This is a genomic window from Arcobacter sp. CECT 8989 (genome assembly GCF_004116715.1).
Classification (GTDB): Bacteria; Campylobacterota; Campylobacteria; order Campylobacterales; family Arcobacteraceae; genus Halarcobacter.
On record NZ_PDKE01000008.1, the window covers coordinates 57,672 to 150,695 of the forward strand.

Here is a 93,024-nt window from a genome sequence, read left to right on the forward strand (position 1 = left end):
CTAATGTTGCAGAGTTAGACATATTCATTGAAATACTAATTCCACTATCTCTATCACTTTTCATTAAAATTGCAATTTGACCTAACTGAGCAGGGAAAAGATTAATTCTAAATGCAGTAATAGGAGGCTTATAGTTTTCATACATATTTCTTGCGATATCTGACATCATAGATGACATTTGTTGTTGTGCACCAATAATTCTATTTTGTATAGTTAATGCTGCATTTGGTGAAACAGTTAAATTAATAGTTGTTTCTTGAGTATTAGATGAAGAAAGATTTAATTTTGATGTTGTTTCACTTGATAAAGGATTTCTCTTATTATTTTGATCCATTACCATTCTATCTATACTATCTCTTTGAACCTTTTGTTCTGTTTGTTTATTTAATTCTTGTTTTGTTTCAACTACTTTTGTATCTTCTTTTGAAACAGATAAGTCCTTAGGGTTCAACTCTAATTTATCTGCTCCTTTTTTTATATCTTCAGCACTCTTTCCTTCTTTTACAATTCTTACAGCTTCACTTTTAGTAGATAACATTTGATTGTAAATTGAGTTTTTTTGTGAACCTAAATATATATTTGTTAATAAATCACCATTTTTTGAAGATGAATTTACATTTGTTTCTAAAGTTTCTGTAGAGACTGTTTTAGGCTTATTTGTATTTATTAGTTGATCCATTAAAGATTTAGTTTTTGAATCTTTTGAATTATCTGTATTTTCTTGTTTTAGAGTCTCTTTTTTTACTTCAATTTTTTGTTCATCTTGAACAATTGCTTCTTTATCTAATTTAGCTAAATTTCCTGCTTCTTTTTTATTCTCATTAGTAGAAGTATTTATTTCCGTTTTCTTTGAGGGAACTTCTATATTTGTAGATTTCTCTTCTTTTGAAATTACTTTTGAATCATTAGTCTTTGGTTCTTCTTTTGTAGTGTTTTGCTCTACCTTAGATGCATTGATATCTGTTTTCTTATTTGCTTTTTCTTCACTAGTATTTACTTCTTTTGTTTCTTGTAAAGAAGCTTTAGCTATTTTTTCATCTTTTATATTAATAGCTTTATTCTCTTCTTTATTTGAAGAGTTATTATTACTTACTTTATCTTCTTTTTTTTCTACTGAAGTTTGATTAATATCTTTTAACGATTTTTCATCTTTTGAAGTATCTTTTAGTTCAATATTATTAACTACTTTTTCTTCTTTAGGAGTATTAACTTCTTTAGCATCTTTATTTTCAACTGAACTATTTTTTTCTACTTGTACTTCTTTTGTACTTTTATTAGTTAAATCTTTTTTGGTTTCATTTACTACTTGAGATATAGACTTTTTAGTGTCTTTTTTTTCTTCTACTTTATTTAAAGTAGATTCTTTATCTTTACTTTCTAAATCTTTTTTTGCTTTATTTAGTAACTGATCCATTAAAGAAGGTTGAGTTTGTTTTACTTTTTCATCATTAGGTTTTTCATCTGATTTTTTAGATTCTTTATTATCTGATATACTCTCAAGTTCAGTATTTTTACTTACTGTCTCTTTTGATTCCTTTAGCTCTTTTCCCTCTTTTGGTTCATTTTGTTCTTTACTTTTTAATTCATCTGCTATTTGAGTTTTATTCTTTAATTTATTTTCACTTAAGCCTTCATCAAATAAAGAGTTTTGTTTTTGAGATAAATCCTTAGTATCAGCGTTTTTTAAAGTTTTTTCTTCAACTTTTTGATTGCTATTATTTTTAACTTTTTTATTAGCTTCTAGAATCATTCTATCTAATAAAGAACTGCTACTTTTAGTTTCTACTTTATTTATATCTTTTTTATTGTCTGAATTCTCAGTAATATTTTCTTTCGAACTCTTCTTTTTGTCAATATCTAATTCATTTTTGTTATCATTTGATTTACTAGGAAGAGACTCTTTTTTTTGACTATCTGTGTCAGAATTTTTCGAGCTTTTTTCTTTTATCTCTTCATTTGAAGTTTCAACTTTTTTAAAATCAGTAGTTTCTTGAGTTTTTTCTTTTATTTTTGTAGTTTCTTCTGAAGAAGTTTCAATTTTTTTAGTGTTTTTAACTAAAAGAGAATCAAATAAAGACATGCCTTCCTTTTTTGATCCTTCTGAAGTTTTATTATTAGTACTAGTTTTTGTATCTTGTGTAGATTTACCAATATTTAAAAAATTAACTTCTTCACTCATTTATTATGCTTTTAATATATCTAATGTTCTCACATCAATATTCTTATGTGTTGTAAACGCTGTAACATTTGCTTCATAAGAACGTCTAGCTTCCAATAGATTAATCATTTCTATAACAGGATTAATATTTGGATAAGCAACATAACCTTCATCATTTGCATCTGGGTGCGATGGTTCATATCTCATTACAGGATCAGAATCATCTTCTACAATTGATTTTACTCCCACTCCTCTTAAAGATAATTGATTTTTATCGCTATCATCTTTATTAAAGTCTGATTTAATATCATCTGTTTTTTTATTATCTTGATTTAGTAATACTTCATGAAAGGCAACACTTTGTCTTTTATATGGTCCGCCATCCTCAGTATGTGTAGTTTTTGCATTTGCAATGTTTGCACTAGTAATATTTACTCTTGTTCTTTGAGCACTCATACCAGAAACAGCAATATCATATCCATCAAAAAAACCCATAGTAAACTCCTATTAAACTGGCATCTTCATTATTTCTCGGTAAGCATTAATTGCTTTATTCTTAACTTCAAGTCCAAGCTTTAAAGAAAGCTCAGCCTCTTCAATTTTTTGTACAGCTTCTTGAAGGTTTTTAACCTTTCCTGTAGCAATACCTTCCATTGCATTATACCCTTGAACTTGTGTATCATTTACTTCATTTACCGCATCTTTTAGCATATCTTTAAAACTTAACTCAGATTGTGCAGTTTGATTTACTTGATTATTTTGTTTAGAAGTGATTGATCCAATTGAATCAGTAATAGAATTAATATTCATCTACTTCTCCTTATTTATTTGAAGTTGCTTTATCTACTTTTTCTTGAGCATCTTGAACACTTAGTTCAGCCAGCATAGCATCGATTTTATCTTCGTTATACTTATGTTTTAGCTCTTCTCTTTTATTATCTAGATTAAAAAGTAATATAATCAATGAAAGCATCATATTAGTGACACCTTTCAAAATAATAGTTACACCCATTATTCCAAAGATCATTTCCATTGGTGTAAATAAATCAGCATTAATTACAAAGAAAATTAAAGTTGCAAAAAAACCTGTAGCGATGTACAGTCTAAATATACCACTATTGATAAGATTTTGAGAAAATCTTTCTACAACCATATTTTTCCTACTAATATAAAAAATATATAATGCTTACTTATTAGCACAAACTACCTTATTTACCTAATTTCTTTTAGTAAAATGTCGATTATTTTTTGTAATTGTAAAGTTATTTCATCGTTTGTAAACTCTTGAACGAATAACTTTCTTAGTCTTGATGTTGTTGAAATATTTGCAGATGTCGACACATTACCTATATATTTTACCATAAAATTTGAATTTAACCTATTTTTTTTAGCTAAATTTACTAAAGATTTAGAAATTGTCTCGCCAATATTATAATTTTTTGTATGATTAAAGCAAATCAATAGTTTTTCTTTGTCTTTTGATAACATTTTTATTAATGCATAAACATCGGTTAAAGCTGATGGATCAGTTGTAGTTAGAGCTAAAATATTATCAGAAATTGATAAAAACTCTTGTACATACTCGTTTAAACCAGCTCCTGTATCAATGATTATATAATCAAACTTGTTCAAAGTCTTAACATCTTCTACAATTCTTGTTAAGACAAAAGAAGCTTTTAAACTTGAATATTGATAACCACTTTTTCCTGCAATTAAAGAGATATTTTCATATGAAGTCTGAGATATTACTTCTTCAATAGTATTTCTTCCTTCAATATAATCAAATAATGAATATCGCGGTTTTATATCAAATAAAACTTGCATATTTGCTAACCCAATATCTGCATCAATGACAGCTACCTTAAAACCTCTTCTTGCAAGTAAATATGCCATATTGGCAGTAAATGTTGATTTTCCAACACCACCTTTTCCTGAGGTTATTGTAAGGAGTTTAGTTTTAGAGACAACTGATGAGTTTTTTGTTAAATTTACAAGCTTACTTGCTTGTGCAGAGATTGAATTAAACAATACTATCTCCTTACACAAGCATTATTCATAAAGCAATCTATTAAATAAGAAGAATCAGATACTATTAAATCATCAGGTACATTTTGTCCTATAGAAAAGTAAGTAATAGATTTTTTTGTTTTATGAGCAAAAGAAATTAGGTTTCCAAAACTTCTTGTTTCATCTAATTTTGTAAAAGTTAAGTAATCAATATTTAACCTTGAATAGTTAGTATAAATATCTACTAAATCACTATGCTTTACATTTGCAGGCAAAACTAATACTTTTTCTATAGGCAATTCATGTACTTTTTCTTGATATTCATTTATCATTTCAATTTTGTCAACATCATATTGACTTGAACCAGCAGTATCTATAAAAATATAGTTACAATCTTTAAGTCTAAGTAGTGCTTCTACTAAATCCTCAGGCTTTTTAACTACTTCTAAAGGTAACCTCATGATATTAGTATATGCTTGTAATTGTTCTATTGCTCCTACTCTAAATGAGTCTAAAGTAACAATTCCAACCTTATAGTTTTGTCCTAGTTTATAAGCATACCTTGCTGCTAGTTTTGCAATTGTCGTTGTTTTTCCAACTCCTGTTGGTCCAACCATCATTACAATTTTTCTTTGATGCTTTCTTAATGGGATTTCTTGTTTTATAGGAATAATTCTTCGAAGAACTAGTTTAAAGAAATCATTTACTTTTTTAGGATTATTTTTTAAAGCAACTGGTAGTTGTTTAATTGTTTTTTTCATAATCGTATATGTCATCTCTTGGTCAAACTCATTTTGCTCAAAAAGATTATACATATCTACAAATTCTAAAGGTATTGTTAAATCATAAAGTTGACTTTTAGGGTTCCAAAGAGATTTTTGTACCTGCATAATCGCATCTTGCATTTTAAGAATCTCTTCTTTAAAATCATATACTTTAGCTTCAAATCTTTTATCTTTTTTATCGTCAATAGATGAAGAATGTGAGACAGAAGTTGTAATTTTTTTTGTATGCTTAATCTCTTTGTCATCATCTTCTAAAGCAACAATGACTTCATACATATCTTTATTTCCATCTTTAGCGCTAGAAATCTTTTTTGTAGAGATTACAATTGCTTCTTCACCACATTCAGCTTGAGCATTTTTAAGTGCAATTGTAGGAGTTTCACCTAAGAATGAAAGCATATTCATTTTATTCTTCCATCTTTATATATTTTTTCAATATCACCATTACTCTTTTTAATTCTTATATAGTCATCATTTTCAAAGATAATTTTTCCATTTTTTTCAATTTCAATTGAACCAAAATTAAATAGTACAGACTTCTCATTAAACTCTTTTACATCATCTTGACAAATAACATAACCTTTTTTCATATAATGTGTTGCTTGCAATTTTTTAGTTTTAAAATCATCTATTGTTGTAGGGATACAATGTCTTTTTACATTTTGAACTTTTCCTGAAGTAAGCATATCTAAAGTAATAAATTCATTAAAATGTACGTCCCTTTTTGTAATAACAACATTTATTGCAAAAAGATTAGAAGTAAAAATAGTGATAAAAATTAAAAGACTACTAAGCCTTAACATCGAACATTTGTCCCCCGTTTAATTCTGTTATCTCATCTACAATATCTTTATACATTTGCTGTATTGGTTGAACTATCATTGCTAATTTTCTATTAGCTTCATAAAGCTTTTTAAGTTCAGCTTCTAAACTATCAACTTTATCTCTATAAATATTAACATCTACTCCATTTTCCATCTCTTGGACAAGTGCATTATTTAAGTCTTGTTTATATGAAGTTATTTTTTCAATAATTTCTTCTTTTTCACTGTTTCTAGTCAAAAGTTCTTCATGTTTTGCTTTTTTTATATCTTCAATATCTTGATCAATATAGTCTTCCATTTTTTTAATCAGTGCTAACATTTCATCTATAATTGAATTAACCATATTAAGCCTTTATTTTTTTCTTTCACTTAAAAAATTATATAACATATCACTGATTCCTAGTGTACCAGCAGATTGTCTAGAGATAGTATCTGTATACATACCTTTTATAATATCTGAACCACTACCTTGTCCTGCAAATGTACTATCTTTTAATGAAATATCTAATAGTTGTTTCATAAAAAAAGCTTCAAAATCATTACTTACTTTTCTTAAGCTATCATCTTCAAGTTTCGATGAGTCAAGATTTTTATAACTATCTGCTGGACTTTTTTTTATTGTATTTATATCAAGGTAATTAGTATTTATATCCATTTTTTACTCCAATCTATCAAAAAAACTCTCTTCAGACAAGATATCATCGTTTGTATTGTCTGCAAAAAATTTCATTTCAACTCTTCTATTATCAGAAGCTAATTCACTTTTAGGATGATAAGATGAGTATGCTGATACTTTTAATGCACTTGGATCAATTCTATTCTTTATCAATTCTTTTACCACTGATATTGATCTTAGTGCTGATAAGTCCCAGTTGTCTCTAGGTATCTTCTCATCTTGGAAACCATTTGTTGCTGTATGACCAATAATCTCAATATTAAAGGCTTGAGGCATTGTTCTTATTACTCTAGCAACTTTTGCAATAAACCTTTTTGAATTTGGATTTGTAATTGTATACTCACCCTCTTCAAACATTATAGTAGAAGGAATATCTAAAGTAAACTCATTTTGTCCTTTTTCCAATTGAATTTGCTCTGTTTCAACTGTACTTATATCATTCATTTGATTTACTAATTCAGCAACTTCTTGCATACTCTCTTCCATAGATTCATCATTTGAGTCTGTATCATCAGATGAAGAATTACTTGATTCTGTTGAATGTTTATCTGATTGAGTTTGCACATCTGTTGAAGCATCAATGAATCCCATTGCTTTTTTCATAATATCAAAATACTCTTCTACTTTTTTCTTATCCATTACTGCCATAGATAAAAGTAAAATAAAAAAAGTTAAAAGTAATGACATTAAGTCACCAAACTGCACTAACCAGCCTGGCAAACATTTAGGACATTCAGGACACTTTTTATCTGCCATAGATTTTATTCTTCCTCTTCATCAACTAAAATTGCATTTAGTTGCATCTTTATATTACCTATTGATTCTTCTGCTGCAATCATAGTTGTACCTAAGATAATTACTTCACATGCTTCTACTTCTCTTGCATGTTTTTGAGATAATTTACTCTCCATTAATCCTGCGAAAAGTGTTCCAATTAATGCCCCATACATTGTAGTAAGTAAAGCAACTGCCATTGCTGGACCAACTGATGCAGGATCTGAAAGATTTGCAAGCATTGCAACTAATCCAACTAATGTTCCAATCATTCCCATTGAACCAGAAGTACCACCAATATTTGCAAATATTTTATGCATAGTTCCATGTCTTTTTTGCATATATTCTAATTTTGTTTCTAAAAGAGGAGTTAAAGTCTCTGCTTTAGTTCCATCTACTAGTAATTGAAAAGCTTCTTTAAAGAAAGGATTTTGTTCTTCTAAAACCTTTTGTTCGATATGCATTACACCATGTTTTTTAATTTCTGTAGCATAGAAAGTGATTTTTTCAATTAATTCAGGTAAAGGTTCTACTTTAACTTCATTAAAGGCTACTTTCATTGCAGGTACTATTCTTTTTAAGTCTGCAGCTTCAAACTGTCCAGCAGTTACAGAGAGTGTTCCACCAATTACAATAATTACAGAAGGTACATCAATATAAGGTCCAAAACCAACTCCACCTAAGATAATGGCTAAGGCAACTAAGGCCCAACCACCAGCCAATCCACCTGCAGTACTTTTATCCATATCTTATATTCCTATTTGGCTTAATTTTGTTGAACTATCGCCAATATTTTTAATTTTAAGACCAAACTTCCCTTCCACGATAACAGCCTCACCTTCTCCTATTTTTACACCATTAACTAAAATGTCTAAAGGTTCATTCACCATTTGCTCTAACTCAATGATTTCACCAATATCCCATCTCAGAATATCTTTTAATAAAAAATTTTTTGTTCCAAGTCTTACACTCAGTTTTAATTTGATGTTAAAAAGAAGTTGTAAGTTTTCAGCTGAGTCTTCTGATAATAATGAACTTATCGAACTTACACTTGGTCCTATATTAGCTTGTGGCATACTAGATATAGGTGTAGACATTGTATCTTGAGGGGTAGAAGTTATCTCAGGACTAGAAGAATTATCATATCCTGTTATTGAAGATAAAAAAGGTAAAATGATTTCATCAAGAGATAAATAAATCGGTAATTTCTCACCATCTAAAGCTAAATCTAAAGTATATACTCTATCATTATCTTCAATATCACCACACACCTTAATTGAAAAATCTGAAACCTCTGATTTTATTGAACTTACATCAGGGAAACCTTGTGCATTTACTGATGTACATAAACTTCCACATACATTTGAGATTATTTCATTTACTGCATCAGCAATTTCATCATCAATATGCTCTTTTAAATCACCCATTCCACCAAGCATAAAATACTCAAATTTAGTTGCAGTGATTGAAGGTATATAAAATTTCCAATTTGAACTAATAGTTGAAAATTCAAACTTAACTGATACTTCAATACATTGTGAATCATCTAAGCCACTAACATCTAAAGCAGATACTGAATCAACTGTTGTACTTTTTGATAATAACTGCTCTAAAGTATTAGCTAGTTCATCTTTTAAAAAACTTGATAAATCAGATGCCAAAAATAAACCCTTTGTTTATATTATTTTTCTTGTTCATTTATAGTCTCAAGCATATGAGCTTTTATTCTCATCATATCTTCAGTAGGGTATTTATATTCACTATCCCCTCTTGTAACCTTTACAAAAAAGTCTTGAGATTGCTTGTTATATCCAAATTTTATGTTATCTAATATAACTTCATTTTTTTCTGTTTCATGTAATGAGCCTTGTACTTTTTTGTACTGGTCATCCTGAATAGACTTATGCTTTTCATCAACTTCTTGGACAGATTTAATTTTATCTGAGTGATTAACTTGAGCATTATCAATTTCAGCAATTCTTCCTAGTTCCATGAGAACCTCCTTGAAAAGTACAGAATTATAATTATTATATCAAAAAAAAATTAAAATTGATGAATATTACTAACAAAACGAGGGGAATTATATTATTTTTACATTGACTCTAAAAGGGAGTCAAAGTTAAGAAGTTTAAAATCAATTAAAGAATCTTTATATGGTTCAATGAAATATTGAGAAGCACTATTTAACTTTAAATCTTGAACAAGTTGTACTCCTGTCAAAAAATCTGCCCCAGGGTCTTTTAAGATTGCTTTAATTAATGATATTTGTAAAAGAGCTTCATTATATTTATCATCTTCTAATTGTGATGCTACAATTAAATACATAGTATATTTATCTTCTAATTTATACTCTTTTTGCAAAGTATATAAAATTTTTAAACTCTCTTTAGGTTTACTATTATGTAATTCTCTTAAAGCTTTTGTTCTTAAATAAGAGGGACTCTCTTTACCTGATAAAGTTAAATCTGCTTTATGAAATAGTCCAATTGCTTTTAATAGATCAATATAGTATTTAGTAATCACTAAAGGACCTTCTAAAAAATTATTATTTATATTTAATGGTGTTTTATCCTGAAGTCTTGCAAAATAATTATAATCATTTTCACCTTCTCTTCTAATAGTTGATTTCATTAAATAAACTAACGGATCTTTGTAGTGTTCTATAAATAAAGGATGTTCTAAAGTTACTCTATTAACTGCTAACTTATCTAAATAATCTAAAGCCTTATAGAAGATAGTTTGATTATATGCTAAAGGATCGAAAATAACTTTAAATTTTGGTTCTACGTATTCTCTATACACAGTCTGACCAAAATATTTATACATACCATCTTTTGATTTAATATTTTGAACTATATACTCTTTATCTTTTATATCTCTATTTATTTTTTCAGCACTGATTAACGTCATTACTGAGTAAAGTTTATTTCCTGGATTTAGTTTATATGCTTTTGAAAAATATTTGTATGCATTATGAAAATCACTTATTTGAGCATAACATAGAGCTAAGTTATAGTAAATATATGAATTTGAGTCTTCTTTTAAAAAAGACTGCATTTTATTAACTCTAATAATAGGATCTTCTTGTATTATTTCAATAAACTTAGCATTATATTTAACCATTTGCTCTAAGCTTTCCACATTTTGTTCACTATTAAAGATAAACCCTTTTGATATGTCATAAAGAATTTCTTGCTTATCAGAGAAAACGAAAGGTGCAAAATAAAAAAGGAAATCTATTTTTCTATTTTTATCAAATTTAGTTACAAACTTTAAATACTCTTTAGGAGTATATTTTGCTTTATTGAAGAAAATCTTTAAAGGATATTTTTGATTTACTTTAAATGTGTCTTTAACTTTTTCTAATTCCTTTAATCTATCTAATAGCTTTTGAATATCATTTGCTTTTAGATCTCTATAAACCATTAACCAAAGTATCAAATTTGTTCTACTTTGATTAAAGCTTTCTTCCTTTGCTCGCTGAAGATATCTCTCTGCTTTTATGTAATCTTTTAATTTTAAATGTAATAAAGCTTTTTTCATATTCATTGGAAACTCCATAGTCTCCAAAATTTTTAAAGCTAATTCATAATCTTTTAGTAAAATAAAGGTATCAACAACTAATCTTTTTGAATGTTCAGTTAACGTCTTAAACTTTTTTGTAATATTTACAATAGTTTCAAGATACTTTCTCTCTTTTTTTATTAAATATAAATAATAACTTGCAGAGATATATGAGTAAGTATCTGAGTATATAGCCTCTTTATAATCATATATATTATTTAAATAAAGTAAAGCATTATCAATTTGACCCAGTTTATAATAAGCAATACCAATGTTTAAAAATGATGGAACCTTTAATAACTCAGATGTTATTTTAAAAGTTTCGATTGCTTTTTTATATTCTTCTTTTTCAAGTAATAAGATAGCTTTATTAAACTCAACTTGTAGTCTAAGTTTCTCTTGGTTTTCTTTTAGTTTGTCATACTTAAAAAGTATTTCTGGTTGGGAATCAATTTTACCCTCATTTGAAAAAGATACAAGAGGTAAAATAAGTATAATAAATAATAAACTGTATATCTTTTTCAAAAAAGTATTCCTAAACCATTGTATTTACTTGAGCATAAAGTTCTTCTGTTCTATGTTCTAGTGTCTCAACTTGATGCTTTAATTCTGTATTTTCTAGTCTTAGTTTTTGTAAGTCATCTCTTGCAACTTGTAATGAGTCTTGAGAGTTTTTTAATGTACCTGAGCTTACTTTTACTTGCTTTTCATATCTATCAATTATCTCTTGTAGACGTTTATTTTCATCTTCTACCATATTTTTTTCTTCATTCACTTTTCTATATAAAGATTTATGAACATTTGCACTAGAAAAAAAGTATAAAAGTAAAATTCCAATTATTGTAAGTAATAAAAAATTATCCAATTTCCCCTCTTTAGTATATTAAGAAGGCTGAAAGCCTTCTTAACTATTATCTTTTTAGATTAATTAATGTATTTAATAACTGATCTGATGTAGTAATAGATTTAGCATTTGCTTCGAATGCTCTTTGGAATACCATTAAGTTAACTAAACTTTCAGATAAGTCTGCTGTTGAAAGTTCTAACGTTTTACCTTCAATCTTTGCAGTTTTATCATTGTTTAAATTATAAATAGGTTCACCAGATTCATTTGTTTTTGCAAGTAAGTTATCTCCACTTGGATTTAATCCTCTTGTATTATTAAATAATGCAATAGATACTTGACCAATGGCAAACTCTGCCCCATCTTGTTTCATTGTGATAAGTCCAGTACTATCTACTGAGAATTCACCAAATGCAGAATCAGAAATACCTAAAGTATCAAGTTTAAGTTGAAGTGAACTTTGTGTTGTTGTTTGATCAATAGTATTTACTAATTCAATGAATTCTGCTCCAGCACCTTGTCTACCACTATAATCATTATTTTTATCAAGTGGTAATAAAGAAGTAGGTGCATCAGAAATCAATGTTGTAGAAGTAAATGCATAATCCTGATTAGTAGGAGTTATTGTTATTGTTCCTGCTGCAAATGTTGCTGTTGCTATATTTGAATCTGCTTGAATTAATGCTGCCATTGCTGTTCCATCTGCTGTTCCAGCTGGAATGTCAACACTACTTTTTGTTCCATCTGCTGTTTCATAATAGAATACAAAGTTTTCTGTTGTAGGGAATGTTAATGTCGCTGTATTTATAGCAGAAGTTGTTGTTCCATTTGTATGAGTTAAAGGAAGTCCTGCATCTGCATTTGGACCATCACCAGCTGAGTTATCTAGTGACGAAGCTGTAATATCCATTGTTTTATCTACAAAAGTAATCGCTATATTAGGTGCAGCAGTAGTAACTGTATCAATATTTGGATCTGCTTGTAACTTTGTAGCTAAATCATTAATATCTGTAACACCAGTTAATGTAATCGTATTTGAACCAGTTGAACCACTATAAGTATAAGTGAATGTATCAGGGAAATTAAGTCCAGTTGTATCTATTGTAGAAGTTACCGCTGTAGGAGCAGTGTGTGAATTACTAATTCCTGAAGCTTCATTTAAGTAAAATGGTACTGCACCTTTTAAATTTCCACTAAACTCTACATCAAAGTTATCATCTAGCGTTTGAATTACAACATTTCCATTGATATTTACTGCTTGAACATAGTCTGATAACATAGGAGTTGATGTTGCTGCTTGTGCATTAAATTTATCTACAAAATCTTGAACACTTTCCACATCCGCAATACTAATATTTGTAGGCTGTGGAGGTATTCCATTGTCATTTGGTACAGGAATAATTTTATCAAGTTCTTTATCAAAAATCGAAATTGAGTAAGTAAAGTCATTTTTAATATTAGGAACATCTAGTTTTAAATCTGCTGTAGTATAAACATCTCTTTGATTTCCAGTAATTGCTCTAGAAAGAGCATCTCTAGCACTCTCTAATGCTCCAACACCTATACCTGCAGATGCTAAAGTAGTAGTTTGAAAATCACCTGCTACTGTATTTGAACCAGATATTTCTCCTACTTCTGAAATATCAAAAGATACTCCTGGAATTAAAGATTTTATTTGAATAATACCTTTAAGCATATCAGAATTAGATGTTGATAAATTGAAATTGTCAGTATCTTCTAGAACATCATTATTACCTGTTGTTGAGTTTCTTTCATCAACCATAGTTGCTCTAAGACCTTGAATTTCTGAAATTTGATCAGCTAATGCTCTATATGTAGCAACTCTACTTGCAGCTACATCTAAATCAAGAGGTACAATACTATCAAAAGTTCTTTCTGAAACTTCAATTGGATCTGCATGAGATATCGTAATTGTTTTATCAGGTGAAGCAGGCATATTTACAGTAAAGCCTGTAAGAGTACTTTCAGCTTCAATTGCAAGCTTAAGTCCATTTCTAATTTCATCTGTTGTTGCATCATTATCACTCTCATAAGATACAGTTGTACCATTTATTTCAATTTCATATCTAGTATTATTAGTAGGAGAATCTACTGAGTATGTTGCTGTTGATGTATTATTTCCTGAAACAGAAGCCTTCCCTGTCTTTAAACTATCAATAAACTCTTGAGATGCTGAAGTAGAAATATAATTTTGAGACTTTTTCTTTCCATCTATATATACAAATACTTGATCTCCCTCTTTAGAAATAAGTCCATCAGAACCAGATTTAAAGTTAATTTGTGAGATTTGAGCAATTGAACTTGCACTTCCTCCATCAGGGTTATCTTGAAGTTTTTGAAGCCACGAAGCATAATCTGCAACTAAAGCTTCTACATCAGAAATCTTTGCTGCTTTACTTTTTCCTCCTGCACCTTCATAAATAGTCGCAGAATCTGCTTTTGAAGTTTGATTGTAATCAGTAGCTTTTGCAGTAACTGTTTCTATATAATTTGAATATTTAATTACTTTTGATGTTAGAAGTTTAGTATAATCACTTGTAAAAGTTTTATTATTTGGGTTAGTTGATACAACATCTTTATTTGTATCAATAGCTCTCATAGCCCATCCTTGAACTTCATTACCAGCGGCATCTTGAAGTGTACCATTGTCACCCATTCTAAAGTTACCTGCACGAGTATAATAGTTTTCTCCACTTCCACTAGAAGTAGTGTTTTTTACAGTAAAAAAACCATCTCCACTAATTGCCATATCATAATCAACACCAGTAAGTTTTAAGTTTCCTTGAACATACAGTTTTTCTGCATCAAGTATTTTTGAACCTTTACCAATTCTATCTTGATACATTTGATCTGCAAAAGAGATTCTTGAAGATTTGTAACCTACAGTATTAACATTTGCAATATTATGAGATTCATTATCTAACGCTGCTTGATGAGACGAAAGTCCTGAAATTCCTGTCCATAATGCTCCAATCATGATTTATCCTTTTAGATAAATTTTTAAACACTTTTACATGTTCAAATATAAATGCTCAAATAAGCACTAATATTTAAACACAAACTAAAGAAGTTATTTCTTTAGTTGTATTGCTGTTTTTAAAAACTCATCTGATGTTGTAATAGATTTTGAACTGGCTTCAAAAGCCCTTTGATATACCATCATATCAACTAATCCATCACCTAAATCAGTATTACTAAGCTCAATTGAACCACCTACTAAGTTATTTACATTACTTGCATTTAATCTATCACCTGTCTCATTTGTAATAGAATAAAGATTATTTCCTTGAGGATTTAATCCTCCAGGATTAGTAAAATATGCAGTTTCTAACTTACCAACTAAAAACTTGTTATCTCCATCTTTTGCATAAATAACTCCATTTTCTACTGAAAGATTTCCAAATACATTCTCTGAGATATTTAAATTATCTAATCTCAATTGTAATTCACCTATTCCAGTTAAAGCTGCATTACTATTTCCTATAGTATGAGTCATCTCTAATAGCTTAGCATCTGCTGCTTCTAATGCAGTTTTCAAGGCATCTCTTGCACCATCAACCATTGCCCTTCCTGAACCAGAAAGAGGAGAAACAGTTTCTGTTATTAATGGTGCACTATCATTTATTGCAGCTTCTTTAATATTATAATCTTTACCAGGAATTAAAGAATCAATAGTAACTAAACCTGTATTATCAACACTAGCTGTAAGTCCTGTTACTGAAGAGATTTTATCAGCAAAAAGATTCATCGTTGTTTGAGTATCTGTATCAAAGTATTGTCTTACTTTTTCTCCATCAATATTAACTTCTACAAAATCATCATCATTTTGTAAATCTGCTAAAAAAGCATTAAATGAAATTTGTGTTTGTTGAGAAACAGGAGCTGTACTTACCGCATTTGGATTGCTTACAAAAAGTTCTAATTTCTCATTATAGTTTGTTATCATTTCTCTGATATCAGATATTTTAGAAGATCTATCTTTAAATCCACTCCCTGATACTCCACTATCTTGTGCTGTTTGAGTAAAATCAGTTGCTTTTGCATTTATTGATTCAACATAATCTGTTGCAGATATTTGTTTTGAAGTAATTGAAACATTATAGTCACTATTAAATTGTGTAGTTCCATCAGAACTAACAATGTTAGATAAAACCGTAGATGAACCATAAACTGTTTTATTATCAACTGTTTGCAGTGTTCCATCTGCACCCATTTTAAAGTTTCCGGCTCTAGTATAAAACTCTTCTCCAGTTATAGGGTCATTTACAATAAAAAAACCTTTTCCTTCAATTGCAATATCTAAATCATTATTCGTAATTTTAAGACCACCTTGAGAGAAATCTTTTTGAATAGCTTGAACTGCAACACCTTTTCCATAGCCTGATTGATACATCATATCAGCAAAACTAATTCTATCAGATTTATGACCAATAGTGTTAGAATTAGTTACATTATTTGATTGAGAGTTTAATGCTTTTTCAAAAGTATCTAACCCTGATATACCATTCCATAAACCACTAATCATAAATTATCCTTAGAATATTTTTGTAATACTAGAAAAAGGTATACTAACCAACTGATCTGAATATACAGGCATTACACTTCCATCAGCTGTATAGCCCGAATCTTTAATAATTTCATTATTTTCATCTAAAATAACCGGGTTTCCATCTTCACCAATAATCACTTTACCAGCACTTTCTAAAGCAACTTTATTTCCAGTTGGCTTTCCTTCAGAATCTAAGATTTCACCTTTAACATTGTAGTAAATATATTCACCATCTTTATCCTTAACTTGATCTTCAATATAAAGAATTTGTTGAGCTTTCACCATCACTTCCCCATCAATATTCTCTACTGATCGTACTGTATAAGCTTTATTTACTCCATTCTCTCCTACATTTCCATCTTCAATATTTTTTCCAATTACTGTTGCTGCATTTGAAAGGTTTGATTGCCTAAATGAATCTGCTAAATATTGCATAGTTTCAATTGTTTGAAGATTTGTATTGATACTTGACATCTGCATTTGAGTAGAAAGCATTTGTTGAGAATCCATTGGTTTTGTTGGATCTTGCATTTTAAGCTCTTCTATCATCAATCTTAAGAAGTCATTGTTTGTTAATTGGTCATTGCTTACTGAAGAAGTATATGCATTACCATCCGCACCTGTTGAAGTGTTAACTGTTACATTTTCTACTGCCATAATAGTCTCCTAATTTGCTTTTTCGTCAAAGAAGTATCTAACTACATTGTCTGAGTCCATAGCTTCTTGAACTCTCACTGCAAGTTTTTCGTCAATTACAATTATGTCACCAGTACCAATAATCCTTTTATTTACAAAGATATCTCCACCAGAACCTGCTTGCTTATCTAAAGATATAATATCACCCTCTGAAAGTTCTAAAAACTCTTTTATAGTAATATTTGCACTCCCTAGCATTACATCAACAGTAATCTCAGTATCTACTAATAAATCATAATCTCTTTCACTAATTTCCATAACTACGCTTTTTTGTTAAGTTATTAGATTATACCACAAAATTTCAGTAAAAAAGATTATATAGTAAAAATATTTTAATAGTTTATTTTTGTAAGATTTTTTTATAAGACATTGTCTAAAGATTCAAGCATAGTATTAACTTTTGCTTCAATATTTCCATCAAAGTTTCCAAGGTCACTAGCAATTACAACTCCACCTGCTGTAACATTTGGATCATCAACTAATTGAATAAAACTTTCTAGGTTTAAATCATTTTTTAATATCTCATAATCCTTTGGGTTTAAATGAATTTTAACTTTTGAGGCATTTTTAATTTTTTCTAATAAGTGAGCAATAGTCTGTTTTGCTATGGCTGCTGAGTTTTGTCCCACTTCTATTGCAATAATTTTCTGAGCTATAGAGATAGAAGTCTTAAGAATTTTTGTCTCCATTTGAAAAGTTGCTTGCTCAAAAAAGTTTGCATAGTGCTTTAAATCTTTTATAGCTTGAACTACTTGAGCATCAATATCCTTAACTTTTGCACCTGCATTTTCTAAATTTGATACTTTTTGATTCATTTGTGCAAGTTGAGTACCTAAACTTTTTATTTCATTTAGTACTGCTTCCATATCACCATTTATATTACTTGTATTTAATACAGATGTTGGAATATTTACTTGTTGTGTTTGTCCAGATTCATCTTGTACAAAAGTACCAAGTTGATACTCTTGAACTTCGCTATTTTTTACAACTTTTGCATTTGAGTATACGTTTGCTTTATTCATTATTGTTCATCCATATCTCTATCAATAGAGCCTTCTTCAATCATCTTCTGTGCAACATCAAGCATTTTTCTTTGTGCAGCTTCAATATCTTTAATTTTAACCTTAGTAAGCATTTCAAACTCTTCTTTGAATCTATCACTTGCTCTTTGAGACATTGCACTTGTGATTTTAGTCATATCATCTTCAGTAGCATTTTTCATTGCCACTGCAACATCAGCTGTATCAACATTTTGTAAAATTTTCATAACATGTTCAGAATCTAAGTTTAATAAATCTTCAAATACAAACATATTTTCTTTAATTTTAGTTGCTAATGAAGTATCAACACCATTGATATTTTTAAGAATATCTTGTGACTTAGGTCCAACTCTATTTAACATATCAGCAACAACTTTAACACCACCAACGTCAACAATAGAAGACAGAAGTGATTCAAGTTTCTTCTCTAATACTACAGAAATAGTTCTTACAACATCAGGTGATACATCTTTAATTGTTGCCATTTGCATTGTAACTTTGACTTTAATATCTTCTTCTAATTGCATTAAAACATCTGCTGCTTTTGTTGCTTCCATATGAGAAAGGATTACTGCAATTGTTTGAGGAGACTCATCTTTAATGAAGTCAGATAACTGCTTAGGATTAATTGCATCTAAATAAGCAAATGATTGTGCAGCAAGTTTCATTCTTGAAAGTTTTGCTAAAACTTCATCAGCCTCACCTTTTCCTAAAGATTTATACAGAATATCTTTAGCATAGTCATAACCACCTGAACTAATAAAATTTTTAGATCTAGTAAATAAGTGAAACTCTTCTAAGATAGCTAAAGAAACTTCCTTGTCTACAGAAGAAATCATAGTAATTTCCGTTGAAATATCTTCTACAATATTTTTGGGTAAATGTTGGAAAATCTTTACGGTAGCATCTTCGCCAATAAGGACACAAAAATGTGCAACCTTACTTAGCATTGACATCCCTTTTAATAAGTCTTTGTTATTATCTTCAGCCATATCTATTTTCTTTCTGGTTTAAATTTGCCACTACCCTCTGAAAGTAGTAGTTCAATCATTCTTGCTATCTCTTCTGGATTATTATTAATCTCTTTGTCAATAGCTTCAATTAATACCTCATACTTAGCAGCACTCTCTTCATCTAAGCCTTCAATATTATTCATAATTTGGCTTTTAACTTTTGACTTTAGTCTGCCCTTTGCAGTACTTGCATCAAATTCATCTTCATAGTTTCCTAAAAAATCATTCATAAAGTCTTCATCAATAGGATTACCTTCTGCATCAACTTTTCTTTTCCCATCATCTCCTAAGATAACAACTTCATGATTTACAATAAATTTCTTATAGAAGATAAATAAAAGTACAGCTGCGATTAAATATTGGAAATACTCACTAAATTCTTTAAGTATTGATTTTACCATACTTAAAGTGCTTACAGATGAATCTGCTTCAGTAGCATCTACAATTATAGGGTTACCATTTTCATCAACCTGAACCTTAGTATTTTTCATAGTAACAAACTTAAAGGCTTTTACAGCAATTTTATCACCTCTTTTTGCACTAAAACCTATTGTTTCTTGAACAATAGATTCAATTGATGCTAAAAATTCTTCTTTGTTTTCATTATTTTCAAAAACAGTTGAGTCAAAAGTTACAGCTGCACTTACTTTCTTAACAGAAGAATAGTTGTTGTTTTTTTCATCAATTATCTTTTTAGAGATTTCATAGTTAGTTATATTTTTAGAACTTTCACTACTTGATTGAATGCCATTATTTCCATTTGCTTCATCTGGAGGTTGAATATTATTTTCAACTCCTGCAGTACCACCAGTACCATTATTCCCACCAGTTGCACTTGAAACATTTTCAGTTGTTTGTTGACTTCTTATTGTCCCTTCAGGCTCATAGATTTCTTCTTGAATATGTCTTTTCTTAAAATCAAGTTCCATTGTTACTCTTGCAACAACTCTCCCTACTCCAACAACTGGCTCTAATAATTCAACAATTTTTTTCTCATAATCTTTTTCAAGCTTTTGTTTATACTTATTTTGAGTTAATGATTTTTCATTTTCAATTTCATCATTTGACATTTGAAGTAAAGCACCATCTTGATCAATAAGTTTAATATTTTCAACCTTTAAATCAGGTACTGCTGATGATATAAAGTTTTTAATTCCATCAATTTGTTTTTGAGTTAAAAAAACTCCAGGTTTTAAAGAAAGTACAGCAGAGGCTGTTGGGTCAGTTTTTCTTTCTGTAAAAATAGTATTTTTAGGAATTGCTATTTTTACACTTGCACTTAAAACTCCAGATAGAGACTCTAAAGACCTTGATAGTTCACCTTCTGTTGCCCTTAAAAATTTTACATTATTTTCAAAGTTTGTTGTTCCTAGAGAGGATTTTTCAAATATTTCCCAACCTACGTGTTTACTCGTCGCTGCTTCACTTGTTACAAGTTTAATTTTTGCAATATTAATAAACTCTTTTGATGTTTTAAGTGTAAGAGAGTTTCCACTTCCAATAACAGAAAAAGGAACACCTGATGCTTCAAGTTCATTACTTGCCATCATTACTTGATTTTTTGTTAAGTTACTTGCGATTGTATAATTAAGTTTTTTATCTTCTGCTTTTATATTCGAGTATACTAATAATCCAACTAGCAGCACAAATAAAATAGAAAAACCTCCAATTATTACAGCTCTTTGTGCAGCATTTAAGTTGTTAATAAACTTTACAAGTTGATCCATAAAATAATAATCCTAATTAGTTTTTTTGTGATGATTCTATAACTGATCTAAATAGTCTTGAATCTTTTTTGATTGATGATTGGATAGCATCAAAAATAATCTTATTTTTTGACATTTCACTCATTTGATTATCCATGCTAACATTATTTCCATCATTTTGTTCTTTTAATCCTTTTACATTAACTAATCTAGGCTCATTTAGTTTGTTAATATCATTTAAAGAAGGATTTATATGTTTTGTATTTGTTGTAAAAAGCTCTAATTCATTATTACCTTTTACTTTACTCATTTCATCTTCAAAAACTAACTCTTTAGTTTTATAACCTGGTGTATTTACATTAGCGATATTACTTGAAATAACATTTTGTCTATCACTTCTAAAGCTTAAATGTTTAAATAATAAGTTAGTTACTCCACTTGCTTCCATTATCTACTTGTATCCCCAATTTTCTGAACTAACACTTCATTCATTTCACTTTCTGACTGAATAGCTTTTTGTGCTTGTTCTAGTCTTCTATGAGCATCAATCAAAGCTACCATTGATGAAACACTATTTACATTTGATTTTTCTAAAGAACCTTGCATAAATTGACCATCATTATTCTCTATTGGAAGAATATTAGCTTGATCATTTTTTGCCATAAAATTATTATCTTTATATTTTTGTAAATCATCATAATTAATTCTTACAACTGCAATTTGTGCCTCAAAGTCTTCACCAGCTTCAATTGCAATTGGTTCATCATCATTTGATAATACAGGCTGTCCATTTGAATCTACAAGAATACCATTTAAATTTTTAAATGAACCATCTCTTGTATAAACAACATTTCCCGTATTTTCATCTCTTACTTTAAAAAAAGTATCAGATTGAGTTAAAGAAAAGTCTAATGCATTTCCAGTTGGAACAATTGGTCCAAGTTCTGCATTTATATATTTTGTATCCATTTTTGGAATTGTATTAACTACTTCATTTAGTTTTGTAGGGTCAAAACCTTCTTTTTGGGCTCTTTGCATATAATAATTAAAAGACCCTTCAGCTGTTCCTTCTTGTTTAAAACCAACTGTATTTACATTTGCTAAATTATTAGAAATCACATCGATTCTATTGATTTGATTAATCATTGATGCTGCTAAAGGATATTTTGCCATTATTATCTCCTACTTATTAAACTCTGCAATTAAAGCATCTAAATCATCTTCTGCCATTAAATCACCAGTTGACGAATCTCCATGAATATGTTTTGCAACTGCAATCTCTTGGTAATCATTTTCATCTTCAAAAAGATTATTTAAATATACAGTTAATTTTCTAATAACAGACATAACTCTTTCAATTTTTTGTCTATTAATATCATGGTATTGCATTAATTCCATTGCTTGGAATATTTCCATATTTCCATTATTTATTTTGTCATTAATATCAGAAATAAAGCTACCCATTTTTTCTGCTTGTTCAAGGTTTTGTTTAAATGCATCTATATTGGGGAACTTTTGATTTAATGAAGACAACATAGCTGTCTGTTTTTCATTAAAGCTTGCTAACTCTTGAACATCATTTTGTATTTCATTATTATAATCTAATATATTACTTAATACATCAAATATCTTTGTTGCTTTCTCTTCTGAGTCATTTGCAACTTGACTTAATTGATTCACAACTTTGTTATCTTGTTCTACAGGTAAAGGGAAAACTCCACTATCAATTTTAGAATCAATATCTTGAATATCTGGGTCTATAGCAGGAATATCTGGAATATCAACTTTTTTTGCTTCTTCTTGAACTCCATCAATAGAAGAAAGAATATCTTCAAAATTATCTTTTTCTTCTGGTGTTTCCTGAACAATACTCTCTTCAATTGACTCTTCAACTATAGGTGTATCAATTTCATCTATTACTGGTGTATCAACAGAAGGTACACTACTTTCTGTAATTTCAGGTTCAGAAACATTTTCTATTGCTTCAACCTCTTTTAAAACATCATCAATACTTTCACTTGTATCAACACCAGGAGTTGTTTCTTCAATATTGTTTAAAATATCATCAACTGATTCTTCTTCAATATTTTCATCTTTGTCACTTACTATCTCTTCAGTTTGCGCAATCAAATCATTGATGTCATCTTCTGACATTTTAGAGTTTTCTGTCGTCTCTTCTACTTGAGGCTCTGGCGCTGCTTCTTGGCTAGGTTCGGGCTGCTCAGCAGGTGTAGCCTCTTCCTTTGAACTATCATCTTCAAAGTCTAAACCATTCATTAAAGCTTCAATCTCTTCTTGACTCATACTCATTTTAAAACCTTTTATTGGTACTGTATATTATTATTTATTATTTTAAAACTCCATCAAGCTTCTCTTTTAAAACTTGCGCATTAAATGGTTTAACAATATAGTTATTTACACCAGCTTTAAGTGCCGTAATAACCTCTCCTTTACCACCTTCAGTAGTAATCATAATAATAGGAACTTTTTGATGGTTACCTTCAGATCTAACCTTTTTAACTAGGTCTAAACCATTCATATTAGGCATATTCCAGTCTGTTAAAATAATGTCATATTGACCTTCTGTCAAAAGCTTCCACGCTTTAACTCCATCTTCTGCTTCATCGAAATCTTCTTTTGCAAAACCTAATTGCATAACAACATTACCAATGATTCTTCTCATTGTAGAACTATCATCTACTATCAAAATTTTCATAATTTAACCCTTATCAAAAAACTATATTCAAAATCTATATATTATATTAAATTTGTTTTAAATTTATACTTAATAAATAAAAAATTGCTTAATAGAATTTATCAAAGTTTAAATGTACTTTAAATATAATTATTTAATATTACTTTAATTAAAAGGGATACCATGATAAGAGGTTTATATACTGCAGCAACAGGAATGAATTCTATGCAACATCAAATTGATGTTACATCTAATAATATCTCAAATGTGAATACTTCTGGTTTTAAGAAAGATAGAGCAGAATTTCAAGACTTAATGTACGAAAGTTTAAACTACACAGCGGGTAGAACTTCTCAAAACACAATGAATCCAACAGGAATGGATGTAGGTCTTGGTGTTAGAATCTCTGGTATTCAAAAAGACTTTCTACAAGGTGATCTAAAAAATACTTCAAATCCTCTTGATGTAGCAATAGAAGGAAAAGGTTTTTTTCAAATCACTCAACCAAATGGTGAAATAGCTTATTCAAGAAATGGTCAATTTAAACTTGATGATGAAGGAAATATAGTAAATGGTAATGGTTACCTTTTAGAACCACAAATTACTGTACCAGATAATTTAGTTGACATTTCAATTGGTACAGATGGTATTGTAACCGGTAAAGATCCACAAACTGAAGAAGAAGTAGAGATTGGACAAATTACAATAGCTGACTTTATTAATCCTGCTGGTTTAACACCTGCAGGAGAGTCATTATTTAAAGCAAGTGAAGCATCGGGTGACCCAATTGTTGCAAATCCTACTGAAGACCAATTAGGTGGACTAAGACAAGGAATGATTGAGCTATCAAACGTAAAACTTGTTAATGAAATGGTTGATTTAATTACAGCTCAAAGAGCTTATGAAGCAAACTCTAAAGCAATTACTACAACAGATAGTATGCTTGATACAGTTAATAGATTAAAAAGATAATTATTAGTTTTTTAATTCCATGGATTTAGAAAGATTAAAAAAACTCAGAGAAGAGAACTTTTTAAAACATAAAAAGAAGAAAAGAGAATATTACTTAAAAAGTAAAAATAAAGACTCTTCTTCTGCTAAATATAAAGACTTAAAAAGTATTGACTATTCAGAAGAGTTAAATGATGAAAACTTTTTAAAAAATATGAAACTTATTGCAAAAAAGCAAAAAGGACATATAGATGATAGAAAAGAACAGATCATAAAAAAAATTCAAGACTATAAAAAACAGAAAAAAGATTACTATCAAGAGAATAAAGAAGATAGATTAAACTATGATAAAGAGTATAGAGAGAAGAAAAAAGAAAAACTTCGAGAATATAGAAAAGAATATTACAGAAAAAATAGAGAAAAGATACTAGCAAAACAAAAAGAAAAAAGAAAACTAAATAAAGAGTAGAAAATGGCAGAAAAAACAGACCAAGAGATAATTGAAGAATTAGGTTTAGAACAAGATAATAATCAAACTACTGATACAGATACACTTCAGCCTGTAGATGGTGAAGAAAATTCATCTGCAGATAATCTTTCAGAGGAAAATAACTCTGATACTGAAACAAATGAAGAGTATGATACTAATACTATTGAAAATGAAGACTTAGATGAAGAACCTATTCAAAAGAAAAAACCCAGAGTTTTAAAAATTCTGATTGGTGTAATTGCTGCTTTATCTGTTGTATTAACTTTAGGAACTATTATGTATTTAGCTGGTTTCTTTGATGATGAAGAAAGCAAAGAACCTCAAGCTAAAGCTCAAGCAGTCAAAGTAGAAAAAAAGCCTGAAATCGATATTGATATTGATGATATTGATAAAAATAAATTGAATAAAAAACTTCAAATGCTAACTAAAACTGAAATTTTAAATAAAGAAGAACTAGAAGCCGAAGAGAAAAGAATTCAAGAAGAAGAAAAAAGAAAAGAAGAAGCTAAACAAAAAGCAATAGAAGAAGAAAAGAGAAAAGAAGAAGAAAGAATTGCAAAAGAGAAGGAAGCTTTAGAAAAAGAGAAACAACTTCTTGAAGAAAGACAAATGACTATTAAAAAAGAGCAAGAAGAGTTCTTGAAACTTCAAGAACAAATTAAACAAGAGTTTGAAGCACAAAAAGCTAAAATATTTGAAGAACTGCAAAAAGAAAAAGAGAGTATATCTTCAAAACCTTCAGAAGAAACAACAAAAACAAATGTTGAAAAGATTATTGAAAAAACAATTAGTAAGGAACAGATACCAACAAGTCAAGAAACTGAAGTAACTCAAAATGAAATAGTAGAAGCTAAAGAAGAGATGATTCCTCCTGCACCAAAAGAAGAGACAAATGATATTATGAATGCAAATCTTTTCTTATCATTTATCAATGTAGCTGTTATAAAAGGAGATCTTCATAAATCATACTTAGATAAAGTTGAAAGCTTTGATAAAAAGATTTCTTTATGTAGAGACTCTAAAAATAGAATTGAAATATACTTTGGACCATATGAGTCTACTGTTGAAAGAAACAAAGTATTTAATAGTTTAATGGATAATGGATTTAAAGATGCTTTCTTAGTAGATTTTACAAAAGAAGAGTATCAAAAAAGATGTAATTATTAGAAAACTTTTAAGAGTTTTCTAGTATTACTAATGAGTCTTTAACTTCTATTTTCTTCTTATCAGTATCTACGCTTACAATATAGTTTTCAATATTATAAGGGATTAAAAAAGTTTTTGGAAGACCTTTATCTACTAACTCAGTAGATGTTTTAATTTCTAAGTAATCTTCAATTGGATATCGGTGTATTTCTACAACCTCACCTAAATCTAAATCATTTTCAAATACATGACATGAAACAATATCAAACCAGAAGTGTTCATTCTCTTCTAATTTACAGTCATTCTTTGTTTGTTCCATTGTTACATATAAAAGTTGATTTGTAAGTCTTTTTGCAGTATCTACATCATCGTAAGTCTCAAACTTAACTAAGTCTCTATTTGAATTGTATTCTTCAAGAGTTAATGTAAGTTTTTTGTCTGTAGTAAAGCTTGCGCCTTTTTTGAATTGCTCAGGGAAGTCAGAGTCAATAAAAAGTCTTAAGTGACCTTTTAAGCCTACTGCCTTACCTAATTTAGCAACATAGATTTTATCATTCATGCTAGTTTGACAACACTTGTATTTTGTAAGATACCCCATCTTTGGCTTTACAACCGTTTGCCATAGTTTTTAATGCATTTATCATGTTTCCATTTTTACCGATAAGTTTACCGATATCTGCACTATTAGCATTGATAGTTATCTCTGTAAAAGTTTCATCTACTACATTAGTTGAGATGCTAACATCTTCAGGGTAACTTACTATAAGTTTTGCATAGTTTTCTATAAAATTAGTAATCATGATAAAATCTTATAATAAATTTACTTTTTTTCAGCTAATTTCTTAACTCTCTCAGATGGTTTTGCACCAACACTTAGCCAATAGTTATATCTTTCTTCATCTAATTTTAATACTTTTGGCTCAACTACTGGGTTGTAGTAACCAATTGATTCAATCCAACCTGAATCTCTTCTTTTTCTTGAGTCTGTTACAACGATTCTGTAAAATGGTTTCTTATTTCTACCCATTCTTGTTAATCTAATTACTGTCATTTTTATTCCTTCTGTTTAATTATAGTATTGAATTCTAAACTCCTCTTTTTTCAAAGTAAGTTTACAACTCAATACTATTTAGTTATTACCTATTTAGGTAAGTTAAGTCCTCCTGGACCACCTTGACCTTGCATTTGTTGCATCATGTTTTGTAAACCTTTCATTCCACCTTTAGAAGAAAGTTTTTTAGCCATTTTAGATGCATTTTTAAACTGCTTAAGTATTTTGTTCACTTGCATTTCTGAAAGTCCAGAACCTCTTGAAATTCTTTTCTTTCTACTTGGGTTCATTAAGCTTGGATTTTCTCTCTCTTTTGGAGTCATTGAACCAATTAATGCTTTAATTCTTTTAATCTCATCTGAGTTTTCAAAATCCATATCTTTTATTGGTCCAGCCATTTGAGAAAGACCAGGAATCATTCCAATAATTGACTTCATTGAACCCAATTTACTCATCATTGCAAGTTGGTCTAAAAAGTCATTAAAGTTAAACTCACCCTTTTTAATCTTTTTAGATACTGCTTTTGCTTTCTTTTCATCAATTACAGCAGCAGTTTTTTCAGCTAAACCTTCAATATCCCCTGCACCCATAAGTCTAGATACAATTCTATCAGGGATAAACACTTCAAGGTCTGGCATCTTTTCACCAATACCAATAAATCTTAAAGGAACACCTACTTGATGTGAAATAGAGATTGCAACCCCACCTTTTGTATCACCATCATATTTTGATAATACAACACCATCAATTCCAATTTTTTCTTTGAATGTAGTTGCTGTTTTTGTAGCGTCATGTCCAGTTAAAGAATCTGCAACATAAAAGATTTCATCAGGCTTTACTGCTTCTTTTACATCATATAATTGCTGCATTAACTCTTCATCAATAGCAAGTCGTCCAGCTGTATCTATTAAAAGTACATCATAGTGTTCTTTTTTTGCTTTCTCTTGAGCTGCAAGTGCAATTTTAATTGGATTTGTTTCATTATCATCAAAGTAAATATCAACTTCAATTTGTGCTGCAATTTGTTTTAATTGTTCAACTGCTGCAAGTCTTTGTAAATCACAAGCTGCAACTAAAACTTTTTTCTTTCTAAGTTTTAAGTAGTTTGCTAATTTACCAGTTGTTGTTGTTTTACCAGAACCTTGAAGTCCTGTCATTAAAATAGTTGTTGGAGGAGTAGCAGAGAATACAAAACCTTGATTCCCTTCTGTTGTTAGAATTTTACTAAGCTCACTTTGTAATGCTCTTAAAAATGAGTCTTGACCTATTCCTAATCTTTTTGTTTCTAATTCAACTGCAGTAACAAGTTCTTTTGTAGTTTTGTGGTGAACATCTGATTTTAATAACGACTTTCTAAGTTCTGTTGTTGCTTTTTTAAGTGATGCTGCATCATCTTTATGTCTTATTTTATTAACTGCACTTTTTATTGAACCGGTTATTGAATCAAACAAAATAAACTCCAAACTTTAATAATTTTTGTGGATTATATTGAAAGTATACTTTAAGTTAGTTTAAGAGAGGTATTGTTTTAAGGATTTTTTAAATTTATTATTTTAAAGAAATCCCTATTTTAGGGATTCTTTATTTTCAGAAAGCTTAATTTTTAATTAAAGTCATACACTTTAAATTCTCTTGGTTCCTTTGCTTCAAAGTCATAATCAAATATTTTTGTTCTTTTTGAGTGAAGTAAAACTCTATTTATATTAGCAACAGGTTTTCCATAAATAGTATCTCCAATTATTGGAAGTCCTATATTATTTAGGTGTACACGGATTTGATGTGTTCTTCCTGTATCAATTACAACTTTTACCTTTGATTTATTTCCCTCAACAAACATTGGGTATATAGTTGTTTTTGCTGGTTTACCTTTTTTGCTATCAACTTTTGATTTTGCTTGACCTCTATCTTTTGTTGTTAGAATTGGTTTATCAATCTCTATTTCATCAATTACTTTTCCATCTACAATTGCAACATACTCTTTATATACATTGTTTGCTCTAAACTCTTTAATAGCTTTTTTCTGAAACTCTTCATTTTTTGCAAATAGCATAACACCACTTGTCTCTTTATCAAGTCTATTTAACATAATTGCCTTTGGAAACTTTCTTGCTATTTCATCTGAAGTTAAAAACGCTGGTTTATCAACTGCTAAGATATCATCATCTTGGAAAATTACTTTAACTACTCCAATCTCTTTAACAGTAAATCTTGTATCAGTATCTATCTCACCTCTGGCAATCATTACTTTTTTTCCAGCAGCTTTTACTAAACCTTTATCAATAAGCTCTTTTGCTTTAGAGTTTGAGATTCCTTCTTGTTTTGCAAGAACTTTATATGCTTTATCATATGCCATGTAATTCCTTTATTATTGGCTGTATATCACCTTCTTGTACTAAAGATGATTTTTCTAAATCTTGAGCATTTTCTAATGCTTCTTTTAATTCATTGTCTTCAATTAACTTATAATTTTTAACACACTCAAATAGTGATTTTTGATTAAAAATTCTTTTTCCTGAAATTAACTTACATCCAAAGTAAGCTGGCTCTACAGGGTTATGTCCACCTACATTTGCAAAAGCTCCACCTAAAATTACAATATCAGAAATTGAATAGATATTGTTTAGCTCACCTAATTTGTCTACTAAAATTATATCAGAACTGAAGTCTTCTTTTTGTGAAAATCTATGAAAAGTTAAACTATTTTTTTGTGTAAACTCTTCTATTAACTTTGCAACCTTCTCAAATCTTTCTGGATGTCTAGGAACAATAACTAATTTTCCATACTTTCTATCATAAGAGTTTAGAATTAGTTCTTCTTCTTTCTCATGAGTACTTCCAGCTGTAATTAAAGTATCATTTGGCTTTTCAAAGTTTCTTGATACCTTTGGAAGTTGAGCAAGTTTAATATTTCCTATGACTTTTACATCTTTTGCCCCAAGTTCTAAAAGTCTTTCTTTATCTTCTTTTGTTTGAGCAAAAATTTTATCAATATTTGCAAACACTCTTTTATAAAAAAATGAAAACTTTTTATATGAGTTATAAGATTTATCAGAAATACGTGCATTTATTAAATATGTTTTAGCACCTTTTCTTTTTGCAAACAAAAATAAAAAGTACCAAAGCTCTGCTTCCATTACAACTAAAGCTTTTTGCTTTTTTATCCAAAAGGGTAAAAAGATTTCAAAAGGTAGATATCTAACATTTGAAGTTAAACTACTAGCTTCCTCAAAACCTGTATTAGTTATTACACTAATATTTGTTTCATCAAGTTTCTCAACTAGTGGCTTAATAGCTTTTGCTTCTCCCATAGAACAAACATGAAACCAAATAGAACTTTTTTCAAAGGGCTTATTGTTTCTTAAAAAAAATTTTGCAGGAATTGCTTCTTTGTATTTTTTGTTTTTTGTTTTATAGAGTAAGTAGGGAATTGCCAGTATATAAATTACTAGAGAAACTAGATAATATATAATACTAAAAAGGCTCAAAATTAAGCCTCTTCAGTCTCATTTTCTTTGTAAAGAATTCTTCCACAGTGTGGACAGTTAATGATCTCTTCTGATTTAATAACTTCTGAATAAGTTTTGTCATTGATTTTCATAAAGCACCCATAACACGCTTGGTCTACTACAGGAACTACAGCTGAATCTTTTGCCCATCTTCTAATTTTTTCATAGAAAGTTAAGATTTTATTATCAAATTTCTCTAATAATTCACTTCTTTCTTGATAAACTGCATTTCTTTCTTGGTTGATTTCATCAATTGCATTATCAACTGCAACTTGAATCTCTTTAATTGAATCTTCTTCTTCAGCTAATTTTGCTTGTAATTCTTTTAATTCTTCTTCTTTAGCTGCTGCAATTTCATCTAATCTATCAATCTCTTCATTTGCAAAAGTAATTTGCTCTTTAGCAATTTCTTCTTCTAATTGTAAAGCTTTTACTTCTTTTTCATTTGTAACTTCGTTATGCTTTTTAGAAATCTCTTCTAATTTAGTTTTTAATTCTGCTAAATGAATATTGTTTTTTGTTCTTTTTGATTTTACATCATCAATTTGTGCATAAGCATCATTAATTGAAGTTTTAATTGATTCTGCTACTTCAATAAATGTAGATAACTTTGCTTTTTCATTTTCAATTTTTGGTTCAAACATACTGATAGAACCATCATACTTAGATAGTTTTACTAAATCCTGTAAATACTTATTCAACCGTGTCTCCTTGTGTACAAAACTTAAATGGGTTTTTTGAAGCTGTTATTATAGCTTTTAATTGATTTTTTTTCAAATATTCACTGATAAGTCCCTCTAATAGAGTGCTGAAATACTTTTCACTTTCGTAGTGTCTTATATCAATTAAGGAAATACCTCTTGCTTTGGCTTCCATTGCATCATGATATTTTATATCTCCTGTTAAAAAACAGTCAGCTTGAACTTCATTTATTAGCGACATACCTGCACCAGTTACTAATGCAACTTTTTTTACTTCTTCGTTACATTTTACATATTTTAAATACTCTAATCCTAAACTACTAGAAATCTTTTTAGCAAAGTTTTCAAAACTATCGTTTACATTTGCATAACAAATAAACTCTTCACTATCAATAACTTCTAAATCTAAAACTTCATGTGCTACATATTTGTTTAAGTGAGTTTTATCAATATTAGTGTGCATAGAGATTAAAGCAATATTTTTTCGAATTAATTTTTTTACTAATTTAGAACTATAAGTATCATAGTTTATAGTTCTAAGTGCAGAAAAAATTAAAGGATGATGAGTTATAACTAATGAGTTTTCTTCCATCTCATCAACTATTTCCTCATCTAAATCTATAGAAATATAAACTTGGTTAAACTCATCTTCAAAGTTTCCAATAAGCAGACCTGAATTATCCCATTTTTCTTGTAACTCAAAAGGTGATAATTCATCTAAAAAACTATATATTTCTTTTATTTTCAAAACATTTCCTAGTTAAATAATTCTGGGTTTGTTTCTTTTAAGTTTGCTAATGCTTTTTTAGCAGACTCACTTCCTACTTTTTCTAATCTTTGAACTTCTTGTTCTTTATATAAAACAGCACATCCTTGTGCTAACTCTCTAACTTTAAGAATATAGTTTTGTCTTTCAGTTACAGAAATAGCTTTTCTTGCATCAAGAGTATTAAATGCATGTGAAGCAATCATACACTGATCATATGCTGGTAATGGAAGCCCTGCATCTAAACAAGATTTACACTCATTAAAAGCATCATCAAAGTGTCTAAATAACATCTGCGTATTTGCTATCTCAAAGTTATATTTAGAGAACTCATACTCATCTTCTTTGTGAACATCTGCATAAGTAGTTGTTCCATATTCATTTTTATTCCAAACAATATCAAATACAGAATCAACACCTTGAAGATACATTGCAAGTCTTTCAGTACCATAAGTAATCTCAACTGCAACAGGGTCACAAGGAAGTCCTCCTACTTGTTGGAAATAAGTAAATTGAGTTACTTCCATTCCATCAAGCCAAACTTCCCAACCAAGTCCCCATGCTCCAAGAGTTGGAGATTCCCAGTTATCCTCAACAAATCTAATATCATGTTTAGAAAGGTCTAACCCTAAATACTCTAAAGACTGTAAATACAGATCTTGAATATTGTCTGGACTAGGTTTAATTAAAGTTTGGAACTGATAGTAAGCCCCTAATCTATTTGGGTTTTCTCCATATCTTCCATCTGTTGGTCTTCTACTTGGTGCAACATATGCTGTACTCCAAGGTGTAGAATCTAAACTTCTTAGAAGTGTAGCTGGGTGAAAAGTTCCAGCTCCCGCAGGGATATCATACGGTTGTACAATATTACATCCCTGCTTTGCCCAGAACTCTTGTAACTTTAATAGAATTTCTGAAAATGTTACCATCTATTTTATTCCTAACTCTTTATTAAATTTTTGTTTATTGAAAGTAATAGTTTACTTCAATTAATATACAGGCTTTTTTGTTTGTACTATAAAATTACTTCTATATTTTTAGAAACAGTTTCAACTTTTTTAGATTGAACTATTCTATCTTCTTTTAATTTTACAGCCAACTCTTTATCTGAGATTGCTAAAATTTGCATCGCAAAATATGCAGCGTTTATAGCTCCTGTTTCACCAAGTGTTGCACTACAAACAGGAATTCCTGCTGGTGTGTAAACCGTTGAAAAGGATTCATGAATATCACTACTTTTTGTTTGATGTGATACAACTGGCTTAGTAGTTAAAGAACTAACCATTCCTGCTAAATGAGAAACAACCTTAGAAGCAGTAATAAAAACTACAGCCCCTTTTTTTTCAGCGTCTAAAACATACTTTTCTGTTCTTTTGGGAGATTTAAGGGCAGAAGAAACAATAAGCTCATATTTAACTGCAAACTTTTCAAAAGTTTCAACACAACACTTCATTGTTTCATAGTCAGATTCACTACCCATAATAATAGATACAAACTTCATTTTCTCACCTGTGATTTTTTAAACACGTGATTTTATCAAAGTTTTTCTAATAATTTAATTACTTTGGAAGCTTTAAGCTCTTGCCATCCATCAAAGCGATATAAAAGTAACGATTCATTTTTAAATATAAACTGACTATAGTCTTTTGATTTATCTTTTACATATATTGCTTTAGAGTATTCATACTCTTTTATATCTCTTTTTTGGTCATAATCTGTAAGAACTACAACACTTGGAATAAAAAAGGCATCTGCAACATGATAAGTTGATGTATTAACAGTAAATGCTTTTTCACAATTTGAAACAATATAACAAAAGTCAATAAAACTACTTGAATCATTTGATAAATCAAAATACCTATCATTTTTAAATTTAGGGTCTAACTTTAAAGTAGAAACAAATACATATTCAGGCATCTTTTCTATCATCTTTTTAAGTAGCTTTATTGCAATCTCTTTAGGTATAGATTTAGCTGCATTTGCTGAATATGGATGAAAAAGTAAAACCTTACCTTTTTGTTTTATTGTTCTTATTTTATCTTGTAAGTCTTTTTTAGGTTTGTATGAAGTGAAATTTATTTCATTATATTTTTGTTCGTTTGGAATAGCTTTATAATCAATACCTAACTTATGAAGCCAAGCATCTGTATAGTTTAGTGTTTGATAAAAACTTCTTTTAGTAACAGAACTTGCATCAACAAAAAAATCATAAGAGCAGAACTCTTTAACATCAATTGATAAAGCACTAACTTTATTTACAAAAACTTGATTTGAAAAAATCATTTTATCCCTAGAATAAAACCTATTTTCTGAAGCATTTATATATATATCTAAGCTTACACTTCTAAACTGTTTTGAAAGTTTTTCATAAAAAATTCTAAGGGCAGTACTTGCACAAATCATTTCAGAGATACTTGAACCTAAACTACCTAAAATTAGAACTTTTACATCTTTTTTTAATGTAGCACTAATCTGTTTTTTTAAATCACTTTTCTCTTCATTTAAATAAACTGACTCTACTGAGTTTTCTTCACTTTGTATAGCTATTTTATCTTTATATTTATAGTTTAGATTATTTGTAATATTGTATTCATTGATATTTGTAATACCTAGTTCTCTAGGAAACTGACTTAGGTATCTAACCTTTGCCTCATCAATAATTTTAGCTTTATATTTATTGCCAACACTTGCGAAGACTTTTTTTAAATCGCTAAAGTCTTCTAGTGTTGTTATATAGATAGTTTCATTTAGTAAGTTAGATGGCCCTTTTACTTTTGTATATTTTACTAAAGTTCCATCTGTAGTTTTAATATTTATATTATCTGTAACTCTAAATACTACCATTCTTAACTATTACAAGCACCTTCACAAGAATTGCTTTGTTCTTCTTCATTTTTAACTCTAAGCATCGTTAAATAAGGAAGTTTCCCTGGAAGTTTTATTTTATTAGTGTTTCCACTATGAACAGATTCTAACTCTTTATTTGTTTCTGTTAAAATCTTTTTAAATGATACATAAAATTTACCATCTTCTTTTTTATAGATTTTTCCTATTTCATTTTCTACTTCCTCAATAGGAGTACCTATAGGAGCAAAAATTTCAATCTCATCATTTGGATAAGTTTTATATTTACACATAAAGTGTTCTTCATCTTCTGTAATAAGTCCACTTACCTCATAGCTTCCTTTACTTAAAGCATATTCATGGTTTTGTGTATTTGTTCTATCAAAAGGTCTATGTACTAAATAAGCGTCAGTAAACCCTCTGTTTTTTGTAGTTGCAAGCTCTTCTTGATATTTGTCTGCTTCAAATTTTCCAGCTTCAAAATCATCAATCGCTTTTCTATAAGCATATGCTGTAACTGCAGCATAATACGGAGATTTTGTTCTACCTTCAATCTTAATAGAATCAACTGCACCACTTTCTAAAATTTCATCCACATGAGAAGCTAGGTTCATATCTTTTGCATTAAAGATATATGTTCCCACACCTGGTTCTTCTTCTAGTCTAAATAGTGTACTGTGGTCTTCATTTGCTGCATATAAAGTATATTCAAATCTACAGTCATTTGCACATGAACCTCTGTTTGGTACTCTTCCCATTTGTACAGCAGATACTAAACATCTTCCTGAGTAAGCAAAACACATAGAACCGTGTACAAAAATCTCTATTTCCATCTCTGGTAGATGTTTTTTAATCTCTTGAACATCTTTTAACGATATTTCTCTAGCTGCAATTATTCTTCTAACACCCATATCCCAAAATACTTGAGCATCTAAATAGTTTAATACATTTGCTTGTGTTGATAAATGAATTGGTATTTGAGGGGCAAGCTCTCTACAAAGTCTTACAACTCCTGGAGCTGCTACAATAAATGCATCTGGTTCTAACTCTGCCATTTTAATAATATGTTTTTTTAATAAGTCTATTTGAGAGTTAAAAGGAAAACCATTGATAGTTGCATAAACTTGTTTACCTCTTGCATGGGCATAATCAATACCCTCTTTAAAAGTTTCAAAGCTAAACTCTTTTCCACTTCTGATTCTTAAACTAAAGTGGCTAACACCACCATAAACTGCATCCGCACCATAGGCAAAAGCAATTTTTAATTTCTCTAAATTACCTGCTGGTGAAAGCAATTCTACTTTATTATCTTTTTTCATTATATTCCTTTGTGTTTCCAAGACACTGTTTTTAAAACGTGATTATATCAAAAAATTCTGTAGATTAAAGTTTAAAAAAAATTAGTTAGATTTTATAAGATTTAGATTATGAAGATGAGAAGAGAAGCTTCTTAGAAGCTTTCCCATTCATCATCGTCGTTATTATTTGCAGTAATCGTTTTGTTTGATGAAGTAGAAGTTGGCTCTACTTTTTTAGAAGAATAAGTTTCTCTTACTGCTTGTCTTTTTACAGGTGTCTCTTTTTTAGGTTCTACTGAGATAGCTTCTCTTATTTCAGACTCTTGACTAAAGTTTCTACAATGCTCTACTTTAATATTATCCATCATATCAAATAGACTTTGTGTTGAATCTTCTAGCTTTTTAGAAATCATTTCTAAAGTAGCATTAGATGCACCCTTTGCATTTTCATCGATATACTCTTGTACTGCTTTATGTACATTTTGATGTTCTTCTTTTAGTGAAGTCCAACCAGAGCCTTTAGTGAAATCTTTTCCAGCACTCTCTTGTTCTAAAATCCATCTACCAAAATCACACTCTTTGCAAGTTTTTACTGTCCAAGAACTATTTGAGTTCCCTACTTTTGCAAAATTATCATTCTTGAACTTAATATGGTCATTTTTTAGTTTTGCAATTTCAAATACTAAGTTAATATCACAAATCTCATTCTTTTTGTCTTGATTAAAGTTTGCTCTATCTGCAATCTCAAGCATATTTGTAGATAGCCCTGCAACTTCATTTGCAAGATTACTAATTTGTGTTGAAGACTCAGCATTTCTTTGTGTAGCTTGGTCTAAAGAGTTAACTACATCATTGATTTGAACAATACCTGTTTCTTGCTCTTTACTTGCTCCATTTACATCAGAGATTAATCCAATTGTTTCTGTAACTTTTGAGCTTAAATCAGAATATCCACCAATCATATTATTTGCAATTTGTTTACCTTCATTAGCTTTAGCTGTTGCTCTTTCAACTAACTCTTTAATCTCTTTTGCTGCTTCAGCAGATCTATTTGCTAAATTTCTAACTTCACCAGCAACAACGGCGAAACCTTTTCCTGCTTCACCTGCTGTTGCCGCTTCAACTGCTGCATTTAGTGAAAGAATATTTGTTTGGAAGGCAATCTGGTCAATTACTGTAATTGCTTCATTGATTGAACTAACTTGCACATCAATCTCTTCCATTGCACTTGTTGTTTTAGTAGCTAACTCTTGTCCATCTTGTGCTGACTTATTCAAGTCATTTGCTAAAATAGACATTCTATTTACTTTTTCATTACTAGATTTAATAATCGAAGTAATCTCTTCAACAGCAGCTGCTGTCTCTTCTAATGAAGCTGCTTGTTCATTTGCAGATGTTGATAAAGTAGATGAAGAAGAAGATAAGATATCTGTATCATTATTTAACTTTTCACCTGTTGTTGTAATCATAGATAAGAACTCTGATACTGTTCCTCCAAGTTGTTTTGTACTTGTGAAAATAGAACCAATAATACCATTTGATACAGCATGTTTGCTAGTAGTTTTATAATCAAAATTAGAGTTACCATACTCTATTAAGATTTTATTTATCTCTTCAAGCTTTGTATTAGTTCCTTCAATCATAGAGTTAATTGAAGTTTTTAACTCTTGAATTTGAGGATTTGTTGAACTTGCATTTACTTTATAAACATAGAATCCATTATTAACTTTTTGGATTACATCTTTTACTTCTTCAATTACTACAGCATCTTGCTCCTGTTCATCTTGTAAAGATTTAATATAACTATTAAATGAATCAACAACATTACCAATCTCATCGTTATTTTTCTTCTCAATCATGTCATTGCTATTTGAGTTTTTAAGATTTTCTATTGCATCTCTTAAATTTTCTAATGGATCACCAATTACTTTTTTAACTAAGTATGAATAAACCGCATAAATAATTATTATAGAGATAAAAACAAAGATTAGAATATATATAATAATAGAGTTTATTTCATCATTTGTTCTTTGCTCCATTGCTAAGATACTATCTTCTACATCATCAACATATTCACCAGTACCAATAATCCAATCCCATGGTTCAAATCTTTGTACAAATGAGAACTTTTGCTGAGGAACATCTTTCCCTGGTTTTTCCCACATATACTTAACAAGTCCACCTTCAGATTTGGCATTTGCAACTTTAGACATTTCGTTAAATAGAAGTTTTCCAGCCTTGTCTTTTACTGCTGATAAATCTTTTCCATCAAGAGAAGGTTTAATTGGATGCATAACCATCTTTGGATGAGAATCATTTATCCAGAAATATCCATTATTTCCATATCCCATGTTTTTAATAGCTTGCAGGGCATCTTTCTTAAGATTTGCAGAAACATCAGAAACATACTCTCCTGTTCCAACAACCCAATTAAAAGGTTCAAATAGTTTTACAAAAGATACTTTAGGCTGTGGCTTTTCAAAACCAGGCTTTGGCCATACATAATCAACAAAACCTGCTCCATCTTTTTTTGCTACATCAGCAAAAACTGTGAAAATTTTCTTTCCACCTTTGTCTTTAAATTCAGATAAATCTTTGTTATTTAACTGTGGTTTAATAGGATGCATTACAATAACAGCATCTGTGTCATTTATCCAGAAATATCCAGTCTTTCCATATCTTGTCCCCTCAACGATACTTCTAAGTCTTTGTTTTATTTCCTCTTGAGATACTTTTCCATTTAATCTTTTATATTCTGCTTCTAAAATTGAAAAAAGAAACCCTGTTTGCTTTTTTAGTTCTTCTTGAACTTCAACTTTTACTTTGTCAATAGCTGTTCTTTTATAGTAAGAATCAACTGTTTTCATAGCTAAAGAAACATAGTTTTGCAACTCTTTTTCTTTTTTTAAGTAAGCTTCCTTTCTAAAATTTTCAACGTCCTTCTTAGATAAGCCTTTTATAGAGTAAATAGATTGTACTGCAGTTATCACTGTAACTAATACAATTGCTATTAAGGAAATAAGTAATAATTTCCCTTTAATAGATAATGCGCCCATATTAGTATCCCTTTATATTATTTTGATTTATTTTAGCTTTATAAAATAGAATTTGTCAAGTTAAATAGAGAATTTGTAAAAATTATTTTCATTTTTCTTTATTTATGATAAAATCCAATTTTAATGGAGAAAAAATGATTGGAAAACTATTTAAAAAAACTGCTGATGATTTAATTGAAGAAATTAAGAGTAAAGATTTTAATGAATCAAAAGCAAATTCAATTTTAGAACATATTAATATAAATCATACAAATCAAAACTTACAAAATTTTTTACATATAGCTGCATTAGAAAACAATCATAAAGCTATTGCTTGGCTATTAAAAAATGGAATAAATGTTAGAGATGTTGATGGTGAAGGTCAAACAGCTTTATTAATTGCGTGTAAATATAATTATGTAAAATGTATAGAAGAACTTATAAAATACAATGTTGATGTAAATAGATTAGACTATGATAAAACATCTGCTGTTGAATATATTATTGAAAATAATCTAATTGAAGTTTACAAAAAAATCAAAGATAAAATTACAGATGTAAATAAAAAGAATCATAAAGGGCTAACTCTTTTACAACTTGCAATAAAAAATAAATCAATTGAAATAGTTCAAGACTTACTTGATAATAAAGATTTAAAAAATAAAGAAGATATACTTTTTTTTAATGAAACTTTCTTAGATGAAAAGATTTTTAAACTTCTAATTCCTAGGTTTAGTAAGTTTAGTGTAGAAGATGAGCAACAAAGAAATGCTCTATTTTATATTGTAGAAAATGGAGTTAAGAGTAAAAAACTATTTGCTCCTTTTACTCAAATTGTAGATATAAATCATGAAGATGAAAAAGGTAATAATATTCTACTTCACTTACTTTCTATTGTTTTAGAAAAAGAGTACAAAATAGAGAATGATATAGTAGAAGATTTTGAAGAAGAGTCTAAAGAACTAGAGAACTTAATAGCTATGATTCCTATAGTTGCAAATAGTGGAATTGATTTAGAAACATGCAACTATGCAAATGAAACAGCTATATCTTTGCCTGTAAAATATAAATCTATTAAAGTATTAAATATACTGCTTGAATGTGAGATTGATATAAATATATTAAATAGAGATAGACAAACTGCACTTAGTCAATCAATTATTCAAGACGCAAGTTTTACAGAAATAAATCAAACGCTTATTGATTTTGGGGCAGACCCAAATATAAAAGACAAAGATAATATTACTGCTATTGAAAAGCTGATTGAGGCAATTTTAACTGTTAAAAGTGATAAGAAAGCAAGGTTTCCAGAGATTAGCTCAAATACAGACTATATTACACTATTTGAAGCAGTATTACAAAATACAAATGCAAACCTTACTATGCTTAATTCAAAAAGAGAACCTTACTTCTTTGAAGCACTAAGATATGGAAATTTTGATTTAATCAAGCTTCTAATTAAACATGGAGCAGATATAAACCAAACAGATATGGAAGGTGTGCATGTTCTTTATAAATATATGGAAGAAGGATTAAAAGAAGAGAATGAAGTTAAGAAGAAAAAGTATTATGAAAACCTAGGTACTATTTTACTTCTTGGGGCAAATGTAAATGCAACTGACTCTTTTGGTGGGGTTGTATTACATAAAGCTATTTTGGACTTAGACATTAGTGTTGTTAGAATATTAATGAAAAATGGAGCAAACCTAAAGGCTGTTGATAACAAAGGTCGACATATGCTTCATAATGCTGTATGGAAAAACGACTTAAAGATGTTTAAATATATCTATGCACATTGTCAAGAGCTTTTAAATACTCCTGATAAGTTTGGTGTTTTACCTATAAATTATGCTGCATTCTTAGGATATACAAAAATAGTTTCTGAGATGTTAGAAAAAGGGGCTCATATTAATAACCCTCATAAAAAGACAAAATATATTTTAACTTTCTTAAAAAAGTTCCATGGTAACTTACCAAAGGTTTTAGAAGGAACAAAAGACCCTATCAAAAAAGAGAAAGTTACTAAACTTATCTCAAATATGAAAAAAGAGTTTGAGGTTTCTTCTTAAACTCTTTTTTCTAAAAGATTCTTTGCAAAAGTGTATGCATCTTCTGTTATATCTGCACCACTAATCATTCTTGCTATTTCATCTACCCTTGACTTATCATCAAGTTTTTTCACAGTAGAAACTCCATCTTTTTTATCTACTAAAAAGTGAATATCTGCTGTTGATGTTAACTGTGGTTGATGAGAGATTGCAAATATTTGATAGTTCTCTGATAATTTTTCTAAAACTGTTGCAATAGCTGAACTCTCTTTACCACTTAAGTTAGCATCTATTTCATCTAAAAACAAAATTCCATTGTTTACTATTTCAAACTCACTTATTGAAGTAAGCAGAGCAAGTCTTAATCTATTAAACTCACCACTACTGATAGTATCAAGGTTAACTCCATTTAGTTCAAAGATAACTTCATCTATTCCAGTTTGGTCTAACTCTTTTTTCTCTAAAGTTATAGTTGCATTTGAAAGATATAAATATTTTAAATAGTGATTTATTTTTTTAACTAAAACTACTACTGTTTCTTTTCTATATGAAGAAATTTTTTCAACTAATACTGAAATACTCTCTTCTAGTTTTTTTAAGTTCTTTTCTAAAATAGATTTTTCAAAAGATATATTTTCATAGCCATCTAACTCTTTTTGTTTCTCTTCTTTGTAAGCTATTGCTTCTTCTATAGAACCAAACCTTTTTTGTAGACCTGAAAGCTTTTCTAGTCTATCTAAAACTGTTTCAATATCTAACTCTTCTAACTCATAAAGTGAGTCATTAAACTTTTCAAAGATATTATTTAATTCATTTAAACTCTCATCAAAAAAACTTGAATCCTCATCAAGTAATTCTAAAGCACTATTCACATGAGAAGTATAATCAAAAATAGGACTAGCTAGTTTTATTGCCTCTTCTATTTTCTCTTTTCGTGATAGTTTCTTTTTTATTGAGTCTAACTCTTCAAACTCATCAACTTTTGGATTAATGCTTTCTATCTTTTCAATTTCAAACTTTGCAAACTCTTTTAAGTCTTCTAATTTTAGTTCATCTTCTTTTATCTTTGCAAGCTCTTTTCTTGTTTTTTCTAACTCTTTGAACTCTTCATCAAACTGCTCTTTTAAAGCTTTAAACTCTTTATTATTTTTTGCACATAATGAGTCTAAAAAAGCAATCAATTTTTTACTATCAAAATCACTTGTATCTTTTAGGTGTAAATGCTTAATAAGTTTTTTTGAAAAGCCATTTAAGTTCTTTTTTGAAATACTTTGCGCATTTAAAAAGAATCTTACTTTATCTTTTTTAATCTGTTTTATGATGATATCATCATCTTTTTCTATATCATAAGATTCATCTTCTATTTTTGAATTAACAAGAGATACTTCCCCAAGACTTGGCTTACTATCAGTTATAGCAAATAAAGATAAAATTGATTGCATCAATACAGATTTACCTGCTCCTGAAGGTCCTGTAAAAACTACAAGCCCTTTATCAAGTTCCATCTCTACTTCTTTAAACGATAAGAAATCTTTTAAATAAATTCTTTCTATCATAAATTAATTACCCCACTGTAATTTATCATTTAAAACTTCAAAGAAATTTCTTTTTGTTCTATGAATAAGTTTTGCTTTTTGATGTGCAATAGTTACTTTTACTACAGTATTATTTTCAACTTCATAAGTGTCTTGTCCATCTATTAATAAAACTGCACCTTGCTCATCTTTTATTTTAAACTCTATTTCTATATCTGCTGGCATTACTAATGGCCTTTGAGTAAGACTATGAGGTGCAACAGGTGTGATAATAAAAGCCTCAGTCAAAGGATAAACAACTGGTCCTCCAACTGATAGATTATATGCAGTTGAACCTGTAGGAGTTGAAATTATCACTCCATCTCCATAATAGTTATTAAAAGAAGCACCATCAATCTTTGCTTTGATTTTAATCATTGAAGATACAGTTTTTCTCGAAATAACAATATCATTAAAAGCAACAAAAGTTTTATCATTTACTTGACACTCTACAAGCATTCTATTGTCAATTCTATAGTTATCATTAAAGAAGTCTATTAAAAATTTTGGTAGTTCCTCATAAACAATATCAGTTAAAAAACCTAAAGTTCCCATATGAACTCCAAGGATTGGAATATCATATTTAAATGAGTTTCTAACAACTGATAATAAGGTACCATCTCCACCAACAGATACTAAAAAATCTACATTTTTACATAAATCTTCAAGGGAATGTCCATTGTTTAGATTAATCATTTTAGAACTTTTTTCTTCTAAAAATGTCTCTATATTATGAGCTTTAAAATAGTCAACTATTTCTAAATACTCTTTTTTGATTTCTGGTGATTCTGGTTTTAAGATAATCCCTGCTTTACTTTTTCTTTCAAGCTTTTTTGCACTTCTTGTAAGTTTCAAATATTTATCCTATTTGATTATATAATTTGTAAGATTTTATCTAATTAAAAGTTAAAAAGCAGTGGGTATAAAAAAAGCTCAAGCCGAAGCTTGAGCTTTTTTATTATTGTAAAAAACAAATAGTTAACTATTTAAAGTTAATACTATCCATTTCTCTTAGAGATGATTTCTTCAGAAACATTCTTTGGAACTTCAGCATAGTTATCAAATAACATACCATAAGTTGCTCTACCTTGAGACATAGATCTTAAGTCAGTAGAGTATCCGAACATTTCAGATAATGGAATCATTGCAGTAACTAGTTTAACACCAGCTCTTTCATCCATAGATTGAACTTGTCCTCTTCTTTTGTTAACGTCACCGATAACATCTCCCATATATTCTTCAGGAGTTTCGATTTCAACTTTCATCATTGGCTCTAAGATAACAGCTTGTGCAGCTGCACTTCTACAACCTTGTTTGAATCCCATAGAAGCAGCTAATTTAAACGCCATTTCAGATGAGTCAACGTCGTGGTAAGAACCATCATAAAGTGTAACTTCAATGTTAACCATTGGATAACCTGCAAGGATACCACCAGCCATTGCTTCTTCACAACCTTTTTGTACAGCTGGAACGTACTCTTTTGGTACAACCCCACCTTTAATTTCGTTGTGGAATAAGAAGTTATCTTCAGAATCTGATGGAAGTGGCTTAATGTCAAGATAAACGTGACCATATTGACCTTTACCACCAGATTGTTTAGCATATTTGTACTCTTGCTTAACAGCATTTTTAATAGTTTCTCTATAAGCAACTTGTGGAGCACCTACTTCAGCTTCAACTTTGAATTCTCTTTTCATTCTATCTACAAGAATCTCAAGGTGTAACTCACCCATTCCTGAAATAATAGTTTGTCCAGACTCTTCATCAGTATTTACTCTGAATGATGGATCCTCTTCTGCTAATTTTCCTAAAGCAATACCCATTTTTTCTTGGTCAGCTTTAGTTTTTGGCTCAACTGCAACAGAGATAACTGGCTCTGGGAATTCCATTCTTTCTAAGATAACTGGATCTTTGTCAGAAGCTAAAGTATCACCTGTAATTGTAGTTTTAAGACCAACTACTGCACCAATTTCACCAGCATAAAGTTCTGAAACTTCTTCTCTGTTATTTGCGTGCATTTTAAGTAATCTTCCGATTCTCTCTTTTTTCATTTTAGTTGAGTTCATTACATAAGTACCAGACTCTAATTGTCCTCTATATACTCTTGTAAATGTTAATTGTCCAACAAATGGGTCAGTCATAATTTTGAATGCTAATGCCGCAACTTCACCATCATCAGTTGAAGGAACGATAACAGCTTCACCATCTTGAGTTTCACCTTTAATATCAGCAACCTCAGTTGGTGCTGGTAAATACATTGCAACAGCGTCAAGTAAAGTTTGAACACCTTTGTTTTTAAATGCAGTACCACAAGTCATTGGAGTAATAGCCATAGCTAAAGTTTGAGCTTTAAGACCAGCAACGATTTCTTCTTCTGATAATTCACCTTCTTCAAAGTATTTTTCCATTAACTCTTCTGAAGACTCAGCAGCAGCTTCAATCATTTTTTCTCTGTATTCTTCTGCTTGATCTAATAATTCAGCTGGAATTTCTTCTTCTGAATATGCAGAACCCATTGCAGCATCATCATCCCAAACAATAGCTTTCATTTTAACTAAATCAACTACACCTCTGAAGTTTTCTTCAGCTCCAATAGGAATTTGAATTGGAACAGGATTAGCTTTTAATCTCTCTCCAACTTGTTTCTCAACATTGAAGAAATCTGCACCAGTTCTATCCATTTTGTTAACAAAAATCATTCTTGGAACACCGTACTTGTTAGCTTGTCTCCAAACTGTTTCAGATTGTGGTTGAACCCCACCAACTGAACAGAATACAGCTACAGCACCATCAAGAACTCTCATAGATCTCTCAACTTCGATTGTGAAGTCAACGTGACCCGGAGTGTCAATGATGTTAATTTGTAGTTGTTCGTTTGTTTTTGGGTGAGGCCAGTTACAAGTTGTAGCAGCAGAAGTAATTGTAATACCTCTTTCTTGCTCTTGCTCCATCCAGTCCATAGTTGCAGCACCCTCGTGAACCTCACCAATTTTGTGAGATACACCAGTATAGAATAAGATTCTTTCTGTTGTTGTTGTTTTTCCTGCATCAATGTGAGCAGCAATACCAATGTTTCTAACTCTGTTAAGTGGTGTTTTTCTAGCCATGAATAATTCCTACCATCTGTAGTGAGCAAATGCTTTGTTAGCTTCTGCCATTCTATGCATATCTTCTTTCTTCTTGAATGATGCACCTCTTTCATTAGCAGCTTCGAATAACTCGTTTGCTAATCTCTCAACCATAGTTCTTTCGTTTCTTTTTCTTGCAGCATCAACTAACCATCTTAATGCTAAAGTTTGTCTTCTTACAGCTCTAACTTCAACAGGAACTTGGTAAGTAGCTCCACCAACTCTTCTAGATTTAACTTCTAAAAGTGGTTTAACATTTTCAATTGCTTTTTCAAATAATTCAATACCAGCTTCTTCACCTCTAGCATCTAAGTTTGCAATTGCACCATACATAATTTTTTGCGCAGTAGATTTTTTACCATCTAACATTACAGTATTAATAAATTTTGTGATCACTTTACTATTGTAGATAGGATCAGCCATTACTTCTCTAACAGGAGCTTTTCTTCTTCTCATTATCTTATCCTTCTACTTATTTCTTTGGCTTTTTAGTACCATATTTAGATCTTGCAACAGTTCTGTTTGCAACACCAGCAGTATCTAAAGCACCTCTAACGATGTGATACTTAACACCAGGTAAATCCTTAACTCTTCCCCCTCTAACTAATACGATAGAGTGTTCTTGTAAGTTGTGACCCTCACCACCGATATATGAGATAACCTCAAATCCAGTTGTTAATCTAACTTTTGCAACTTTTCTTAAAGCCGAGTTAGGTTTCTTTGGTGTAGTTGTATATACTCTTGTACATACTCCTCTTCTTTGTGGACATTTGTCTAAAGCTGGTGATTTAGATTTTTTAATCACCTTTTTTCGCTCTTTTCTAACAAGTTGATTGATAGTAGGCATTTCTTTCCTTATAAAATTTGGTTTGAGCTTTAAAGCGGCTCATGCTTCTCGTCTACTTTGACATATGTTAAGCTACATAATCAAAACGATACTACCATTCTAGGAAACGTTGAGTTTTCTAAAAAAGTCATGGATTATACTTAAGTTAACCTTAAATTAGACTTAGCTTAAACTTTATGCCTTTTGAATTATATGCTAGAAGTATTTCATATAAATTACATATAAAAATGTTAATATTTCAAAAATAAAGAGATTTTATGACTATATTAAATTACAAAAAAATAGGTACTGGTGATATTCCTATTATAGTTTTACATGAGCTTATGGGTTCTTGTGCAAACTATGAATCAATATTTCCATATCTAGATACTACAAAATTCACATACTATTTTACTGACCTTAGAGGTTATGGCTTATCAAAAGATTATAAAGGCGAGTATTCATGCAATGAAGCTTCTAATGATGTAAAGAACCTCATCACTCATTTAAACCTTAGTTCTGTACATATTATTGCTCACTCTATGTCAACAATGATAGCTCAAAAACTTGCTTTACTAGACACTAGAGTTAAACAACTAATTTTAATCACTCCTATTTCAGCAGCTGGTATAAAAATGAAACCAGATGCACAAGCAAAACTACTTGAAAGTATGAAAAAAAATGAAAATCTAATCGAACATGTAGTTGAAAGTGCAAGTAAAAGATATAACCAAGCTTGGAAAGACTATAGAATTAAGATGGGGTATGAAGCTTCAACTTTAGAAGCTAGAACTGGATATATGACTATGTATCTTACAACTGATTTTATAGAAGAAGTAAAAGATATAAAAGTGCCTATAAAAATAATTGTAGGGCATCACGACTTACCTGCTTTTCATAAAAACAATGTAAAAAAACAGTTTGATGGGTATTATAATGATTTTGAGATAATTGAGTGTATGGAAGCAGGACACTATCCTATGATAGAGTGTCCTATATATTTTGCTACAAAAGTAGAAGAGTTTGTTTTAAAAATATAAATTAAAGTTTTGAAGATAAAAACCCATTAAACTCATAAAAGGAAGTCTTATTATTATGACCTCCTTTTTCTACTAATTTCAAAGAAGAGTTCTTAAGTATTTTTGCTGTTTGCTCTACTGCTTGATATGGAACTTCTGTATCATCTTTTGCATGGTGTAAATATACTTTGGTCTTTACATCTCTTATAGAAAAGCCCCAAGCTTTGCTTTGAAGTTTTACTTCTTGACCTAAAGCTTTATTCTCATTACTAAGAGTATCTTTATATCTATGGCTTTTTTTAAACTCTTCATCAAAGATTTCATTGTAAAAGTTAAACATAAAATCACCATTTTGTTTATTGCTTTGTTTAGCAAAGAACTCATAAAATCTTTTTATCTGCTCATAGTTTCCATAACACTTGATAACTTCTTCTTCATTAACTGCAGCCATTGAACTATATACAAAAATGTTTTTTATTCTATTTGAAATCAAAGTATCCAAACAATAACAGTGTAATGCCCCAGCAGAAGTTCCTAAAAGTGAAAATTCTTCTACTTCTAAAGTATCAAGAAGTTTGATTATAATATTTGCATATTCAAGGTAGTTTTCTAACTCTTTATATGTTGAGTTTCCATAACCAACACGGCTTATAACTATTAGTCTTGTCTTTTTTTCTTCATAAAACTTTGCTAACGCATCTTGTTTTATAGTTCCAAAAGTTCCATAAAGCATAACAAGAGTTTTAGAAAAAGAGCTGTTATAATCACTATATTCTAAAAAATGGTCTTTTTCATATTCAAACTTTCTAATAGACAAAACAAACCTTTATTTTAAAGAATATCTTTTAGGAATAAAATACATTACCGTCTCATATATTCCTTCCATATAGTGTCTTAAATAAATATCATACTCAGAACAGATATTTAATATTATCTCTGGAACTTTATACCAGTCTTGAGCCTTATGATAGATACAAACAGCTAAGATAGGTTGATATTCTTTGATAGTATTTGTAGCTCCTATTAGTGCATCTTGTTCTGCACCTTCAATATCTAGTTTAATAAAGTCAACTTTTTGCTGGATAAGATTATCTATAGTATCTATATTTAAAGCTTGGTAATCATGCTCTCCATGATGTTTTATATTACTGTTCTCTTCACTTACTAATTTCTCTTTTCCTAAACCGCAGTTTATAAACTCGATTCTTTCATGGCTTCCAAAATCTCTTTTGGCAATATTTATATGAAGTTCATTTGGTTCTACGCAGTATATTTTTTTATAGTCAGGAAAGTTTTTTATTATAGAAGGAAGAGTATCTCCAACATAAGAGCCACCATCTAAGAATACTATCTCTTTTATATCTGGAATCAACTCTTTATCAAAGTACTGTTCTTCATGGTTATTTGTAAAGCCTTCCATAAACTCTAAATCAAAACTTATTTTAAAGTTTACAACTTTTGTAAAAACCTCTTTTGATTTTTCATCACATAAAGAAGAGTATACTTTTTCATATTTTGATTTATTGTTTTTATAGTCTTCTTCAAAGTCACAGATAAAAGGAGGTTCTTTTAAATCAAAGTTTGAGTACTTATAAAAACTAAGATAGTTTATATTTTCAAAGCCTCTTTTATCAAGCCCTTCTTTTACTTCTAAAGGACTTCCAGTAGAAACAGAAAGAATAAGTGCCTCTTTAGGAACATCTTCTATTTTATAGATAGACTTTTTTCTTGAGCTTTGCACCCTTGTAAAGTCATCAATTACACCATCTACTTCCACATACTTTTGAATAGATTTTGTAAATTTATTAATTCCTAAGATAAACTTTTTTCTAGTTGAAAAGATAAACTCTTCTACTAGCTGTTTATCTTTTGTATTAATATAGTTTTCATCAATAAGATTTTTCATAGAACTAGTTAATTAATGCTTTTAAACTCTTTATTGTAAATAACCTAAGGCTCTCATTTTTTTGAGCTTTAAGTTCGTTTGTAAAACCACTCTTTGAAAATAAAACCACATAATCAGGAATAAGCTCTAACTCTAAACAAAGCTCTTTTAGTTTGTTAATCTCATTACTTTTCATTTTTGAGTTTGTATATTTACAAAGTCCAACTATAACTTTTCCACTAATAGTTTGGGCTAAAAGATCTATTTCTCTTTTTTCATCATCCCAATATCTTCCTATCTCTTCTATCTCATCATCTGAAAAAATCTCTTTTATATACTCATGGCATAACTGTTCAAAAATAAAGTCCATAAACTCTGCTTGATAATTATCAAACTTCTTGAAACACTCATCATAATTCTCTCTTGCTATTCCTTTATATAAAGGAGAAACAAAAGCAAACCAAAATCTTAAAAATGGTGTTGTAAAAAGAAGTTTATCAGCAGATTCATTCTCTTCAAATTGATTTGTTAAAAAGTCCATTGAAGTCTCTTCAGTAATAAACTGTAAATCTTCTAAATCATCAATACAATCAATTGCTTCTTCATAATCTAAATCAGCTCTTTTAAAAGCACTATTGATTCTTCTATCACCTAAAGAAATCCCTGTTAAAATCTTATGAAAAAGTGATGAGTTTTTAGTTTTCTTCTCAATATAGTCATGTATCTCATAATATTCATCTAAAATATGTCTGATAATCAAAGTTCGTAGAGGTTTTGTTAAATCAAGTTTAACATCTAGTCCACCAAATACTGCAAAATAGTTTACTGCTGTTTGCATGTCCTTTGGTTTATTTGTTTCACAAAAGTCTTGAAACTGTTCAATTAGAGTTTTATTAGTTAATATAATAATAAAGCCTTTTTTAAATTTTTTAATTACCGTATTATATCAGATAAATGACATATTATTTTGCTAAAATTATAAAAGATATTTATATTACAAAGTATTCTCTATGAAAAAACATCTACTTGAACAATCAGTTATATTTTTTAGTGTATTAAAATGGGTGCTTCTATCTTCTGCGATTGGAGCTATAATTGGAGCTATAGTTACATTTTTTTTAAATGTTATCCACGAATCAGATAACCTAAAAGAGTTCCTGCCCTTCCCTTCATACTTCTTATTACCCTTTGGTTTAGTTATTACTGTATTTCTTATTAGAACTTATGCGCCAAGTGCTTCAGGTCATGGAACAGAAAAGATTATTGAAGCTGTACATAAAAAAGAAGGGAAAATAGATTTTGCAGTTATTCCTATAAAACTTGTTGCAACTGTTATTACAATCTTCACTGGTGGTTCTGTAGGTAAAGAGGGACCAGGAGCTCAAATTGGTGCAGGTGCTGCTTCTTTTATCTCAAAGCTTGCCAAGTTTTCTGCAAAAGATAGAAAGAAACTTGTAATCTGTGGGATTAGTGCAGGTTTTGCTTCAGTATTTGGAACGCCTATTTCTGGTGCAATTTTTGGTATTGAAGTACTTATTGTTGGTATTATTATGTATGATGTTTTATTACCATCATTTATTGCAGGTTTTGCAGCTTATACAACTGCTAAACTATTAGGAGTTCATTATACTTACTATTTCATGGACTTTATTCCTTTTGATATAACACTTATTTTACAAGTTGCAGTTGCTGGTGTATTTTTTGGTTTGGTTTCATATATGTTTATTATATTTATCAAACAAGCTGAAGTAACTATTGGAGCAATAAAATTAAACCCTTATTTAAAAGCCTTTATTGCTGGTGTTTTTCTTGTAGCTTTATCATTTTTTATTGGAGACCAGTTCTTTGGTTTGGGTCTTGATACTATTTCAAAACTATTTTTCTCAAATCCTGAACTTATAGAAGATATTCCTTGGTATTCTTTTATTGCTAAGACTTTATACACCTCTGTGACTTTAGGAGCAGGAGGAAGTGGTGGAGTTATCACTCCAATATTTTATGTGGGAGCTACAAGTGGACACTTCTTTGGAACACTAGTTGGAGACAATTTAGCACTGTTTGCAGCACTTGGATTTACAAGTGTTTTAGCAGGAGCTACTAATGCTCCTATTGCAGCAACTATTATGGCAGTTGAACTTTTTGGAGTTGATATTGCTCATTATGCAGCTATTAGTGCAGTAATTACCTTCTTACTTACAGGACATAGAAGTGTATTCCCTTCTCAGATTTTAAAGTTCTCAAAATCAGATATGCTAAATATTGATTTTGGAGATAATATAGAACAAAGCAAAATAGATCTAAGTACTAAAAGTAGAACAAAGGTTGAAGACTTTAAAAAGAAATTTAACTGGAGAACAAAAAAATAGATGAACCTAAGATTTGCAACATTTAACCTTTTTCAGTTTTGTGCTCCTCCATTCTCATACTACACAAAAAAAGAGAAGTTTAATCAAGATAAGTGGAATAAAAAAACAGCTTGGATAAAAGAACAAATCACTAAAATGAATTGTGATGTTATAGGTTTCCAAGAAGTATTTTCAAGTAAAGAATTAGAAGAACTTACAAAAGAGTTAGGTTTTGAGTACTTTGTAACTGTTGATGAACCAAGAATTAGTAAAACACATCCAAATATTTATACAAGTACAACTTTAGCTCTTGCTTCAAAATATCCAATAAAAAAAATCTCAGAAGTAAAAGCAAATGGATACAGTCTAAAAAAGTACAACTTCAAAGGAACATTTAGATTTTCAAGAGTTCCAATAAAAGCTTTAATAGAGTTTCCAAACAATTTAGAAATAACAGTTTATGTTAACCATTTTAAATCAAATAGACTAAATGAGTTTGAATATATTTTTACAAAAAAAGATACACTAAAGAATAAAAAAGAGAAAGTAAAAGAGGCTTTAGAAAAAGATTACTCCCCTGCTTTAAAACAAAGACTTTGTGAAACTTCATCTTTATATTATGATTTTAAAAGAACAAAAACGCCTATTGTTTGTCTTTGTGATTTAAATGATAAAGAGTTTTCATTAAGTATTGATGCCCTTACAAATAGAGCTTACCATGAAGACTTAGATAGAAACTTCAATCTACTTCATGATGCTTACTATTTATATGACAAAAAAGTTTATAATCCACATCCAGAACAAAAAGAGATTAAAAGAACTCCTACAAGTTACTATCAATCATATGGAAATGTTATTGACTATATTTTTGTTTCAAAAGAGTTTGATAAAAGATTTAAAAAACATCTTGGGAAAATAAACTCTTATGAAGTTTTTGATAAACACTTACAAGAGAAGCAAGATGGTAGTTTAATTCAAAGTGACCATGCTCCTGTAGTTTGTGAGATCACTTTAAACTCTTAAGCTAGTATATCAAGATAGGCTACTTTTACTAGCTTTTTGATTGTTTTTTAGTAAAGTTGATAAGTGAATTTGCTCTTGTCTATTTATAATCTCACCTTTTAAAAGTTCACCTAAAATAGCTCCAGTACTTCTTTCTAACTTTGAAGCTATAATAGTTATATTTGTATCTTTCTTAAATAGGCTTTTTAGTTTTATTCTATCTTCTAAACTCCATTTTAGACCACTTTTTTTAGCTTTACCACTCTCAAGATTCTTTTGTTCTTTAAGTTTTTGAACCTCATCATAATCCATTTTTGAAACTGCTTTTTTCTCATCACCTTTTTCAAAACTATCTTTTGCTTCATCAATTTTTGTGTCAATTAGTTTTTCAAGTTTTGAACTCATAAGATAGTGAAAGTTTTCACTATCTTTTACAAGGCTCTTCTTTGCTCTTGTAAGTGCTACATAAAAAAGATTGAACTCATCTATTAACTCTTGATTTGATAGTTTTTCTAACTCTTCTTTAAACTGTTTTAGACTATCACAACCTAAATCAAAAATAAGCTCTGCAAAGTTTGGAAAATCATCTGCAACAATTACACTATCCCACTCTAAACCCTTTGCAGTATGAGCTGTAGTTAAAAATAAAATTTCTTCTACTCTTTTTTCAAAGTTATTCATCTTTCTATTTTGCCATGCTTTATAGAACTTAATAGCTATCTCTTTAAATTCAAAAATTCGCTCACTATACTCTTTTACTACTTTGATTGCTGTTCTTAACTCAAAATCATCAACCTCTTTTGCATAAGAAGCTAACTCTTCTTCATCTTTAAAACCTTTTAAAAACTGGTTTCTTCTAATTTGGTCACTTTCATTATTTAGTAAATAATAGACTTCAATACTAAGATTAAATATCTCTTCTGGATTTCTTACAGTTACAAAAGGATTTCTTTGTTCTATTCTTTTTGAAATAACAGAGATAAGTTGAGCATTTGTTCTTGATACATAGCCATGACTTTTTATCTCTTTTGTTTTTGAGTTTGGATTTAAGTGAGATTGAATACTTACTTTTTCATTTTTAAAAGTTTGTAAAAGAGTATTTGCATAAGAAGCAATCTCTTCGTTGAATCTAAAACTTTGAGATAAGAAAAGTTCTTTATCACAAGAGATTTTATCAAGGGCATTTTTACTTCCCCTAAAAGAATAAATCTGCTGATGTCTATCTCCAACATATACTTTAACCTTAGAACTAAGTGCTTCAAAAATACCTAAAGTCACTTCATTTGTATCTTGTGCCTCATCAAGCATCACAATATCATACTCAAATTGAGGGATTTGCTCTTTTGATATAAGAAGATAGTAATACTTTAAATAAAAACTATGAGTAGGTTTTAAAACACCAATTAGCATTTGGTCAAACATCTTTTTTGCAGTTTTATGCTCAGTGTCATCTTTTGAGATTTCATTTTGAGTATTATTACAAAAATTTTCAAATATTCTTAGTGCACTAACTGCTTGTGTGTATGGTATTTCAAACTCATTTGCGATATCAATTGCACGATAATTTACAAGTGAGTTTAAATCTATTTGTGTATATTTTTTGATTGCAGAGTACGCAAGTCCGTGAGTTGTTTTTACATTTGTATTATTTGGGAAAATTGAGCTTGCTTCATTTTTAATTGCACTATTAAATGCTAGGTATAAAATCTTTTTATCACTATACTCATTTGCAACCTCTTTTAAAGTAGTTGTTTTACCCGTACCTGCGAAGGCATTTATCTTTATGTTTTTATTTCTACTAACAGCTTTTATAATATCTTTTTGTTCTTTGGTTAAATTCATAAAGGAATAGTATCTAAATATTTACAAGAGTAAATAAAGTATTACATTTTGCAATTTTGTAAAAATGCATTTAAAGAGTTTGCAAACTTCTGTGCATCTTTTTGAGTAAAGGCACTTGGTCCTTTTGTTATTTCACCACTATCACGTATCTCTTGCATTAGGTTTCTAACTGCTAGACACTCTTTTATATTATCTTCTGTGTACTCTAAACCTCTGTGGTCTATTGCATGGGCTTGTTTTTCAATAGTTCTAGAAGCTAAGGGAATATCAGCAGTAATAACTAAATCACCTTCTTGTAAAAGCTCAACTATTTTGTTATCAGCTTCATCAGCGCCTTGGTCTACTACCATATAAGTGATATTTGAAGATTTACCAATATTGATTTTTTTGTTTGCTATTACAAGAGTTTTTAAACCTAACTTTTCTATTGCTCTTAAAAGAATAGGTTTTAAAAGGTTAGGAAAAGCATCACCATCTACATATAAAGTCATTATAAAATCTCTTTTACTCTTCCTACTTGTCCATCTTCTAACTGAACTTTTATTCCATGTGGGTGATATGAAGAGTTTGTTAAAAGCTTTTTTACTACACCTTGTGTAAGTTTATTTGTTCTTTGATCTTTTTTCAAAACGATATTAACTTTTAATCCTATGTCAATATCGTCTCTTTCTTTTGGGTCTCTTATCATCTATTTAGCTTCGTAAGCTAAAGCTTTTTTAGCCTCATCTAAATGGTAAAAGAAAAATGCTTTAAAAGCAAAAGTTACTTTAGTTTTCTTTTCAACACTTGTATCTAAGATAGGAAAAGAGAAAGACTCACCTGAATCTTTTGATTCAAAAGTCACAGTAGTTGGCTTTAAAGTTTTAATCATATTCATTACAACTTTATACTCTTTTGGGTTGATTCCATCTAACATATCACCAACTTTTTCTTCTCTTCTTATTGAGTCAAAAAGCGTTGTAAAAGTATCTTTGAATAAAGATTTGCTTAATGAAATTCTTACTTTACTTGTATGAAAAGCACCACTTTTATTTAATAAAGGGTTTGGTTTAATATCTCTTATCTCTTCTAATGCAGTTAAAAAAAAGTTCTTCCCACCTAAAGTTTCACAATACTCTTTAAACTGAGAGCTTAACTCTTCTTTTGTTTTAGTATCTAATTTATTAAAATCCATGATTGTCCTATGTAATATATTAGCGTAAGTATATCTAAAATTCTTAGCAATTAATTTGCTAATTGATTTTTTCTAAAGAGTTTTCTTTTAATCTATAAATTGTAGGAGCTAGACTTTCAATAAATGATTTATGATGAGAAACTATTATCATTGATTTTTTTATACTGTTCAAAATATTTACTATTTTCTTTTCTGCCTCTTCATCTAAAGCATTTGTAGGTTCATCAAGTAATAAAATCTTTGGTTTAGTAATTAAAATACTAGCAAGGGCTACTATTTTTTGTTCACCTCCGCTTAAATCATAAATAGTTCTATTTTCTAAATGCTCAATCTCTAACTCTTTTAAAATCTCAAAAGCTTTGCTATAAGCTTCATCTTTTTTTATCCCCTTTGCTCTTAGATTAAACATTACATCTTCAATTACTGTAGGACATAAAAAAAAGTCATTTACATCTTGAGGTAAGTATCCAATATCAGACCTATATTTTCTAAAGTCTTTTAGTTTTTCCATTTTATCATGGAATAAAAATACCTCACCCTCTTTTGGTTTTATAAGTCCTGCAACAATTTTTAAAAAAGAGCTCTTACCACTTCCATTTGAACCAACAATTGCTATTTTTTCTTCATGGGAAACATTTAAAGTAATATCTTGAAAAAGTACTCTTTCATTTATCTCATAGGATACATTTTTTACATTTATTGAGCAACTCATACAATAAACCTTTTTATATAAATAAGTGTGATTAAGAATATTAGTATTAAATCATAATAAGAGATTTTAATGGTATTTATAAGGTATATTCTACCATGAAAACCTCTTAGGTTAAAAGTTTGCTCTAAAGCTTGGGCTTTTCTTATAGATTTAACAAAAATATGTCCAAATAGATTTCCATAAGTTTCGTATGCAAAAAGTGAAGAGTTAGCTTTAAAACCTCTAGCCTTTAAAGTCTGTCTTATTGTTTTTAATTCATCACTTAAAACTTGTATCATTTTTAGAGTAAAGTATATTGAACTAACAACTCTTTTTGGAAATCTCAAATCATTTAAAGCTCTTACAATATCATAACCACTAGAACGAAAGAATAATGCAATATTAAAAGCTATAATCATATTTGTTCGTAAGTAGATATTTAAGGCTTCTTCTAAAGAAGTTTGTAAAAGTAAAACTATAAAAATCATCACAATAAAAATATTAAGTAAAACAACTCTTTTTAATATTTGAAAAAAGTTTTTATATTCACAAAATAAAACATAAGCTAAAGGAAGGAAATAAAGAATTTCAACATTTGAAAAACTAATAAAAATCGAATAAAAAATTGCAGCTACAAAACTAGCAGTAGGAGAAAGACTTATCATCTTTTAATTCTTTTTAAACCTATAAAAATTAAGATTATTAAAGCAATTGCAATAATAGATGACAAAAGTGAGTTTTCACTTTTTACCTTGGCTTTTTTATCTTTTGCTTCTGTTAAGGCATTAGCTATTTTCCCTTTAGTAGAGTGTCCACCTATACCTTCAACTTTTACATAAGTTACGTTTTCATAATCTTTCAAAAAGTATTCACCCTTTTCGTTAGTTTTTAAAGTTTTTAGTAATATCTGTTTTGAATCAAAAAGCTCTAACTTACAGTTTTTACATGGACTACCAGAGTTAAAATAAGAGTATATATAAAGTTTGTCTTCTTCATAATCTAAAAATAGGTTTAGCTTATGGGCGAACAAACTTAATGATAAAAAACATAAAAAGAGAGCTATTCTCAAACTTTTGCCTCGTCTAACAAATCAGGAATTGATTTTTTTAAATAGTTTATTAAAAATAGCGTTACTAAACCTTCTATAAACATAGCTGGAACATTTGCTAAAAATACTGTGTAAGATGCGTATAAATACTCTTCTTTTGATAAAGCCAATATTAAAGCTAATAATAAAGTAGATAGTAAAACTGCTAAGAATCCTATCATAAAATATTTTAGTTTTTCTGGAAATATATTTAACAATTGCATTTTTGATGCTAAATATATTAGGTATGCAGGTAAGGACATAATAATTAAGTTTGCACCTAAAGAGCTAATTCCACCATATCCTAAAAGTGTTGCTTGTAAAAGAAGTGCTATAAAAATAGCAAGGAATACTTGAGCTCCTAAAACAATACCTATTATTCCAATAAGTATTAAATGTATTTGGACAAAACCTAATGGAATATGTACAAAAGAAGCTATAAAAAATAGTGCAGACATAGCTGAAACTATAGCTATATTTTTGTTTTTTAAATCCTTAAAAGATAAGGCTAAAAGACCAACTGTTATTACAGCTGTTCCAATAGCTACTTCACTTGTCAAAATTCCATCAGAGATATGCATTTTTAGTAAGCCTTAATCCAAATTAATGCACCATTTTCAATAGGATACATTTTTCCTTTATACTCTTTTTCACCCTCTTCTATAAGTGCAGCAAATCCCCACCAACCTTTATGGTTCATAGCAAAAGAGAAGTTACCATTTTCATCTGTTTTAACAACTTGAGTAATATGAGTATCACTTGGTGCTTTTAATCCAAACTCATTATAAAGTTCAACTTCTACTTCTACATTACTTGCAGGTTTACCATTGTGTAAAACTTTTCCTGAAAAGATATTTCCTGCATATAAAGCAAATGGCTTTGTTGTTGGAATAATCTCATATTTTAATCCAAGTGGCTCGTCCCAACCATCTTCCATTCCATATGCTGAAATAATTGACTTTGGTACATGAGAAATATATTTCCCTTCATCAGGCTCAAAATATGGTTCTGGTTGAACAAAGAACTGATAAACACCAGGTCTTTTTATCTTATATGAAGTCTCCCAAGCTTTGTGCTCAAACTTTGTAGTTTCACTTAAAGGTAGTTCCTCTTTTTTATTTCCTAGATAAATCCCAAAAGGTTTTTCCATCGTCATACCAGTTTGCTCAAAAGGATGTATAAACATGGCATCAAACTTTATATTTGATTCTTTCTTAGAGTTAACATTGTCTGTTGATGGTAAAAATGTCAAAAAGTGTGCATTTGCAATTGTAGCTGCAGCGATTGCTAAAGTTGAAATAAGTTTTTTCAAGATATGCCTTTCATTTTTAGAAATTATATTTATAAGGCAGTTATAGAAGAATAAATTTTAGAGATTCTTATGTACTTTATGAACTAATTATTATAACTTGCAATTGCTACAATTAAAGCTTGCAATCCTAAAACAATCCAAAGAATCTTATTTGAGTTTTCATCAAACCATTTATTAAATTTCTGAAAGGGTGTCATAAAGTCTATTTTATAAAAGTAGCACTTAAAAAGTGCTACTTCTTTATATAATAAATAGTGCTAAAAGAACAAGTCCCGCTAAATAAATAGCTCCAAAGATTGCTCCTAACATCCACCATTTTGCCTGAGATATATACCCAGCTCCATACCATATAGGTGATGGTCCTGTTGCATATGGTGTTAAAATTCCCATTAAACCTAAAGACCCAACTAATAATAGTGCTAAAGAGTGAACCATATCAGCTGGAATAAGATTTACACCAATTCCAATAAATAAAGGTAAAAGTGCTACAACGTGTGCAGTAACACTTGCAAATAAATAGTGGAATAAGAAGAATAAAACGACAAGAACTAATACTACTATTGAAGGAGATAATCCTTCAAGCCAAGTAGAGATTAATCCTGCTGCCCAATCTAAATATCCTACTTTTTTAAGACCCCCGGCCATTGCAACTAAAGTAGCAAACCAAATAAATACATTGATTGCAGCTTTATTTGTAATTACGTCTTCCCATGAAATTACATTTGTTAAAACTAATAAACATAATACAGAGATAGCCGCAACTGTACTATTTACACCAATTTGTTTACCAAATATCCATAATACTAAAGCTAAAACCCCAAGTCCAAGCATGATTAACTCTTTTTGAGTAATTGAACCCATTTTTTTAAGCTCTTCTGCTGCCCAAGCTGGTGCTTCAGGAGAGTGTTTTTGTTCTGGTGGATAAATAAGGTATGCTAAATATGGTACTAATAAAAACAGTGGAATCATTACTATTGCTAGTGTTGAAAACCATTGTCCCCAAGTAATAACTATATCAGCATTTTTTTCAACTAAAGAAACTGCTAAAAGGTTTGGAGCTAGTGCTGTTAAGAACATTGAACTAGTTACACAAGTAGCTGCAATAGCAACCCATGAAATATATGCTCCTAATTTTCTAGGTTCGTTTTCTGGTGTTGAATTGAACATCTGAGGAATATTAATTGCAATTGGAAAAATTGTACCTGCACTTCTAGCAGTATTTGAAGGCATAAATGGAGATAAAATTCCATCTGCAAATGCCACTGCGTAACCTAAACCTAAAGAAGTTTTCCCTAGTTTTTTTACTAATAATAAAGCAATTCTTTTTCCAAGACCACTTTTTTTATAACCAAGTGCAAACATAAATGCAGCAAAGATAAGCCAGATAACTCCATTTGAGAAACCACTTAATGCCCAGTCTCTACTCGCTTTTGCACTATCACTTACTAATCCAAAAGTAGCACTAAATGCAACACCTACTAATCCAATCATTGCTGCTGGAATAGGTTCTAAAATTAAACCTACAATTACACCAATAAATACTGCGAAAAAGTAATGAGCATTTGTTGTAAGACCTTCGGGAGTTGGAAGTATAGCAATAAAGATTGCAACTAAAATGGGTAAAGCCATTTTCATTTTGTTAGATAACATAATTAACTCCTTCTTATTATAATTATGTAATATATTTATAATTATTGCACGTTTTTACTTTTATTATATTTAATTTTAATGTTGTAATTAGAGGTATTTCTTAAGTTATTTAGTAGTTTTGTAAAATGAGCATAGGAATATATTCCTATACTATTTTATTAATTTGGTAAAAGTTTTACAGGAACGATTTGGAACTCTTCCATATTCCAAACATTGTTTTGTACATATGGTTCATTTGATAGCCACTCATTGATTTCATCATCATTTTCAAAATCAACATATAAAGTTGAACCCACCATTTGATCTTCTTCAATTAAAGCACCAGCTTTAATCACTTTACCCTCAGCCATTAATTTCTTTGTACCTTCAATATGTGCATCTCTTACTTCAAGTCTTTTCTCTAAAGCACCCTCATTATCATATGCTATTACTAAGTATTGCATCTGGACTCCTTCTTTTTTAAAAGTATATCATTTTATGATTACTAAATTATTAAAATAGTATCCTTGCATATAGTCACACCCTAGTTTTTTTGCTAATTGATAATCCTCTTCGGTCTCTATACCTTCAATAATAGACTTCTGACCATTTTTATTTATTGTTCTAAGAAGTCCTTCAAGATAAAATATATAGTTTTTATTTGATGCTATTTGTCTTAAAAATGATTTGTCTATTTTAATATACTTACTTTGACCCATTAAAAAGAAAGAAAACATTGAACCATCTTGTCCAAAATCATCAAGAGCAGAATCTATATTTTTATTCTTTAGCCATTGACTAAATTGACGAATTATATCTGCACTCTTTTCATCATCACTTCCATTTTCTGTAATCTCAACAACAATTCTATTTTTATGTAGGTTTAAGAAATTTTCCCAATACTCTTTTTGGACAATTGTATTTACAATATCAGCATCAAAATTTAAAAATAATTTTTTATCCATATCGAAACATTCAACTTGTAACTCTTTATTTCTTCTTTCTAATTCGAAAAAAAGCATATTATTATGATGTAATTTTCTAAAAATTTCTTCTGTACTTATAATATCTTCTTTAATTTCAAACTTTGAAAGTGCTTCATAGGCGTATATAGAGTTATCAGTTGTTGAAATTATTGGTTCATATTTTGTTCTATATTTTGCATTTTTTATCAGGTATTTAAATTCTTGTGTATTCATGGATAAATAATATCCATATTATTCTTAATCTTTATTAATAGTGATTATCAATTTTATAAATTAAAATAATTTGTTGCGATTAGAAATGTTATTGGATAGATTACTACATTTGCATATCTAAACAATAAGCCTATTCTAATATTAGGCATAATATCTTCAAGGGTTGTATTTTCATTAATTTTAGACATAATATTAAGTTTAAATGCAATATCCAAAAACTTGATACCCACAATACTTAACATCCAAAATGAGTTGTTCTGTAAATATATTACTAAAAATATTGAATAAATAAAACTAAAATTTAATAAGAAAAATAAGAAGATATTGTATCTATATACTTTGTAGTTATTTAGTAAGATTCCATGTATAGAGTTAGCTTTTTGCCAATTTGTTTCAAATAATTCAATAGCAATAAAAATGAAAAAAAGTGAAAGTATATCCATCTTTATACACCATTAGGGCAAAAGCCCTATTTGGTTTTACTCAGCTTCTTCTTCAGTTGAAGCGAATTTAACTTTTTGGTCTTTGTATAGACCAGTTCCTACTGGAATTGTTCTACCAATTACAACGTTCTCTTTTAAGTCTTCTAACATATCCATTTTAGCTGAAATTGCAGCTTCTGTTAATACCTTAGTCGTTTCTTGGAACGATGCAGCAGAGATAATAGAATCTGAAGTAACCGCAGCTCTTGTAATACCAAGTAATAATGGCTCTGCAATTGCAGGTTTACCACCAAGCTTGATGATTCTTTCATTTTCAATTTTGAATCTCTTTTTAGATACCATATCTCCAATGATGAATTTAGTGTCTCCACCATCTAAAATAGATACCTGTCTTAACATTTGAGATAAAATAACCTCAATATGTTTATCAGCAATATTTACCCCTTGAGATCTATATACTTGTTGTACTTCAGATACAATAAAGTAATGTAATGCTTTTTCACCTAAAATTCTTAATACATCATGAGGAGAAACTTGACCATCAGTTAATGCCTCACCAGCGTGAACAAATTCACCTTCGTGTACTAAAATTTGCTTAGATTTTTCAACTAAGTACTCTGCTTTGTTACCATTTTCATCAGTAACAACAATTCTTTGTTTATTTCTAAGTGGCTTACCAAATGAAACAATACCATCAAAAGATGCTAATACAGCAATTGCTTTTGGTCTTCTTGCTTCAAATAATTCAGATACTCTTGGAAGACCTCCAGTAATATCTTTCGATTTTTGAGTTGCTTTTGGAGTTTTACCAATAATATCTGCAACTTCAACTTGTTGACCTTCACTTACAAATAATGAAGTTTTAGGGTCTAAAGAGTATCTTAATAACTCTTTGTTTTCAGTAGCTAACACAACTGTTGGTTTATAACCAGCAGGGATATACTCATTAACAACAAGTTTAGATGTACCAGTTAATTCGTCAAATTGTTCAGCAACTGTAACACCTGGAATAACATCCTCGAATGAAATCTTACCTTTTTCTTCTGCAATAGAAGGGTTTGAGTATGGATCCCATTCAGCAATTACTACTTGCTCTGCACTTGCAGGGTTTGCAATAACTGAATCTTTTTCTACTTCTGAGTTATCATCTAATTCAACAACAGAACCTCTTGCAATATAGTGTCTTAAAGCTTCTCTGTCTTCACCATCAACAATAACAGCAAATAGACCTTTTTCATTTACAGCTTCACCAGCTTTAATGTCATGTCTTCTCTCTAAATAATCACCTTTAAGCTTATAGTATTTAACAATACCTTTAGCTCCTGAGATAATAGTAGAAGTAATAGGTGCTCCATCTTGAACTCTTAATTCAGATGCAAAAGGAATTCTGTTTGGAACGTTCCATCCATCTTTAATCATCTCAACGATAGATTCATTTTCTTCAACTTCAAACCCATCTTTATATGGTAAATATAACTTACCTTCGATTTTACCAGATACACCTGCAAGCTCATTTGGCTTAGCAACGTCATTCTTTCTTAGGTAGTATTTTTTCTCTTCTTTACCATTAGTAATAGTTAAAATTGTCTCTTCGTGAATAGTTTCAACAGTTACTTTACCTTTGAATGGAGCATTAATTTTAGGCTCAACTAAAAGGATACCAGCATTTCTTCTGTTTGAAACAATTTCTTTACCATTTCTATCTGTATAAGTTCTGATGTTGTAGTATCTAATGAAACCTTCTTTATCAGCTCTTAATTCTCTTTCTGTTTGAGTTGCAGACGCAGTTCCCCCAACGTGGAAAGTTCTAAGTGTAAGCTGTGTTCCTGGCTCACCAATAGATTGTGCAGCAACAACACCAACAGCCTCACCTGGAGTAGCTTTTCTTTGCTCACCTAAGTTAAGACCATAACATTTAGAACATAAACCATGCTCAACTTTACAAGTTAATGGAGTTCTAATAACTACAGATTTAACTTCAGCTTCTGCAACAACTTTTGCATCATCTTCAGAAATTAATGAACCTTCAGCAAATAAAATCTCATTTGAAATTGGGTCAATAATATCTTCTGCAATTACTCTACCAGTAATTCTTTCTTCTAAAGACTCAATTAATTCATTACCTGAAGAGATATCAGTAATTTCGATACCTTCGTGAGTTCCACAATCTTCAATTGTAATTCTAACATTTTGAGAAACGTCAATCAGCTTTCTTGTTAAGTAACCAGCATTCGCTGTCTTAAGTGCTGTATCCGCAAGACCTTTTCTAGCACCGTGAGTAGAAATAAAGTACTCAAGTACGTTTAGACCTTCTTTAAAGTTCGAAATAATTGGTGTTTCAATAATAGTACCATCAGGTTTAGCCATAAGACCCCTCATACCTGATAACTGTCTAATCTGTGCCGCAGAACCTCTCGCCCCAGAATCGGCCATCATATAAATAGAGTTGAACCCATCTTTATCAGTTTGTACTAAATCCATCATCTCTGTACCAAGTTTATTATTAACTTCAGTCCAGATATCAATAATCTTATTATATCTTTCTTGCTCAGTTAATAAACCTTGTGCAAACTGTTTTTGAACTTCAATAACTTCTTTTTTAGACTTAGTAATATGCTCTTCTTTAGTTTCAGGAACTCTAATATCATCAATTGATACTGAAATACCTGCATCTGTTGCATATCTGAAACCTAAGTTTTTAAGGTTATCTAAGAATTTAGGAGTTACTTTATATCCACCATATTTATAAATATAGTCAACTAAAGCTCCAATATCTTTTTTCTTTAAAATCTTGTTCCATAATTCAGTTGGTACAAAATCAGGTAAAATTTCATGAACAATTAATCTACCGATAGTTGTATGAATAACTTTATCATTAATTTTAGTTCTAATTTTTGCATGTAAGTCAACTTGACCCATTTCTAATGCAATTTTAGCTTCATTTACATCTGTAAATAGTTTATGCTCACCTTTTACACCATCTTTTTCTAATGATAGATAGTAAATACCAAGAATCATATCTTGTGATGGTACAGCAATAGCTCTACCAGATGCTGGTAAAAGAATGTTCATCGAAGACATCATAAGAATCTTAGCTTCAGCAATAGCTTCTTGTGATAATGGTACGTGAACTGCCATTTGGTCACCATCGAAGTCGGCATTAAATGCAGAACATACTAATGGGTGTAACTGAATTGCTTTACCATCAATTAATACTGGGTGGAAAGCTTGAATAGAAAGTTTGTGAAGAGTTGGTGCTCTATTTAATAAAATAGGATACTCATCAACGATTTCATTTAAACATTCCCATACTTCGTTTGCTTCTGACTCAATTAATCTTTTTGCAGATTTTAAAGTAGTTGCATAACCTTTTTCTTCTAATTTAGCCATTAAGTGCGGTTTAAATAGCTCAAGAGCCATTTTCTTAGGAATACCACATTGGTCCATATTTAAAGAAGGTCCAACAACAATTACAGATCTACCTGAGAAGTCAACCCTTTTACCAAGTAAGTTCTGTCTAAATCTACCTTGCTTACCTTTGATAATTTCAGATAAAGATTTAAGAGGTCTTTTATTAGCACCCTTAACTGCATTTGCAGTTTTACCATTATCAAATAATGCATCTACTGCTTCTTGAAGCATTCTTTTTTCATTTCTGATAATGATTTCAGGTGCATCAAGTTCTGTTAATCTCTTAAGTCTGTTATTTCTGTTAATAACTCTTCTATAAAGGTCATTTACGTCAGAAACTGCAAATTTACCACCATCTAAAGATACTAATGGTCTTAAATCAGGTGGAAGAACTGGAAGTTGAGTTAACATCATCCATTCTGGTCTATTACCAGAGTTGATAAAGTTTTCAACAACTTTAAGTCTTTTAACAATAGTTTTTCTTTTAGCTTCAGATTTAGTAGCTGACATATCAGCTTTTAACTGAGTTAATAATTCAATTAAATCAAGATTTTCTAATAAATCTCTAATTACATCTCCACCCATGTTTGCTTCGAAACCTGTGTGGTCAAATAAATCTGAAATAGTTCTATATTGCTCTTCATTTAAGATGTCATATTTGTTAACTTTTTTAGTCTTTTCATTGTCATAGTATGCTTCACCAGACTCAGATACAATATATGCTTCATAATATAGTACTCTTTCTAGGTCTTTTAATTTAACACCTAATAAAGTACCAATTCTTGTTGGTAAAGAAGATACCATCCAGATGTGAGCAACTGGAGATACTAAATCAATGTGACCCATTCTGTGTCTTCTAACTTTAGAAGAAGTTACTTCAACACCACATTTTTCACATACAACACCTTTGTATCTCATCTTTTTGTATTTACCACAAAGACATTCGTAATCCTTTACAGGTCCGAAAATCTTTGCACAAAAAAGACCATCTCTCTCAGGCTTTAATGTTCTATAGTTAATAGTTTCTGGTTTTTTAACCTCACCAGAAGACCATGAAAGGATTTTTTCTGGACTAGCTAATCTTAATTGAAAAGCAGAAAAATCTTGTGGTCTTTCTAATTCTTTTATTTCAATAGGTTCTAATACTTTTTCATTATTGCTCATTATCTTCTACCTCGTCAAAAATATCAACATCTAAACCTAAAGCTTTAAGCTCTTTAGTTAATACGAAGAATGTTTCAGGAACACCTGATCTTGGAACATTTTCACCGTTTGCAATCGCTCTATAAGCTCTTGTTCTACCCTCAACGTCATCCGACTTAGTCGTTAACATCTCTTTAAGAACATTTGTAGCTCCATATGCTTCAAGAGCCCAAACTTCCATTTCCCCGAATCTTTGTCCACCAAATAGTGCTTTACCACCAACTGGTTGTTGTGTAACAAGTGAGTAAGGTCCAGTAGATCTTGCGTGAACTTTTTCATCAACTAAGTGGTGAAGTTTCAGCATATACATATAACCTACGTTTACTCTTTCTTTCATTTTATCACCAGTCTTACCATCGTAAAGAGTAGACTTACCATCAGTATCCATTTTTGCTAATTCGAATAGTTTTTCAAACTCTTCTACTTCAACACCGTCGAACACTTGAGTTGCAAATCTTACACCTTTTGCCCAGTCTTGACCGTATTTAATAAGCTCTTCATCAGATAATGAGTCCATAAACTCTTTACCATTCATAAGCTTAGCAACTGATGCAATTTCAGTCATTTTTTCTCTTAGTTCTTTTACGAACTCATCTCTTTTGGCTTCGAAGATATCTTGGATTTGGTTACCAATTTTTTTACCAACTAAACCTAAGTGAACTTCCATGATCTGACCAATATTCATCCTTGAAGGTACCCCTAGTGGGTTAAGAATAACGTCAACAGTAGTTCCATCTTCTAAGTATGGCATATCTACTTGAGGAACGATGTTAGAAACGATACCTTTGTTACCGTGTCTACCAGCCATTTTATCCCCAACTTTGATTTTTCTCTTAGTAGCTACATAAACTTTAACTTGTTTAATTACACCACTTGGTAAAATATCATCGTGTTCTAATACTTGAAGTTTCTCTTCATGGTCTTCTCTTAGAGTAGACTTTTCTTTAATGAAGTGATCTTTGATAGTATTATATTTTGTTTCAATCTCTTTAGAATAAGAAGCAACAACTTTTTTCATAGCAAATCTATTTACACTTGCTAATACATCAACAGGGATATTATCACCTTTTTTGTATGTTTTACCGTCTAATTCTAAATCTTTTTCTAATGGTGACTTAGATAATAAATCATTAATTTTAAGAATCTCTTCTCTATCAAGCATTAATAATTTATCATGGTGTTTAATATCTAATTCACTCTTCTCAGCTTCAATTTCTGCAACTGCTCTTTCGTCTTTTTCATATCCTTTTTTAGTGAATACTTTAACGTCTACAACTACACCTTCCATTGAAGTTGGACAGTATAATGATTTATTAATTACGTGTCCTGCTTTTTCACCAAAGATAGCTCTTAATAGTCTTTCTTCAGGAGTAGGCTTAATTTCACCTTTTGGAGTAACTTTACCAACTAAAATCATTCCTGGTTTAACATGAGTACCAACTTTTACGATACCTGAGTTATCAAGATGAGTAATTGACTCTTCTTTTACACCTGGTAAATCTCTAGTAATCTCTTCGTTACCATGTTTAAGCTCTCTACACTCTACATCTTTTTCATAAATATGAACAGAAGTAAATGCATCTTCTTTAATTAATCTTTGAGAAAGAACAATCGCATCCTCATAGTTATATCCATTCCAAGGCATGAAGGCAACCATTGCGTTTACACCAACAGCTAACTCACCATTATCCATAGAAGGACCATCAGCAATAACTTGACCTTTTTCTACAAAATCACCAGCTTTAATAGCAGTTCTTTGTCCAAAAGATGTATTATTATTTGTTCTAACGTTTTTATTTACTTCATAGTGGTCAATGAATGCACCATTTTCGTCTTCACCAGAAATATAAATATTTTTAGAGTCTGCTTTTTCAATAACACCAGCTCTTCTAGCTTTAATAGCTTCCCAAGAGTCTCTTGCTACTGTTTTTTCTAAACCAGTACCAACTACAGGAGCATTTGGTCTTAATAATGGAACAGCTTGTCTCATCATATTCGATCCCATTAAGGCTCTGTTGGCATCATCGTGCTCTAAGAATGGAATTAAAGATGCAGCAACACCCATAACCATTTGAGAAGAGATGTCAATTAAATTAACTTTTGCTCTTTCTACTAATAGGATTTCACCATCTTGTCTAGCTTCAATAAGGTTTTCTGAAATTTTTCCATTGTCATCAACTTTAGTTGAACCTGGAGCAATAATCATTCCCTCTTCTTGAGTAGCAGTTACATAGATAATTTCATCTGTTACAACACCATCAACAACTTTTTTATATGGAGCTTCAATAAATCCTAACTCATTTACTTTTGCAAATGTAGATAAAGTATTGATAAGACCAATATTTTGTCCCTCTGGAGTTTCAACTGGACAGATTCTACCATAGTGAGTTGGGTGAACGTCCCTTACTTCGAATCCAGCTCTCTCTTTAACAAGACCACCTTCACCAAGTGCAGAAAGTCTTCTTTTGTGAGTAACTTCAGATAATGGGTTAGTTTGATCCATAAATTGTGATAACTGACCAGATGTAAAGAACTCAGTAATTGTTGAAGTAATCATTTTAGAGTTAACTAAATCATGTGGCATAATATCTTCTAATGTACCAGATAAAGTAGTCATTTTATCTCTAATAGCTTTTTGCATTTTAATTAGACCAGAGTGTAACTCATTTGCTAATAATTCACCAATAGCTCTAATTCTTCTGTTACCTAAGTGATCTCTATCATCAATATGTCCGTGACCAGCTTTTACTTTTACTAAGTATTGAACAGTTTTAATAATATCTTCATAAGTTAATACTGTTACATATTCAGGAACATCTACACCTAACTTGTGGTTCATTTTCATTCTACCAACTTTAGTTAAGTCATATCTTTCTGGATCAAAGAATAGTTTTCTAACGAACTCTTTCGCAGCTTCTTTAGTTACAGGCTCCCCGGGTCTCATTACTTTATAAATTCTGATTGCTGATAAATCGTTTTCATCATCAATTTGTTCAGTTTGTTTTAGTAATTTTAAAGACTCTGCATCTGCTTTAAATGCATTGATAATAGAATCATCAACACCACTAGCTAAATCATTTGCAATATCAAAATTATCAAAACCAAGGTCAAGTAATTTTTTTAATTTTAATTCATCTAATGTAGTTAAAGCATCAAATAATACTTCTCCTGATTCTGGATCAAAGATTGTATTAGCTGTTGATCTATCCATTAATAAATCAACTGGATACTCAACTAATTTAAGACCACCATCAACTAAAGCTTTTGCTTTTCTTTCAGTAAGTCTTTTTCCAGCAGCAATAACTAAGTTACCTTTGTCATCTTTAATATCAAACTCAACTCTTCCCGTAAAGTCTTGAGGATTGAACTCTGTTAAGAATTTATTATTTTTAATTTTGATATTTAATACTGGGTAGAATAATTTAACAATGTCTTCTTTTGAGTAACCAAGTGCTCTAAATAGAATTGTTACAGGAACTTTTCTTCTTTTATTAATTCTTACATATAATACATCTTTTGCATCATATTCAAAGTATAACCATGAACCTCTATCAGGGATAATTTGACCTGTATAAATTAATTTGTTTCCAGCAGTATTAGATTCTTCTTCTTTAAAGATAACACCAGGAGACCTGTGTAATTGGTTAACAACAACTCTCTCAACACCATTTACGATGAAAGAAGTTCTGTCTGTCATTAGTGGAATTTCTCTGATGAATAAAGATTGTTCTTTCATATCTTTAACACCGATTTTTTCACCAGTCTTTTCGTCTAAATCCCATAAAGTTAATCTAATATTGATTTTTAAAGGTATTGAGTAAGTAAGTCCTCTAACCATTGACTCTCTAACATCATATTTAGGTTTACCTACATCTGAACCTATATATTCTAATGTTATTCTGTTTTGTGCATCATGGATTGGGAATACTGATTTGAAAACTTTTTCGACACCAGCTTCAGCTCTGTCATCTTTTCCTATCATTAGGAAGTTTTCATAACTATTTTGTTGTAATTGTAATAAATTTGGAATTTCAATTTGTTGAGGATTTTTTGCAAAATCAACTCTAAGTCTATTACCAGATTTTAAAGAGTTTAACATTGTCGACCTTATTAAAAATGTGGTTTACTTTTAGCTTTGTGTATAAAGCGCAAAAGCATCCTTAAAGGATAGGGTTAAAATTCCTTAAAATTCTAACCTTAACCTTCAAAGATGCTAATCTTATACAAGGCTTTAGTAGCCTTGTATACAGGTAAAAAATTACTTTCGAGTAATTATTTTAATTCTACAGATGCTCCAGCACCTTCTAATTCAGCTTTTGCAGCTTCAGCATCTTCTTTTGAGATACCTTCTTTAACGATTGCACCAGCTTCTTCAGCCATTGCTTTAGCTTCTTTTAATCCAAGACCAGTTAATGCTCTAATTACTTTAATAACATTAATTTTCTTAGCCCCAGCGTCTGCTAATACTACGTTAAATTCAGTTTGCTCTTCAGCAGCTTCAGCAGCTCCACCAGCTACAGCACCAGCTACAGCTACAGGTTGTGCAGATACACCAAATTTTTCTTCGAATTCTTTTACTAATTCAGATAACTCTAATACAGATAATCCAGAGATATACTCTAATACGTCTTCTTTAGAAATTGCCATTTTATTTCCTCTAAATTTTTTATTTTTATATTTATAATATGTATTGCTTAATTATTAAGCAGCCTCTTCTTCTTTTTGCTTTCTAAGAGCATCAAGACCGATTGTAAAGTTAGTAACTGGAGCCATCCATGTAGCTGCAAGCATACCAAGAAGTTCATCTCTAGATGGTAATTTAGCAAATGCATTAACAGTTGCAAGATCAGCAATTTGACCTTCTATAATACCAGACTTAATTTCGAACTTATCTTTATTTGCAGTAGCAAATTTATCAGCAACTTTACAAGCAGAGATTTGATCTTCAGACCATAAGAAAATGTTTGTACCATTTAACTCAATGTCACCTAACTCTGCATTTTTAACTGAAATAGTAACTAAAGAGTTTTTTGCAACTTGAACTTTAGTTCCGTTTGCTTTAGCATCGTTTCTTAACTCTTCTAACTCTTTATGAGAAAGACCTTTGTAATCACATACAACGATAGCTTGAGACTCTTTAAATTCACCAGTTAAAAAATCAATAACTTCTGATTTTTGTTGTTTAGTCATTTTTGTTTGTTCCTCCCTTCAAAACATCGACTTCGGCGGGATTTATAAGGAACGAAGGAAGTCCCTTACCAGCTGTCTTTAGTTTTATATCAGTGCTTTGAAATAACACTCAAACATAAGGATCGAAATCCTTACTATTGAATGTTATTAAATAAGGGGAAAGCCCTTATTTAATATCCATAATCTCTAATGTATCTAAGTTAATAGATGGAGACATAGTTAAAGATATAGCTGCATTAGTAATATATTTACCTTTTGCAGTTGATGGTTTTGCTTTGTTAATTGCTGCAACGAATGCTTCAATATTTTCTTTAATAGCTTCTTCTGAGAATGATACTTTACCAACAGCAGCTTGCATGTTACCTTTTTTATCAACTCTATATGCTACTTGGCCACCTTTAGCATCGTTAACTGCTTTAGTTACGTCCATTGTAACAGTTCCAGTTTTAGGGTTAGGCATTAAACCTTTTGGTCCTAAGATTCTACCTAGTTTACCAACTAATCCCATACAATCTGGAGTTGCAATTAAAACATCAAAGTCAATATTTCCAGCTTGAACAGTCTCTACTAAATCATCATTACCAACGATATCTGCACCAGCAGCTTTTGCTTCGTCTACTTTAGCACCTTTTGCAAATACTGCTACTCTAACAGTTTTACCAGTACCATTTGGAAGTACAACAGCACCTCTGATCATTTGGTCAGCATGTCTTGGGTCAACATTTAAGTTTAACGCAACTTCTACTGACTCATCAAATTTAGCAGATTGTAATCCTTTTAATAAAGAACAACCTTCCGCTAATGAATAATCTCTATCTTCAATTTTTTCAGATAGTGCTTTAAATCTTTTTGAAACTTTTTTTGCCATTTTTTTCTCCGCAATTTTTTATTTTTTTGCTACCGCTATTTAAAGCCAGTGGTCAGGCTTGTATTGAATTATAGTTCTACTTCAATACCCATTGATCTTGCTGAACCTGCAACAATTTTAGCAGCTTGCTCTTTGTCATCAGTATTTAAGTCAGCAATTTTCATATCAACGATTTCAAGTACTTGATCTTTCGTCAATTTTCCAATTTTATTTTTAAGTGGGTTATCTGAACCTTTTTTGATTCCAGAAACTTTTTTAATTAAATCTGTCATTGGTGGTTGTTTTGTAACAAATGTAAAACTTTTATCTTGATAAACAGTGATTTCAACAGGAATGTTTAATCCACCCTTATCCTTTGTTTTTTCATTGAATGCTTTACAAAATTCCATGATATTGATACCTCTTTGACCTAATGCAGGACCAACAGGAGGTGATGGATTTGCTGCACCAGCAGGTATTTGAAGTTTTAAGTAACCTTCTACTTTTTTAGCCATCGTAATTCCTTTTTAAATTTTGTTTTTAATGATTTAGGCATTAGGGAATAAAACTCTAAAGGAAGCGAAGTTTTATTGCCTAATGCCTAAAAATAACGAAAGAGTTAAACTACTCTTTCTACTTGTGTATATGTAATTTCTACTGGAGTATTTCTTCCAAAAATAGAAACATTTAATTTTAACATTCCAGATGCCATATCGAAATCTTCAACGATACCATTGAAGTTTGCAAAAGGACCTTCGTTAATTCTTACAGTTTCACCTTCATCAAATGAAACTTTTGGTTTAGCAGCAGCTCTATTTTCTACTTTATCTAAGATAGCATTGATGTCTTTTTTTGATAAAGGAGTAGGTTTTTTAGATTCACCAATAAATCTTCCTACTTTTGGCATTGATTGAATTCTATGCCATAATGCTGTATCTAAATCAATTTTTGCAAATGCATATGCTGGGTATAAAGGTCTTTCAACTATTGTTTTCTTACCTTTTTTAACCTCAATTAAGTCTTCTGTTGGAACTAATACTTCTGAAATTCTTCCATCTGCCATCTCATCAGCAAGTCTTTCAAGTGCTCTTTTAACTGCTAATTCGCTACCTGAGTGTGTTTGTATTGCATACCATTGTTGTGCCATTAATTTATCCTTAGTTCATTACAGCTGATAAGCTTAAAGACATGATTGTGTCAATTAATGCTAAAAATAATGTGATTACTGTTACTACAACAAAAACAGAAAGATAAGCAGATCTGATTTGTTCTTTGATAGGGAAAATTACTTTGAATAGTTCTTCTTTAGCATTTTTATAGTATGTTTTAAATTTATTCACAATCGACTCCAAGTATTTAAGCTTAAAAATTCTTTTAAAAAAAGTCGAAACTGTTTTTAAAAAAATTTTATCGTGGCAGGCCAGGAGGGACTCGAACCCCCAACCATCGGATTTGGAATCCGGCGCTCTACCATTGGAGCTACTGACCTATGAGATAAAAAAGGTTAAGTAAAGTCTTACGACTTTAACTTAACTTCTTTATGAATTGTATGTTTTTTTAATCTAGGACTATACTTTTTAACCGCTAATTTCTCAGTATGAGTTTTAGGGTTTTTGTAAGTAGTGTAGTTAATATCACCACACTCCTCACATTTTAGTCCGATTTTGATGCTTACACCGTTACCCATAAGTTACCCTTACTCGATAATCTCTGCAACAACTCCAGCACCTACAGTTCTACCACCTTCTCTAATAGCGAACTTAGTTCCTTTTTCTAGAGCAATTGGAGCAACTAATGAAACAGTTAATTCAACGTTATCACCTGGCATAACCATCTCAGTACCTTCTGGTAACTCACAAGAACCAGTTACGTCAGTAGTTCTTACATAGAACTGTGGTCTATATCCTGAGAAGAATGGAGTATGTCTACCACCTTCCTCTTTAGAAAGGATATATACTTCACCTCTGAATTTAGTGTGTGGAGTAATTGAACCTGGCTTAACAAGAACTTGTCCTCTTTGAACCTCTTCTTTTTTAATACCTCTTAATAAGATACCAGCGTTATCACCAGCTTCTGCGTAATCCATTTCTTTTCTGAACATTTCAATACCAGTAACTGTAGTAGTTTGAGTCTCTTTTAATCCAACGATTTCAATAGTATCACCTAATCTAACAGTACCTTGGTTAATAGCACCAGTTACAACTGTACCTCTACCTGCAATTGAGAATACATCTTCAACAGGCATTAAGTAATCTTTATCAGTTGATCTTTCTGGAGTTGGGATATAAGCGTCAACTTCAGCCATTAATTGATAAATTTTTTCAGACCATTCACCAGCTGTACCAGCTTTTGCTTCTTCTAAAGCTTGGAATGCAGAACCAGCAACGATTGGAGTATCATCACCTGGGAAGTCATACTCAGAAAGTAATTCTCTTACTTCCATTTCAACTAATTCTAACATCTCTTCTTTATCTTCGTCATCTAATTGATCTTCTTTGTTTAAGAATACAACGATGTATGGAACACCTACTTGTTTAGATAATAAGATATGCTCTCTAGTTTGAGCCATTGGTCCATCTGTAGAAGCAATAACTAAGATAGCACCATCCATTTGAGCAGCACCAGTAATCATGTTTTTAACATAATCGGCGTGACCTGGACAATCTACGTGAGCGTAGTGTCTAGTTTCAGTTTCATACTCAACGTGAGAAGTAGCAATAGTAATTCCTCTTTCTCTTTCTTCTGGAGCATTATCAATTTGATCATAATCCATAGTTGCTTGACCATTTTTAAGCCCTAAACACATAGTGATTGCAGCTGTTAAAGTAGTTTTACCGTGGTCAACGTGACCAATAGTACCAATATTTACGTGCGGTTTACTTCGCTCGAATTTTTCTTTTGCCATAAAATTCCCCTTAAAAAATTTTGGTTATTGCCCTCTGAGTAGATAAGTCCGATAACTTCTCTATTCAGAGGGGGGTTTGTTGTTATTAAATACAAAAAAATACATGTAATATTCTTTTGCGATTGGTATTTTATAAAAAAAATACTAAATATAAACTTTAATGGGAGTTGCTTTGAATAAAAAGGAGTTATAAATGAATAATTGCGTTATAACTCAGCTCCCAGTAATCAATAAATAATTAATGGAGCGGGAGACGAGACTCGAACTCGCGACAATCTGCTTGGAAGGCAGAGGCTCTAGCCAACTGAGCTACTCCCGCAACATTTGCGTGGTGGTGAGGGAAGGATTTGAACCTTCGAAGCCTAAGGCGACGGATTTACAGTCCGTAGGATTTGACCACTCTCCAACCTCACCGGTTGAAAAATATTATTGTTCTGGTCAAGCGCTGGTCTTAAGACTTACGCACGACAATTTGAATGGAGCTGGTGAAGGGACTTGAACCCCCGACCTGCTGATTACAAATCAGCTGCTCTAGCCAGCTGAGCTACACCAGCATCCAAATTTAATTTAAGTGGTGGTTCGAGGCAGAATCGAACTGCCGACACAAGGATTTTCAATCCTTTGCTCTACCGACTGAGCTATCGAACCAGATACGCTTTTGATTGCGTCCTTCTTAAATTGGAGTGAAATTATATACAGACCTTGCTTAAATAATCCTTAAATTAAAAACAAGTTCTTTAAATTCTTTTCCTCTTTGCTTGTAAGAAGGGTATTGATCAAGAGATGCAGCGGCAGGCGAAAGCATTGCAACCCCCATATTATCGTGCTTTTGAGAGATTTGCTTTACTGCTTCTTCTAATATTTTACATTCATAAAAATTTATAGAAAATTTTTCAGCTAATTTATTTAATCTCTCAAAATTGCTTCCAATAGTATATATTTCAATGTCTAAGTTCTTTATATATTCAAATAAAGGTTCTAAATTTGCACCTTTATCATCGCCACCAAGTATTAAATATATCTTTTTTTCTTTATAAGGTACTATTGCATTTATAGTTGCATCTACATTTGTAGCTTTAGAATCATTTATCCAAAGTCTATTTTTTTTATCTTTTATCTCTTCTACTTTATGCTCATCTACTTTATATGTATTAATAGTTTTGTAATCTACCTCATCAAATATTATCTTTTTTGCTGCTAAGGCAAGAAGTGCATCTAATAAAAAAGGTTCTTTAAAATTAATTTGTGATTTATCTATATTAAACTTTTCGCATAAATCATCACTATTTTTATATGTAATAAGATGACATATTGTATTTATATCTTTATATTTTTCAGGGACAATTGCAATTTCACCCTCTTCCATCATATATAAAGGTTTTAATTTTGATTTCTCATACTCTTCAAAACTTCCATGCCAAGAAACATGATCATCTGAGATTGGTAATAATAAGTAAAGATTAGGTTTTGCGTAGTTAGTATAATGAAAGGTAAAAGAAGATGTCTCTAGAATCCATATCTTAGATTCTTTGTTTAGTTTGGAAACGGGGGTTCCTATATTTCCTCCACATACACTTTTCTTTTCCTTTAATATGTGTTGGCACATTTGAGTAGTGGTTGTTTTTCCATTTGTTCCACTTATCCATATAGAAAATGGCATCTGCTCATATATAAGGTCATAGTCACTTATTATATTCTTTGACTCTTTTACCATCTTATTATTAGGAGGAATACCAGGACTAACAACTGTTACTTCATCAGAGTCTTTATCATATGTATCAAAGTCACTGTCATCATATAATGTTACATCATTATACTCTTCTTTTATAGCTTGTGCTGTTAAGCCTTTTCCAAGTACTCTAATCATCATTCTTCCTTATCGTATCTTAAGACTCATAAGAGCTACTAGGTTTGCCATAAAAGATATAATCCAGAATCTAACAATTATCTTATTCTCTTTCCAGCCCTTTTCTTCAAAGTGATGATGTATAGGAGCCATTAAAAAGACTCTTTTTTGTCTTAACTTATATGACCCTACTTGTAAGATAACAGATACTGTTTCTATAACAAAGATAAATCCTATTACTACTAATAATATTTCTGATTTACCAACTATTGCCATATAACCCATAAAGGCTCCTATTGGTAAAGAGCCACTATCTCCCATAAATACTTGTGCAGGATGACAGTTATACCAAAGAAAAGCAATAAGGGAACCTATCATAGCTGTTCCAACAATTGCTAACTCTCCTGATGTTTTTATATTTGGTAATAATAGATATGAAGAAAAGATTGCATGTCCACTTACATATACTATTGCAGATAGAGTGAATAATCCCATTATAGAAGGAACTGTAGCAAGTCCATCAAGTCCATCTGTTAGGTTAACAGCATTTGAAGCAGCTACCATAACTAATATCCAAAAAATAAGAGCAAAGATTCCCATATCAAAAATAGGATACTTATAAAAAGGAGTATATAAAGTAGTAGTATGATTATATGCTATTAACACCCCTGCAACTATTAAAGCACCTATAAACTGCAAAATTAGTTTTGCCCTTGAAGACAATCCTGCATTGTTTGCATTTTTTGCAATCTTTGAGAAATCATCTTTCATTCCAATTAAAGAGAAAAGCCCTAATGTTAAAAGTGCTCCTACAACATAAAAGTTATTTAGCTTAACAGTAAGTAGTGTTGCTATAATTGTTGAAAAAATAAATACTATTCCTCCCATAGTAGGAGTTCCTGCTTTTTCTTGATGCGAATCTGGAGCATACTCATAAATTGGCTGTGAAGCTTTCTTTGATTTAGCCCATCTAACAAACTTTGGTAATAAATACATTGTAAGAAAAAATGAAAGAAAAAATGCAAGACCTGCACGAACAGAGATATATTGAAAAATATTGATGTCTAAGTGTCTATAAAACCAGTAAAACAAATTAAAACCTTAATTTTCAGGAAAAATAAATCCTGAGTTTTGCAAAACTTTCCTGCCTTTTAGCAAAGGCTTATACTTCAGCAAATATAGTAGTAAGTTTTGATATAATCGCGAGATTATACTAAAAGTTAACTTAATAATTTTACTGGGGTTATATTATGACAAAAAAAGCAATATTGATAATTACAGATGGAATTGGACACAATGAATCTGACAAGTTTAACGCATTTACAAATGCTACTACACCTACTTATGATAACTTATTCAAGAATGTTCCTTACTCATTAATTCATACTTATGGAGACCATGTTGGATTACCAAATGGACAAATGGGTAACTCAGAAGTTGGACATATGACTATTGGAAGTGGAAGAGTTTTATACCAAGATTTAGTAAAAATAAATATGGCTATTGAAAACGATAATTTAAAAGACAATGACATTCTTAAAACAACAATAGATTCATCTAATAATATTCATCTTCCTGGATTAATTAGTGATGGTGGTGTTCACTCTCATATTAATCATATTATTGCCTTAGCAAAAATTGCAAAAAGTAAAAATAAAAAAGTATTTATTCACGTAATTACAGATGGAAGAGATGTAGCTCCTAACTGTGCAAATAAATATATCCAACAACTTGTAGATATCTGTGATGATGATATTAAAATTGCAACTGTAGCTGGAAGATATTTTACAATGGATAGAGACAATAGATGGGAAAGAGTTCAAAAGGGTCATGATGTTATTGCATTTGCAAACCCAAAAACATCTACAAATATTTTAGAATATGTTGAAAATTCATATAAAAATGAAGTATTTGATGAATTTATTGAACCAACTGCATTTGATGGTTATGAAGGTTTAGAAGAGAATGATAGTATTATTTTCTGTAACTTTAGATCTGATAGAATGAGAGAAATATCAACTGCAATTGCAAATAAAGATTTCTCTGAATTTAAAAGATTTGAAGGTAATCTAAATATTGTAACTATGACACAATATGATAAGAACTTACCTCTTCCTATACTATTTCCTAAAGAGACTCCTAAAAATACTTTAGCAGAAGTTATTTCAAATGCAGGATTATCACAAGTTCACACAGCTGAAACAGAAAAGTATGCACACGTGACTTTCTTTTTTAATGGTGGAGTTGAAGAACCTATGTTAAATGAAAGTAGAGTTTTAATTCCATCACCAGATGTTGCTACATACGATTTAAAACCAGAAATGAGTGCTCCTGAAGTAAGTATTGAAGTTCAAAAAGCAATGGACAATGAAACAGACTTTATTGTAGTAAACTTTGCAAATGGTGATATGGTTGGACATACTGGTGTTTATGAAGCTGGTGTTAAAGCTGTTGAAGCAGTTGATAAAGAGCTTGGAAAAATCTTTGAAAAAGCAAAAGAGCTTAATTATAGTGTTGTTTTAACAAGTGACCATGGTAACTGTGAAATGATGAAAGATGAGTCAGGAAAAACTTTAACAAATCACACTGTTGGAGATGTATATTGTTTTGTTATGGCTGATAATGTAAGTAAAGTAAATGAAGGTAGTTTAAATAATATTGCACCTACAATTCTTAAACTTATGAATTTAGATATCCCAAAAGAGATGGATGAGGCCTTAGTTTAACTATGTCTAATGCTGTAGATATTCAAAAACTGCTAATTAAAGCTGACAATACAAAATTAGTAGATATAAATTTTTCTATAAAAAATTCTACAGCGCTCATAGGACAAAGTGGAAGTGGAAAGTCTTTAACTTTAAAAGCTATTTTAAATCTACTTCCCTCTTCTTTATCATGTGATAAAAAAATATCTTCTAGTTTTAACCTTGATTCTCAAACTATTGGTTTCATTCCTCAAAATCCTTTTACCTCTTTATCTCCAATGACTAAAATAAAAGATCAGTTTTTTTGTGAAGAAAAAAGAAAAGAAGAACTTTTAAAATTAGTAAGCTTAGATACTTCACTTTTAAATCGTTTTCCAAAAGAGTTAAGTGGAGGACAACTTCAAAGAGTTGTTATAGCTATTGCTTTATCTAATGATGCTAAACTACTATTATTAGATGAACCAACTACAGCTTTAGATGAGACATCAAAAGAGACAATATTAAATCTAATAAAAGATATAAGTACTAAACTAGATTTACTTATTCTTTTTGTTACCCATGATATTGAATCAATAAAAGATTTATGCGAAGAACTTATTATTATAAAAGATGGTTCTATTATAGAACAAGGTCTAACAAAAGATATATTATCTAATCCAAAAGAGGATTACACAAAAAAGTTGATAAACTCAACATTTAAAAATAAAGAATTTAGGAAATAAAAATGATTAAATATTTTTTTGCTTTTATTATATTTGTAGGAGTAGCTATTTCAGGTTGGCTAATACATCTATATTCTGAAATAAGACATGATATTGATACTATTGTAAACTATAAACCAAATGTTACTACGCAGTTTTATGACAAAAATGGAAAACTAATTGCAAATATTTTTGATAAAAAACATAGACTATATGTAAACTATGACAATATTCCAGCAAGAGTAGTTGAAGCATTAGTTGCAATTGAAGATACACAGTTCTTTGAACATGCAGGTGTAAACCCAGATGCTATCTCAAGAGCAATGATTAAAAATGTAAAAGCAATGGGATATGTAGAAGGAGCAAGTACCTTAACTCAGCAACTTGTTAAAAGTATTGTCCTAACAAGAGAAAAGAAACTTATTAGAAAAATTAAAGAAGCTTTACTATCAATAAGACTAGAAACTATTTTAACAAAAGAGCAAATTTTAGAAAGATATTTAAATGAAGTATATTTTGGTCACGGTTATTATGGAATTAGAACTGCTGCAAAAGGTTACTTTAGAAAAGACTTATATGAGTTAAATATCAAAGAAATTGCAATTTTAGTTGGACTACCTAAAGCTCCAAGTTTCTATGATCCAACAAGAAATTTAAAATATTCACTTACAAGAGCAAATCAAGTAGTAAGTAGAATGCATAAGTTAGGTTGGATTAATGAAACACAATATAATGAAGCAATAAATTACATCCCAACTATTTATGATGATACTCTAACTCAAAATAAAGCTCCTTATATTATCGATTATGCATTAAAACTTTTAAAGAAAGATATTCCAGATATTAAAACTGGTGGATATATTGTTAATCTAACTATTGATTTAGAAGCACAAAGAATTGGTAGAGAGTCTTTAAAGGTTGCATATGACAAAATTCTAGCTAGGGATGCATGGCTTCAGAAAAATCCTAAAAACAATGTTGACATAAATGGAGAACCCGTTGATGAAGGTTACTTTATTAATACACTAAATGGTGCATTGATTTCTATTGAAAATAATACTGGAAAAATTCTTGCTCTTGTTGGAGGAATTGATTATAAAGAGTCAAACTTTAATAGAGTAGTTCAAAGTGAGAGACAACCTGGTTCTGCAATTAAACCATTTTTATATCATACTGCTATTGAGTTAGGATATTCTCCTGCTTCTCAAGTTGCTGATATTGGTAGAACATATGAATACAAAGTTGGAGAAGAAGAGAAAAAGTGGAAACCTAAAAACTATGGGGGAACATTTAAAGGTGTTATTACATTAAGAGAAGCTCTAATGAAATCAAGAAATCTTGCTACTATTAATTTAGTTACTGATGTAGGTATTAATGAAATGTATAATGGCTTAGAATCTTATGGAATAACTGGTATTCCAAGAGACTTATCTATTACATTAGGTTCATTCTCTATTTCACCATTAAATTTAAGTAAAGCCTTTTCATTTTTATCAAATGATGGAACTCAAGTAGAACCATACTTAATAAACTCAATTACAAACCTAAAAAATGAGACAATAACTTTTGAACCTCAATATAAATATATTACTTCACCTGAACAAGTTTTCCTAACAAAATCAATTATGCATGATACTGTAGTTAGAGGGACAGGAAGAAAAGCAAGGGTAAAAGGTATTGAATTAGCTGGAAAAACAGGAACGACAAATGATAATATTGATGCTTGGTTCTGTGGTTTCTCACCTACAATTCAAACAGTTGTTTATTTTGGTAAAGATAATAATACACCTATGAGAAGAAGTGAGACTGGTGGTACTACAGCAGGTCCTGCTTTTGCAAACTTCTATAAAGAATATATCCAGATTCATCCAGAAATAGAAAGAAAATTTAAGAAGCCAGATGGAGTTAAAACTTCAATTATAAATGGTAGAAAAGAGTACTATACAGATAAGTCACCTTTACCAGAATTAGATTCTATTCCTACAAATAATAATTCACAACAACAAACTATTCAATTCTAAATTTATATTAAATAAAAATTAGACATAAAAAAAGGTAAGTTCATATGAACTTACCTTTTTTATTTTACTATTTTTGCTATTAGCAAGAATAAGTTGATTTAAATTCAAACGCAGTTGGTCTAGCTTCGTCTGGCCAAACTTGAGTTTCAAATTTATAGTGTTGATATGTATCAATCATATCTTGAGTAAATACTGGTTTTAAGAAATCGTTATCTCTAATTAATGCTTCTAATGAACCTCTTAATGTATGAGGCATTTGAGGAATTTTTCTCTCTCTAATTTCATCTAAAGGCATTTCGAATAAATCTTCATCCATTGGACCAATAGGTTCAGTTTTGTTAGCAATTCCATCAAGACCAGCCATTAACATAGCAGCAAATGCTAAGTAAGGACAAGCAGTTGAATCTGGGAATCTCATTTCGATTCTTGTTGCTTTTTCACCTGCTCCATAAGGAATTCTACAAGATGCAGATCTATTTTGAGAAGAGTAAGTTAAGATTGAAGGAGCTTCAAATCCTGGGATTAATCTTTTATAAGAGTTTGTTGATGGGTTAGTAAACGCAGCAACTGCTCTAGCGTGTTTGAAGATACCACCTACATAGTGTCTTGCCATATCTGAAAGGTTTCCGTACTCACCCTCTTTGTAGAATAAGTTTTTACCATCTTTCCAGATTGATTGGTGTACGTGCATACCATTACCATTATCACCAAATAGTGGTTTTGGCATAAATGTAGCAGATTTACCATTTAAGTGAGCTACCATTTTTACAACATACTTATATTTTTGTACGTTATCAGCTGCTTCAATTAAATCTCCAAATACGATACCAATCTCACCTTGTGCTTGTGCAACTTCGTGGTGTCCAAGAACAACTTCTAAACCAACTTGCTCTAAGATTTGCATCATTTCTGCTCTTAAATCTACCATTGAATCTGTTGGTTGAACTGGGAAATATCCACCTTTAGTTCTAGGTCTGTGACCCATGTTACCCATTTCATAATCAGTATCATCTGACCAACAACCCTCTTCTGAATCTACTCTATAGTAAGACTCATTGATCTCATCTTTAATTTTTACGTCATCGAAAATAAAGAATTCATTTTCTGGTCCAAAGTATGCTACATCACCGATTCCAGCTTCAGCTAAATGCTCTAATGATTTCTTAGCAATAGATCTTGGACACTTTTCATACATTTGACCTTTATAGATATCATAAACATCACAAAATACGATAATTGTAGAATCAGCAGTAAATGGATCTAAGAAAGCAGTCTCTACATCTGGCTTTAAAATCATATCAGATTTGTTAATTGGTTGCCATGCATCTACAGATGAACCATCAAAAGGCATACCACCTTCTAATTGCTCTGCACTTACAGCACTCATCATGTAAGTTAAGTGATGCCACATACCCTTAAGATCAGAGAATCTAAAATCAACAAATTTTACTTCGTTCTCTTCACAAAATTTGAAAAACTCTTCAGTGTTGTTAACAAATTTTCCCATTATTATTACTCCTTGAAATTGTTATGGTCTATTGTAGCTAAATAAAAAAAATATAAGATAAAAAAACTGTATAAAAAATATACAATGTAATATTTTTTATATTATTTTAATAGCATTATTTGTTTAAAAATTAACTACTATCTTTTCTCTGTTTTTAAATTTTATACAAGTTGTATAACCAATATCCTTTGCTAGTTTACTTACCTCGTCATACTTAAATCCTATTTGCTCAATTTCATGAGCATCTGAAGAGAAAGTGATAGGAATATCTAACTCAAAGGCTAACTCTAATAACTCTTTTGAAGGATAAGTCTGAGCTATTGGTTTTCTTAAGCCTGCTGCATTTATTTCTAATACCATATTAGCTTTTTTGATTTCTGCCATTGCTTTTTTTGCAATAGATTTTATATCTTTATTTGGTAAATACTTAAATACTTTTATTAAATCTAAATGTCCTACCATATCAAATAGTCTTGATTTTGCAAGTTCTTCAATTGCTTGAAAGTAATCAATCCAAATATCATCAATATTTTTCTCTTTGTACTTACCAATAAATTCAGGATTATCAAAACCCCAAAGAGAGTTATTTTTTTCTTGTATAAAGTGAACAGAACCAATAAGATAATCAACATCTGCTTTTAAGATTTCATCTAACATAAGATTTTTGTCTTGCATAAAATCTACTTCATAAGCAAGAAGTATCTCAATTTTATCTTTATATTTATTTTGTAAAAACTTTACATCATTTTCATAAAACTCTTTTTGAGATATATCCATTCTATATTTTGGATCAAAAGGCATAGGAGCATGATCAGAAAAACCAAATACATCAATCCCTACTTCTATTGCTCTTTTTATATACTCTTCTGTAGTTCCATTTGCATGATTACATAAAGAAGTATGATTATGTAAATCAACTCTTTGTTTTAAGATACTCAATTTAAGATACCTGAACCTTGAATTTTTGTACTTCTATCTTCTGCATAAACTCTTTTCCCATCAATAATATCATATTTCCAGATTGGAGCTTGTGCTTTAAAATCCTCTACAAATTCATCTATCATTTCTAAAGCAACTCTTCTTTTAGGAGAACAAACAGCTGCAATATAAGAACTTTCATGATTTAAAACATCACCTCTTGAGTGAGCCATTAAAACAATTGCATTTTTTTCATTTGCTTTTTTTTGCCAAGAATCAAACCAAGAGTTTAAGATAGGTTCATATATATCAAATGATAACCCATCAATTGAATTTTCATCTCTAACAACACCAACAAAAGTTATGATTGCTCCATAGTTAGAAGATTTAAACTCTTCATACCAAGAGTTTGTTATTTGTTCTACAGGAAGTGAACCTTCAAATAGTTGTAACTTTTCCACTACTAATTATCCACCACATACAGGAGGTAATAATGAAACTTTATCTCCATCACTTAATGCTACATCTTTTGATGCAACTAATGTATCATTTACAGCAACTGCACATGTCTCTAACCATTTAGAAACATCTTGGTCTTCTTTTAATAATGCACCTAATTCATTTAAATTAGAAATTTCAACATCTAATGCTTCTTTATTGATTGGGCCAAGAAATTCTACTTTAACCATATTTAACCCCTTATTTACTAAATTTCATGTATTATATCAAATTTAATTTAAGTTAGGATGACCTAAATCAATGTTATTTGCTAAAATAGATTTTATTAATTTACTACCGTTTCATGTATTTATAAAGAAAAATATTAAATCCAATCAAGTTAAAGCTATCATAGAGTATAAAAAATCTTACCCTTCAGTTATAAATAAAAAGTTTAAAAAAAGAAAAGTTGATTCTGCTTTTATTTCATCTATTGCTTCTAGAGGAGAAAAAAGATTAGACTTTGGAATTATTGCAAGAGCTGATGTTCAATCTGTGATTTTAATTCCAGGAGAAGAAAAAGAAGACTACCAAAGTGAAACTTCTAATGCCCTTGCTAAAGTTTTAGACCTAAAAGGAAAAGTTTTAATTGGAGATAAAGCCTTAAAATATTTCCATGACAGTGAAGATAAAAACTTTATTGACTTAGCACTTGCTTGGCAAGATAAATATAATCTACCTTTTGTTTTTGCAACTTTATGTTTTAACAAAAATGAAAGATACTTAAAAAAAGTTACAAGAAGATTTAACAAAAGAAAAATATATATTCCTCAATATATATTAGAAAACTATTCAAAAAGAAGTGGCATTTCAAAAGAAGCAATATTAGAGTATCTAAAAAGAATAGATTATGATATTGGAATAAAAGAGAAAAGAGCCATTAAAAAATTTTTACAATTGACAAAGAGTTTATAATGACAATATATGATTCATTTATTTTAGGAGTTATTGAAGGAATAACAGAGTTTTTACCAATTTCTTCAACAGGACACTTAATAGTTGCAAGTGAGTTTCTAGGAATAGATCAAACAAGCGTAAATAAAGCTTATGAAGTAATCATTCAATTTGCTGCTATTTTAGCAGTTGTACTAAACTATCCTTCAAAGTTTACTTTTTCACATATTAATCTTTGGACAAAAGTTTTTATTGCCTTTTTACCTATTGCAATAATTGGTTTTATCTTCTCAGATCAAGTTAAAGCAATGTTTTCAATTGAAATAGTTGCTTGGATGTTTATAATTGGAGGAATTGTCTTCTTAGTCGTAGAAAGGTTTTATGATGAATCACAACACACCACATCTGATGTAGAAGATATTAGTTTTAAACAATCATTATATATAGGTCTTGCTCAAATTTTTGCACTTATTCCTGGTACATCAAGGGCTGGGTCAAGTATCATTGGAGCTATGCTTGTGGGATTAAATAGAAAAGCAAGTGCTGAGTTCTCTTTTCTTCTTGCTTTTCCTGTTATGTGTGCAACTACAGGATATGATGTAGTAAAACACCATGAAGAATTATTCATGGCTGGAAATTTAATCAACCTTGCAATAGGTTTTGTTGTATCTTTTGTTATTGCATTTATTGCAATAAAACTATTCTTAAAATTCCTAGAGAACTTTACTTTTGTTGCCTTTGGAATATATAGAATAGTCTTTGGTATTTTACTGTTAAGCTTTGCCTAACATATCATCCACGATTGACTCTATAGCATTATACTTTATAGAGTCAACAAGTTTTTTACTTATACTATAATTATCTTTTTTCAAAATATTTATAAACTTTTCAGAACTTAGTTCATTTTCTCTTAATACATAACATAAGCCTTTGTTCTCTAGAAACTTAGCATTTGTATATTGATGGTCTTTTGCAGCATAAGGGAAAGGCACAAAAAGTGTAGGTAAAGAGTTTGCACATAACTCCCATAAAGTTGAAGCCCCTGAACGACTTACTGCAAAATCTGCTTCACCCATTTTTGAAGCTAAGTCATCACTAAAGGCAAAAACATCAACTTCTAAGCCTAGTTTTTTATACTCTTTACTTACTCTTTCAAAATCATTTTTCCCAGTTTGATGAATAATATTTAGATTTAACTTCTTTAAATCCTTTGCAACACTAAGGGCAAAATCATTTATTGCTTTAGCTCCTTGAGAACCACCTAAAAATATTACTGTTTTTAACTCATCCCTTATTCTTGCATTATCAAAAAACTCTTCACTTACAGGATAGTCTTTAATTGGTGAATCAACTAAAAATGATGAGTAAACTTCTGAAGCAAATCGTGCAGTTTTTTCATTTAATTTACCCATAACTGAGTTTTGTTCATGTATAAATAAATAACAATCAACTGTTGTAATAGCAGCTAATGTTGCAGGTGCAGCAGAAAAACCACCTACACTAACTACTGTGGATACTTTAAACTTTTGAAAAATAGTTCTACATTTACTTACTTGAGAAACAATTTGCATTAAAGATTGTATTTTTCCAAAGAAGTTCTTATTTACAACTCCTCTTGTATCTAAAAATATTGCTTTTTTTAATCTTTTATCATCTTCAAACCAACTAGGGTCTTGTCCATTTGCAGAACCTATAAATATAACTTTATATCCTCTTTTATGAAACTCTTCTATAAAAGCATCTGCAACTTTTAGGTGTCCACCAGTTCCTCCACCAGTAACTACAACAGTTTTCTTCATCATTTAACCTTTTTTCTCATATCAACTGATTTACTTATAGACAATACCATACCTATTGCTATTGCCATAGATAACATTGAGGAACCACCATAAGATAAAAGTGGAACTGCAATACCTTTAATAGGAATCATCCCTGAAATTCCATATGAATTAATTAAGAATGCAATTATAATCATTAAAGCTATACCAATAGTAAACAAGTGATAAATTTTATTTTCAACTCTTCCACTAATTTTAAATATTCTAAGTACAATCAAAAACATAATTATACTAATAAGTACTAAACCAATAAAACCTATCTCTTCTGTCATTCCGGCTAAAACAAAGTCTGTATGAACCTCAGATAAAAACCCAAGTTTTATATCACCTAAGCCTAAACCTTGGCCAAAAAATCCGCCATTATTCATTGCATTTAGTGAGTGTGAAACTTGATATGGTTCTGGTAAGTCTTCAATTCTTAAATACTTATCTGCCCACGATGGTAAAACCATTAAAATACCATCTTGTACCATTGCCCACCATGAAAAAATTCTTTGAATTCTATGTGGTGCTGCTAAAATTAATCCAACAAGAGCTAAAACTCCTACTAAACCTAAAGTAACAAAAACTTTGTAAGATCTATTTGCAAATATTAAAAGAATAAATAAAATTCCACCTAATAAAACAACTTGTCCTAAATCCTTTTGTAAAAAGGCAATTATAAATACAATAATAATAAAACTAAAAAAGTAAGGTAACAGTAAAATAAACTCTTCTTTTAGTGTAATTTTTTTAGGTATCTCAATTAATCTTCTATGAAATGACCATGAAAGAAAATAGATAAAACCTATTTTAAAAAACTCTACAGGAGACAATGAAAATCCAGGTAACCTAATCCATCTATTAGCTCCACCTGAAGCAGTTACTAAAGAAGAAGGAAGAAATGGCATTACTGCCATAAGTATAAAAAATAAAATAAATAAAAACATTCCTAATCTATTGACAACTTTATCGGGATCTATTAATGAAAATCCCCACATCAAAAGAATTGAAACAATTCCAACAAATAGCTGTCTTAAGAAAAAGTGGAATTGATTATACTCATAATACTGCACTGTATAGACACTTAGGGAGTAAGAGAATATAATACTTATTATAATAAGTGAAGATACAAGTAGAAACAGTACATAATCAGCTTGGTAAACTCTATTATTTTTAATTTGATTTTTGTTAGAATGCATTCGCTATTATATTATATTATGGATAAATATGTCTTCAAAACTTAACGATAATGATAACAAAATTAAGAAAATTGTAATTCTGTTTTTTTTCATACTTTTTTTAATTATTATTCTAATTACATCTGTATACTTTACAGTTAATAATGAAAGAGATTTACCTAGTTTAGAAAGTTCAAAAAAAGAGCTTTCAGTTAGAGGTGAAATAATAAGTGCTGATAACTTTAAAATCACTAGCTCTAAAAAAATTTACAAAGCTTCAATTGACTCTAGATATTTAGATAAAAATAAAAAGGAACTATTTATAAAACTTTTTTCTATCTATAGTAATATTCCCTATGAAAAGATAGAAGAAAAGATTAATGAGTCTTTTCTTAAACCTGGATACTTAGTACTTTCATATAATATTGATTCAAGAACTGCAAAAAACTTAAAAGAATTAGGTTTTAAGCTTAGAAAACTAGGAGTTTTTAAAGCAAGAAAAGTTGATGGAGGAAGAATCCTTAGAGGATTAAGTATTGTAGAAAGTGGTGAAAAAAGAGTTTACTCATATGAAGATACTTTAACTCCAGTAGTAGGTTATATTAGAAAATATGAATCTGAGAATGGAAAAACAAAAGTAAAAGGAATTAAAGGTTTAGAAAAAAAGTTTAATGACCTTTTAAATAGTAGTAAAGATGGAGTACTTAGTGGAAATAGAGATGTATTATCATATATTTCATTTAACAAAGACTCAACTATCAAAAAAAGAGTTGATGGAGCAAATTTAGTTTTAAATATTCCACTTAAACTACAAAAAAATAATGAATCAATACTAGATAGATATAAAGAAAAGTTAGGTGCAGAAGAAATCATTGTTTCTATTATGGATAGTAAAACAGGAAAAATTCTTTCGCTAGCTTCATCAAATAGATTTAATCCTGAAAGAATTTACCAAAAAGATATTCCATCACTTAATGTTAACGCTATAGAATATCAATACGAACCAGGTTCTGTTATAAAACCAGTTTCTATTGCATTAGTAATGGACAAAGGAAGAGTAAAAGACAATGAACTTTTCTTTGCATACAATACAAAAGGAAAACCAAATAAAAAAGGAGAATATCCAAAAGCTAGATATAAATTAGATAGATTTTTTATTAAAGATGACCATAGATTTAAAAAACACTATTTAACACTTGATGATATCTTTATTTTCTCTTCAAATATTGGAACCTTACAACTTGCACAAAGACTTACTGGTCCAGAGTTTTTTGAAGGTATGAAAAGGTTTGGTTTTACAAGAAAAACAGGTATTGATTTACCATATGAAAAGAAAGGTGTTATGCCAAAAGTTTGGCAATTTGCTGCAAACGATAAAGAAAAAGAAGATAACGTATTTAAAGCAACTGTATCTTACGGACAAGGTATGACATCAACATTTATGCAAATTATGAAAGCTTACTCAGTTTTCAATAATGGAGGAAAAACTGTTACACCAAGAATTGTTTCACATATAGAACTAGATAATGAAAAGTTTAAGAAAGATGTATTAGAGGGTGAAAGAATTATCAAAAAATCAACAGCTGATGAAATAAAAAGACTTCTAATTAAAACTGTTCAAAAAGGGACTGGTAGAGCAGCACAAATTGATGGATTAGAAATTGGTGGAAAGACAGGTACAGCACAAGTAGCTGAAGGTGGAAAGTATGTTAAAAAATATATTTCTTCATTCTTTGGTTTTGTTAATGATGGAGAAAGTTCATATACAATTGGTGTAACAGTAGTAGACCCAATATCAAGAGGTAAATACTGGTACTATCATTATGCAGCATGGTCAGCTGTACCTGTTTTCAAAGAAACAATAAATAACTTAGTAAAGTTAAACTATCTTACACCAAAAAAAGATATAATTTCAAAAAATTAAATTAATAAAAGGATAAATATGTTTGGTCTTGGTAGAAAAGAACTAAAAGAATATAATTACTCTGCAGAAGAGTTAGCAAAATTTCAATATGCAAAAATAGATACTGAAAAAGGAACAATCTTTATTAAACTTTTTAATAATGAAACTCCGAATACTGTTTCTAACTTTGCAACATTAGCAAATGATGGATTCTATGATGATTTAAACTTCCACAGAGTTATTCCAGGTTTTATGGCACAAGGTGGATGTCCAGAAGGTTCTGGAATGGGTGGTCCTGATTGGGCAATAGAATGTGAAACAGATGCTGAAAAACAAGTACACAATAAAGGTAGCTTATCTATGGCTCACGCTGGTCCAAATACTGGTGGTAGTCAATTCTTTATTTGTTTTGAATCTCAGCCTCACCTAGATAATCAACACACAGTTTTTGGTGAAATCGAAGAAGGAGATGAAGATAGTTTTGAAGTTCTTGATTCAATTAGACAAGGGGACAAAATAAACTCAATTAAAATCTTAGAAAAAAAAGATTAATATAATTCTAGAGAGAAATATCTCTCTAGAATCTCTACCCTAATAACTCTTGAATTAAATCTTCGTATAATACCTATATAAATCCAAAGAAAGTCAATTTATGCTTAAAAAGTCTATTTTTATACTGATACTACTGCCTAATGTATTAACAGCAAATACAAAAGAATACTGTATTTCTAAAAGCAATATTGAAAAAGTGATTGGATTAACAAAATTTAATACTAAAGAAGAGTTTATTAAAAAGTGCAATGGGAAATTGATATTTATATATAAAAACAATAATTGTAGATTCTTTACTATGAAAAGTATGAAGTTTGATATTTATATAAAAGATGAAAATAATACAAGCTTATTTAAAATAAATGAACGAAAAAAAGTATGCGGTAAAGAAATAATAGAGTACGTTAATAAGTAATAGCCGAAAAATGTGGGCTAAAAAAAAGCTTACCATTAGCAACTAAGGATAAGTTGGTAAAGGTAAGCTTTAATAGAAATAAACTCAAGAGCTGGCAGCGACCTACGTTTCCACAAGGGGGCCCTGCAGTATTATCAGCGCAGAAGTGCTTGACTTCCAGGTTCGG

The 93,024-nt window shown here is 30.0% G+C and carries 93 protein-coding genes and 5 tRNA genes (1 of these 98 cut by a window edge); 15 read left to right on the forward strand and 83 right to left on the reverse strand.

What is annotated here, in order from left to right:
- From CRV02_RS08810 to CRV02_RS08940, 26 genes are all read right to left on the reverse strand, one after another.
- Window positions 1–2,179, reverse strand: partial view of a flagellar hook-length control protein FliK gene (locus tag CRV02_RS08810; protein ID WP_129090025.1) — the 5' portion only. 233 nt of this gene lie to the left of the window's left edge; the window shows 2,179 of its 2,412 coding nt (coding positions 1–2,179); its start codon is at window positions 2,177–2,179; its stop codon lies beyond the left edge, outside the window.
- Window positions 2,180–2,182: 3 nt separating this feature from the next.
- Window positions 2,183–2,653 carry a flagellar basal body rod protein FlgC gene (flgC, locus tag CRV02_RS08815; protein WP_129090026.1) on the reverse strand — a complete coding sequence of 157 codons (471 nt, stop codon included), beginning with the start codon at window positions 2,651–2,653 and terminating at the stop codon, window positions 2,183–2,185.
- Window positions 2,654–2,665: 12 nt separating this feature from the next.
- Entirely contained in the window at window positions 2,666–2,968 is a 303-nt protein-coding gene (gene fliE, locus CRV02_RS08820) for a flagellar hook-basal body complex protein FliE (RefSeq protein WP_129090027.1), read from the reverse strand.
- A 10-nt stretch (window positions 2,969–2,978) separates the two neighbouring features.
- Window positions 2,979–3,311, reverse strand: coding sequence for a hypothetical protein (locus CRV02_RS08825; protein ID WP_129090028.1), 333 nt, complete (start codon window positions 3,309–3,311; stop codon window positions 2,979–2,981).
- 59 nt (window positions 3,312–3,370) lie between these two features.
- Complete coding sequence (locus CRV02_RS08830) at window positions 3,371–4,186, reverse strand: AAA family ATPase (RefSeq protein ID WP_129090029.1); 816 nt, start codon at window positions 4,184–4,186, stop codon at window positions 3,371–3,373.
- A 2-nt stretch (window positions 4,187–4,188) separates the two neighbouring features.
- Window positions 4,189–5,355 (reverse strand): flagellar biosynthesis protein FlhF, encoded by a 1,167-nt coding sequence (gene flhF / locus CRV02_RS08835; RefSeq protein WP_129090030.1) that lies wholly within the window; start codon window positions 5,353–5,355, stop codon window positions 4,189–4,191.
- Window positions 5,352–5,753 carry a hypothetical protein gene (locus CRV02_RS08840; protein ID WP_129090031.1) on the reverse strand — a complete coding sequence of 134 codons (402 nt, stop codon included), beginning with the start codon at window positions 5,751–5,753 and terminating at the stop codon, window positions 5,352–5,354. Before CRV02_RS08840 ends, flhF begins: the two co-directional genes overlap by 4 nt.
- A complete protein-coding gene (locus CRV02_RS08845) occupies window positions 5,740–6,117 on the reverse strand; it encodes a hypothetical protein (RefSeq protein WP_129090032.1) in 378 nt (125 codons plus the stop codon). Before CRV02_RS08845 ends, CRV02_RS08840 begins: the two co-directional genes overlap by 14 nt.
- A gap of 9 nt (window positions 6,118–6,126) precedes the next feature.
- The gene (locus CRV02_RS08850) at window positions 6,127–6,429 is read right to left on the reverse strand and encodes a rod-binding protein (RefSeq protein WP_129090033.1); all 303 of its coding nucleotides are present in this window, start codon (window positions 6,427–6,429) and stop codon (window positions 6,127–6,129) included.
- 3 nt (window positions 6,430–6,432) lie between these two features.
- A complete protein-coding gene (locus tag CRV02_RS08855) occupies window positions 6,433–7,206 on the reverse strand; it encodes a flagellar motor protein MotB (protein ID WP_129090034.1) in 774 nt (257 codons plus the stop codon).
- A 5-nt stretch (window positions 7,207–7,211) separates the two neighbouring features.
- Entirely contained in the window at window positions 7,212–7,970 is a 759-nt protein-coding gene (locus CRV02_RS08860; RefSeq protein ID WP_129090035.1) for a motility protein A, read from the reverse strand.
- Between the two features lie 3 nt (window positions 7,971–7,973).
- Window positions 7,974–8,885 (reverse strand): FliM/FliN family flagellar motor switch protein, encoded by a 912-nt coding sequence (locus CRV02_RS08865; protein ID WP_129090036.1) that lies wholly within the window; start codon window positions 8,883–8,885, stop codon window positions 7,974–7,976.
- Window positions 8,886–8,905: 20 nt separating this feature from the next.
- Window positions 8,906–9,217 carry a flagellin gene (locus tag CRV02_RS08870; RefSeq protein WP_129090037.1) on the reverse strand — a complete coding sequence of 104 codons (312 nt, stop codon included), beginning with the start codon at window positions 9,215–9,217 and terminating at the stop codon, window positions 8,906–8,908.
- 98 nt (window positions 9,218–9,315) lie between these two features.
- Entirely contained in the window at window positions 9,316–11,313 is a 1,998-nt protein-coding gene (locus tag CRV02_RS08875; protein WP_129090038.1) for a tetratricopeptide repeat protein, read from the reverse strand.
- 10 nt (window positions 11,314–11,323) lie between these two features.
- Window positions 11,324–11,653, reverse strand: a complete 330-nt coding sequence (locus CRV02_RS08880; protein ID WP_129090039.1) for a hypothetical protein — start codon at window positions 11,651–11,653, stop codon at window positions 11,324–11,326.
- A gap of 46 nt (window positions 11,654–11,699) precedes the next feature.
- Window positions 11,700–14,630, reverse strand: coding sequence for a flagellar hook-basal body complex protein (locus CRV02_RS15030; protein WP_258239274.1), 2,931 nt, complete (start codon window positions 14,628–14,630; stop codon window positions 11,700–11,702).
- A gap of 93 nt (window positions 14,631–14,723) precedes the next feature.
- On the reverse strand, window positions 14,724–16,178 hold the full coding sequence (locus CRV02_RS08895; protein WP_129090040.1) for a flagellar hook-basal body complex protein: 1,455 nt from the start codon (window positions 16,176–16,178) through the stop codon (window positions 14,724–14,726).
- A gap of 9 nt (window positions 16,179–16,187) precedes the next feature.
- Window positions 16,188–16,859, reverse strand: a complete 672-nt coding sequence (locus tag CRV02_RS08900; RefSeq protein ID WP_129090041.1) for a flagellar hook assembly protein FlgD — start codon at window positions 16,857–16,859, stop codon at window positions 16,188–16,190.
- 9 nt (window positions 16,860–16,868) lie between these two features.
- Window positions 16,869–17,156, reverse strand: a complete 288-nt coding sequence (locus CRV02_RS08905) for a FliM/FliN family flagellar motor switch protein (protein ID WP_129090042.1) — start codon at window positions 17,154–17,156, stop codon at window positions 16,869–16,871.
- Window positions 17,157–17,257: 101 nt separating this feature from the next.
- Window positions 17,258–17,920, reverse strand: coding sequence for a FliH/SctL family protein (locus CRV02_RS08910; RefSeq protein WP_129090043.1), 663 nt, complete (start codon window positions 17,918–17,920; stop codon window positions 17,258–17,260).
- A complete protein-coding gene (gene fliG / locus CRV02_RS08915) occupies window positions 17,920–18,930 on the reverse strand; it encodes a flagellar motor switch protein FliG (protein WP_129090044.1) in 1,011 nt (336 codons plus the stop codon). Before fliG ends, CRV02_RS08910 begins: the two co-directional genes overlap by 1 nt.
- Window positions 18,931–18,932: 2 nt before the next feature.
- The gene (gene fliF, locus CRV02_RS08920) at window positions 18,933–20,678 is read right to left on the reverse strand and encodes a flagellar basal-body MS-ring/collar protein FliF (RefSeq protein WP_129090045.1); all 1,746 of its coding nucleotides are present in this window, start codon (window positions 20,676–20,678) and stop codon (window positions 18,933–18,935) included.
- Window positions 20,679–20,694: 16 nt separating this feature from the next.
- Window positions 20,695–21,105 carry a flagellar basal body rod protein FlgB gene (gene flgB, locus CRV02_RS08925; protein WP_129084762.1) on the reverse strand — a complete coding sequence of 137 codons (411 nt, stop codon included), beginning with the start codon at window positions 21,103–21,105 and terminating at the stop codon, window positions 20,695–20,697.
- On the reverse strand, window positions 21,105–21,830 hold the full coding sequence (locus CRV02_RS08930; RefSeq protein ID WP_129090046.1) for a flagellar hook-basal body protein: 726 nt from the start codon (window positions 21,828–21,830) through the stop codon (window positions 21,105–21,107). The genes flgB and CRV02_RS08930 overlap by 1 nt, the downstream gene beginning before the upstream one ends.
- Window positions 21,831–21,839: 9 nt before the next feature.
- Window positions 21,840–22,967: a hypothetical protein gene (locus CRV02_RS08935; protein ID WP_129090047.1), complete on the reverse strand. Its 1,128-nt coding sequence runs from the start codon at window positions 22,965–22,967 to the stop codon at window positions 21,840–21,842.
- A 37-nt stretch (window positions 22,968–23,004) separates the two neighbouring features.
- Window positions 23,005–23,373 carry a response regulator gene (locus CRV02_RS08940; RefSeq protein ID WP_129084765.1) on the reverse strand — a complete coding sequence of 123 codons (369 nt, stop codon included), beginning with the start codon at window positions 23,371–23,373 and terminating at the stop codon, window positions 23,005–23,007.
- Window positions 23,374–23,535: 162 nt separating this feature from the next.
- On the opposite strand from CRV02_RS08940, the gene flgG reads away from it, so the two are divergent.
- Genes flgG through CRV02_RS08955 form a run of 3 tightly spaced genes read left to right on the forward strand, consistent with a single transcriptional unit; the run spans window position 23,536 to window position 25,960 of the window.
- Window positions 23,536–24,324: a flagellar basal-body rod protein FlgG gene (flgG, locus tag CRV02_RS08945; protein ID WP_129090048.1), complete on the forward strand. Its 789-nt coding sequence runs from the start codon at window positions 23,536–23,538 to the stop codon at window positions 24,322–24,324.
- Window positions 24,325–24,343: 19 nt separating this feature from the next.
- On the forward strand, window positions 24,344–24,772 hold the full coding sequence (locus tag CRV02_RS08950) for a hypothetical protein (protein WP_129090049.1): 429 nt from the start codon (window positions 24,344–24,346) through the stop codon (window positions 24,770–24,772).
- A 3-nt stretch (window positions 24,773–24,775) separates the two neighbouring features.
- Entirely contained in the window at window positions 24,776–25,960 is a 1,185-nt protein-coding gene (locus CRV02_RS08955) for a hypothetical protein (protein WP_129090050.1), read from the forward strand.
- 7 nt (window positions 25,961–25,967) lie between these two features.
- Here the strand turns inward: CRV02_RS08955 and rimM are convergent, their stop codons facing one another.
- The 13 genes from rimM to CRV02_RS09020 all read right to left on the reverse strand — a co-directional run bounded on the left by rimM (window position 25,968) and on the right by CRV02_RS09020 (window position 39,161).
- Window positions 25,968–26,498: a ribosome maturation factor RimM gene (gene rimM / locus CRV02_RS08960; protein ID WP_129090051.1), complete on the reverse strand. Its 531-nt coding sequence runs from the start codon at window positions 26,496–26,498 to the stop codon at window positions 25,968–25,970.
- Window position 26,499: 1 nt separating this feature from the next.
- Window positions 26,500–26,739: a KH domain-containing protein gene (locus CRV02_RS08965; RefSeq protein WP_129084769.1), complete on the reverse strand. Its 240-nt coding sequence runs from the start codon at window positions 26,737–26,739 to the stop codon at window positions 26,500–26,502.
- A gap of 20 nt (window positions 26,740–26,759) precedes the next feature.
- A complete protein-coding gene (gene rpsP / locus CRV02_RS08970; protein WP_129084770.1) occupies window positions 26,760–26,990 on the reverse strand; it encodes a 30S ribosomal protein S16 in 231 nt (76 codons plus the stop codon).
- An 89-nt stretch (window positions 26,991–27,079) separates the two neighbouring features.
- Window positions 27,080–28,441 (reverse strand): signal recognition particle protein, encoded by a 1,362-nt coding sequence (gene ffh, locus CRV02_RS08975; RefSeq protein WP_129090052.1) that lies wholly within the window; start codon window positions 28,439–28,441, stop codon window positions 27,080–27,082.
- A gap of 152 nt (window positions 28,442–28,593) precedes the next feature.
- Entirely contained in the window at window positions 28,594–29,343 is a 750-nt protein-coding gene (locus CRV02_RS08980; RefSeq protein WP_129090053.1) for an RNA pseudouridine synthase, read from the reverse strand.
- Window positions 29,333–30,475: a lipid IV(A) 3-deoxy-D-manno-octulosonic acid transferase gene (gene waaA / locus CRV02_RS08985; protein WP_309109255.1), complete on the reverse strand. Its 1,143-nt coding sequence runs from the start codon at window positions 30,473–30,475 to the stop codon at window positions 29,333–29,335. The genes CRV02_RS08980 and waaA overlap by 11 nt, the downstream gene beginning before the upstream one ends.
- Before the next feature lie 2 nt (window positions 30,476–30,477).
- On the reverse strand, window positions 30,478–31,197 hold the full coding sequence (locus CRV02_RS08990; RefSeq protein WP_129090055.1) for a zinc ribbon domain-containing protein: 720 nt from the start codon (window positions 31,195–31,197) through the stop codon (window positions 30,478–30,480).
- Window positions 31,190–31,945 carry a Nif3-like dinuclear metal center hexameric protein gene (locus tag CRV02_RS08995; protein WP_129090056.1) on the reverse strand — a complete coding sequence of 252 codons (756 nt, stop codon included), beginning with the start codon at window positions 31,943–31,945 and terminating at the stop codon, window positions 31,190–31,192. The genes CRV02_RS08990 and CRV02_RS08995 overlap by 8 nt, the downstream gene beginning before the upstream one ends.
- An 8-nt stretch (window positions 31,946–31,953) precedes the next feature.
- On the reverse strand, window positions 31,954–32,892 hold the full coding sequence (gene glyQ / locus CRV02_RS09000; protein WP_129090057.1) for a glycine--tRNA ligase subunit alpha: 939 nt from the start codon (window positions 32,890–32,892) through the stop codon (window positions 31,954–31,956).
- An 86-nt stretch (window positions 32,893–32,978) separates the two neighbouring features.
- Window positions 32,979–33,464, reverse strand: coding sequence for an AIR carboxylase family protein (locus CRV02_RS09005; RefSeq protein ID WP_129084777.1), 486 nt, complete (start codon window positions 33,462–33,464; stop codon window positions 32,979–32,981).
- 35 nt (window positions 33,465–33,499) lie between these two features.
- The gene (locus tag CRV02_RS09010) at window positions 33,500–34,807 is read right to left on the reverse strand and encodes a hypothetical protein (RefSeq protein ID WP_129090058.1); all 1,308 of its coding nucleotides are present in this window, start codon (window positions 34,805–34,807) and stop codon (window positions 33,500–33,502) included.
- Window positions 34,808–34,809: 2 nt separating this feature from the next.
- On the reverse strand, window positions 34,810–36,126 hold the full coding sequence (locus CRV02_RS09015; RefSeq protein WP_129084779.1) for a peptidase U32 family protein: 1,317 nt from the start codon (window positions 36,124–36,126) through the stop codon (window positions 34,810–34,812).
- A 131-nt stretch (window positions 36,127–36,257) separates the two neighbouring features.
- On the reverse strand, window positions 36,258–39,161 hold the full coding sequence (locus CRV02_RS09020; RefSeq protein WP_129090059.1) for a cache domain-containing protein: 2,904 nt from the start codon (window positions 39,159–39,161) through the stop codon (window positions 36,258–36,260).
- A gap of 134 nt (window positions 39,162–39,295) precedes the next feature.
- On the opposite strand from CRV02_RS09020, the gene CRV02_RS09025 reads away from it, so the two are divergent.
- Window positions 39,296–41,209: an ankyrin repeat domain-containing protein gene (locus CRV02_RS09025; RefSeq protein ID WP_164968985.1), complete on the forward strand. Its 1,914-nt coding sequence runs from the start codon at window positions 39,296–39,298 to the stop codon at window positions 41,207–41,209.
- Here CRV02_RS09025 and CRV02_RS09030 read toward each other — a convergent pair.
- From CRV02_RS09030 to rpsL, 5 genes are all read right to left on the reverse strand, one after another.
- Window positions 41,206–42,744 (reverse strand): AAA family ATPase, encoded by a 1,539-nt coding sequence (locus CRV02_RS09030; protein ID WP_129090061.1) that lies wholly within the window; start codon window positions 42,742–42,744, stop codon window positions 41,206–41,208. The genes CRV02_RS09025 and CRV02_RS09030 overlap by 4 nt on opposite strands.
- Window positions 42,745–42,747: 3 nt before the next feature.
- Window positions 42,748–43,617, reverse strand: coding sequence for an NAD(+)/NADH kinase (locus CRV02_RS09035; RefSeq protein WP_129090062.1), 870 nt, complete (start codon window positions 43,615–43,617; stop codon window positions 42,748–42,750).
- A gap of 143 nt (window positions 43,618–43,760) precedes the next feature.
- Window positions 43,761–45,869 carry an elongation factor G gene (fusA, locus tag CRV02_RS09040; RefSeq protein ID WP_129090063.1) on the reverse strand — a complete coding sequence of 703 codons (2,109 nt, stop codon included), beginning with the start codon at window positions 45,867–45,869 and terminating at the stop codon, window positions 43,761–43,763.
- A 9-nt stretch (window positions 45,870–45,878) separates the two neighbouring features.
- Window positions 45,879–46,346, reverse strand: a complete 468-nt coding sequence (gene rpsG / locus CRV02_RS09045; protein WP_129084785.1) for a 30S ribosomal protein S7 — start codon at window positions 46,344–46,346, stop codon at window positions 45,879–45,881.
- A gap of 16 nt (window positions 46,347–46,362) precedes the next feature.
- Window positions 46,363–46,737, reverse strand: a complete 375-nt coding sequence (gene rpsL / locus CRV02_RS09050; RefSeq protein ID WP_129062302.1) for a 30S ribosomal protein S12 — start codon at window positions 46,735–46,737, stop codon at window positions 46,363–46,365.
- A gap of 257 nt (window positions 46,738–46,994) precedes the next feature.
- Here rpsL and CRV02_RS09055 point away from each other — a divergent pair, with 257 nt between their 5' ends.
- Window positions 46,995–47,756: an alpha/beta fold hydrolase gene (locus CRV02_RS09055; protein WP_129090064.1), complete on the forward strand. Its 762-nt coding sequence runs from the start codon at window positions 46,995–46,997 to the stop codon at window positions 47,754–47,756.
- A 1-nt stretch (window position 47,757) separates the two neighbouring features.
- On the opposite strand, the gene CRV02_RS09060 is transcribed toward CRV02_RS09055, so the two are convergent.
- Genes CRV02_RS09060 through CRV02_RS09070 form a run of 3 tightly spaced genes read right to left on the reverse strand, consistent with a single transcriptional unit; the run spans window position 47,758 to window position 50,458 of the window.
- Window positions 47,758–48,552 (reverse strand): alpha/beta fold hydrolase, encoded by a 795-nt coding sequence (locus CRV02_RS09060; protein WP_129090065.1) that lies wholly within the window; start codon window positions 48,550–48,552, stop codon window positions 47,758–47,760.
- A gap of 9 nt (window positions 48,553–48,561) precedes the next feature.
- Window positions 48,562–49,641, reverse strand: coding sequence for an FkbM family methyltransferase (locus tag CRV02_RS09065; protein ID WP_129090066.1), 1,080 nt, complete (start codon window positions 49,639–49,641; stop codon window positions 48,562–48,564).
- A 4-nt stretch (window positions 49,642–49,645) separates the two neighbouring features.
- Window positions 49,646–50,458 (reverse strand): DUF234 domain-containing protein, encoded by an 813-nt coding sequence (locus CRV02_RS09070; RefSeq protein ID WP_129090067.1) that lies wholly within the window; start codon window positions 50,456–50,458, stop codon window positions 49,646–49,648.
- A gap of 172 nt (window positions 50,459–50,630) precedes the next feature.
- Between CRV02_RS09070 and CRV02_RS09075 the strand changes: the two genes are divergently transcribed.
- Both CRV02_RS09075 and CRV02_RS09080 read left to right on the forward strand, forming a co-directional pair.
- A complete protein-coding gene (locus tag CRV02_RS09075) occupies window positions 50,631–51,986 on the forward strand; it encodes a chloride channel protein (RefSeq protein WP_129084790.1) in 1,356 nt (451 codons plus the stop codon).
- Window positions 51,987–52,988, forward strand: a complete 1,002-nt coding sequence (locus CRV02_RS09080) for an endonuclease/exonuclease/phosphatase family protein (protein WP_129090068.1) — start codon at window positions 51,987–51,989, stop codon at window positions 52,986–52,988.
- Between the two features lie 9 nt (window positions 52,989–52,997).
- On the opposite strand, the gene CRV02_RS09085 is transcribed toward CRV02_RS09080, so the two are convergent.
- The 30 genes from CRV02_RS09085 to mraY all read right to left on the reverse strand — a co-directional run bounded on the left by CRV02_RS09085 (window position 52,998) and on the right by mraY (window position 78,838).
- The gene (locus CRV02_RS09085) at window positions 52,998–54,809 is read right to left on the reverse strand and encodes a UvrD-helicase domain-containing protein (RefSeq protein ID WP_129090069.1); all 1,812 of its coding nucleotides are present in this window, start codon (window positions 54,807–54,809) and stop codon (window positions 52,998–53,000) included.
- A gap of 41 nt (window positions 54,810–54,850) precedes the next feature.
- Window positions 54,851–55,300, reverse strand: a complete 450-nt coding sequence (locus CRV02_RS09090; RefSeq protein WP_258239275.1) for a YaiI/YqxD family protein — start codon at window positions 55,298–55,300, stop codon at window positions 54,851–54,853.
- Window positions 55,300–55,497, reverse strand: coding sequence for a YwbE family protein (locus CRV02_RS09095; protein WP_129090071.1), 198 nt, complete (start codon window positions 55,495–55,497; stop codon window positions 55,300–55,302). The genes CRV02_RS09090 and CRV02_RS09095 overlap by 1 nt, the downstream gene beginning before the upstream one ends.
- Complete coding sequence (locus tag CRV02_RS09100) at window positions 55,498–55,983, reverse strand: hypothetical protein (protein WP_129090072.1); 486 nt, start codon at window positions 55,981–55,983, stop codon at window positions 55,498–55,500.
- A gap of 58 nt (window positions 55,984–56,041) precedes the next feature.
- On the reverse strand, window positions 56,042–56,695 hold the full coding sequence (locus CRV02_RS09105; RefSeq protein WP_129090073.1) for an energy-coupling factor ABC transporter ATP-binding protein: 654 nt from the start codon (window positions 56,693–56,695) through the stop codon (window positions 56,042–56,044).
- Complete coding sequence (locus CRV02_RS09110; RefSeq protein ID WP_129090074.1) at window positions 56,692–57,339, reverse strand: energy-coupling factor transporter transmembrane protein EcfT; 648 nt, start codon at window positions 57,337–57,339, stop codon at window positions 56,692–56,694. Before CRV02_RS09110 ends, CRV02_RS09105 begins: the two co-directional genes overlap by 4 nt.
- Window positions 57,336–57,743: a hypothetical protein gene (locus CRV02_RS09115; protein ID WP_129090075.1), complete on the reverse strand. Its 408-nt coding sequence runs from the start codon at window positions 57,741–57,743 to the stop codon at window positions 57,336–57,338. Before CRV02_RS09115 ends, CRV02_RS09110 begins: the two co-directional genes overlap by 4 nt.
- Complete coding sequence (gene cbiM, locus CRV02_RS09120; protein WP_129090076.1) at window positions 57,740–58,342, reverse strand: cobalt transporter CbiM; 603 nt, start codon at window positions 58,340–58,342, stop codon at window positions 57,740–57,742. The genes CRV02_RS09115 and cbiM overlap by 4 nt, the downstream gene beginning before the upstream one ends.
- A 2-nt stretch (window positions 58,343–58,344) precedes the next feature.
- Window positions 58,345–59,073 carry a DUF4198 domain-containing protein gene (locus CRV02_RS09125; RefSeq protein ID WP_129090077.1) on the reverse strand — a complete coding sequence of 243 codons (729 nt, stop codon included), beginning with the start codon at window positions 59,071–59,073 and terminating at the stop codon, window positions 58,345–58,347.
- Window positions 59,074–59,313: 240 nt separating this feature from the next.
- Window positions 59,314–60,723, reverse strand: a complete 1,410-nt coding sequence (locus CRV02_RS09130; RefSeq protein WP_129090078.1) for a DASS family sodium-coupled anion symporter — start codon at window positions 60,721–60,723, stop codon at window positions 59,314–59,316.
- A gap of 158 nt (window positions 60,724–60,881) precedes the next feature.
- Window positions 60,882–61,166: a YciI family protein gene (locus CRV02_RS09135; protein ID WP_129090079.1), complete on the reverse strand. Its 285-nt coding sequence runs from the start codon at window positions 61,164–61,166 to the stop codon at window positions 60,882–60,884.
- Between the two features lie 27 nt (window positions 61,167–61,193).
- Window positions 61,194–61,901, reverse strand: coding sequence for an EAL domain-containing protein (locus CRV02_RS09140; RefSeq protein WP_129090080.1), 708 nt, complete (start codon window positions 61,899–61,901; stop codon window positions 61,194–61,196).
- 53 nt (window positions 61,902–61,954) lie between these two features.
- On the reverse strand, window positions 61,955–62,344 hold the full coding sequence (locus tag CRV02_RS09145; protein ID WP_129090081.1) for a hypothetical protein: 390 nt from the start codon (window positions 62,342–62,344) through the stop codon (window positions 61,955–61,957).
- Between the two features lie 36 nt (window positions 62,345–62,380).
- Window positions 62,381–66,919: a DNA-directed RNA polymerase subunit beta' gene (gene rpoC, locus CRV02_RS09150; RefSeq protein WP_129090082.1), complete on the reverse strand. Its 4,539-nt coding sequence runs from the start codon at window positions 66,917–66,919 to the stop codon at window positions 62,381–62,383.
- Window positions 66,909–71,057 (reverse strand): DNA-directed RNA polymerase subunit beta, encoded by a 4,149-nt coding sequence (gene rpoB, locus CRV02_RS09155; RefSeq protein WP_129090083.1) that lies wholly within the window; start codon window positions 71,055–71,057, stop codon window positions 66,909–66,911. Before rpoB ends, rpoC begins: the two co-directional genes overlap by 11 nt.
- Before the next feature lie 173 nt (window positions 71,058–71,230).
- Complete coding sequence (gene rplL, locus CRV02_RS09160; protein ID WP_129084824.1) at window positions 71,231–71,605, reverse strand: 50S ribosomal protein L7/L12; 375 nt, start codon at window positions 71,603–71,605, stop codon at window positions 71,231–71,233.
- Between the two features lie 54 nt (window positions 71,606–71,659).
- Window positions 71,660–72,148, reverse strand: a complete 489-nt coding sequence (rplJ, locus tag CRV02_RS09165; RefSeq protein ID WP_129090084.1) for a 50S ribosomal protein L10 — start codon at window positions 72,146–72,148, stop codon at window positions 71,660–71,662.
- A gap of 166 nt (window positions 72,149–72,314) precedes the next feature.
- Window positions 72,315–73,016 carry a 50S ribosomal protein L1 gene (gene rplA, locus CRV02_RS09170; RefSeq protein WP_129090085.1) on the reverse strand — a complete coding sequence of 234 codons (702 nt, stop codon included), beginning with the start codon at window positions 73,014–73,016 and terminating at the stop codon, window positions 72,315–72,317.
- A gap of 68 nt (window positions 73,017–73,084) precedes the next feature.
- Complete coding sequence (gene rplK / locus CRV02_RS09175) at window positions 73,085–73,510, reverse strand: 50S ribosomal protein L11 (RefSeq protein WP_129084827.1); 426 nt, start codon at window positions 73,508–73,510, stop codon at window positions 73,085–73,087.
- Window positions 73,511–73,614: 104 nt separating this feature from the next.
- Window positions 73,615–74,142, reverse strand: coding sequence for a transcription termination/antitermination protein NusG (gene nusG / locus CRV02_RS09180; protein ID WP_129090086.1), 528 nt, complete (start codon window positions 74,140–74,142; stop codon window positions 73,615–73,617).
- A gap of 10 nt (window positions 74,143–74,152) precedes the next feature.
- Entirely contained in the window at window positions 74,153–74,335 is a 183-nt protein-coding gene (gene secE / locus CRV02_RS09185; RefSeq protein ID WP_114838272.1) for a preprotein translocase subunit SecE, read from the reverse strand.
- A gap of 73 nt (window positions 74,336–74,408) precedes the next feature.
- Window positions 74,409–74,484, reverse strand: a tRNA-Trp gene (locus CRV02_RS09190).
- A 27-nt stretch (window positions 74,485–74,511) separates the two neighbouring features.
- Window positions 74,512–74,682, reverse strand: coding sequence for a 50S ribosomal protein L33 (rpmG, locus tag CRV02_RS09195; RefSeq protein WP_129090087.1), 171 nt, complete (start codon window positions 74,680–74,682; stop codon window positions 74,512–74,514).
- 9 nt (window positions 74,683–74,691) lie between these two features.
- Window positions 74,692–75,900 carry an elongation factor Tu gene (gene tuf / locus CRV02_RS09200; RefSeq protein WP_129090088.1) on the reverse strand — a complete coding sequence of 403 codons (1,209 nt, stop codon included), beginning with the start codon at window positions 75,898–75,900 and terminating at the stop codon, window positions 74,692–74,694.
- Between the two features lie 242 nt (window positions 75,901–76,142).
- Window positions 76,143–76,219, reverse strand: a tRNA-Gly gene (locus tag CRV02_RS09205).
- A 10-nt stretch (window positions 76,220–76,229) separates the two neighbouring features.
- Window positions 76,230–76,314, reverse strand: a tRNA-Tyr gene (locus tag CRV02_RS09210).
- 63 nt (window positions 76,315–76,377) lie between these two features.
- A tRNA-Thr gene (locus tag CRV02_RS09215) sits at window positions 76,378–76,454 on the reverse strand.
- Between the two features lie 18 nt (window positions 76,455–76,472).
- Window positions 76,473–76,548: transfer RNA gene (locus CRV02_RS09220), tRNA-Phe, on the reverse strand.
- Window positions 76,549–76,606: 58 nt separating this feature from the next.
- A complete protein-coding gene (murD, locus tag CRV02_RS09225; protein WP_129090089.1) occupies window positions 76,607–77,767 on the reverse strand; it encodes a UDP-N-acetylmuramoyl-L-alanine--D-glutamate ligase in 1,161 nt (386 codons plus the stop codon).
- A 9-nt stretch (window positions 77,768–77,776) separates the two neighbouring features.
- Window positions 77,777–78,838, reverse strand: coding sequence for a phospho-N-acetylmuramoyl-pentapeptide-transferase (mraY, locus tag CRV02_RS09230; RefSeq protein WP_129090090.1), 1,062 nt, complete (start codon window positions 78,836–78,838; stop codon window positions 77,777–77,779).
- 158 nt (window positions 78,839–78,996) lie between these two features.
- Here mraY and gpmI point away from each other — a divergent pair, with 158 nt between their 5' ends.
- Genes gpmI through CRV02_RS09245 form a run of 3 tightly spaced genes read left to right on the forward strand, consistent with a single transcriptional unit; the run spans window position 78,997 to window position 83,173 of the window.
- Window positions 78,997–80,472 carry a 2,3-bisphosphoglycerate-independent phosphoglycerate mutase gene (gene gpmI, locus CRV02_RS09235; RefSeq protein ID WP_129090091.1) on the forward strand — a complete coding sequence of 492 codons (1,476 nt, stop codon included), beginning with the start codon at window positions 78,997–78,999 and terminating at the stop codon, window positions 80,470–80,472.
- Window positions 80,473–80,474: 2 nt separating this feature from the next.
- Window positions 80,475–81,173, forward strand: a complete 699-nt coding sequence (locus tag CRV02_RS09240; RefSeq protein ID WP_129090092.1) for an ATP-binding cassette domain-containing protein — start codon at window positions 80,475–80,477, stop codon at window positions 81,171–81,173.
- 2 nt (window positions 81,174–81,175) lie between these two features.
- The gene (locus tag CRV02_RS09245; RefSeq protein WP_129090093.1) at window positions 81,176–83,173 is read left to right on the forward strand and encodes a penicillin-binding protein 1A; all 1,998 of its coding nucleotides are present in this window, start codon (window positions 81,176–81,178) and stop codon (window positions 83,171–83,173) included.
- Window positions 83,174–83,252: 79 nt separating this feature from the next.
- Here CRV02_RS09245 and glnA read toward each other — a convergent pair whose 3' ends face one another.
- From glnA to CRV02_RS09265, 4 genes are all read right to left on the reverse strand, one after another.
- The gene (glnA, locus tag CRV02_RS09250; RefSeq protein ID WP_129090094.1) at window positions 83,253–84,680 is read right to left on the reverse strand and encodes a type I glutamate--ammonia ligase; all 1,428 of its coding nucleotides are present in this window, start codon (window positions 84,678–84,680) and stop codon (window positions 83,253–83,255) included.
- Between the two features lie 123 nt (window positions 84,681–84,803).
- A complete protein-coding gene (hisJ, locus tag CRV02_RS09255; protein ID WP_258239276.1) occupies window positions 84,804–85,619 on the reverse strand; it encodes a histidinol-phosphatase HisJ in 816 nt (271 codons plus the stop codon).
- Window positions 85,616–86,059 (reverse strand): molybdenum cofactor biosynthesis protein MoaE, encoded by a 444-nt coding sequence (locus tag CRV02_RS09260; RefSeq protein WP_129084837.1) that lies wholly within the window; start codon window positions 86,057–86,059, stop codon window positions 85,616–85,618. The genes hisJ and CRV02_RS09260 overlap by 4 nt, the downstream gene beginning before the upstream one ends.
- A gap of 6 nt (window positions 86,060–86,065) precedes the next feature.
- Window positions 86,066–86,287 carry a MoaD/ThiS family protein gene (locus CRV02_RS09265; RefSeq protein ID WP_129084838.1) on the reverse strand — a complete coding sequence of 74 codons (222 nt, stop codon included), beginning with the start codon at window positions 86,285–86,287 and terminating at the stop codon, window positions 86,066–86,068.
- Window positions 86,288–86,357: 70 nt separating this feature from the next.
- On the opposite strand from CRV02_RS09265, the gene CRV02_RS09270 reads away from it, so the two are divergent.
- Together CRV02_RS09270 and CRV02_RS09275 are read left to right on the forward strand one after the other, a co-directional pair.
- Entirely contained in the window at window positions 86,358–87,011 is a 654-nt protein-coding gene (locus CRV02_RS09270; RefSeq protein WP_129090095.1) for an MqnA/MqnD/SBP family protein, read from the forward strand.
- A complete protein-coding gene (locus tag CRV02_RS09275; RefSeq protein WP_129090096.1) occupies window positions 87,011–87,778 on the forward strand; it encodes an undecaprenyl-diphosphate phosphatase in 768 nt (255 codons plus the stop codon). Before CRV02_RS09270 ends, CRV02_RS09275 begins: the two co-directional genes overlap by 1 nt.
- Here the strand turns inward: CRV02_RS09275 and murG are convergent.
- A complete protein-coding gene (gene murG / locus CRV02_RS09280; RefSeq protein ID WP_129090097.1) occupies window positions 87,764–88,789 on the reverse strand; it encodes an undecaprenyldiphospho-muramoylpentapeptide beta-N-acetylglucosaminyltransferase in 1,026 nt (341 codons plus the stop codon). The two genes, CRV02_RS09275 and murG, sit on opposite strands and share 15 nt — an antisense overlap.
- The gene (locus tag CRV02_RS09285) at window positions 88,789–90,009 is read right to left on the reverse strand and encodes an FtsW/RodA/SpoVE family cell cycle protein (RefSeq protein WP_129084842.1); all 1,221 of its coding nucleotides are present in this window, start codon (window positions 90,007–90,009) and stop codon (window positions 88,789–88,791) included. The genes murG and CRV02_RS09285 overlap by 1 nt, the downstream gene beginning before the upstream one ends.
- Window positions 90,010–90,037: 28 nt before the next feature.
- Here CRV02_RS09285 and CRV02_RS09290 point away from each other — a divergent pair, with 28 nt between their 5' ends.
- The 3 genes from CRV02_RS09290 to CRV02_RS09300 all read left to right on the forward strand — a co-directional run bounded on the left by CRV02_RS09290 (window position 90,038) and on the right by CRV02_RS09300 (window position 92,858).
- On the forward strand, window positions 90,038–91,912 hold the full coding sequence (locus CRV02_RS09290; RefSeq protein ID WP_129090098.1) for a penicillin-binding protein 2: 1,875 nt from the start codon (window positions 90,038–90,040) through the stop codon (window positions 91,910–91,912).
- Between the two features lie 18 nt (window positions 91,913–91,930).
- A complete protein-coding gene (locus CRV02_RS09295; RefSeq protein ID WP_129084844.1) occupies window positions 91,931–92,443 on the forward strand; it encodes a peptidylprolyl isomerase in 513 nt (170 codons plus the stop codon).
- Between the two features lie 100 nt (window positions 92,444–92,543).
- Window positions 92,544–92,858, forward strand: coding sequence for a hypothetical protein (locus CRV02_RS09300; RefSeq protein WP_129090099.1), 315 nt, complete (start codon window positions 92,544–92,546; stop codon window positions 92,856–92,858).
- The last annotated feature ends 166 nt before the right edge of the window (window positions 92,859–93,024 follow it).

What these genes read in the sequence shown, in the direction of transcription:
- CRV02_RS08845 (WP_129090032.1), bottom strand. Translation starts at nt 6,117, where the DNA reads ATGGTTAATTCAATTATAGATGAAATGTTAGCACTGATTAAAAAAATG.
- CRV02_RS15030 (WP_258239274.1), bottom strand. Translation starts at nt 14,630, where the DNA reads ATGATTGGAGCATTATGGACAGGAATTTCAGGACTTTCGTCTCATCAA.
- CRV02_RS09085 (WP_129090069.1), bottom strand. Translation starts at nt 54,809, where the DNA reads ATGAATTTAACCAAAGAACAAAAAGATATTATAAAAGCTGTTAGTAGA.
- CRV02_RS09015 (WP_129084779.1), bottom strand. Translation starts at nt 36,126, where the DNA reads ATGAAAAAAGATAATAAAGTAGAATTGCTTTCACCAGCAGGTAATTTA.
- CRV02_RS09270 (WP_129090095.1), top strand. Translation starts at nt 86,358, where the DNA reads ATGTTATTTGCTAAAATAGATTTTATTAATTTACTACCGTTTCATGTA.
- CRV02_RS08955 (WP_129090050.1), top strand. Translation starts at nt 24,776, where the DNA reads ATGGCAGAAAAAACAGACCAAGAGATAATTGAAGAATTAGGTTTAGAA.
- CRV02_RS08950 (WP_129090049.1), top strand. Translation starts at nt 24,344, where the DNA reads ATGGATTTAGAAAGATTAAAAAAACTCAGAGAAGAGAACTTTTTAAAA.
- CRV02_RS08840 (WP_129090031.1), bottom strand. Translation starts at nt 5,753, where the DNA reads ATGTTAAGGCTTAGTAGTCTTTTAATTTTTATCACTATTTTTACTTCT.
- flhF (WP_129090030.1), bottom strand. Translation starts at nt 5,355, where the DNA reads ATGAATATGCTTTCATTCTTAGGTGAAACTCCTACAATTGCACTTAAA.
- CRV02_RS08930 (WP_129090046.1), bottom strand. Translation starts at nt 21,830, where the DNA reads ATGGCAAAATATCCTTTAGCAGCATCAATGATTAATCAAATCAATAGA.
- rplK (WP_129084827.1), bottom strand. Translation starts at nt 73,510, where the DNA reads ATGGCTAAAAAAGTAGAAGGTTACTTAAAACTTCAAATACCTGCTGGT.
- rpsG (WP_129084785.1), bottom strand. Translation starts at nt 46,346, where the DNA reads ATGAGAAGAAGAAAAGCTCCTGTTAGAGAAGTAATGGCTGATCCTATC.
- rplL (WP_129084824.1), bottom strand. Translation starts at nt 71,605, where the DNA reads ATGGCAATTTCTAAAGAAGACGTATTAGAGTATATCTCTGGATTATCT.
- CRV02_RS08870 (WP_129090037.1), bottom strand. Translation starts at nt 9,217, where the DNA reads ATGGAACTAGGAAGAATTGCTGAAATTGATAATGCTCAAGTTAATCAC.
- CRV02_RS08900 (WP_129090041.1), bottom strand. Translation starts at nt 16,859, where the DNA reads ATGGCAGTAGAAAATGTAACAGTTAACACTTCAACAGGTGCGGATGGT.
- CRV02_RS09145 (WP_129090081.1), bottom strand. Translation starts at nt 62,344, where the DNA reads ATGGATATACTTTCACTTTTTTTCATTTTTATTGCTATTGAATTATTT.
- CRV02_RS09090 (WP_258239275.1), bottom strand. Translation starts at nt 55,300, where the DNA reads ATGACTTTATATGTAGATGGTGATGCTTTTCCTAACCTTTTAAAACCT.
- CRV02_RS08980 (WP_129090053.1), bottom strand. Translation starts at nt 29,343, where the DNA reads ATGGCATATGATAAAGCATATAAAGTTCTTGCAAAACAAGAAGGAATC.
- rpoC (WP_129090082.1), bottom strand. Translation starts at nt 66,919, where the DNA reads ATGAGCAATAATGAAAAAGTATTAGAACCTATTGAAATAAAAGAATTA.
- CRV02_RS09130 (WP_129090078.1), bottom strand. Translation starts at nt 60,723, where the DNA reads ATGTTATCTAACAAAATGAAAATGGCTTTACCCATTTTAGTTGCAATC.
- CRV02_RS09025 (WP_164968985.1), top strand. Translation starts at nt 39,296, where the DNA reads ATGATTGGAAAACTATTTAAAAAAACTGCTGATGATTTAATTGAAGAA.
- fliG (WP_129090044.1), bottom strand. Translation starts at nt 18,930, where the DNA reads ATGGCTGAAGATAATAACAAAGACTTATTAAAAGGGATGTCAATGCTA.
- CRV02_RS08855 (WP_129090034.1), bottom strand. Translation starts at nt 7,206, where the DNA reads ATGGCAGATAAAAAGTGTCCTGAATGTCCTAAATGTTTGCCAGGCTGG.
- flgG (WP_129090048.1), top strand. Translation starts at nt 23,536, where the DNA reads ATGATAAGAGGTTTATATACTGCAGCAACAGGAATGAATTCTATGCAA.
- flgB (WP_129084762.1), bottom strand. Translation starts at nt 21,105, where the DNA reads ATGGAAGCAAGTGGAGTAACTAACTTATTATTTAAACATTTAAGCTTT.
- rimM (WP_129090051.1), bottom strand. Translation starts at nt 26,498, where the DNA reads ATGAATGATAAAATCTATGTTGCTAAATTAGGTAAGGCAGTAGGCTTA.
- CRV02_RS09010 (WP_129090058.1), bottom strand. Translation starts at nt 34,807, where the DNA reads ATGGTAGTATTTAGAGTTACAGATAATATAAATATTAAAACTACAGAT.
- CRV02_RS09005 (WP_129084777.1), bottom strand. Translation starts at nt 33,464, where the DNA reads ATGAAGTTTGTATCTATTATTATGGGTAGTGAATCTGACTATGAAACA.
- rpsL (WP_129062302.1), bottom strand. Translation starts at nt 46,737, where the DNA reads ATGCCTACTATCAATCAACTTGTTAGAAAAGAGCGAAAAAAGGTGATT.
- CRV02_RS08935 (WP_129090047.1), bottom strand. Translation starts at nt 22,967, where the DNA reads ATGAGTATGAGTCAAGAAGAGATTGAAGCTTTAATGAATGGTTTAGAC.
- CRV02_RS08895 (WP_129090040.1), bottom strand. Translation starts at nt 16,178, where the DNA reads ATGATTAGTGGTTTATGGAATGGTATATCAGGGTTAGATACTTTTGAA.
- CRV02_RS08910 (WP_129090043.1), bottom strand. Translation starts at nt 17,920, where the DNA reads ATGAATAAAGCAAACGTATACTCAAATGCAAAAGTTGTAAAAAATAGC.
- CRV02_RS09020 (WP_129090059.1), bottom strand. Translation starts at nt 39,161, where the DNA reads ATGGGCGCATTATCTATTAAAGGGAAATTATTACTTATTTCCTTAATA.
- rpoB (WP_129090083.1), bottom strand. Translation starts at nt 71,057, where the DNA reads ATGTTAAACTCTTTAAAATCTGGTAATAGACTTAGAGTTGATTTTGCA.
- CRV02_RS08965 (WP_129084769.1), bottom strand. Translation starts at nt 26,739, where the DNA reads ATGATTACTAATTTTATAGAAAACTATGCAAAACTTATAGTAAGTTAC.
- CRV02_RS09140 (WP_129090080.1), bottom strand. Translation starts at nt 61,901, where the DNA reads ATGAATACACAAGAATTTAAATACCTGATAAAAAATGCAAAATATAGA.
- CRV02_RS09240 (WP_129090092.1), top strand. Translation starts at nt 80,475, where the DNA reads ATGTCTAATGCTGTAGATATTCAAAAACTGCTAATTAAAGCTGACAAT.
- CRV02_RS09080 (WP_129090068.1), top strand. Translation starts at nt 51,987, where the DNA reads ATGAACCTAAGATTTGCAACATTTAACCTTTTTCAGTTTTGTGCTCCT.
- nusG (WP_129090086.1), bottom strand. Translation starts at nt 74,142, where the DNA reads ATGGCACAACAATGGTATGCAATACAAACACACTCAGGTAGCGAATTA.
- gpmI (WP_129090091.1), top strand. Translation starts at nt 78,997, where the DNA reads ATGACAAAAAAAGCAATATTGATAATTACAGATGGAATTGGACACAAT.
- CRV02_RS08850 (WP_129090033.1), bottom strand. Translation starts at nt 6,429, where the DNA reads ATGGATATAAATACTAATTACCTTGATATAAATACAATAAAAAAAAGT.
- CRV02_RS09065 (WP_129090066.1), bottom strand. Translation starts at nt 49,641, where the DNA reads ATGAAAAATCTTATTGATGAAAACTATATTAATACAAAAGATAAACAG.
- CRV02_RS09275 (WP_129090096.1), top strand. Translation starts at nt 87,011, where the DNA reads ATGACAATATATGATTCATTTATTTTAGGAGTTATTGAAGGAATAACA.
- CRV02_RS09245 (WP_129090093.1), top strand. Translation starts at nt 81,176, where the DNA reads ATGATTAAATATTTTTTTGCTTTTATTATATTTGTAGGAGTAGCTATT.
- rplA (WP_129090085.1), bottom strand. Translation starts at nt 73,016, where the DNA reads ATGGCAAAAAAAGTTTCAAAAAGATTTAAAGCACTATCTGAAAAAATT.
- rpmG (WP_129090087.1), bottom strand. Translation starts at nt 74,682, where the DNA reads ATGGGTAACGGTGTAAGCATCAAAATCGGACTAAAATGTGAGGAGTGT.
- CRV02_RS08860 (WP_129090035.1), bottom strand. Translation starts at nt 7,970, where the DNA reads ATGGATAAAAGTACTGCAGGTGGATTGGCTGGTGGTTGGGCCTTAGTT.
- glnA (WP_129090094.1), bottom strand. Translation starts at nt 84,680, where the DNA reads ATGGGAAAATTTGTTAACAACACTGAAGAGTTTTTCAAATTTTGTGAA.
- tuf (WP_129090088.1), bottom strand. Translation starts at nt 75,900, where the DNA reads ATGGCAAAAGAAAAATTCGAGCGAAGTAAACCGCACGTAAATATTGGT.
- CRV02_RS09105 (WP_129090073.1), bottom strand. Translation starts at nt 56,695, where the DNA reads ATGAGTTGCTCAATAAATGTAAAAAATGTATCCTATGAGATAAATGAA.
- CRV02_RS09265 (WP_129084838.1), bottom strand. Translation starts at nt 86,287, where the DNA reads ATGGTTAAAGTAGAATTTCTTGGCCCAATCAATAAAGAAGCATTAGAT.
- CRV02_RS09290 (WP_129090098.1), top strand. Translation starts at nt 90,038, where the DNA reads ATGTCTTCAAAACTTAACGATAATGATAACAAAATTAAGAAAATTGTA.
- CRV02_RS09030 (WP_129090061.1), bottom strand. Translation starts at nt 42,744, where the DNA reads ATGATAGAAAGAATTTATTTAAAAGATTTCTTATCGTTTAAAGAAGTA.
- CRV02_RS09135 (WP_129090079.1), bottom strand. Translation starts at nt 61,166, where the DNA reads ATGCAATACTTAGTAATAGCATATGATAATGAGGGTGCTTTAGAGAAA.
- CRV02_RS09100 (WP_129090072.1), bottom strand. Translation starts at nt 55,983, where the DNA reads ATGGATTTTAATAAATTAGATACTAAAACAAAAGAAGAGTTAAGCTCT.
- CRV02_RS09070 (WP_129090067.1), bottom strand. Translation starts at nt 50,458, where the DNA reads ATGCAAACAGCAGTAAACTATTTTGCAGTATTTGGTGGACTAGATGTT.
- CRV02_RS09055 (WP_129090064.1), top strand. Translation starts at nt 46,995, where the DNA reads ATGACTATATTAAATTACAAAAAAATAGGTACTGGTGATATTCCTATT.
- CRV02_RS09300 (WP_129090099.1), top strand. Translation starts at nt 92,544, where the DNA reads ATGCTTAAAAAGTCTATTTTTATACTGATACTACTGCCTAATGTATTA.
- fliF (WP_129090045.1), bottom strand. Translation starts at nt 20,678, where the DNA reads ATGGATCAACTTGTAAAGTTTATTAACAACTTAAATGCTGCACAAAGA.
- rplJ (WP_129090084.1), bottom strand. Translation starts at nt 72,148, where the DNA reads ATGACTAAACAACAAAAATCAGAAGTTATTGATTTTTTAACTGGTGAA.
- fliE (WP_129090027.1), bottom strand. Translation starts at nt 2,968, where the DNA reads ATGAATATTAATTCTATTACTGATTCAATTGGATCAATCACTTCTAAA.
- CRV02_RS09285 (WP_129084842.1), bottom strand. Translation starts at nt 90,009, where the DNA reads ATGCATTCTAACAAAAATCAAATTAAAAATAATAGAGTTTACCAAGCT.
- glyQ (WP_129090057.1), bottom strand. Translation starts at nt 32,892, where the DNA reads ATGGTAACATTTTCAGAAATTCTATTAAAGTTACAAGAGTTCTGGGCA.
- CRV02_RS08940 (WP_129084765.1), bottom strand. Translation starts at nt 23,373, where the DNA reads ATGAAAATTTTGATAGTAGATGATAGTTCTACAATGAGAAGAATCATT.
- CRV02_RS09110 (WP_129090074.1), bottom strand. Translation starts at nt 57,339, where the DNA reads ATGATAAGTCTTTCTCCTACTGCTAGTTTTGTAGCTGCAATTTTTTAT.
- murD (WP_129090089.1), bottom strand. Translation starts at nt 77,767, where the DNA reads ATGATTAGAGTACTTGGAAAAGGCTTAACAGCACAAGCTATAAAAGAA.
- CRV02_RS09075 (WP_129084790.1), top strand. Translation starts at nt 50,631, where the DNA reads ATGAAAAAACATCTACTTGAACAATCAGTTATATTTTTTAGTGTATTA.
- fusA (WP_129090063.1), bottom strand. Translation starts at nt 45,869, where the DNA reads ATGGCTAGAAAAACACCACTTAACAGAGTTAGAAACATTGGTATTGCT.
- CRV02_RS08905 (WP_129090042.1), bottom strand. Translation starts at nt 17,156, where the DNA reads ATGGAAATTAGTGAAAGAGATTATGATTTATTAGTAGATACTGAGATT.
- CRV02_RS08825 (WP_129090028.1), bottom strand. Translation starts at nt 3,311, where the DNA reads ATGGTTGTAGAAAGATTTTCTCAAAATCTTATCAATAGTGGTATATTT.
- rpsP (WP_129084770.1), bottom strand. Translation starts at nt 26,990, where the DNA reads ATGACAGTAATTAGATTAACAAGAATGGGTAGAAATAAGAAACCATTT.
- flgC (WP_129090026.1), bottom strand. Translation starts at nt 2,653, where the DNA reads ATGGGTTTTTTTGATGGATATGATATTGCTGTTTCTGGTATGAGTGCT.
- murG (WP_129090097.1), bottom strand. Translation starts at nt 88,789, where the DNA reads ATGAAGAAAACTGTTGTAGTTACTGGTGGAGGAACTGGTGGACACCTA.
- CRV02_RS09295 (WP_129084844.1), top strand. Translation starts at nt 91,931, where the DNA reads ATGTTTGGTCTTGGTAGAAAAGAACTAAAAGAATATAATTACTCTGCA.
- CRV02_RS09095 (WP_129090071.1), bottom strand. Translation starts at nt 55,497, where the DNA reads ATGATAAGAGACCCAAAAGAAAGAGACGATATTGACATAGGATTAAAA.
- cbiM (WP_129090076.1), bottom strand. Translation starts at nt 58,342, where the DNA reads ATGCATATCTCTGATGGAATTTTGACAAGTGAAGTAGCTATTGGAACA.